At 66.5% G+C, this 109,608-nt stretch carries 121 protein-coding genes (2 of these 121 cut by a window edge); 61 read left to right on the top strand and 60 right to left on the bottom strand.

Annotated elements, in window-relative coordinates; genetic code table 11:
- On the bottom strand, positions 1-1,408 hold the 5' portion of the coding sequence (locus tag ACYQ0R_RS10650; protein WP_459823421.1) for a NosD domain-containing protein. It extends 665 nt beyond the left edge of the window; the window shows 1,408 of its 2,073 coding nt (coding positions 1-1,408); its start codon is at positions 1,406-1,408; the stop codon falls past the left edge of the window.
- Positions 1,409-1,514: 106 nt separating this feature from the next.
- Between ACYQ0R_RS10650 and ACYQ0R_RS10645 the strand changes: the two genes are divergently transcribed.
- Positions 1,515-2,087, top strand: a complete 573-nt coding sequence (locus tag ACYQ0R_RS10645) for a nitrous oxide reductase accessory protein NosL (protein WP_459823418.1) — start codon at positions 1,515-1,517, stop codon at positions 2,085-2,087.
- Positions 2,088-2,128: 41 nt separating this feature from the next.
- On the opposite strand, the gene ACYQ0R_RS10640 is transcribed toward ACYQ0R_RS10645, so the two are convergent.
- Entirely contained in the window at positions 2,129-2,464 is a 336-nt protein-coding gene (locus ACYQ0R_RS10640) for a DUF7113 family protein (RefSeq protein WP_459823416.1), read from the bottom strand.
- A 132-nt stretch (positions 2,465-2,596) separates the two neighbouring features.
- Between ACYQ0R_RS10640 and ACYQ0R_RS10635 the strand changes: the two genes are divergently transcribed.
- Positions 2,597-4,429 (top strand): ATP-binding protein, encoded by a 1,833-nt coding sequence (locus ACYQ0R_RS10635; RefSeq protein ID WP_459823413.1) that lies wholly within the window; start codon positions 2,597-2,599, stop codon positions 4,427-4,429.
- A 43-nt stretch (positions 4,430-4,472) separates the two neighbouring features.
- Here ACYQ0R_RS10635 and ACYQ0R_RS10630 read toward each other — a convergent pair whose 3' ends face one another.
- Positions 4,473-4,898, bottom strand: a complete 426-nt coding sequence (locus tag ACYQ0R_RS10630; RefSeq protein WP_459823411.1) for a universal stress protein — start codon at positions 4,896-4,898, stop codon at positions 4,473-4,475.
- A gap of 167 nt (positions 4,899-5,065) precedes the next feature.
- On the opposite strand from ACYQ0R_RS10630, the gene ACYQ0R_RS10625 reads away from it, so the two are divergent.
- On the top strand, positions 5,066-6,304 hold the full coding sequence (locus ACYQ0R_RS10625) for a DHH family phosphoesterase (protein ID WP_459823409.1): 1,239 nt from the start codon (positions 5,066-5,068) through the stop codon (positions 6,302-6,304).
- A 40-nt stretch (positions 6,305-6,344) separates the two neighbouring features.
- On the opposite strand, the gene ACYQ0R_RS10620 is transcribed toward ACYQ0R_RS10625, so the two are convergent.
- The 3 genes from ACYQ0R_RS10620 to ACYQ0R_RS10610 all read right to left on the bottom strand — a co-directional run bounded on the left by ACYQ0R_RS10620 (position 6,345) and on the right by ACYQ0R_RS10610 (position 8,236).
- Complete coding sequence (locus ACYQ0R_RS10620) at positions 6,345-7,262, bottom strand: DUF106 domain-containing protein (protein WP_459823406.1); 918 nt, start codon at positions 7,260-7,262, stop codon at positions 6,345-6,347.
- A gap of 52 nt (positions 7,263-7,314) precedes the next feature.
- Complete coding sequence (locus ACYQ0R_RS10615) at positions 7,315-7,926, bottom strand: adenylate kinase (RefSeq protein WP_459823405.1); 612 nt, start codon at positions 7,924-7,926, stop codon at positions 7,315-7,317.
- Between the two features lie 97 nt (positions 7,927-8,023).
- Complete coding sequence (locus tag ACYQ0R_RS10610; protein WP_459823404.1) at positions 8,024-8,236, bottom strand: hypothetical protein; 213 nt, start codon at positions 8,234-8,236, stop codon at positions 8,024-8,026.
- A 194-nt stretch (positions 8,237-8,430) separates the two neighbouring features.
- Here ACYQ0R_RS10610 and ACYQ0R_RS10605 point away from each other — a divergent pair, with 194 nt between their 5' ends.
- Positions 8,431-10,194, top strand: a complete 1,764-nt coding sequence (locus tag ACYQ0R_RS10605; RefSeq protein ID WP_459823402.1) for a glutamate--tRNA ligase — start codon at positions 8,431-8,433, stop codon at positions 10,192-10,194.
- 22 nt (positions 10,195-10,216) lie between these two features.
- Here the strand turns inward: ACYQ0R_RS10605 and ACYQ0R_RS10600 are convergent, their stop codons facing one another.
- Together ACYQ0R_RS10600 and ACYQ0R_RS10595 are read right to left on the bottom strand one after the other, a co-directional pair.
- The gene (locus tag ACYQ0R_RS10600; RefSeq protein ID WP_459823399.1) at positions 10,217-10,594 is read right to left on the bottom strand and encodes a DUF5811 family protein; all 378 of its coding nucleotides are present in this window, start codon (positions 10,592-10,594) and stop codon (positions 10,217-10,219) included.
- A gap of 58 nt (positions 10,595-10,652) precedes the next feature.
- Positions 10,653-11,198, bottom strand: coding sequence for a pyruvoyl-dependent arginine decarboxylase (locus ACYQ0R_RS10595; protein ID WP_459823397.1), 546 nt, complete (start codon positions 11,196-11,198; stop codon positions 10,653-10,655).
- 47 nt (positions 11,199-11,245) lie between these two features.
- On the opposite strand from ACYQ0R_RS10595, the gene ACYQ0R_RS10590 reads away from it, so the two are divergent.
- A complete protein-coding gene (locus ACYQ0R_RS10590) occupies positions 11,246-11,410 on the top strand; it encodes a hypothetical protein (RefSeq protein WP_459823395.1) in 165 nt (54 codons plus the stop codon).
- 22 nt (positions 11,411-11,432) lie between these two features.
- Here ACYQ0R_RS10590 and pan2 read toward each other — a convergent pair whose 3' ends face one another.
- Positions 11,433-12,656: a proteasome-activating nucleotidase Pan2 gene (pan2, locus tag ACYQ0R_RS10585; protein ID WP_459823393.1), complete on the bottom strand. Its 1,224-nt coding sequence runs from the start codon at positions 12,654-12,656 to the stop codon at positions 11,433-11,435.
- Positions 12,657-13,001: 345 nt separating this feature from the next.
- On the opposite strand from pan2, the gene ACYQ0R_RS10580 reads away from it, so the two are divergent.
- The gene (locus ACYQ0R_RS10580) at positions 13,002-13,568 is read left to right on the top strand and encodes a response regulator (protein ID WP_459823391.1); all 567 of its coding nucleotides are present in this window, start codon (positions 13,002-13,004) and stop codon (positions 13,566-13,568) included.
- A gap of 53 nt (positions 13,569-13,621) precedes the next feature.
- On the opposite strand, the gene ACYQ0R_RS10575 is transcribed toward ACYQ0R_RS10580, so the two are convergent.
- The 6 genes from ACYQ0R_RS10575 to nasA form a co-directional block, all read right to left on the bottom strand.
- On the bottom strand, positions 13,622-14,860 hold the full coding sequence (locus tag ACYQ0R_RS10575) for an NAD(P)/FAD-dependent oxidoreductase (protein ID WP_459823389.1): 1,239 nt from the start codon (positions 14,858-14,860) through the stop codon (positions 13,622-13,624).
- Between the two features lie 113 nt (positions 14,861-14,973).
- Positions 14,974-15,468, bottom strand: coding sequence for a DUF5812 family protein (locus tag ACYQ0R_RS10570; RefSeq protein WP_459823387.1), 495 nt, complete (start codon positions 15,466-15,468; stop codon positions 14,974-14,976).
- A 64-nt stretch (positions 15,469-15,532) separates the two neighbouring features.
- Positions 15,533-16,123 carry a DUF8056 family protein gene (locus tag ACYQ0R_RS10565; protein ID WP_459823384.1) on the bottom strand — a complete coding sequence of 197 codons (591 nt, stop codon included), beginning with the start codon at positions 16,121-16,123 and terminating at the stop codon, positions 15,533-15,535.
- A gap of 106 nt (positions 16,124-16,229) precedes the next feature.
- Entirely contained in the window at positions 16,230-16,685 is a 456-nt protein-coding gene (locus tag ACYQ0R_RS10560) for a CopG family ribbon-helix-helix protein (RefSeq protein ID WP_459823382.1), read from the bottom strand.
- 25 nt (positions 16,686-16,710) lie between these two features.
- Positions 16,711-17,076 (bottom strand): PadR family transcriptional regulator, encoded by a 366-nt coding sequence (locus tag ACYQ0R_RS10555; protein ID WP_459823380.1) that lies wholly within the window; start codon positions 17,074-17,076, stop codon positions 16,711-16,713.
- 126 nt (positions 17,077-17,202) lie between these two features.
- Positions 17,203-19,323, bottom strand: a complete 2,121-nt coding sequence (gene nasA / locus ACYQ0R_RS10550) for an assimilatory nitrate reductase NasA (RefSeq protein WP_459823378.1) — start codon at positions 19,321-19,323, stop codon at positions 17,203-17,205.
- A gap of 183 nt (positions 19,324-19,506) precedes the next feature.
- Between nasA and ACYQ0R_RS10545 the strand changes: the two genes are divergently transcribed.
- Entirely contained in the window at positions 19,507-20,919 is a 1,413-nt protein-coding gene (locus tag ACYQ0R_RS10545) for an ATP-binding protein (RefSeq protein WP_459823376.1), read from the top strand.
- A gap of 37 nt (positions 20,920-20,956) precedes the next feature.
- Here the strand turns inward: ACYQ0R_RS10545 and ACYQ0R_RS10540 are convergent, their stop codons facing one another.
- Positions 20,957-21,553 (bottom strand): class I SAM-dependent methyltransferase, encoded by a 597-nt coding sequence (locus ACYQ0R_RS10540; RefSeq protein WP_459823375.1) that lies wholly within the window; start codon positions 21,551-21,553, stop codon positions 20,957-20,959.
- Between the two features lie 52 nt (positions 21,554-21,605).
- Between ACYQ0R_RS10540 and ACYQ0R_RS10535 the strand changes: the two genes are divergently transcribed.
- Entirely contained in the window at positions 21,606-22,301 is a 696-nt protein-coding gene (locus ACYQ0R_RS10535; RefSeq protein ID WP_459823373.1) for a GNAT family N-acetyltransferase, read from the top strand.
- Positions 22,302-22,306: 5 nt separating this feature from the next.
- Here ACYQ0R_RS10535 and ACYQ0R_RS10530 read toward each other — a convergent pair whose 3' ends face one another.
- The 5 genes from ACYQ0R_RS10530 to ACYQ0R_RS10510 all read right to left on the bottom strand — a co-directional run bounded on the left by ACYQ0R_RS10530 (position 22,307) and on the right by ACYQ0R_RS10510 (position 28,045).
- A complete protein-coding gene (locus tag ACYQ0R_RS10530; protein WP_459823371.1) occupies positions 22,307-22,861 on the bottom strand; it encodes a helix-turn-helix domain-containing protein in 555 nt (184 codons plus the stop codon).
- 133 nt (positions 22,862-22,994) lie between these two features.
- Positions 22,995-25,160: a catalase/peroxidase HPI gene (gene katG / locus ACYQ0R_RS10525; RefSeq protein WP_459825740.1), complete on the bottom strand. Its 2,166-nt coding sequence runs from the start codon at positions 25,158-25,160 to the stop codon at positions 22,995-22,997.
- 172 nt (positions 25,161-25,332) lie between these two features.
- Complete coding sequence (locus ACYQ0R_RS10520) at positions 25,333-26,742, bottom strand: class II fumarate hydratase (protein ID WP_459823370.1); 1,410 nt, start codon at positions 26,740-26,742, stop codon at positions 25,333-25,335.
- 258 nt (positions 26,743-27,000) lie between these two features.
- Positions 27,001-27,687 (bottom strand): DUF5828 family protein, encoded by a 687-nt coding sequence (locus ACYQ0R_RS10515; protein ID WP_459823369.1) that lies wholly within the window; start codon positions 27,685-27,687, stop codon positions 27,001-27,003.
- Positions 27,688-27,811: 124 nt separating this feature from the next.
- On the bottom strand, positions 27,812-28,045 hold the full coding sequence (locus ACYQ0R_RS10510; protein ID WP_459823366.1) for a DUF8007 family protein: 234 nt from the start codon (positions 28,043-28,045) through the stop codon (positions 27,812-27,814).
- Positions 28,046-28,283: 238 nt separating this feature from the next.
- On the opposite strand from ACYQ0R_RS10510, the gene ACYQ0R_RS10505 reads away from it, so the two are divergent.
- From ACYQ0R_RS10505 to ACYQ0R_RS10495, 3 genes are all read left to right on the top strand, one after another.
- Positions 28,284-28,706 (top strand): CBS domain-containing protein, encoded by a 423-nt coding sequence (locus ACYQ0R_RS10505; RefSeq protein WP_459823364.1) that lies wholly within the window; start codon positions 28,284-28,286, stop codon positions 28,704-28,706.
- A gap of 84 nt (positions 28,707-28,790) precedes the next feature.
- A complete protein-coding gene (locus ACYQ0R_RS10500) occupies positions 28,791-28,931 on the top strand; it encodes a hypothetical protein (RefSeq protein ID WP_459823363.1) in 141 nt (46 codons plus the stop codon).
- A 2-nt stretch (positions 28,932-28,933) separates the two neighbouring features.
- Positions 28,934-29,599 carry a DUF8052 family protein gene (locus ACYQ0R_RS10495; protein ID WP_459823360.1) on the top strand — a complete coding sequence of 222 codons (666 nt, stop codon included), beginning with the start codon at positions 28,934-28,936 and terminating at the stop codon, positions 29,597-29,599.
- A gap of 57 nt (positions 29,600-29,656) precedes the next feature.
- On the opposite strand, the gene ACYQ0R_RS10490 is transcribed toward ACYQ0R_RS10495, so the two are convergent.
- The 4 genes from ACYQ0R_RS10490 to ACYQ0R_RS10475 all read right to left on the bottom strand — a co-directional run bounded on the left by ACYQ0R_RS10490 (position 29,657) and on the right by ACYQ0R_RS10475 (position 33,713).
- Positions 29,657-31,507, bottom strand: a complete 1,851-nt coding sequence (locus ACYQ0R_RS10490; protein WP_459823358.1) for a carbon starvation CstA family protein — start codon at positions 31,505-31,507, stop codon at positions 29,657-29,659.
- 193 nt (positions 31,508-31,700) lie between these two features.
- Complete coding sequence (locus ACYQ0R_RS10485; protein WP_459823356.1) at positions 31,701-32,669, bottom strand: ArsA family ATPase; 969 nt, start codon at positions 32,667-32,669, stop codon at positions 31,701-31,703.
- Positions 32,669-32,965 carry a DUF7990 family protein gene (locus tag ACYQ0R_RS10480; RefSeq protein WP_459823355.1) on the bottom strand — a complete coding sequence of 99 codons (297 nt, stop codon included), beginning with the start codon at positions 32,963-32,965 and terminating at the stop codon, positions 32,669-32,671. The genes ACYQ0R_RS10485 and ACYQ0R_RS10480 overlap by 1 nt, the downstream gene beginning before the upstream one ends.
- A 136-nt stretch (positions 32,966-33,101) precedes the next feature.
- Positions 33,102-33,713 carry a hypothetical protein gene (locus ACYQ0R_RS10475; protein ID WP_459823354.1) on the bottom strand — a complete coding sequence of 204 codons (612 nt, stop codon included), beginning with the start codon at positions 33,711-33,713 and terminating at the stop codon, positions 33,102-33,104.
- An 82-nt stretch (positions 33,714-33,795) separates the two neighbouring features.
- Between ACYQ0R_RS10475 and glmM the strand changes: the two genes are divergently transcribed.
- A complete protein-coding gene (glmM, locus tag ACYQ0R_RS10470; RefSeq protein ID WP_459823353.1) occupies positions 33,796-35,160 on the top strand; it encodes a phosphoglucosamine mutase in 1,365 nt (454 codons plus the stop codon).
- Between the two features lie 86 nt (positions 35,161-35,246).
- Positions 35,247-36,422, top strand: a complete 1,176-nt coding sequence (locus tag ACYQ0R_RS10465; protein WP_459823351.1) for an inorganic phosphate transporter — start codon at positions 35,247-35,249, stop codon at positions 36,420-36,422.
- Positions 36,423-36,499: 77 nt separating this feature from the next.
- Here the strand turns inward: ACYQ0R_RS10465 and ACYQ0R_RS10460 are convergent, their stop codons facing one another.
- The 4 genes from ACYQ0R_RS10460 to ACYQ0R_RS10445 all read right to left on the bottom strand — a co-directional run bounded on the left by ACYQ0R_RS10460 (position 36,500) and on the right by ACYQ0R_RS10445 (position 38,569).
- Positions 36,500-36,766 carry an elongation factor 1-beta gene (locus ACYQ0R_RS10460; RefSeq protein WP_459823350.1) on the bottom strand — a complete coding sequence of 89 codons (267 nt, stop codon included), beginning with the start codon at positions 36,764-36,766 and terminating at the stop codon, positions 36,500-36,502.
- A gap of 1 nt (position 36,767) precedes the next feature.
- Positions 36,768-36,947, bottom strand: coding sequence for an HVO_2753 family zinc finger protein (locus tag ACYQ0R_RS10455; protein ID WP_459823349.1), 180 nt, complete (start codon positions 36,945-36,947; stop codon positions 36,768-36,770).
- An 88-nt stretch (positions 36,948-37,035) separates the two neighbouring features.
- Entirely contained in the window at positions 37,036-38,268 is a 1,233-nt protein-coding gene (locus ACYQ0R_RS10450) for a tripartite tricarboxylate transporter permease (protein WP_459823346.1), read from the bottom strand.
- A 106-nt stretch (positions 38,269-38,374) separates the two neighbouring features.
- A complete protein-coding gene (locus tag ACYQ0R_RS10445; RefSeq protein ID WP_459823344.1) occupies positions 38,375-38,569 on the bottom strand; it encodes a 30S ribosomal protein S17e in 195 nt (64 codons plus the stop codon).
- Between the two features lie 155 nt (positions 38,570-38,724).
- Between ACYQ0R_RS10445 and ACYQ0R_RS10440 the strand changes: the two genes are divergently transcribed.
- From ACYQ0R_RS10440 to ACYQ0R_RS10425, 4 genes are all read left to right on the top strand, one after another.
- Positions 38,725-39,051 carry a PIN domain-containing protein gene (locus ACYQ0R_RS10440; RefSeq protein ID WP_459823341.1) on the top strand — a complete coding sequence of 109 codons (327 nt, stop codon included), beginning with the start codon at positions 38,725-38,727 and terminating at the stop codon, positions 39,049-39,051.
- Between the two features lie 520 nt (positions 39,052-39,571).
- Positions 39,572-40,873 carry a hypothetical protein gene (locus tag ACYQ0R_RS10435; protein WP_459823339.1) on the top strand — a complete coding sequence of 434 codons (1,302 nt, stop codon included), beginning with the start codon at positions 39,572-39,574 and terminating at the stop codon, positions 40,871-40,873.
- Positions 40,874-41,012: 139 nt separating this feature from the next.
- Complete coding sequence (locus tag ACYQ0R_RS10430; RefSeq protein WP_149783937.1) at positions 41,013-41,249, top strand: hypothetical protein; 237 nt, start codon at positions 41,013-41,015, stop codon at positions 41,247-41,249.
- Positions 41,242-41,595: a type II toxin-antitoxin system PemK/MazF family toxin gene (locus ACYQ0R_RS10425; protein WP_459823337.1), complete on the top strand. Its 354-nt coding sequence runs from the start codon at positions 41,242-41,244 to the stop codon at positions 41,593-41,595. Before ACYQ0R_RS10430 ends, ACYQ0R_RS10425 begins: the two co-directional genes overlap by 8 nt.
- A 1-nt stretch (position 41,596) precedes the next feature.
- Here ACYQ0R_RS10425 and ACYQ0R_RS10420 read toward each other — a convergent pair whose 3' ends face one another.
- The 3 genes from ACYQ0R_RS10420 to ACYQ0R_RS10410 form a co-directional block, all read right to left on the bottom strand.
- On the bottom strand, positions 41,597-41,893 hold the full coding sequence (locus ACYQ0R_RS10420) for a chorismate mutase (protein ID WP_459823334.1): 297 nt from the start codon (positions 41,891-41,893) through the stop codon (positions 41,597-41,599).
- 110 nt (positions 41,894-42,003) lie between these two features.
- Positions 42,004-42,903 (bottom strand): shikimate kinase, encoded by a 900-nt coding sequence (locus ACYQ0R_RS10415; protein WP_459823333.1) that lies wholly within the window; start codon positions 42,901-42,903, stop codon positions 42,004-42,006.
- Positions 42,904-42,987: 84 nt separating this feature from the next.
- Positions 42,988-43,302 (bottom strand): hypothetical protein, encoded by a 315-nt coding sequence (locus ACYQ0R_RS10410; protein WP_459823331.1) that lies wholly within the window; start codon positions 43,300-43,302, stop codon positions 42,988-42,990.
- Positions 43,303-43,523: 221 nt separating this feature from the next.
- Between ACYQ0R_RS10410 and ACYQ0R_RS10405 the strand changes: the two genes are divergently transcribed.
- From ACYQ0R_RS10405 to lipA, 7 genes are all read left to right on the top strand, one after another.
- A complete protein-coding gene (locus ACYQ0R_RS10405; protein WP_459823328.1) occupies positions 43,524-43,982 on the top strand; it encodes a DUF5796 family protein in 459 nt (152 codons plus the stop codon).
- A gap of 31 nt (positions 43,983-44,013) precedes the next feature.
- The gene (locus ACYQ0R_RS10400; RefSeq protein ID WP_459823326.1) at positions 44,014-44,115 is read left to right on the top strand and encodes a DUF7508 domain-containing protein; all 102 of its coding nucleotides are present in this window, start codon (positions 44,014-44,016) and stop codon (positions 44,113-44,115) included.
- Positions 44,116-44,146: 31 nt separating this feature from the next.
- A complete protein-coding gene (locus ACYQ0R_RS10395) occupies positions 44,147-44,356 on the top strand; it encodes a hypothetical protein (protein WP_459823325.1) in 210 nt (69 codons plus the stop codon).
- Between the two features lie 71 nt (positions 44,357-44,427).
- A complete protein-coding gene (hisD, locus tag ACYQ0R_RS10390; RefSeq protein ID WP_459823324.1) occupies positions 44,428-45,708 on the top strand; it encodes a histidinol dehydrogenase in 1,281 nt (426 codons plus the stop codon).
- A 264-nt stretch (positions 45,709-45,972) separates the two neighbouring features.
- A complete protein-coding gene (locus ACYQ0R_RS10385) occupies positions 45,973-46,338 on the top strand; it encodes a HesB/IscA family protein (protein ID WP_459823322.1) in 366 nt (121 codons plus the stop codon).
- A 56-nt stretch (positions 46,339-46,394) separates the two neighbouring features.
- Complete coding sequence (locus tag ACYQ0R_RS10380) at positions 46,395-46,640, top strand: DUF5816 domain-containing protein (RefSeq protein WP_459823320.1); 246 nt, start codon at positions 46,395-46,397, stop codon at positions 46,638-46,640.
- Between the two features lie 132 nt (positions 46,641-46,772).
- On the top strand, positions 46,773-47,711 hold the full coding sequence (gene lipA / locus ACYQ0R_RS10375; RefSeq protein ID WP_459823318.1) for a lipoyl synthase: 939 nt from the start codon (positions 46,773-46,775) through the stop codon (positions 47,709-47,711).
- Positions 47,712-47,723: 12 nt separating this feature from the next.
- On the opposite strand, the gene ACYQ0R_RS10370 is transcribed toward lipA, so the two are convergent.
- Together ACYQ0R_RS10370 and ACYQ0R_RS10365 are read right to left on the bottom strand one after the other, a co-directional pair.
- Positions 47,724-48,605 (bottom strand): homoserine kinase, encoded by an 882-nt coding sequence (locus tag ACYQ0R_RS10370; RefSeq protein ID WP_459823315.1) that lies wholly within the window; start codon positions 48,603-48,605, stop codon positions 47,724-47,726.
- A 43-nt stretch (positions 48,606-48,648) separates the two neighbouring features.
- Entirely contained in the window at positions 48,649-48,900 is a 252-nt protein-coding gene (locus ACYQ0R_RS10365; RefSeq protein WP_459823313.1) for a DUF8006 family protein, read from the bottom strand.
- A gap of 132 nt (positions 48,901-49,032) precedes the next feature.
- On the opposite strand from ACYQ0R_RS10365, the gene ACYQ0R_RS10360 reads away from it, so the two are divergent.
- The 4 genes from ACYQ0R_RS10360 (at position 49,033) to ACYQ0R_RS10345 (ending at position 52,605) form a co-directional block, all read left to right on the top strand.
- Complete coding sequence (locus tag ACYQ0R_RS10360; RefSeq protein WP_459823311.1) at positions 49,033-50,328, top strand: TIGR00341 family protein; 1,296 nt, start codon at positions 49,033-49,035, stop codon at positions 50,326-50,328.
- Positions 50,329-50,407: 79 nt separating this feature from the next.
- Positions 50,408-51,355: a cation diffusion facilitator family transporter gene (locus ACYQ0R_RS10355; RefSeq protein WP_459823309.1), complete on the top strand. Its 948-nt coding sequence runs from the start codon at positions 50,408-50,410 to the stop codon at positions 51,353-51,355.
- 67 nt (positions 51,356-51,422) lie between these two features.
- Positions 51,423-52,250, top strand: a complete 828-nt coding sequence (locus ACYQ0R_RS10350; RefSeq protein WP_459823307.1) for an MBL fold metallo-hydrolase — start codon at positions 51,423-51,425, stop codon at positions 52,248-52,250.
- Positions 52,251-52,407: 157 nt separating this feature from the next.
- Entirely contained in the window at positions 52,408-52,605 is a 198-nt protein-coding gene (locus tag ACYQ0R_RS10345; protein WP_459823305.1) for a DUF8106 domain-containing protein, read from the top strand.
- Between the two features lie 63 nt (positions 52,606-52,668).
- On the opposite strand, the gene ACYQ0R_RS10340 is transcribed toward ACYQ0R_RS10345, so the two are convergent.
- Together ACYQ0R_RS10340 and yqeC are read right to left on the bottom strand one after the other, a co-directional pair.
- On the bottom strand, positions 52,669-53,040 hold the full coding sequence (locus ACYQ0R_RS10340; RefSeq protein ID WP_459823302.1) for a 30S ribosomal protein S8e: 372 nt from the start codon (positions 53,038-53,040) through the stop codon (positions 52,669-52,671).
- A gap of 134 nt (positions 53,041-53,174) precedes the next feature.
- Positions 53,175-53,969: a selenium cofactor biosynthesis protein YqeC gene (gene yqeC / locus ACYQ0R_RS10335; RefSeq protein WP_459823300.1), complete on the bottom strand. Its 795-nt coding sequence runs from the start codon at positions 53,967-53,969 to the stop codon at positions 53,175-53,177.
- Positions 53,970-54,154: 185 nt separating this feature from the next.
- Here yqeC and ACYQ0R_RS10330 point away from each other — a divergent pair, with 185 nt between their 5' ends.
- From ACYQ0R_RS10330 to ACYQ0R_RS10310, 5 genes are all read left to right on the top strand, one after another.
- Complete coding sequence (locus tag ACYQ0R_RS10330; RefSeq protein ID WP_459823298.1) at positions 54,155-55,822, top strand: methyl-accepting chemotaxis protein; 1,668 nt, start codon at positions 54,155-54,157, stop codon at positions 55,820-55,822.
- Position 55,823: 1 nt separating this feature from the next.
- A complete protein-coding gene (locus tag ACYQ0R_RS10325; protein ID WP_459823295.1) occupies positions 55,824-56,555 on the top strand; it encodes a bacteriorhodopsin in 732 nt (243 codons plus the stop codon).
- Positions 56,556-56,819: 264 nt separating this feature from the next.
- Positions 56,820-57,227, top strand: a complete 408-nt coding sequence (locus ACYQ0R_RS10320; RefSeq protein ID WP_459823294.1) for a DUF8159 domain-containing protein — start codon at positions 56,820-56,822, stop codon at positions 57,225-57,227.
- Complete coding sequence (locus ACYQ0R_RS10315) at positions 57,224-58,162, top strand: alpha/beta hydrolase (RefSeq protein ID WP_459823292.1); 939 nt, start codon at positions 57,224-57,226, stop codon at positions 58,160-58,162. Before ACYQ0R_RS10320 ends, ACYQ0R_RS10315 begins: the two co-directional genes overlap by 4 nt.
- 81 nt (positions 58,163-58,243) lie before the next feature.
- Positions 58,244-58,555 carry an MTH1187 family thiamine-binding protein gene (locus tag ACYQ0R_RS10310; protein ID WP_459823289.1) on the top strand — a complete coding sequence of 104 codons (312 nt, stop codon included), beginning with the start codon at positions 58,244-58,246 and terminating at the stop codon, positions 58,553-58,555.
- On the opposite strand, the gene ACYQ0R_RS10305 is transcribed toward ACYQ0R_RS10310, so the two are convergent.
- The 10 genes from ACYQ0R_RS10305 to ACYQ0R_RS10260 all read right to left on the bottom strand — a co-directional run bounded on the left by ACYQ0R_RS10305 (position 58,552) and on the right by ACYQ0R_RS10260 (position 65,762).
- Positions 58,552-59,235: a hypothetical protein gene (locus ACYQ0R_RS10305; protein ID WP_459823287.1), complete on the bottom strand. Its 684-nt coding sequence runs from the start codon at positions 59,233-59,235 to the stop codon at positions 58,552-58,554. The two genes, ACYQ0R_RS10310 and ACYQ0R_RS10305, sit on opposite strands and share 4 nt — an antisense overlap.
- 44 nt (positions 59,236-59,279) lie before the next feature.
- A complete protein-coding gene (locus tag ACYQ0R_RS10300) occupies positions 59,280-59,738 on the bottom strand; it encodes a DUF7993 family protein (RefSeq protein ID WP_459823284.1) in 459 nt (152 codons plus the stop codon).
- A 28-nt stretch (positions 59,739-59,766) separates the two neighbouring features.
- Positions 59,767-60,222: a DUF2240 family protein gene (locus ACYQ0R_RS10295; protein ID WP_459823282.1), complete on the bottom strand. Its 456-nt coding sequence runs from the start codon at positions 60,220-60,222 to the stop codon at positions 59,767-59,769.
- Positions 60,223-60,304: 82 nt separating this feature from the next.
- Positions 60,305-60,505: a dodecin gene (locus ACYQ0R_RS10290; protein WP_459823280.1), complete on the bottom strand. Its 201-nt coding sequence runs from the start codon at positions 60,503-60,505 to the stop codon at positions 60,305-60,307.
- A gap of 92 nt (positions 60,506-60,597) precedes the next feature.
- Positions 60,598-60,933: a DUF7116 family protein gene (locus ACYQ0R_RS10285; protein WP_459823279.1), complete on the bottom strand. Its 336-nt coding sequence runs from the start codon at positions 60,931-60,933 to the stop codon at positions 60,598-60,600.
- 95 nt (positions 60,934-61,028) lie between these two features.
- Positions 61,029-62,873, bottom strand: a complete 1,845-nt coding sequence (locus ACYQ0R_RS10280; RefSeq protein ID WP_459823277.1) for an acyl-CoA carboxylase subunit beta — start codon at positions 62,871-62,873, stop codon at positions 61,029-61,031.
- Positions 62,874-62,957: 84 nt separating this feature from the next.
- Positions 62,958-63,851, bottom strand: coding sequence for a class 1 fructose-bisphosphatase (locus ACYQ0R_RS10275; protein WP_459823274.1), 894 nt, complete (start codon positions 63,849-63,851; stop codon positions 62,958-62,960).
- Positions 63,851-64,654, bottom strand: coding sequence for a class I fructose-bisphosphate aldolase (locus tag ACYQ0R_RS10270; RefSeq protein ID WP_459823272.1), 804 nt, complete (start codon positions 64,652-64,654; stop codon positions 63,851-63,853). The genes ACYQ0R_RS10275 and ACYQ0R_RS10270 overlap by 1 nt, the downstream gene beginning before the upstream one ends.
- A 175-nt stretch (positions 64,655-64,829) precedes the next feature.
- A complete protein-coding gene (locus ACYQ0R_RS10265; protein WP_459823269.1) occupies positions 64,830-65,258 on the bottom strand; it encodes a DUF5809 family protein in 429 nt (142 codons plus the stop codon).
- A 36-nt stretch (positions 65,259-65,294) separates the two neighbouring features.
- Positions 65,295-65,762 (bottom strand): DUF5810 domain-containing protein, encoded by a 468-nt coding sequence (locus ACYQ0R_RS10260; protein WP_459823266.1) that lies wholly within the window; start codon positions 65,760-65,762, stop codon positions 65,295-65,297.
- Positions 65,763-66,016: 254 nt separating this feature from the next.
- On the opposite strand from ACYQ0R_RS10260, the gene ACYQ0R_RS10255 reads away from it, so the two are divergent.
- The 12 genes from ACYQ0R_RS10255 to ACYQ0R_RS10200 all read left to right on the top strand — a co-directional run bounded on the left by ACYQ0R_RS10255 (position 66,017) and on the right by ACYQ0R_RS10200 (position 75,481).
- Positions 66,017-67,240 (top strand): translation initiation factor IF-2 subunit gamma, encoded by a 1,224-nt coding sequence (locus ACYQ0R_RS10255; protein ID WP_459823264.1) that lies wholly within the window; start codon positions 66,017-66,019, stop codon positions 67,238-67,240.
- Between the two features lies 1 nt (position 67,241).
- Positions 67,242-67,640, top strand: a complete 399-nt coding sequence (locus tag ACYQ0R_RS10250; protein WP_459823262.1) for a DUF188 domain-containing protein — start codon at positions 67,242-67,244, stop codon at positions 67,638-67,640.
- Positions 67,641-67,671: 31 nt separating this feature from the next.
- Positions 67,672-68,253 carry a DNA-directed RNA polymerase gene (locus ACYQ0R_RS10245; RefSeq protein WP_459823259.1) on the top strand — a complete coding sequence of 194 codons (582 nt, stop codon included), beginning with the start codon at positions 67,672-67,674 and terminating at the stop codon, positions 68,251-68,253.
- Positions 68,253-68,450 carry a transcription elongation factor subunit Spt4 gene (spt4, locus tag ACYQ0R_RS10240; RefSeq protein ID WP_459823256.1) on the top strand — a complete coding sequence of 66 codons (198 nt, stop codon included), beginning with the start codon at positions 68,253-68,255 and terminating at the stop codon, positions 68,448-68,450. Before ACYQ0R_RS10245 ends, spt4 begins: the two co-directional genes overlap by 1 nt.
- Before the next feature lie 19 nt (positions 68,451-68,469).
- Complete coding sequence (locus ACYQ0R_RS10235; protein ID WP_459823253.1) at positions 68,470-69,048, top strand: GTP-dependent dephospho-CoA kinase family protein; 579 nt, start codon at positions 68,470-68,472, stop codon at positions 69,046-69,048.
- A 105-nt stretch (positions 69,049-69,153) separates the two neighbouring features.
- A complete protein-coding gene (locus tag ACYQ0R_RS10230) occupies positions 69,154-70,140 on the top strand; it encodes a tyrosine--tRNA ligase (RefSeq protein WP_459823250.1) in 987 nt (328 codons plus the stop codon).
- A gap of 183 nt (positions 70,141-70,323) precedes the next feature.
- Positions 70,324-72,426 (top strand): minichromosome maintenance protein MCM, encoded by a 2,103-nt coding sequence (locus tag ACYQ0R_RS10225; RefSeq protein WP_459823247.1) that lies wholly within the window; start codon positions 70,324-70,326, stop codon positions 72,424-72,426.
- Positions 72,427-72,714 carry a DUF7854 family protein gene (locus tag ACYQ0R_RS10220; protein WP_459823244.1) on the top strand — a complete coding sequence of 96 codons (288 nt, stop codon included), beginning with the start codon at positions 72,427-72,429 and terminating at the stop codon, positions 72,712-72,714.
- 81 nt (positions 72,715-72,795) lie between these two features.
- On the top strand, positions 72,796-73,134 hold the full coding sequence (locus tag ACYQ0R_RS10215; RefSeq protein WP_459823241.1) for a DUF7855 family protein: 339 nt from the start codon (positions 72,796-72,798) through the stop codon (positions 73,132-73,134).
- The gene (locus tag ACYQ0R_RS10210) at positions 73,134-73,961 is read left to right on the top strand and encodes a DUF7856 family protein (protein ID WP_459823238.1); all 828 of its coding nucleotides are present in this window, start codon (positions 73,134-73,136) and stop codon (positions 73,959-73,961) included. Before ACYQ0R_RS10215 ends, ACYQ0R_RS10210 begins: the two co-directional genes overlap by 1 nt.
- A gap of 24 nt (positions 73,962-73,985) precedes the next feature.
- A complete protein-coding gene (locus ACYQ0R_RS10205; protein WP_459823235.1) occupies positions 73,986-74,810 on the top strand; it encodes a DUF7857 domain-containing protein in 825 nt (274 codons plus the stop codon).
- On the top strand, positions 74,807-75,481 hold the full coding sequence (locus tag ACYQ0R_RS10200; protein ID WP_459823232.1) for a nucleotide-binding protein: 675 nt from the start codon (positions 74,807-74,809) through the stop codon (positions 75,479-75,481). Before ACYQ0R_RS10205 ends, ACYQ0R_RS10200 begins: the two co-directional genes overlap by 4 nt.
- Positions 75,482-75,515: 34 nt before the next feature.
- On the opposite strand, the gene ACYQ0R_RS10195 is transcribed toward ACYQ0R_RS10200, so the two are convergent.
- On the bottom strand, positions 75,516-75,839 hold the full coding sequence (locus ACYQ0R_RS10195) for a hypothetical protein (protein WP_459823229.1): 324 nt from the start codon (positions 75,837-75,839) through the stop codon (positions 75,516-75,518).
- A gap of 175 nt (positions 75,840-76,014) precedes the next feature.
- On the opposite strand from ACYQ0R_RS10195, the gene ACYQ0R_RS10190 reads away from it, so the two are divergent.
- Positions 76,015-76,473: an Hsp20/alpha crystallin family protein gene (locus ACYQ0R_RS10190; protein ID WP_459823226.1), complete on the top strand. Its 459-nt coding sequence runs from the start codon at positions 76,015-76,017 to the stop codon at positions 76,471-76,473.
- Positions 76,474-76,637: 164 nt separating this feature from the next.
- A complete protein-coding gene (locus tag ACYQ0R_RS10185) occupies positions 76,638-76,829 on the top strand; it encodes a heavy-metal-associated domain-containing protein (RefSeq protein ID WP_459823224.1) in 192 nt (63 codons plus the stop codon).
- 37 nt (positions 76,830-76,866) lie between these two features.
- Here the strand turns inward: ACYQ0R_RS10185 and ACYQ0R_RS10180 are convergent, their stop codons facing one another.
- The 5 genes from ACYQ0R_RS10180 to nucS form a co-directional block, all read right to left on the bottom strand.
- On the bottom strand, positions 76,867-76,998 hold the full coding sequence (locus ACYQ0R_RS10180; protein ID WP_459823221.1) for a hypothetical protein: 132 nt from the start codon (positions 76,996-76,998) through the stop codon (positions 76,867-76,869).
- Positions 76,999-77,137: 139 nt separating this feature from the next.
- Positions 77,138-78,646: a cysteine--tRNA ligase gene (cysS, locus tag ACYQ0R_RS10175; protein ID WP_459823218.1), complete on the bottom strand. Its 1,509-nt coding sequence runs from the start codon at positions 78,644-78,646 to the stop codon at positions 77,138-77,140.
- Between the two features lie 112 nt (positions 78,647-78,758).
- Positions 78,759-79,265 (bottom strand): DedA family protein, encoded by a 507-nt coding sequence (locus tag ACYQ0R_RS10170; protein ID WP_459823216.1) that lies wholly within the window; start codon positions 79,263-79,265, stop codon positions 78,759-78,761.
- Positions 79,266-80,355: 1,090 nt separating this feature from the next.
- A complete protein-coding gene (locus tag ACYQ0R_RS10165; RefSeq protein WP_459823213.1) occupies positions 80,356-80,886 on the bottom strand; it encodes a 50S ribosomal protein L16 in 531 nt (176 codons plus the stop codon).
- A gap of 74 nt (positions 80,887-80,960) precedes the next feature.
- A complete protein-coding gene (gene nucS, locus ACYQ0R_RS10160; RefSeq protein ID WP_459823210.1) occupies positions 80,961-81,785 on the bottom strand; it encodes an endonuclease NucS in 825 nt (274 codons plus the stop codon).
- Positions 81,786-82,134: 349 nt separating this feature from the next.
- Between nucS and ACYQ0R_RS10155 the strand changes: the two genes are divergently transcribed.
- Genes ACYQ0R_RS10155 through ACYQ0R_RS10140 form a run of 4 tightly spaced genes read left to right on the top strand, consistent with a single transcriptional unit; the run spans position 82,135 to position 90,143 of the window.
- Entirely contained in the window at positions 82,135-84,207 is a 2,073-nt protein-coding gene (locus tag ACYQ0R_RS10155; protein ID WP_459823207.1) for a PrkA family serine protein kinase, read from the top strand.
- Position 84,208: 1 nt separating this feature from the next.
- Positions 84,209-86,701: a kinase anchor protein gene (locus ACYQ0R_RS10150; RefSeq protein ID WP_459825738.1), complete on the top strand. Its 2,493-nt coding sequence runs from the start codon at positions 84,209-84,211 to the stop codon at positions 86,699-86,701.
- Complete coding sequence (locus tag ACYQ0R_RS10145; RefSeq protein ID WP_459823205.1) at positions 86,692-88,074, top strand: DUF444 family protein; 1,383 nt, start codon at positions 86,692-86,694, stop codon at positions 88,072-88,074. The genes ACYQ0R_RS10150 and ACYQ0R_RS10145 overlap by 10 nt, the downstream gene beginning before the upstream one ends.
- Complete coding sequence (locus ACYQ0R_RS10140; protein WP_459823202.1) at positions 88,071-90,143, top strand: SpoVR family protein; 2,073 nt, start codon at positions 88,071-88,073, stop codon at positions 90,141-90,143. Before ACYQ0R_RS10145 ends, ACYQ0R_RS10140 begins: the two co-directional genes overlap by 4 nt.
- A gap of 74 nt (positions 90,144-90,217) precedes the next feature.
- On the opposite strand, the gene ACYQ0R_RS10135 is transcribed toward ACYQ0R_RS10140, so the two are convergent.
- Both ACYQ0R_RS10135 and ACYQ0R_RS10130 read right to left on the bottom strand, forming a co-directional pair.
- On the bottom strand, positions 90,218-91,507 hold the full coding sequence (locus ACYQ0R_RS10135; RefSeq protein ID WP_459823200.1) for an adenosylhomocysteinase: 1,290 nt from the start codon (positions 91,505-91,507) through the stop codon (positions 90,218-90,220).
- 99 nt (positions 91,508-91,606) lie between these two features.
- Positions 91,607-92,449 carry a hypothetical protein gene (locus tag ACYQ0R_RS10130; protein WP_459823198.1) on the bottom strand — a complete coding sequence of 281 codons (843 nt, stop codon included), beginning with the start codon at positions 92,447-92,449 and terminating at the stop codon, positions 91,607-91,609.
- A 1,413-nt stretch (positions 92,450-93,862) separates the two neighbouring features.
- On the opposite strand from ACYQ0R_RS10130, the gene ACYQ0R_RS10125 reads away from it, so the two are divergent.
- The 3 genes from ACYQ0R_RS10125 (at position 93,863) to ACYQ0R_RS10115 (ending at position 95,620) form a co-directional block, all read left to right on the top strand.
- Positions 93,863-94,210: a PLD nuclease N-terminal domain-containing protein gene (locus ACYQ0R_RS10125; protein ID WP_459823196.1), complete on the top strand. Its 348-nt coding sequence runs from the start codon at positions 93,863-93,865 to the stop codon at positions 94,208-94,210.
- Between the two features lie 79 nt (positions 94,211-94,289).
- The gene (gene ubaA, locus ACYQ0R_RS10120; protein WP_459823193.1) at positions 94,290-95,102 is read left to right on the top strand and encodes an SAMP-activating enzyme E1; all 813 of its coding nucleotides are present in this window, start codon (positions 94,290-94,292) and stop codon (positions 95,100-95,102) included.
- 2 nt (positions 95,103-95,104) lie between these two features.
- Entirely contained in the window at positions 95,105-95,620 is a 516-nt protein-coding gene (locus ACYQ0R_RS10115) for a DUF7523 family protein (protein ID WP_459825736.1), read from the top strand.
- A 201-nt stretch (positions 95,621-95,821) separates the two neighbouring features.
- Here ACYQ0R_RS10115 and ACYQ0R_RS10110 read toward each other — a convergent pair whose 3' ends face one another.
- A complete protein-coding gene (locus ACYQ0R_RS10110; protein ID WP_459823191.1) occupies positions 95,822-96,895 on the bottom strand; it encodes an NAD(P)/FAD-dependent oxidoreductase in 1,074 nt (357 codons plus the stop codon).
- Positions 96,896-97,074: 179 nt separating this feature from the next.
- On the opposite strand from ACYQ0R_RS10110, the gene ACYQ0R_RS10105 reads away from it, so the two are divergent.
- Both ACYQ0R_RS10105 and ACYQ0R_RS10100 read left to right on the top strand, forming a co-directional pair.
- The gene (locus ACYQ0R_RS10105) at positions 97,075-97,524 is read left to right on the top strand and encodes an Lrp/AsnC family transcriptional regulator (protein ID WP_459823189.1); all 450 of its coding nucleotides are present in this window, start codon (positions 97,075-97,077) and stop codon (positions 97,522-97,524) included.
- A 122-nt stretch (positions 97,525-97,646) separates the two neighbouring features.
- Positions 97,647-98,801 (top strand): DUF63 family protein, encoded by a 1,155-nt coding sequence (locus ACYQ0R_RS10100; RefSeq protein ID WP_459823187.1) that lies wholly within the window; start codon positions 97,647-97,649, stop codon positions 98,799-98,801.
- A gap of 30 nt (positions 98,802-98,831) precedes the next feature.
- Here ACYQ0R_RS10100 and ACYQ0R_RS10095 read toward each other — a convergent pair whose 3' ends face one another.
- Together ACYQ0R_RS10095 and ACYQ0R_RS10090 are read right to left on the bottom strand one after the other, a co-directional pair.
- Positions 98,832-99,698, bottom strand: coding sequence for an SAM hydrolase/SAM-dependent halogenase family protein (locus tag ACYQ0R_RS10095; protein ID WP_459823185.1), 867 nt, complete (start codon positions 99,696-99,698; stop codon positions 98,832-98,834).
- Positions 99,699-99,800: 102 nt separating this feature from the next.
- Complete coding sequence (locus tag ACYQ0R_RS10090; RefSeq protein ID WP_459823182.1) at positions 99,801-100,319, bottom strand: nicotinamide-nucleotide adenylyltransferase; 519 nt, start codon at positions 100,317-100,319, stop codon at positions 99,801-99,803.
- Between the two features lie 170 nt (positions 100,320-100,489).
- Here ACYQ0R_RS10090 and lonB point away from each other — a divergent pair, with 170 nt between their 5' ends.
- Both lonB and ACYQ0R_RS10080 read left to right on the top strand, forming a co-directional pair.
- Positions 100,490-102,793, top strand: coding sequence for an ATP-dependent protease LonB (gene lonB, locus ACYQ0R_RS10085; protein ID WP_459823179.1), 2,304 nt, complete (start codon positions 100,490-100,492; stop codon positions 102,791-102,793).
- 24 nt (positions 102,794-102,817) lie between these two features.
- Entirely contained in the window at positions 102,818-103,645 is an 828-nt protein-coding gene (locus tag ACYQ0R_RS10080; protein ID WP_459823176.1) for a CPBP family intramembrane glutamic endopeptidase, read from the top strand.
- 92 nt (positions 103,646-103,737) lie between these two features.
- On the opposite strand, the gene ACYQ0R_RS10075 is transcribed toward ACYQ0R_RS10080, so the two are convergent.
- Positions 103,738-104,493: a 4-phosphopantoate--beta-alanine ligase gene (locus tag ACYQ0R_RS10075; protein ID WP_459823173.1), complete on the bottom strand. Its 756-nt coding sequence runs from the start codon at positions 104,491-104,493 to the stop codon at positions 103,738-103,740.
- Positions 104,494-104,612: 119 nt separating this feature from the next.
- Here ACYQ0R_RS10075 and ACYQ0R_RS10070 point away from each other — a divergent pair, with 119 nt between their 5' ends.
- Positions 104,613-104,864, top strand: coding sequence for a DUF7999 family protein (locus ACYQ0R_RS10070; protein ID WP_459823170.1), 252 nt, complete (start codon positions 104,613-104,615; stop codon positions 104,862-104,864).
- Positions 104,865-104,924: 60 nt separating this feature from the next.
- Here ACYQ0R_RS10070 and ACYQ0R_RS10065 read toward each other — a convergent pair whose 3' ends face one another.
- Positions 104,925-106,625, bottom strand: coding sequence for a methylmalonyl-CoA mutase family protein (locus ACYQ0R_RS10065; RefSeq protein WP_459823168.1), 1,701 nt, complete (start codon positions 106,623-106,625; stop codon positions 104,925-104,927).
- Between the two features lie 261 nt (positions 106,626-106,886).
- Between ACYQ0R_RS10065 and kdgK1 the strand changes: the two genes are divergently transcribed.
- Positions 106,887-107,852, top strand: a complete 966-nt coding sequence (kdgK1, locus tag ACYQ0R_RS10060; RefSeq protein ID WP_459823165.1) for a bifunctional 2-dehydro-3-deoxygluconokinase/2-dehydro-3-deoxygalactonokinase — start codon at positions 106,887-106,889, stop codon at positions 107,850-107,852.
- A gap of 39 nt (positions 107,853-107,891) precedes the next feature.
- Complete coding sequence (locus tag ACYQ0R_RS10055; RefSeq protein ID WP_459823163.1) at positions 107,892-109,352, top strand: dihydrolipoyl dehydrogenase family protein; 1,461 nt, start codon at positions 107,892-107,894, stop codon at positions 109,350-109,352.
- A 12-nt stretch (positions 109,353-109,364) separates the two neighbouring features.
- Here ACYQ0R_RS10055 and serA read toward each other — a convergent pair whose 3' ends face one another.
- Positions 109,365-109,608, bottom strand: the 3' end of a protein-coding gene (gene serA, locus ACYQ0R_RS10050; RefSeq protein ID WP_459823160.1) for a phosphoglycerate dehydrogenase. It continues 1,361 nt past the right edge of the window; 244 of the gene's 1,605 nt are visible here — the last part of the coding sequence; its start codon lies beyond the right edge, outside the window; its stop codon occupies positions 109,365-109,367.

The following is a 109,608-nucleotide window of genomic DNA, read 5'->3' as shown; positions in this document are numbered from 1 at the left end:
CCGCGTCTCTCGCGTCGTTGTCCGCGATGAGCGTGTCGCCGGTGTACATCAGATGGACGCCGTAGCGGTTCTCCCGGAACGTGGCGTTCCGGATCACGGAGCCGTCCGCACGGTGGAGATACACGCCGTCGCGTCCGCCGACGAACTCGCCGTCGGTGAGCGTCACCCGCGACTCCATTCCGACGACGCCCATGAATCCGTCGCGCCAGTCGTCGGTGCCGTCGACCGAGAGCTCCGTGATCGTCGCATGCGAGCCGCCCCGAAGGAGGACGCCGCTCGCGTTCGTCTCGACGTGCACGTCCTCGACGACGAGCCCCGGCGCGCCGATACCGCGGATCCCCGCGTCGCCGTGGCCGTACCCCAGCTGCACGTTCGTGTCCCACGTGGCGGTGATGTCGCCGTCGTCGGTCTCGTTGCCGTCCTCGCCGTCGTCGCTCGCGTCGTTTCCGCCCGGCGGATCACGAACGGCGTCCGCGTCTCGGGTCTGGTTCCCGGTGCCGGCGACGTGAACGCTCCTGATCGCGACGTCGGGCGCGCGAGCCGTGATCACCGACCCGTTTCCGTCACCGCGAATCGTCGGATGCGCGTCGTCGATGCCGCCTCCCCCGGCGATCGTGAGGGGTTTGGTCACCTCGACCGTTTCGGCGTACTCGCCCGGCGGGATGAGGACGGTCGTGTTCGGCGGTGCGGCCTCGACTGCGGCCGCGACCGTCGGCTCGTCCTCGCCGACGACGACCGAGACCGGTCGGTCCGCACGGCGCTGCGCGTCGGCGACCCGGTCGTCCGCCGTCGTCCACCGCGCTGGAGCCATCGATCGGACCGTCCTCGCGGTGTCGACGTCGAACGACCGCTCGCGGAGCGCCGCCCACGCGACGACCTCGCCGCCGTGTTCGTCGACGAACGCGTCCGCAACCGAACGGTCCGCGAAGGGGATCACGGTCTCGCCGGCCGGTGTTCGGGCGTCGCTTCCGACGACGTAGACGGCCTCGTCGGCGGGCGTCCACGAGGGTCGGCGTTCGGCGTCGAACAGTCCATCGCCGCCGACGGTCGTATCCGTCCCGTCGAACGTCTGCACGTACACGGCCAGCGGATGGCCGAACTGCGTCTCGACGCGGTCGTCGTCGAGCGCGTCGACGAGCGACTCGATCCCGTTGTATCCCACGACGTACTGGAACCCCGAGTAGAACACCTGGGCTTTCGGGACGGTTGCCGAACCGGCCATCAGCTCGTCCGCCTCGGCCGAGAGCCCCAGCTCGACGGCGTCGTCGTACCGAACCGGGTCGGGTGCCGCGTCCGCCGGGTCGGCGAGGAACGCGCCGGCCGTCGTGACCGCCGCGAGCGCGACGAGGACGCCGACGGCGACCAGCACGTACCGCGAACGGTCGCCGTACGGGTCGAAAAACTGCACATACGCAGTTGGTTCTACACCCATTTAGGGAGTCTGGTTCATTCCTCGAACGTCGGCGTGAACCGCTCCCGAGGGTCTAAACGCCGGTAGCGCCGAACGTCGATCGATGCCAGTACATGAGCTCTCCTCGATCGATCGCCGGGCACTGCTCGCGGGCGTCGCGGGCGGGGTGGCGTTCGCGTCAGCGGGCTGTCTCGGTGACGACGAGGCCGGCGACGTCGAACCCGTATCACTGGACGGTGAACGCGCCTGCGACCAGTGTGGCATGATCGTCGAGGACCACCCCGGGCCGGTCGGACAGATCCACTTCGAGGATGACGAGCCGGAGGGGGGACGCCCGGCGCAGTTCTGCAGCAGCACCTGCACGTACACGTATCGGTTCGACGCGGAAGACGGCGGGCGGGAGCCGCGCGTCACGTTCCTCACCGACTACTCCCGGGTCGACCAGGAGGCCTTCGAGGAGGGCGACGACGTGCTGTTCTCCTCGCACGTCGAGGCCGACGCGTTCGCGCGAACCACCGAGCTCACCGTCGTCGTCGGCAGCGACGTCGCCGGCGCGATGGGGCCCGAGGTGATTCCGTTCAGCGACGACGCGGACGTCGACGCGTTCGTCGACGAGTACGGCGGCGAGCCGATCGACGCCGAATCAGTCGATCGGGCGACCGTGGACGGCTCCTAGGTCGCGCAAATCATCGGTTTGCGGCTCCTCGGTCGCGCAAATCATGCAGGATCCGCCTTCGTCACCTCGATCTCGACGTCGTCGCCGTCGACGCCGATCCGGGCGAACTGTGTCCGAACGTGTTCTTTGGCAGCCGTAACCGCCTGCGATCTGGTGTCGAAGCCGCGCGGCATCGGCTCCTCGAAAGCCACACGGATCTCCGTGCCGTCGACGATGAGCGGGGAGCCGCCGCTTTCGACCTCATAAAAGGAGTCGCAGACCCAAACGTACGGCGCGTTCTCGTCCGGCGCACCCTTATACGACGGCGGCTCCTCGCCACGCTCGAACACCGTGCCGGTGAGCTCCGTCCCACCACCCCGACCGCGGACGAGTATCATGGCCCCGCTACACGTCGGACGGATAAAAGGCCCGCGCGAGCGGACCGTCATCGGTCGCCGGCGAGATCGGGGGTGCGGGCGTCCGGACCTCCGGGGGAAACCGCTTTCCACGTGGCCCTCGGTTGGTTGGATATGACGCTGGAGGATTTCACCGAGTTCACCGGTGAGGAGTCGGCCGCCGGCTCCGGCGACGACGCCGAATCGGGCGCGACCGACGTCGAATCGGGCGCGACCAACGGCAGCGATACCGACGACGCGTTCACCGACTACGACGTGGATCCGGCCGGTGAGGACGCGGGGCTCGGCGTCGTCTCCGTCTCGCAGGGCCTTCGCGTCGCCGAGGAAGCGGACGAGACCACGCTGAAAGCGTTCGTCACGGCGGGCAACCGGGAGTCGGTCAGGCTCGGGACGTACCTCGTCGTCCCGTACCCGGACGGTGAGCGGCTGTTTTGTCGGATCATCGGCCTGGAGTACGCACAGGAGTTCCAGTCGGACGACGCGACCGAGATCCACGCCCGCCGCCAGATGCGCCGCGACGAGTTCACCGAGCGCGACTACAAGTTCATGGCGGAGTTGGAGCCGGTCTCCGTCGTCTACCGCGACGGCGACGAGCTCCGCCGTCGGATGACCGACCGGGTGCCGAAACCCGGCGCGGTCGTCGAGGAGGCGGCGGACGCGACCGAGATCAAGACCGGGCTGAAGATCCCCGAGTCCGGCGTCTTCCTCGGACACCTCTCGGTCGGCGGCGAGAAGGTCCGAACGGCGGCGTCACCGCCTACGGTCGACTACCGCGTGAAAGACGACTACGCCGACGGCGACCCGCTCGCGTTCCGGCACACGCTGATCGCCGGCGGGACCGGGTCGGGAAAGACCCACGCCGCAAAAAACGTACTCCGCCAGTATCTCGATGTGGACCGGCGTTATCCGATGGCCGACGGACGCGAGGCGCGGATGGCAGTCGTGCAGTTCGATCCGCAGGACGAGTACGCACAGATGCACGACGACAATCCGGATCTCGACGACGCTGACGCCCGGCGACTGGAGCGGGAGGGGATCGCGCACGGCGGCCACGACGACACGGTCGCACTCGTCCCCGCGGCGGACGGGGCGACGTACTCCGGCGATCGACACCGCGCGGAGCAGGTCGAGTTCACGATCCCGTTCTCGATGGTGGAGGAGTACGACATGCCGTGGCTCGTCGCCGGCTCCGGATTAAACGACAACCAGTACCCCGCGCTGTTGACGCTGCTCGATCGGTTCTTCCGCGATTACGGCGACTCCGGAACGTATCAGCAGTTCCTCTCGTATCTCGACGATCCGGCGCTCAAAGAGGAGCTTCACGAGTCCGGGCGGGTGCACGAAGCCACCTACGACGCCGTGAAACGACGCGTTCGGGGCGTTCCCGGCGGCGTGTTCGACGGGGACGCGAAGCCGATCACGGAGCTGGACCATACGCTGGTCCGTCCCGGCGGGCTCTCGGTCGTCCCGACGTACCATCTCCCGACCTCCAGACAGAAGGAGATCGTCGTGCTCGCCGTCTCGACGATGCTCGTCGGCGACAAGCTGTCGAACGATCCGCGAAGCGCCCGTGTGAAAGAGACCCCGCTGTTAGTCGGCATGGACGAGGCGCACAACTTCCTCGCCGACGCCGACAACGTGCAGGCACGGAAGGTGGTGAACACGTTCACCGAGGCGGCCAAGCAGGGGCGGAAAGAGCGGCTCGGTCTCTTCCTGATCACGCAGGATCCACAGGACGTCGCGGAGTCGGTGTTCAAACAGATCAACACCAAAGTCGTCTTAAATCTCGGCGACGAGGACGCGATCAACAGCGTGAACATCCCGTCGAATCTGGCGGGGAAGGTGCCGTACATGGAGAAGGGACAGATGGTGGTCTACTCGCCGGACAACTCCGAGCCGGTCGAACTGATCGGGTTGTCGAACTGCGTGACGCGTCACGGAGACTGACTGGCAGTGACTGACGGGCCCCTCACGTGGATCCCGTGGCGGTTCACAGGTCTCGGTTCGGGAAGACCATCACCGGTACGTCCGCTTCCCGTATGAGCCGTCCTCCGGGGTCGCCGGCGATCGTTCGGGCCCACTCGTCGATGTTTCTCGGGGTGAACGCGACGAGCGTCGCCCCCGTCATACCGATCGCATCGACGAGTGCCTCCACCACCTCGCGCCCTTCAAGTGTCACCCACTCGAACTGTACGTCATCACGGTGGAGGATGTCCGAGAAGGTTTCGTAGGTCGCTCCTGCAAACTGGTCTCGTCCCGTCTTGATCGTCGTCTCGGCGGTCGAACCCGGCGTAACGTGTGTGACGATCAGCTTCGTATCCGGAGTGAGATGTGGCCGAACCGCACGCGCCGTCTCCTCAGCGTCCTTGGGACCCGCAATCGGCACCAAGATTCGCTCAAACAGGTCGCTTTTCATAGGTGAATGATCGATACTCCGGGTCCATCAAAAGTGTGTGGGAGCTTCCAAGCGACTCGACTCGAACTACCGGGAGGTCGGAGCCGCCGTGTCGTCGGTCCGGCGAGACCCACCGGGACTCCCGCGGGAAACGGCGGAGTTTTCCCGGTGCCGCCCGGTGTCGCGGTATGGACGACGAGCTCATCGACGAAGCGGGGATCCCCCGCTCGCGATACACGAAGCTCCCCGGAAAGGGGTTCTTCTATCCGGATTCGCTCGACGAGGAGCGCGCGGAACAGCGTGCAAAGGAAACGATCGAGGGGGCCGAGGCGGTCGTGGTCGCCGACGGCGACGCCGACGGACTTGCCTGTGCCGCGATGGTCCGCGAGGCGTACGACGCCGCCCACGATGTCGCCGACTTCGAGGCAGCGCTCGAACGGCGGGTCGCGGGCGACGAGGACGGCGACGAAGACGAGGCGGACCGCGACGAAGACGCCGCGGATGACGACCCGACGGAGGACGCGCACACGGAGTCCCCGGTCGGGCTGATCGCGGCCGGACCGTACTCGATCGACACGTCGCTCGAACGGGTCGCCGCGTACGCGGACGACGGGATCGACCTGTTCGTCTGTGACCTGTGTCCCGACGACTACGAGTGGATCGCCGAGCCGCTGGAGTCGCTTGCGTCGTCGTGTGACTCGATCCGGTGGTTCGATCACCACCAGTGGGACGACGCGACCGCCGAGTCGGTTCGAGCGGCGGGCGTCGACCTCGTGGTCGGCGACAGCGACGAGGAGTGCACCGCGGACGTGGCGCTTCGCTCGCTCGATCACGGGTTCGACGACCGGTGGACCGAGCTCGCGGCGGTCACCCGCGACCACGACCTGTGGATCAAAGAGGATCCGCGCTCGGACGATCTGGCGGACTTCTCGTACTGGACCGGAGCCGAGGCGTACACGACCGTGGTCGGGGCATACGGTGCGGATCTTCCGGAGGTCGTCCACGCCTACCTCACCGACCGGCGGGTCGAAAAGGAGGCACGCATCGAGGCCGCCGTCGACCGCGCGGTCACCCACGAGGTCGGCGAGTGGACCGTCGCGGTCACGTACGGCCGCTGCTCACAGAACGAGGTCGCGGAGACGCTCCGCGAGCAGGGGGCCGACGCCGCGGTGATCGTCAAGCCCGCTGGCTCCGCGTCGATCCGCGGCTCCGAAGGGTTCAAACACGCTCACGAGGTCGCCGGAAAGGTCAACGGCGGAGGACATCCGCAGGCGGCAGGCTGTAAGCCGGAGATCTACGACGATATGCTCGATTACGCACACCACTGGACGACGGAGGGACAGGCGTGCCGCCGAGTGATACTCGCGGCGTTCGAGGGCGTCGCCGAGAACGTTGCAGCCGCCGAAGCGGATCCGGACGGCGAGTAGTCCGAACGCGGCGCCTCACCGAGTCCGAGACGGCGGTCGGTTACGACGTCGACGGCGACATCTCGATGTTGAGGCTCTTCTGAATGACCTGGGTGAACGCCATCGAGCAGAGGAAGTACCAGACGATCCACACCTGGATCGGTCCGATCACGCCGGTAGTCCACTCCACGGTGCCGGCGAAAGGAATGACGAGCGTCTCCAGTTCGTACTGGGCCTCGCTGCCACGATAGCCGACGACCCAGAACATCCAGAGGAACGCGGGGATCGTGAGGAACATGATCCACACCATCGGGCGGAACTGCTCTTTGAACATGCCGAGCTGGTCGCCCATCGCCTCCATCTGCTCTTCTTGAATGGCGTCGAGCGCCTCGTCGTCGTCGCGCTCTTTTGCCTCCTTGCGCCGTTCCTGAATGTCTTTCATTCGGTCCTGGTACACGCTCATCTTCTCCATGTCCATCAAGCCGGCACGAAGTAGCGTCGAGTAGAGACCGGTCGCGAGCGCGACGACCATGATGACGACGTAGAAGGGAACGATGCCGAGGAGCGGACCGAACACGAAGTCGATCGCGCCGGCGATCACGTTCCGGACCGGCTCGAACGCGTAGCCGACGAAGAAGCCGACGGTCGCCAGCGCGGCGAGTTTGTCCCATTTGGTCCAGTCCGTCGTCTCCGGCGTCTCGAAGTCGCCGCCGCTCGTGAGGTCCTCGTCTTCATCCAACCCCTCCTCGATCCCCTCGCGGTCGGCGAGCGCGAAGCCGGTCTCGCCGTCGACGAGAATCTCCTTTTCGATGAGTCGGCCCCACTGTCCGCTCGTGATCTCGTCGCGGACGTCGATCCACTGCACCTCGCCGTCGTCCGCGTCGCCGTCGCCGGCGCGCTCCAAGACGACTTCGAGGGCGTCCCGCATCGAGCCGTCCTCGCGGACGAGCGAGCGGACACGCCGTTCGACCTTGCTCATTACGAGCGGCTTGGCAGTGGACGGTTAAGAACCTTGCAGGATCGGTGTCGTCTCAGCGCTCCACAACGTCCCGGATCCGGTCGAACACGTCGTCGGGTGCGGCCTCGCCGTCGACCTCGACGAGGTCGCCCTCCTCGCGGAAATGTTCGATGACGGGCTCGGTGTTTTCGCGGTACACGCGAAGTCGCTCGCGAACCGTCTCCTCCTCGTCGTCCTCACGCTGGACGAGCCGCTCCTGAACCGACTCGTCGTCGGGCCAATTGTACTCGACGTGATAGATCTCTCCCGTCTCGGGGTCGAGCCGACGACCGGTGAGCCGACCGACGAGCTCCTCTTCGTCGACATCGAGAAATATCACGGCGTCGAGATCGGTGATCTCGGAGAGATACTCCGCCTGCGAGAGGTTGCGTGGATACCCGTCGAGCACGAACCCGTCCGCCTCGGACAGCGCCGCCTTCACGATCTCGTTGACGACCGGGTCGGGAACGAGTTCGCCCGCCTCCATGAACGATCGCGGCGTGCCGTACTCCGTCTCCATATCCTTGTTCGCGCGGAGCGCGTCGCCGGTCGTGACGTGTTCGATGTCGTACTCGGCCGCCAGCTTCTTGCTCTGTGTCCCCTTGCCCGCACCCGGTGCACCCAACAGCAGGATCCGATGGCTCATATCGAACGCTTGCCGCCCGTACGTAAAGCCTTGAAGAAACACGCCGGGAACTGCCGGGACCGTCTACGTGCTAGAGGCGCGACGTCGACTCCGTCGACTACCGCCGTGGACCGGTCGAGAACTCCGCCGCGAGCCCGCGGAGGTACCACAGGAGCACGAGCCCGAACACGAACCCGCCGGCTGCTGCGACCACCAGCTGTGTCGCCGTCGGATCGCCCAGAAGCATTATCAGCGGCGGCGACGCCGTCACTAGCGCGAGAAAGCCGATCTGGATCTTTCGGTTTCCGGACTCCCGTTCCGCGTCGGTCATCGGCTCTACCACGTCGGCTCACCTCGATGCGTCGCCGTCGTCGGTCCCTCCCCATCCGACGGAGTCGATCCCTGCTCGCCGTCCATGAGCGTACGAGGAGACGGACGAGTATGAACCCAGTGGACGACGCGACGCGCCGCCACGCGCCGTTCGTTCCGCGGCGCTTTTGACCCGACGCCGACAACGAGCGCCTAATGGACGACGAACTCCACGAGCGCGTCGAGCGGGCCGGCGAGCAGGCCGCGCTGTTCAACGCGCTCAAACACGGTAGCGACCCCGACGTGGGCGCGATCATGGGCCCGCTGATGGGCGAGAATCCCGAGTTCCGACCGCACGGCGACGAGATCCCCGGCGTGCTCGGCTCCGTCGTCGCCGACGTCGCCGCGATGGACGAGACGGAACGTCGCGAGCGACTCGTCGAGCTCGCACCGGAACTGGTCGAGGAGCTCGAGGCGGAGGCGGAGACGGACGACCACGTCCTCCCCGACCTGCCGAACGCCGAGCCCGGCGAGGTCGTGATGCGTGCGGCCCCGAACCCGAACGGCCCGTGGCACATGGGTCACGCGCGGATGCCCGCGGTGATCGGAACGTACAAAGAGCGGTACGACGGGGAGTTCATCTGCCGGTTCGACGACACCGACCCCGAGACGAAACGCCCCGACCTCGACGCGTACGACGCGATCCTCGAGGACATCGCGTATCTCGGGTTCGAGCCGGACCGCGTGCTCACGGCGTCCGACCGGGTGGAGACGTACTACGAGCACGCCCGCGAACTGATCGACGCCGGCGGGGCGTACACCTGTGACCTTCCGGGCGAGGAGTTCTCCGAGCTCAAAAACGCCGGCGAACCCTCGCCGAACCGGGATAAAGACCCGGAGACGGTCCGCACGGAGTTCGACGCGATGGTCGCCGGCGAGTACGACGCCGGCGAACTGGTGCTTCGCGTGAAGACCGACATCGAACACAAAAACCCGGCGCTGCGCGACTGGGTCGCGTTCCGGATGGTCGACACTCCACATCCCCGCGAGGCGGCGTCCGAGTACCGCTGCTGGCCGATGCTCGACTTCCAGTCCGGCGTCGACGACCACCTCACGGGCGTCACCCACATCATCCGCGGGATCGACCTGCAGGACTCCGCGAAGCGCCAGCAGTTCCTGTACGACTACTTCGACTGGGAGTACCCCGAGGTGCTCCACTGGGGCCACGTCCAGATCGACGAGTACGACGTGAAGCTGTCGACGTCGACGATCAAACGGCTCATCGACGACGGCGAGCTGACGGGTTGGGACGACCCGCGAGCACCCACGCTCGCGGCCGTTCGTCGCCGCGGCATCCGCGGCGAGGCGATCGTCGATTCGATGACGGAGCTGGGGATGTCCACCTCCGACGTCGACCTCGCGATGTCGTCCGTGTACGCAAACAATCGCGACATCGTCGACGACGAGGCGAACCGGTACTTCCTCGTGCGCGACCGCGAGGAGGACCCCGCGGTCGCCCGAGACGTGATCGGCGGTCCCGAGACGGGTCACCCGCCGCTTCATCCGGACCACGAGGAGCGGGGCGACCGAACCGTCCCGGCCGGCCGCGTCCTGCTCGAGGAGTCCGACCTTCCCGCCCACGGCGAGCGGGTCTGGCTCAAGGGGTTCGGCTGCGTCCGACACGTCCGCGACGCGTTCGAGTACGTCGGCGACGACATCGCCGTCGTCCGTGACGGCGACGTCGACGTTGTCCACTGGGTACCGGCCGACGAGGGGCTCCGGACACGCATGCGGACCGTCGAGGGCGACGTGGTCGGCTACGCGGAGCCCGCACTCGCCGATGTCGACGTGGACACCGTCGTCCAGTTCGAGCGTGTCGGCTTCGTCCGGATCGACGCGTTCGATCCGTCACCCAGCGAGGAGGCGGAGGCCGGACCGACCGGTGGTGAGGACGTGCTCGTCTACTACGCGCACCCGTAGCCGCGGCCGACGAAGAAGGAGCCTATCGAGCCGTCGGCGTGACGTCACTGATGGCGTTCATCACCTGCACCGCGGCGCTGGCGGCGAGCCCCTTCGCAACCTCGTCAGCGTCGGCGTCGGCGATTCCGGCCTCGAGTTCGTCGGCGTCGGGCGTGAAGCCGGCCGAGACGGGGTGGCCGGCCGGCGGATTCACCGCGACTGTCGCCTGTGGTCCCTCTGCTCCGACCGACAGCTCCGATCCCACCGCGTAGCTGTCGGGGAGATACGACTCGGTTCGAGTGACGATGCCGGCTACGGTGCGCCGAAGCTGGCGTTCCTGCTCCGGAGACAGGTCGACGGCCGCGGGCTCGCCCGCGTTCGTGACGCCCGGCCCCCCCGCATACGGGTTGTTGCCGTTCATTGAAGTTGCCAACCGTACGCGGAGCCGACTCAAAAAGGCGTCGGCCGTCCCAACCGCCTCAGAGCACCGACTCCGACTCACCGTACGCCGCGATCACGACTGCGGTGGTGTACCGCTCCGGCTCCGCGGCCGCGGTCTCGACGTGGAGGTCGCGCTCGGGGAGCTCCCAGTCGCGAAGCTCGCTTCCGTCGTCGAGGCCGGCGTGGATCCGCTCGCGTACGTCCTCGGAGTTCGCTCCGGTCACCTCGTAGAACAGCCCGGGCCCCGGCCCCGTCGTCCAGCCGAGCCCCGCTGCGACGTTCGGTCGGCGTCGTGGTGCACGCTTGCTGTCGGCCGCCTCCGCGCCGGCACGTCCGCCCTCCCGGAAGTCGACCTCGTCGCTCGGACCGACCGTGCGTCGCGCCTCGACGACGGTAAGCGCGTTGCCGGCGGGACCGAGATCCGGCGCGCGATCGACGTGCCTGACCGTCGCGTCCGCGGGAACGACGGACGACACCGCGATCAGGTTGTAGTTGTGCAGGTTCGCGTCCGCGAGCGCGGCGTCGTAGGAGGCCATCGCGGTGTCCGCGACGCCGACGCCGCCGACGACGTGGATGGTGCTCATGACCGACATCTCGTCGTCGTCCGGGTTAAGGCGTTACGAAGCTGGTCATGCTCGATGCATCCGTTGCGCTCGATGCATCCGTTGCGCTCGATGCATCCGTTGCGCTCGATGCATCCGTTGCGCTCGATGCATCCGTTGCGCTCGATGCATCCGTCGCGCCGGACCGTCGTGCACGCTTTCAGGAGATCGGTCGGCGACGGGAAATTAACTGACTCCAACGATGCGCCGGAGGGCTCAGTACTGGTAGTTGATAACGCGGTCGTCCGTATCCTCCACGTCCTGAAGCTTCTCGCGAGCCTTCTCGAAGTCGACGCGATGGACTTCCGTCCGGTCGTCACGGATGGCGAACATCCCGGCCTCCGTCGCCAGCGAGGCGATGTCGGCCCCGCTGTAGCCGTCGAGTTCCGCGGCGACGTCGCCGACGTCGAGGTCGTCGGTCACGTTCATATCCGCGGTGTGGATCTCGAGGATGCGTTCGCGTCCCTCCGCATCGGGCTCGGGCACCTCGATGAGACGGTCGAACCGGCCGGGACGAAGGATCGCCTCGTCGAGCATGTCGAATCGATTAGTGGCGGCCATAATGCGGATCTCGCCGCGGTCGTCGAACCCGTCCATCTCCGAGAGCAACTGCATCATCGTCCGCTGGACCTCCGCGTCGCCCGACGTCTTCGAGTCCGTGCGCTTGGCGGCGACGGCGTCGATCTCGTCGATGAAGATGACGGCGGGCTCACGCTCCGCAGCGAGCTCGAACAGGTCGCGAACGAGCCGGGACCCCTCGCCGATGAACTTCCGCACGAGCTCGGAGCCGGCCATCTTGATGAACGTGGCGTCGGATTCGTTGGCGACCGCCTTCGCGAGCATCGTCTTCCCCGTTCCTGGCGGGCCATGCAGGAGAACGCCGCTCGGCGGCTCGACGCCAACGGTCTCGAACTGCTCCGGGTTCTCCAGTGGGTCCTCGACCGCCTCCCTGACCTCGCGGATCTGCTCGTCGATGCCGCCGATGTCGTCGTAGGTCACGTCCGGCGAGGCGGTGACCTCCATCGCCTGTGCGCGCGAGTCCGTCTCATCGTCGAGGATCTGTTGGACCGCGAACGAGTCGTTGATCGCGACACGGTCGCCGGGACGGAGCTCCGTGTCGAGCCGGGTCGACGTCTTCGTCAACACCTCCTGGTTGTTGCCGTGCTGTTTGATAACGACGCCGTCGTCGGTGAGCTCCTCGACCGACGCGATGTACAGCGACGACGTCTTCAACACCTCGTTTTCGCGTTTCAGTTTGTCTACCTCCGCTTTGAGCTCGCCGCGACGGCCCTGCACGTTATCCAGACGGTCCTCCAGTTCCTCGTTTACCTGCACGATCCGCCTGTAGTGTTGGCGGATCGCCTCGAGCCGTTCCGCCTCGCTCATCTCCGGATCGAGTTCCAGACGAGGACGGTCGGGCAATGAGGGGCTATGAGACATTCGTTAACCGACGTTACGATGCGAGCGTAAATGTGTTTTTGGGTCACGGTGACGACGCCGATCGAGTCACGGTGACGACGCCGATCGAGTCACGGTGACGACGCTTGTGTCGCCACCATGACGACGCCGTCCCTGGGTCGGCGTTCGGTTCTCCGTGACGGCGTTTTCGAAGGGTGTGACCGCGGATCCGGAGACCGTAGTCGGCCAAAGAATCGAATCTGATAATCTGCCGTTGGGTTTTATTTACCTCACCGTGGTATTCCTGCACATGTCCCAGCAGCCCGGCTCTCGTGATGCCGTGTTCTCAACGACGGGAATGATCCTCCGCATCGAGCGTGGCCGGCCATGAGCGAGCCGGATGGCGGGGATAACACCACCGTGCTCGCGGTCGAGGACGAGCCCGACCTTGCGGAGCTGTACCGCATCTATCTCGAAGCAACCTACGACGTCCGAGTCGCAACAGACGGAGAGACTGCGTTAGCGATGATGGACGAGTCGGTCGACGTCGTGCTGCTCGATCGCCGGATGCCGGATATGACGGGCACGGAGGTGTTGTGGGAGCTTCGCGAGGCGGGGTACAACGCCCGGATCGCGATGTTGACCGCGGTCGAACCCGACATCGACATCGTCGACATGCCGTTCGACGACTACAAGACGAAGCCGGTGACGAAGGAGGATCTCATCGGATTGGTCGAGGTGTTACGGTATCGGGCCGAGTTCGACGAACGAAGCCAGGAGTTCTTCGCGCTCGCCTCGAAGAAGGCCGCGCTGGAGGTCACCGGTAACCACGGCACCGACGAGTACGCCGAGCTGGTCGACCGGCTCCGGGACGTCAGAAGCGAGGTCGACGAGACGCTGGATAAGCTCGCCGCCGAGGATGCGTTCGTCGAACTGTCCACGGGATCGGTTTGATCTGACGCCGCGACGACCGGCGTCGGCCAAGACGACATGGCTGCGACCGATTATTACTGTTCGGTCGTTTGTGCGAGATCCTCGACGGAGAACCCTTTCTCCATGAGAAGATCCGTCTGGTCGCCGACGTATCGCTGTTCACGCATCAGCTGTTTGAACGCGGACTGTGGCGAGAGGTCACCGATAAGCACGCCGCCGACGACCCGCCCGTCCTGTAGTGCGACGCGTCGCCACTCGCCCTCGGCGGTCGTCGCCTCCACGGTTTCATCGCCGATGGTCGGATGGCCGAACGAGAGGAACGGGAAGTCGAAGTGCGTGATCGAGTACGAGGAAACCCACTTGAACTCCTTCGAGCCGTAGTCGAGCATGTTGTGTGCGGCGATCGACCCCTGCTCCTTCGCGGATCCCCACGATCCGTTCTGTGCGCGGTCGCCGAGCAGCACGTCGTGGTACCGCGTGATGTCGCCGGCGGCGAACACGTTGTCGACGTTCGTACGCATGTACTCGTCGACGACGATGCCGTCGTCCGTCTCGATCGGCGTGTCCTCGACCAGCTCGGTGTTGAAGTCGAGCCCGATGGCGACGCCGGCGAAGTCGCACTCGTAGCGCTCGCCGTTCGGGTCCACGGCGGCAGTGACGTGCCCGTCGTCGTCGACCTCGAAGTGATCGACTCCGGAGCCGAACACGGGTTCGACGCCGCGCTCGCGCATCGCCTCGTGCATGATCTCCGCACCCTCCTCCGAGAGCGCGTACCGCCACCAACAGTCGCCACGCATCAGGTACTCCGCCTCGACGTCCTGTGCGCCACAGATCGCCGCGAAGTCGATCCCGAGCAGCCCCGCGCCGACGATGACGCCATGGTCGGCGTTCTCGACGCTTCGTTTGATCTCGCGGGCGTCCTGGAACGTCCAGAAGTGGTGGATCCCGTCGGCGTCCGAGTTCTCGACCGGGAGCTGCTGGGGCGTGCCGCCGACGGCCAGCAGAAGGGTGTCGTACTCGAACGTCTCACCGTCGTGAGTGTGAACCGCGTCGTTTTCGGTGTCGACGTCGACGACGACGGTGTTCAGACGAAGGTCGACGTCGTTGTCGTCGTACCAGCTCTCGTCGTGGATCGAGATCGGTGCTTCCGGGAGCTTCCCCTTCGCGTACTCTTTGATCAGGATCCGGTTGTAGAGGGACTCCCCTTCGTCCGTGATAACCGTGATCTCGGCGTCCGGTGATTGCTCGCGGAGCGTCTCCGCCGCGGATGCCCCCGCGATACCGTCTCCGATGATCACGTGTGAATCACTCATGTTCGGGCGTTTGAAGCGAGGGTTAATGTGGATTACCATCCGCGTGGATGATAATGAGGGTAAACCTCATACCATAGGCCAACGAACTGTATGGGGAGTATAATGACCGTTGATCACGGGAGATACCGGATGCTGACGACGCCGGGCTCCGACCGCACTTCGACTCGATTGACGCCGAGTCGGGCGGCACGCGAGAGCGTCCTCTCCCGGTCTTCGATCACCTCGGTAACCGTGCTTTCGGTCGTCTCCTCCGGGGTCGTCAGCACGTGGATCTCGCCGACTCCGGCCCGCTGCTCGCGGACCAGCTCCCCGACCGGCTGGTCGGCGGCGAGGTCGCGCTCCTGAACCGTCGGCGGCTCCTCGCTCCGCTCGATCGACAGCTCCCACCGGTCGGTCACTTCGACGGCCTGATACGTGACGTTCATTGGAGGGTCCGGAGCGACGGTCGCCTCGATCGCGTCGTCGACCGACAGATCGGGGTTCGAGCTCAGCGTGTGGACCTGCCCGTCGTTGACGTCTTTGATCACGGCCGAATCGGCCTCGACGTGCGTCACGAGGAACGTGCTCTCCTTTTCGGTTGGCGTCGGACGCGTCGACTCGTCGGTCATTACCCGCCGATAGAACGCCGACGCTTTTCCGGGTTTCGAGGAGCCTCTCCAGCGAGGCGGGCGCTCAATCGGCGGAGCCGGAGAGATCGTCGTCTCCCGCCTGCGTCCCCTCGTCGGTCTCGTGGGAATCCGACGCGGGTGCGTCAGCTTCGGGTTGCCGGAGCCGACGATGTGTGAGAAACATAAGAACGGCGACGACGACCGGCGGCACGAGCCCGGCAAGCGGCGGCAACGCGTACAGCGCAGTGACGACGACGGAGTCCGACGGGTCTCGCAGGTCGGCGGGCGCTGAGATCACCATCGCGAGGTAGATCGACGCGAGAAAGAGGAACCCCGTGTACGCAAGCATCCGGTCGTAGCCGTCCGCGACCGGATCGTTTCGACGATGTCGCCGCGCGACGAAAAGCAGCGGCGCGAGAAGCGGCCCGACCGCAGCGAACCCCGCGATCACGTACAGCGACCGCGAGAATAAGAAGAGCCCGCCGTCCATCTCGGCCGTCTCGCCCATCCAGACGACGAGCGCCAGCGTCACGACGACGGCGATGAGCGCCGCCGAAACCGTGCCGATCACCCCGTACACGCGCATCGTCCACGACTTCGTGTGTCGGATCGCGTACGGGATCGCTCCGAACACGCCTCGGTAGCTGTCGGCCATCGAGCGCGCTACGAGCGACGGCTGATTAAACCCCGCGACTGCGTGCGACGAGGCGGGCCTCTACCGAGCCGCGCGGACGACCGGTGCCGCCGTCGGAAACGGCGGGCTACTCCGAGTCGTGGGCGTGACTCATCTCGGCGTCCACGTCCCCGGGACCGAACTCGTCGACGGGCATGACGCTGTAATCGATCGACAGCGTGTCTTTGGTCGCGCGGACCTTGCCGACGAACGACGAGATCTCCGCTAAATCCCCCTCGAGCACGAACAGCTCCATACAGTAGTGCGGGCCGACGTGGCTGTGGAAGTTGGACGCGACGAGATGTTCGTGTTCGTGCCGGAGCTGCATCATCCGCTCTTCGACGCTCGTCGTCTCGTAATCGAAAAGCACCGTGACGACGGCCATCAGGTCTCTTTCCTCGAGTTTCGCGTCCTCGAACTCGCCGAGGAGGTTTCGAGACGCCTCACGGACGACCTCGCTGCGGCCCGTGTAGCCGTGCTCGTCCGCGAACTCGTCGATCCGATTCAACAGGTCCTCCGGCATCGAGACGCTGACGACCGTCATGTAATAACCTATAGCGCGAATATTATTAATTCTTAACTATCGAGTCCGCGTCCCCGAGCCGCTCGGAGAGCCACGCGTAGTGGTCGAGAAGGGCCCGTTCCCCGGCGTCGGTGAGCGCGTACACATCGGCGATCCCCTCCGTCCGACGCTCGAGGTGACCGGAGTCGACCAGCGCCGACATCGTCCCGTAAAAGGATCCCGGGTCGATCCGCTCGTCGTAATGGGTCTCGATCCGGTTTTTGAGCGACTGTGCTCGGAGCTCCCCGGCATCGTACAGGATCGCACAGATATCCCGACGACGTCCGCTGTGCAGCCACTTCGTCATGGTGACCGATCGGATCCGGTCGAACACGACGGTTTCGGTTGCGCTGGCGTCGTCGAGCGACGGCACCGTATACACGTCCTCCGGCACATCGGGTCGCGTGCATCCACGATCCCGGACGGGTTGAAGAGCCCCTCGGATGACTCGCCACGGTCGGGTTTGTCGACGAAATCCGCGAACTGCGGCAACGACCGATCACTCTACCGACTCGATCCGAACCGCACACGACTTGTAGTGCGGTTCCGCGGAGTGGGGGTCCGTGGCGGCGACGGTCAGCTCGTTCGTCGCCGGATGGTGGATCGGCAACCAGACGATGTCGGCCGGAACCGCCGGATCCATCTCGAGTCGGGCACGGACCCGACCGCGGCGCGTGACGAGGTCGACGGGTCCGTCGTCGGATTCGGCCGCGACGCCTCCGTCCACAACCGTTTCCGGAGCGATTCGAGCCGTCAGCTGCTCGCCACCGTCTCGCGATCGGACGCCCGTGTTGTACGCGTCGGACCGCCGCCCCGTCGTCAACACGAGCGGGAACGTCCCGTCGATCGGGTCCGGATCCGCTGGCGCGTCGTGCGCGGAGAACGCCGCTCGCCCGGTCGGCGTCGGGAACGACCAGCCGTCGTCGGAGCCGCCAGATTCGGCCTCCGCGGGCTCGTCAGTGCGATACCGGTATCCGCCGTCCCGATCCGCAGTCGGGGCCGGCCACCGGACGGCTCCGTCGGCGAGCCGGTCGTAGCTGATACCCGAACAGTCCGCTGGCGTCCCCGCGGTGAGCGCGGTGAACTCCTCGAACACGGCGACCGGATCGGCACCGGTCTCGGCGAACAGCTCCGGCGCGATCCGGTTCGCGAGCGCGACGATGACGCCGAGATCGGACCGAGCATCGCCCGGCGGAGCCGTCGCCGCTCGGACGCGAGAGATACGCCGCTCCATGTTCGTCGTCGTTCCCTCGGTCTCCCCCCACGTCGCGGCCGGAAGAACGACGTCGGCGAGTTCGACGGTCTCCGTTCGGAACGCGTCCTGCACGACGAGGAACGCGTCGGCAAGCGTCCGCCGCACGGGGCCGGCGTCGGGCATTCCCGCCGCCGGGTTCGTCGCGACCGTCCAGACGGCGTCTGGATCGGCGTCGAGAACCCCGACCGGGCCCGGACCCGGGTCGGTCGGCAGCCGCGAGCACGGCACGTCCCACGCGTCGGCGACGACCCGCCGATGGGTCGGAGCGGTGAACTTCCGGTGTCCGGGCCAGCTGCCCTTCGACGCGCAGAGTCGCGCGCCCATCGAGTTCGCCTGGCCGGTGAGCGAGAACGGCCCTTGTCCCTCGCCGAGGCTGCCCGTCGCGAGACACAGGTCGATCAGCGCGCCGGCGGTGGCGGTGCCACGTACGCTCTGATTGACACCCATCCCCCAGTACACGAGCGTCCGTCGGTCCAAGAGCCTTGCGAGGCGATCGACCGTCTCCGCTGGAACGCCAGCCTCGGCGGCCGCCGCCGCAGGGTCCGGAAGCGACTCCCGAAGCGCGGAGAAACCCGTCGTGTGCGCGTCGACGAACGCCTCGTCGACTCGACCGGTGTCGACGATGCGGGCGAGCACGGCTCTCGCGAGCGCGTGATCGCCGCCCGGATCCGGACGGACGTGGTGGTCGGCACGGTCGGCGGTCGCGGTGCCGACCGGGTCGACGACGACGAGTGCACCGTCCGGGTGGGTCGCCGACTCCTCGATCCACCGGAACAACACCGGATGAGCGACCGCGGGGTTCGCTCCCCAGACGAGGTGGACGTCCGCCGCGGGCACGTCGTCGTACGTCGGCGGCGGCGCGTCGCTGCCGAACGCGTCGACGTACGCGCGGACCGCGCTCGCCATACACAGCGTGGTGTTGGCATCGTACAGCCGAGTGCCGATCCCGCCCCGCGCGAGTTTCCCCAGGGCGTACGCCGCCTCGTTCGTCTGCTGGCCGCTGCCGAGCACCGCAAGCCGGTCCGGATCGGCGTCGATCACCGCACGAAGCCGCTCGGTGGTGCGACTCAACGCCTCTTCCCACGTCGCCGGCTCGAGCGTTCCGTCACGCCGGACGAGTGGTCGAGTGAGCCGTTCGCCGGCGGGGGTTGCCGTCTCCTCGAGACCGCGCCGACACGCGAGTCCCGAGCTGACGACGCTGTCCGGATCCCCCCGGACCACGTCGAGCCCGCCGGCGCGGTCGGCGCGCTGGCGGAGTCCACAGCCGACAGCACAGCGCATGCAGGTCGTGGGGACGGACTCCGCTACCGGGTCGTCGGCGTTCGCGGACGGGCGACCGGAGCTATCGGATCCTCGCCGGTCCATCTCGCGTGGTCGTCGGACCCCTGCGAGCAAACGTCTGTCGGCTCACGACGGCCTGTCGACCGGATACCTGACGGAGTCGACGGCGAGCAGAGTCGGCGGCTACCGGAGTCCACGACCGCGGAGCCGATGGCCGGGCTAGCCGGTTCGACGCGCTTAAACGTCCGCCATTGCTACCTCACGGGGATGAGTGACCCGGCGCTCGACGTGGTCGAGTTCGTTCTGACTGCCCACCTCTACACCGAGAACCGCGACCTCGATGAGAACGACCTGCTTCCGAGATTTCGACAGGTGTTCTGGTCGGAGACGCCCGGCGACGACACGCCCGGCGGCGTGGAACGCCCGCTGAAGGCGACCGACGAGGCCACCCGAACCGCGACCGGCGTCGACCGACCGTGGGAGGCCGTCTCCGATCTCCTGTTCACGCAGCGAACCGACTTCGCCGGAGAGATCACGCTGACCCAACCGGAGATGGCGCTGGAGTGGTTCGACGACAACGCGACGGCCGATCGGATCGCCTCCAATCCGACGGTCGTCGCAGCGCTCGAAGCCGACGACGAGCTCACCGCACCGGTGTCCCACGACACCGCGCGGGAGGACGTCCGACCGATCCATGCGGACCGGGTCTGGATAGACGCCCTGTTGGAGGAGTACTTCGACGAGGAGGAGGACGCCGAGATGCTCGATCTCGTCAACGTCCGCGCGCCCGAGGGGATCGAAACCACGCTCGAGGACCTCGTGTTGACCGGCGACCAGGAGGGAGAGATCCAGAAGATCGTCAAGGCGATCGAACACCGGGAGTATCTCGCGGAGATCGGGCTCCGCGAGATCGGGAAGCTCCTGTTCGTCGGCCCCCCAGGGACCGGGAAGACGACCGTCTCACGAGCCTTGGCCCACGAGCTCGGCCTCCCGTTCGTCGAGGTGAAGCTGTCGATGATCACCAGTCAGTACCTCGGGGAGACCGCGAAGAACGTCGAGAAGACGTTCGAGGTCGCAAAGCGGCTCTCGCCGTGTATCCTCTTCATCGACGAGTTCGACTCCGTCGCGAAGACGCGTCGGTCGGACGAACACGCCGCGCTTAAACGCGCGGTGAACACGCTGCTCAAATCGATCGACGAGGTGTCGCTCGTGCGTGACGAGGTGCTTCTCATCGGCGCGACGAACCACCCGGATCAGCTCGACGCGGCCGCGTGGCGTCGCTTCGACGAGATCGTCAACTTCCCGAAGCCGGACCGCGATATGCGTGCCGACATCCTCCGAGTCGTCACGCGTCAGATGCGTATCGCCGACTTCGACCCCGAGGAGGTCGCCGACCGGACGAGCGGCCTCACCGGCTCCGACCTCCGAATGGTGCTCCGTGAGGCCGTTCTCGGGGCGCTCACCGAGGATCGGAGGACGATCACCCAAGCGGACGTGATGGAGGCTGTCGAGGATTTCGAGGAGCGCGACAACCTGAAGAACATGGACATGATCGACGGCGAGGGTGCGGAGATCGTGGGCGAAACCGACGGCGACTCCCACGACCACGATCACGAGGACCACGGCGACAGCCACGGGCACGACCACGAACGCGACGCCCCAGCGGATCCGACCCACTGACCGCGATGAGGATCCGAATCGAGGCAGTGACGACCGGTTATCGTCTTGGCTCCGTCGCGTCTCGGCGGACCCCGGCGACCGTGTAACTGAACCCCCGGTCGATGACGGTCGGAGTGAAGCCGACGGCAAACAGCTCGTCCGCAAGCTCGTCCGGGGCGACGAACGTCGACCGCATACCGATCGCGTGTTCGGCCACTTCGAGCGCGCGGCCGAGCGGATGCGTCGGATCGAACTCCTGGACGACGAGCACGCCGCCCGGCGCGAGTACGCGTGCGGCCTCCCGGAGCGTCGTCGTCCGATCCGGCAGGTGGTGGAGCGCGTCGACGACCATCGCCGCGTCGACGGCGTCGTCCCGGATCGGGAGCTGACCCGCGTCGCCCGCGACGGCCGACAGACCGCGACCCGTTCGGGCCCGTGTGAGCATCGGGACGGAGGCGTCGACGACGGTCGTCTCCGGGCCGGCGATCGCCGCCGCCGCGCGCCCCGACCCGCCACCGAGGTCGAGCAGCTGCTCGATCGGACGCTTCGCGCGATCGAACCCCGCCGCCAGCGCCTCACCGCTTGCAGGAGGCATGACGAGGTCGTAAAGCGGTGCGACCCGGTCGAAGAACCGGACGTCGCCGACGCCGTGCATACTGCCTCTGGGAGCCCCATACGCTTTAGGCTGCGGTCACGTCCGTCCGCGTGTGGAACCCGAGAGTCTCGCCCCAACCACCGAGTTCGCGATCGTCGGCTGGCCGGAGGAGGGCGTCACGCTCCGACTCGACTATCGCGCGTTCGCGTACGCCGGGAAGTTCGTCGTCGGCACGCCGGGGAAAGCAGTGCTACGAACCGCGGACTGCTCGGGGGCGGCTCCCTCGTGGACCCCCGACGAGTCGCTTCCGGAGACGGTCGACCCCGATGCGTTCGACCGGGATATCATCGCGGCGGTGTCCTTCTCCGCCGACCGGACCGATCCCGCGTGCTGTCGGCTCCGCTACGTCACCGTCCATGCGGCGCGGCGCGGCGAGGGGCTCGGACCGGAGCTGATCGCACGGACGATACCACGACTCGGGGAGCAGGGATACGACCGGGTTCGGATCGCCGTCAACAACCCGTTCGCGTACGAGGCGCTGTACAAGGTCGGGTTCGTGTACACGGGTGACCGAACGGGAATCGCGGAGCTGGTTCTGGAGCGACCAGTCGACGTGCCGGCAGCACGTCACGACGATCGCGACCGATACCAGTCGGGGCTCGACTGCTTCCGGGAGCGAGACCCGCCCGAACGAGAGGCGGCGTTTCTCGCCGAGCGAAACACGGGAGAGCCGCCGACACCGACGGAGCAAACCGACAGGAGTATCGCCGGCAGCGGGGGCCACACCACCGCCGATCGCGACTCCTGACGCGGCTACTCGTCGACGATCGCGACGTCCAGCTCCGCTTCGATCGCGCGAACGACCGATCCCCCGACGCCGGCGGTCGCTGCACGACCCTGCTCGACGGCGAGGAGGTCGTCCTCGTCGATCTCCAAGCGTTCGGCCAGCTCCTCGACGGTGAGTCCGGCCTCCTGTCTGGCGTCCCGAACGGTGTCGTCGTAGTCGGAGACGAGATACGGTAGGCGGTCCGTTTCGTAGTTCGTCCCCTCCTCCTCCCAGTGACTGGAGTCACCGGTGGCTGCGTCGTACACCTTCGCCTGCTTGCGGGCAACCTCCTTCTTGCGACTCGTCGAGCCGGAGCCGCCGGAGCTCGGCGAGCCACTGCCGGAGCCGGAGCGACCAGCGGAGCCGCCGTGACCGCTCGACGACGTCTTCCGCGCGTCGTCGTGCGGGCGACAGTTCGAGCAGACGAGCAGCTTCGCCCCGGCGACGTTCGCCCGTTTGAGATTCGACGTCTCACGCCCGCAGAGTTCGCAGGCGTCGCCGTCACCACCACCGCCGCCGGATCCCGTCGAGTACTTCGTCATACTCGGAGTAGCGTGTGAGGGAGTTTAACTCTTGTAGGCGAACACCCTGTCCACAAGAGCGAACCGCGAACGCGGCGGACGAGGGGAGAGGAGTAGATCAGCCCCTGCAGCCCCGCGAGCGATTTCCCGGGAGCTATGCGAGGTCGAACCGGTCGAGCTGCATCACTTTGCTCCACGTGTCCACGAAGTCGTGAACGAGCTCCTCCTCGCCGTCCTCGGCACCGTACACGTCGGCGACGGCACGGAGCCGCGAGTGCGAGCCGAAGATGAGGTCGACGCGGGTTCCCCGCCACTGCACCTCGCCCGTCTCACGGTCGACGCCCTCGAACACGTTCTCCTCGTCGGTCCGCTCCCACTCGACGCTCATGTCGAGCAGGTTCACGAAGAAGTCGTTCGTGAGCGTCCCCGGCCGGTCCGTGAACACGCCGAGGTCGGTGTCGTCGTGGGTCGCGCCGAGTGCGCGCATGCCGCCGACGAGCGCCGTCATCTCGGAGACCGTGAGATCGAGGAGGTCGGCCTTGTCGACCAGCTCCTCCTCGGCCGCTCGCTCGAGATCGTCCTCCCGGTAGTTCCGGAACCCGTCGGCGTCCGGCTTCAGCGCCTCGAACGACTCGACGTCGGTCTGCTCCTGGCTTGCGTCCGTCCGTCCCGGCTCGAACGGCACCTCGACGTCGTAGCCGGCGTCGGCCGCCGCCTGCTCGACGGCCGCGTTGCCGCCCAACACGATCAGGTCCGCGAGCGAGACCCGCACGTCGTCGGAGCGCGAGGCGTCGAACTCCTCTTTGACCCCCGTGAGCGTATCGAGTACGGTCGCCAGCTCGTCCGGCTCGTTCACTTCCCAGTCGCGCTGGGGGCGGAGCCGGATCCGGGCGCCGTTCGCGCCGCCGCGCTTGTCGCTGTCGCGGTACGTCGACGCGGACGCCCACGCGGTCTTGACGAGCTGGGCGACGGACAGCTCCGAGTCGAGGATCGTGGATTTCAGCTCATCGATCTCCGACTCGCCGACGAGCTCGTAGTCGGCGTCGGGGATCGGGTCCTGCCACAGCATCTCCTCGTCGGGGACCTCGGGGCCGAGGAAGCGCTCCGGCGGGCCCATGTCGCGGTGGATCAGTTTGTACCACGCCTTCGCGAACGCCTCCTGGAACTCCCTCGGGTTCTCCTGGAATCGTTCGATGATCTCCCGGTACTCCGGGTCCCGCTTCAGCGCGACGTCCGTGGTCAGCATCATCACGTCTTCCGTCTCCGACGGGTCCTGAACGCCCGGCGCGGCGTCGTCGAGCTCGCCGTCCTGTGTGGTCCACTGCCACGCGCCACCGGGGCCCTTCTCGGGCCACCACGTGTAGTCGAGCAGGTTGTCGAGGTAGCTCATGTCCCACTGGGTCGGAGTGGTGTTCCACGGCCCCTCGATCCCGCTGGTGATCGTGTCGGCTCCCTTCCCCGACCCGTAATCGCTCTCCCAGCCGAACCCCTGCTTTTCGATGGGGGCCGCCTCCGGCTCCGGGCCGACGTGCTCGTCGGGGTCGTCAGCGCCGTGGACCTTGCCGAACGTGTGTCCGCCGGCGATGAGCGCGGCCGTCTCCTCGTCGTTCATCGCCATGCGTCCGAACGATTCCCGGATTTTCTCCGCGGAGGCGATCGGGTCGGGTTCGCCGTCCGGTCCCTCGGGATCCACGTAGATGAGCCCCATGACGGTCGCACCGAGCGGTTCCTCGAGCTCACCGTCGTCGCTGAAGCGATCGGAGGCCTCCATCTCGTTTTCCGGGCCCCAGTAGGTTGCGTCGTCCGATTTAAACGCGTCCTCGCGACCGCCCGCGAAGCCGAACGTCTCGAACCCCATCGACTCGAGCGCGACGTTCCCGGACAACACCAGCAGGTCGGCCCACGAGAGCTTGCGGCCGTACTTCCGTTTGACCGGCAGGAGCACCCGACGCGCCTTGTCGAGGTTCGCGTTGTCGGGCCAGCTGTTGAGCGGCGGGAACCGCTGGGTCCCGCCGGACGCGCCGCCGCGGCCGTCGGTGGTGCGATACGTGCCGGCGCTGTGCCACGCCATGCGGATAATAAGTGGTCCGTAGTGCCCGTAGTCCGCGGGCCACCACTCCCGTGACGTCGTCAGCGCCTCCTCGATGTCCGCTTTCACCTCCTCGAAGTCGAGTTTCTGAAACTCCTCCGCGTAGTCGAACTCCTCGTCGTACGGCCCGAGATCCTGGGCGTTCTGGTCGAGGAGTTCCACTTGTAGTTGATTCGGCCACCAGTCCGTGTTGGACCCGTTCATCGTCCCGGCTTCACGACGCCCACATATGAATATTTGCTATTCGGAAAGAAGACCTCGATAATTTTTAAATAAACCTTGCTATTTACATCCAAATTTTTAAACTTCTAGTGACGACTCGGTCCTCGTGTGTCGCCCCCGGATGGGGTCTCGATTCGGGTGTTCGTCCGTCGTTGACGACCCAAGCGTCCGGTCGCCTCGGTCAGTCGTCGTCGCCGAGGATGACGCGGTGGGTCATCGCCTCCGGATCGAGCACCTCGTCGGCCTCCGCCTCGGTGAGATACCCCTCCTCGACGGCGACCTCGCGAATGCTTTTCTCCTCCTCGAGCGCCTGTTTTGCGACCTTCGACGCCTTGTCGTAGCCGATCGCCGGGTTGAGCGCGGTCGCCAGCGCCATCGACTGCTCGACGCGCTCCTCGCAGTACGCCTCGTTCGCCTCCAGCTTCGCGACGAACCGCTCGCCGAACGTCTCGGACGCGTTCGCGAGCAGCTCGGCGCTCTGGAGGAAGTTGTGCGCGAGCACGGGTTTATACAGGTTCAACTCGAGCTCGCCGCGGGCCGCCCCGTTGGAGACGGCGGCGTCGTTACCGACGACCTGCGTGTGCACCTGGTTGACCGCCTCGGCGATCACGGGGTTGATCTTGCCGGGCATGATCGAGGAGCCGGGCTGATTCTCCGGCTGTTCGATCTCGCCGAGCCCGTTTCGCGGGCCGGACGCGAGCAGCCGGAGGTCGTTGGCGATCTTGTTCAGGCTGCCGGCGACGGTGCGGAGCGCGCCGTGTGCCTCCGCCATCGCGTCGTGGGCCGCCTGTGCCTCGAAGTGATCGTCCGCCTCGCGGAACGTCGTGTTCGTCTCGTCGGAGATGTACTCCGCGGCCAGCTCCGGAAACTCCGGGTGGGTGTTCAGCCCCGTTCCGACCGCCGTGCCCCCGAGCGCGAGCTCGCGAAGATGGAGTCGAACGTCGCCGACGCGTTTGATACCCTTTTGAACCTGCGTCCGGTAGCCGCCGAACTCCTGACCGAGGCGGACGGGAGTCGCGTCCTGGAGGTGCGTCCGTCCAGTTTTCACGATCCCGTCGAACTCCGCCTCCTTCGCCTCCAGCTCGGCGTGGAGCGTCTCGAGGGCGGGCATGAGATCCTTCTCGACGGCTTCGAGCGCCGCGACGTGCATCGCGGTCGGAATCACGTCGTTCGAGGATTGGCCGTAGTTGACGTGGTCGTTCGGATGGACGACCCGGTCGCCGATCTCCGCACCCGCGATCTCCGCGGCGCGGTTGGCGATCACTTCGTTGGCGTTCATGTTCGAGGAGGTGCCGGAGCCGGTCTGGAACACGTCGACCGGAAACTGGTCGTCGTGCTCGCCCGCGATCACCTCGTCGGCCGCCGCGACGATCGCCTCGGCTTTCTCCTCGTCTAAGAGACCCAGGTCGCGGTTCGCCTGCGCGGCCGACTTCTTGACGATCCCGAGCGCGCGGACGAACCGCCGCCCGAACGTGATCCCGGAGATCGGGAAGTTCTCCACGGCGCGTTGCGTCTGTGCGCCCCAGTAGGCGTCCGCCGGCACCTGCATCTCTCCCAAGCTGTCCGACTCAGTGCGGTAGTCCTCTCCCATGAGCGACGGTTCGTCGGAGCGGATCTAAAAGATGTTGATACCCCCGAGTCCACGCCGGTGGATACGACACCCGATCGCGCGTGTTCGACAGACGGGCCGCGCGATATCGGGCGAGATCCGGGTCCGCGGCGCTGATCCGGAGCTCGCGGGAGAAATACGTCTGATGGTTTATTACGTATCGACACGTACCGCGCGCGAACGGGGCGGCGCACGTTCCTCCGTGACCTGGGATCCGACGGTGTCCCCCGACTCGGGCCTCTACGTCGTCGTCGACTCGGGACCACCCTCCTTTTCAGGAGGTTCCGCACCCTCCGCGGCAGCAACGTTTTCCGTCTGCTTCTCGGCTTCGACGTGCCACCGGTCGATCTCCGACTCGTACTCCGCGAGGATCTCGCTCACTTCGGCTTTCAGCTCATCGTCGTTGACGTTCACCTCGAAGACGAACTCGTCGCCGTTCTCGCCACGACCGACTTTCTGGACGTTGGCGCTGACCAGTTCGTTATCGAAGTAGTACGGCGCGAGCTGGGTCATCACCTTGCGATACACCGTGTCCTCGACCTTGCGAAGCGCTCTACGGCTCGCGGAGTCGGCCGCACGGGCGACGTGGTCGAGAGACTCCCCCCACCGTTCCATCGCGCTTTCGGCGTCGTCCTCCTCGACTTTCTCGTAGGACTCGGTGAGCTTTTCGCCGGCGGTCTGGAGGTCGTCCCCCGGTGTTTTGCCGGCCCGCTCGCCTTCACCCTCGCCGATCGACGCCTGATCGGCCGTCTTCTCGGAGACGTCCTCGTCGATCCGTTCGTGGGACTTCGGTCGCCAGTCGTCGAACTCGTGGAACGCGTCGCCGTCCGCACCCGTCTCGCGGAGCGCCAACGCGAGGCGCTCCCCGTGTTCGACGATATCGCCCCAGTCTCCGCGCTGTTTGAACCCGGAGATACTCTCTTCCATCGTTTGCGCCCGTAGGAAACGAAGGCTTATAAGTGTCTCCGACGTGCCGTGTGCACACGCCACCGTCCTCCGTGTCGAGCCGCCGCTTTCCGCATCGGATCCCGCCGCCTCGCTCACGTCGCCCTCACTTTCCGTACGCGATCCGCCGAGCGAACTCGTCGAGCCGCTTTTTTGTGTCCGAGAGCCACCCCGCCGGCGACACGCGACGGATCTCCGACTCGTCGACCTCGATCCGCTCGCCACCGAACGGGTCGTGATCGGCGCGCTCCTCGAGCGACTTGTCACCGCTCACCGCATCCACGACGGTCGACATCGAACATCGGCCACACGCCTCGGTCCGTTTCTCTCCGTCGGTCATGGTACTCGCCCGTGGGTACGTCTCTCACACAGTTAAACCCCGAGGCCGACAGCGGGCCCGCGCGGATGAGATGGATGCAAACCGTCCGGATGCGACGGGTGCAAACCGTCCGGATGCGACGGGTGCAAACCGTCCGGATGCGACGGGTGCAAACCGTCCGGATGCGACGGATGCAACGGCGACCACGAGACACCGCTCGTGGGACAGCATCAAGTCGTATCCGCCTGTACGCCCGCACATGCGCGTCAAGGAGGTCATGTCCGCGGACGTCGTCACCGTCGACCTCGACGAGACGGTCGCGACCGCCGCCGAACGGATGTTGCGTCGCGATGTCGGCAGCGTCGTCGTCATGCACGAGGGCGCACCCGCCGGGATCCTCACGGAGTCGGACGCCATGCGGGCGGGCGTGGTCACCGGCGCACCGTTCAGTGAGATACCGATCCGTCAGGCCGCAAGCAGCAGTCTGGAGACCATCGTGCCGACCACGACGGTTCGGACGGCGGCCAAGCGGATGGTGAGCGCCGAGGTAAAGAAGCTCGTCGTCGTCGACGATCTCGAACTTCGCGGGATCGTCACGATGAGCGACCTCGTGCGCAATCAGCACGATATCGTCCGCGAGGCGCGACAGCTGGACGCGAAGCGGACGGAGTGGGAATCGTAGCGACCACCGAACTTGGTGAAACCGATCCGCTCCCGATGGCGACGCCCCCGACGCGTTTTTAAGCGTCGTGGAAAACAGAGGCACATGGGATACCACGCCGTCGACGTCGATTCCGTCGAGCCGGAGACGGGCCGACCCTGCGAGTGCCGAAAGCTGGCCGACGCCGCGAACAGCGGTCAGATCGACGGTGACACGCCCGACGGCGACGCACCCGACGACGACTGACGATGTCCGAACACGACGCCCCCGAAAAGGACGCCGACGGGTCCGAATCGAAGCCGGGGACGGCTCCACGACACGATCCGCAGGAGCTGCCGGCGGAGATCCGGGAGAACGTTCCCGACTACGACGACGAGTATCTCGACCGGGTGTCCGACCGGCTGATGTACAGCTACGACCTCCAGCGGGAGACGGTCGTTCACGGCGAACGGTTCGAGCTGTCGGCGACGCTGCGGATGCGCAACCAGAAGCAGTTCCTTCATCCCGCGTTGAGCTACGCCGACCACGACCAGCGGGAGTTCCTCTTTGCGCGACGAGTCACGACGCCAACCGTCACCGAGCTGGAACGGCTCGTCGATCTGGGTCACGAGATCGCTGACGACCGGATCGAAGCGAACGAACAACATTACGGGACGGACGTTACGTTCGTGCTCGTCGCCGACCGGATCCCGGACGAGGTGATCGAGTTCGTCGACGGGTTCCGGGACCGAACGCTTCTGAAGTTCGGCTACTACGGTCATTACGAGGTGAACCTGATCGTCGTCGCACCCGACGAGGAGACGATCGTCGACAGCGAGGTCGCGGGCGTCACGGGCGCGTTCCGGCTGTGGGAGCCGGTCGAGAAACCGACGGAAGGGTTCTTTTCGCGGCTCGCCAAGCGGTTCTGGCGGTAGCTGACGAACGAAGTCTGTGAAGCGGACGGAGGGCAGGATGCGAGCGGAGCCGGCGGTTCAGTCGTCGCTCGGTTCGGCCGCTGGCGCGTCGCCACCTCGAACGTCCCTGAGGTTGCCGACGCCGATCTTGACGAGCGACAGTGCGAGCGCGATCAACACGATCCCCAGCGTCATCTGTGCGGCCGAGGAGATCTGTGCGCCGAGCGTCGCTGCATCACCCAGTATCAGGTTCTGGTAGAGGTTGTTGTAGATGGCGATCCAGGTGAGTCCGAACACCGTGATCGTCACCATGATCGCCATCGGGACGCCGGTGGAGATCAGCTGCTTGGACTCGTCCCAGTTGGCGATCCAGACGGTCGCGGTCAACAGCGCCAGCGCGGCGAGCAGCTGGTTCGCGCCGCCGAACAGCCCCCACAGCGTCTCCCACTGCCCGGAGAGCACGAGCGCGTACGCGATGCCGATCTGGACGATCGGGTTCGTGTATCGGCCGCGAGCGACCGAGCCCATGTCGCCGGAGAGACCGGAGACGGTCATTCCGTCGTCCATGCCGACTATCTCCTCCATCATGTAGCGACCGAGGCGCACGGCCGTGTCGGTCGAGGTGAGCAGGAAGCTCACCAGGACGAGCGCCATGAACACGGCACCGACCGTCTCGGGGATCGCGAGGCTCGTCAGGATGATCCCGCCGCCGGTCGCGAAGTTCGGGAGCGCACCGCCGATCCCGCCGGCCGCGGCGTCACCGGCGAAGCCGGCGACGGCGAGCGTCGAGAGCGCGAGCGCCGCGAGCAGCCCCTCGCCGAGCATCCCACCGTAGCCGATCAGGCGGGCGTCGCTCTCCTTGTTGAGCTGTTTAGACGTGGTCCCCGAGGAGACCAGCGAGTGGAATCCGCTGATGGTTCCGCAGGCGATCGTGACGAAAAGCAGGGGGAAAAGCGGGAACAGTCCAACCGCGGAGATCCCCCAGAACCCTTCGAAGACGCCGATCGACGAGTCGATGACGAGCGGCTGCGAGGACGTCGCGAAGATCGTTCCGACGATGATCGCCAGGATACCACCACCGACCCCCGTGTACAGCAGGAACGAGGAGAGGTAGTCGCGCGGCTGTAACAGCACCCAGACGGGCAGCGCGCTGGCGATCGCACCGTACACCATGATTACCGGGACCCACGCGGCAGTGTTAGCGCCGAGCGTTGCGGCGCCGGGCACCCACTCGCCGGCGCTACTAAATAGGACGTACGTGCCTTCGACGTGGCTGCCCTCGGCGAGCTCGAACAGCGCGAACGGGTACTGGATGCCGAGCCAGACGCCGGCGAACACGCCGAGCACGAAGATCACGGTGCCAGGAATGAACGGCCCGTTGAGCTGGTAGAGATACACCCCGAACGCGAGCGCCAGCGCGATGTACACGAAGCTCGCGGTCGTCACCTGTGGGAACGCGTTGAACACGATCGCCACCACGAGGGCGAACACCGCCACCACGAGGATGATCGTGAGGAACGCGAACCACAGCAGCAGGTTCTTCCCCTTCTCGCCGACGTACTGGCCGACGATGTAGCCGATCGACCGCCCTTCGTGGCGGATCGAACTCGACAGCGAGACGAAGTCGTGAACCGCCCCCATCAGCGGGTTGCCGATGGCGACCCACAACAGCGCCGGCACCCATCCCCAGATGGCCCCCGCCGTGATCGGGCCGACGATCGGCGCGCCGCCCGCGATGCTCGAAAAGTGATGCCCCAGTAACACCGGCTTCTTCGCCGGTACGTACTCCTGTCCGTCCTCGTACTTGTGTGCCGGCGTCTCCCGCTCGTCATCGAGTTCGACGAACCGTGAGAGATACGACGAGTACCCCATGTACCCGACTGTGAACGTCGCCAGCACGGCAACTACGATCCAGATTACACCTGTCATTGTTACCCAGCCTCACGCTATCGATCAACGATACCACACTTAAACATTTTCTTCGATCGTGATAGATATGTGAGAAGAGCAAAATCAAGCGACCATAAGGAGATACGGCGTATTTTCTCCCATATTCGTAAACACAAGATGTGATCGGTCACATACCATAGATAGTTGAGCGATCACCCCGATTCATTCACAATCAAGCCGGCGAGTCAGTCGTGTCGATGTCGAGCTCCGCGGCGACGTCGCCGAGCAAGTCGCCCCGAACCTCTCTCGTTCGCGATTCGATCTCCGCGACGAGCGGCGGCTCGAACCCCTCACGAACCTGCTCGATCCGTTCCCGCTCGGTTTCGACCCGTTCGCGGAGGTAACGCGCACCTCGACCGTTCTCGTCCGGGTCGGGCTCGGGGGTGAGCTTGTTCGCGACGAGTCCGCGAACGGTGAGGTCTCGGTCGGCGAACCCGTCGATCGTGCGACCCGTCTCGTTGACCGAGAGCTGGTCCGGGTTCAACACGAGGAAGAACGCGGCGTCGTTCCGGAGCGTCCGTCCCGCGTACTCGAAGAACTCCTTGCGCGACTGCAGCCGGGCGAGAACGGGATCCCCCTCCATCACGCGGCGCGGCTCCATCTCCCCGATCGCGGCCTTCTCGAACAGGTCGATCGACTGCCGACGCTTGTACATCAGCCGGTCGATCCACTCCTCTAAGAACTCCGGTAGACCGAGGAGTCGCAGCGTCGATCCCGTGGGCGCAGTGTCGAAGACGACCCGGTCGTACGGGTCGCTCTCCTCGCGCATCACCTCGACGAACGCGTCGAACAGGGCGGCCTCGTACGCGCCGGGCGTCCCGTGAGACATCTCCAGTTGACGATTGATCTCGTTGACCATCGCCGCCGACACCTGCTCGGAGAGTCCCTCGCGGATCTCCTGCAGGTGGCGCTGGACCTCCTCGTCGGGGTCGATCTCCATCGCGTCGAGCCCGTCGATCCCGTCGACGGACTCCGGATCGTCACCGAACTGCTGGTCGAACACGTCGGAGACGGAGTGAGCCGGATCCGTGGAAACGACGAGCGTGCGGACGCCGTCTTCCGCACACTTCTGTGCGTACGCGCAGGAGACGGTCGTCTTGCCGACCCCGCCTTTCCCGCCGAAGAACACGAACGGCTCCATCAGAAGTGGTACTGCTGTCCCTTCCGTTCGATGAGACTCTCCCGGTCCCACAGCCGGCGCTCCCACGCCTCGAACTCGTCTTCGAGGTACGGAAGCAGCTCGGCAGTGTAGTACGACACCGGCGAGGGGATCCCGAACGCGTCCGGGAAACACGCGAGCATGAACTCATCCTCCGTGTCCTCCGCCTCCTTCTCGATCTTCTCGTACGCCGGATGCGTTATCATTCCGTGATACAGCCCGCGAAGCCACTCCTCTAGGTGCTCGCGGAAGACGGCGATCCGATCGGCGACTGTCATCGATCCACACGACGATCGGGGGCCTAAAAGGTGTCCCGGCTCGGAGGGACGCGCCGATCACGAGTAGTGATACAACTGACCGAGATCCAGCGCGCGGAGTGTGGCGTGAACGATCTGTCTCCGGTTCTATCCGCGATCATCCGATCAGTTCGAACTCGATGCCGACGGGCGACGCGTCCTCGATCCCCCAGTAAACGAATCTGTGGGTTCCCGCGCCAAGCGGCGGACAGACGTCGAGGTCCACCTCCGGAACCGCCTCGGAGAGATCCGTCTCGCGCAGGCGGAACGTCCACGTGTACCCGCCGTTCGGGGAAAGCGACTCCTCGGTTCGCGGCAGATCGACGGGGGGTCCGCCGAGCGATCCGCGAACCTCCTGCCATCCACGGCCCGTGTCGCGCTGGATCGCGTACGCGTGCTCGCCGAGCGTCGTCGCGGGCGCCGTCCCGGTGTTTCGAAGCGCGAGCCGCAGCGTCGAGCCGTACGTCTCAGAGGTCCCCTCCGTCGACAGCTCGACCGTGGTCACCGGAGTCGCCGTCGTCCGATCGTCGACCGGTCCCTCGAACGGTGTATCCAGTCGCACGAACTCGGCGTCGGGACACGTCAGCTCCGCCGGCGTTCCCGCCGGACCCTGTGGACCGTCCCCGGCGGTGAAATCGAGACATCCCGCGACGCCCGCGGCTGCGCCCACGCCGGTGCCAACGAGGGCGCGTCTCGTCGCCGCCAGCAGATCCCGTCGTGTCCGCTCCATGGTGTGGCAAGTGGCGGCAGCGGTTTGAACCTCCCGAGTCGCGGTCGGAACCGCTTTCCCGTCGGCCGGCACACGGACGAGTATGGAGCTGTTCGGATCAAGCGGTATTCGAGGGGTGGCGCTCCGATATCTTACGCCGGAGCTGGTCCTCGACATCGCCAAGGCGGCCGGATCGACCTGGGACGCCGACCGGGTCGCGGTCGCACGCGACACCCGAACGACGGGCGAGCTGTTCACGAACGCCGCGGCGAGCGGTCTCGCGGCGGTGGGGTGTGACGTCGAGCGACTCGGAATCGTCCCGACCCCCGCGGTCGGTCACTACTGTGAGTCCGCCGGCGTCCCCTGCGTGCTCGTCACCGCCTCGCACAATCCACCGGAGTTCAACGGCGTGAAGCTCGTCGGCGACGACGGCGTCGAACTGTCCGTCGACGTGCTCGAGCGCGTGGAACGTCGCGTGCTCGACGACGAGTACGACCTCGCGAACTGGCGGACCGCGGGGTCGACGACGCGGATCGACGGGGCCGTCGACGACTACATCGATCAGCTCGTCGCGAGCGTCGACCGGGAAGCGATCGCCGACGCCGACCTCACGATCGCCGTCGACCCCGGACACGGGGCCGCTTCGGTCTCGTCTCCGACGGTGTATCGTCGGCTGGGCTGTGACGTACGGACCGTGAACGCGACGCCAGACGGCCACTTCCCCGGTCGGGAGTCGGAGCCGGTGCCGGCGAACCTCGATGCGCTCTCCCGGCTCGTCGCGACCTCCGATGCCGACGTTGGGATCGCCCACGACGGCGACGCCGACCGGGCGGTGTTCGTCGACGAGACCGGCGGGTTCGTCGACGGTGACACCTCCTTCGCGGCCCTCGCGGATGCGGAGCTCGAGCCCGACGACGCCGTCGTCAGCGCGGTCAACGTCTCCCAACGGGTCGTCGACGTCTGTGACGCGAACGACGCCGACCTCGAGTTGACGCCGATCGGTGCGACGAACATCATCACCCGGATCCGCGAACTGGACGACGAGGGCGTTCGCGTACCGATCGCGGGCGAAGGAAACGGGGGTGTGTTCTTCCCGCCGTACCGGCTCTCGCGGGACGGCGCGTACATCGGCGCGAAGTTCCTCGAACTTCTTGCGAACGCCGACGATGCGTCCGTCACCGACGTCGTCGCACCGTACACCGACTATCAGTTCGTCCGCCGCAACGTCGGCTACGACGACGCCGACGAACGAGACGAGATGCTGTCCGCCGCACGCGCGTTCGTCGAGACCGCCGACGCCGAGCCGAACACGACGGACGGCTACCGACTCGACTACGGGGACGCGTGGGTGCTCGTCCGCCCGTCCGGAACCGAACCGAAGATCCGGATATACGCGGAGTCCGCCGACGCCGACCGCGCCGAGCGACTCGCCGGGGAGATGCGCGAGGCGGTCGAAGCCGGGCGCTGACCCGGACCCGTACCGGGGCCGTCGACACCTCGATCCCGTCCGGAAGTCAGGACGCTTAACCCGCCGGATCGAGTTATCAGGTACGTATGGTGGAACTGCTGCTCGTCGTCGGCGTCGTAGTCGCCGCGTTCGTCGGATACAACATCGGCGGCGCGACGACCGGGCCGGCGTTCGGACCCGCCGTCGGCGCGAACGTGATATCGAAGGCGGGCGCCGCCGCGCTGATGACGGTCTTTTTCGCGATCGGCGCGTGGACGCTCGGTCGACGCGTCGTCGACACGCTCGGCGAGGACCTCGTCACGCAGCCCGGCGTGTTCACGCTAGAAACGAGCATCGTCGTCCTGTTTTTCATCGGCGGTGCGCTGTTCGTCGGAAACTACTACGGCGTGCCGGCGTCGACGTCGATGACTGCCGTGGGCGCGATCGCGGGGCTCGGCGTTGCGACGAGCAGTCTCGACTGGGCGGTGATGGGTGAGATCGCCGTCTGGTGGATCGTCGCGCCGATCATCGGCTTCTGGGTCTCGGGCGTCATCGGTCGGTACTTCTATCCCGCGATCAACCGGTGGGTCGCTATCGAAAGCACGGAGGGTCCCCTGATCGAGTTCGACCGGTCCGGCGCGGTGCCGAAGCCGATTGTCGGCCCGAACACGACGCGCCGCGAGATCGTCGGTGCGGTCGTCGTCGTCGCGATCGGCTGTCTGATGGCGTTCTCCTCGGGTACCTCCAACATCGCCAACGCGATCGCGCCGCTGGTCGGCGCGGGCGTCGAGATGAACCCGATGATCCTCCTTGGGAGCGCGGCGGTCGCGGTCGGCGCGTTCACGATCGCCAGACGGACGCTCGACACGCTCGGCAACGACATCACGGATCTCCCGCTCACCGCGGCGATCGTCGTCGCAGTCGTCTCCTCCGGAATCGTGATCGGTCTCTCGGCGATCGGCATCCCGGCCTCGTTCGTGATCATCGCGACGATGTCGATCGTCGGTCTCGGCTGGGGGAGAGCGACCCGAACCGTTACCGTGAGCGAGGGGATCCGCGGCGACACCGAGACGAGCGTGTCGGTCGGTGCGCTGACGGCGGACGAACCGGGCGAGGAGGTTCCGGAAATAGGCGAAGAGGAGCCTGCGGACATCCCATCGGCTGCCGATCTGTTCGATCCGACGACGACCGCACGTGTCATTCTGATGCAGAACGTCGTACCGATCCTGTCGACGATCGGCGCGCTCGTGACGTTCTACGTGCTCTTCACCGTCTGGTGGTGACGACCGCCACCCGTCCGCCGTCCCGCGCGCCGCTGGCGCTCGGGGTTGGAGCAGGTTTGAAAACGGATTCGCGCGAACTACAGCCGACCGACGTTCTCGACGGATACGGATTCGACGTCGTCGACGCCTTCGAACGCCTCCTCGACGGCTTCCGTTCCGCCGGCACCGTCCGGAACGATGACCGTCGGGAGGAGTGCGACCAGTCCGAACGCGACATCGTCGCGCTCGAAGCCGCGGATCTTCGCGCCCTGCGGGAGCGACTCCTCGAGCCGCTCTTGCAGTTCGTCGAGATCGACCTCCGGGCTGTTCGGCATCACCTTGATCTTGGCTGCGACGTCTCCCATTCTAGGGCCCCCGGAAGCCGCAGTCTGGGCACTCGTAGAGGTTGCTCTGCTTCCGACACTTCGCACAGCGGTGGACCGTCGTTCCGCAGTCGGGGCAGGCGAACGTCGCGGCGTTCATACCGGACACCTGGATGCCACAGGAGACACACTTTCGCGTCGCCCGCGTCTCACTCTCGCTCATACCCGAACTCACCATCGCGCGACTTTTAACCGTTGTTCTTTGCCCCCGGTCCGGCGAGAACTCGCACGGTCTCACGGTCGGCGGTGTCTCACAGCATCAACGGCCCGATCAACACTCCCATCAGGTGGACGCGACGAGCGTCGAGTCGGGGTGGAACGAGCCCGAGGAGCCCCGAGACGGCGAATACGCCGACGCCGATCGCGCCGGCGAACGCGAACGAGAGCCCGGCGAGCAGACACAACACCGCGATGGAGATCCGGGTGTAGTTCGCGTTGCCGACGACTCGGAGGTACGCATCACCGAGGAGCACGACGAGCGTGAATCCACAGACTGCGGCGATGCCGACCGCGACGAGCAACACCGGGAGGGCCAGCGGAACCGCCGCGCGGTCGACGGCAACGGTGACGCCCGTACGGGGCGTGCCGAGCGCGGCTAGCGCGAACAGTGCGAACACCGTATTCGCCGTATTAGCGCCGCTCGTGGCGACGACGAATCCCCTGTCAGCCTCGCGCCGCGGGACCGCGGGAAGCGCGGCGACCGCGGCGATGGCGGCGGAGACGCCGGGAACGTAGCCAACGATCGCTCCCGACAGCGATCCGGCACCGGCGGTGACCCCGAGATCGCGTTTTCGCATTGTGATTCGCGCGTCGGACTGTGGCGGGACGCCGTCACCGCCGAGCGCGTCGACGAGGACGGGCGCGCCGAACAGCCCGGTGAAAAGCGGTGCGAGCATCCCACCCGCATCGAGCGGGGCGGATGGATCGACATCGAGCGTAAGGAACCCGAGGACCGCGCTGGCGAGGAACGCGAGCAAACCGCCGGCGGCCGCCCGCCTCGAGGACTCCGTCGCGACGAGGAAGACGACGACGCCGGCGAGCAGCCACGCGAGATGTGCGCGAACGGTCGGGTAGCCGCGGACCATGGCCCACGTGATCGGAACGGCGAGCGGAACCGCGAGCGCGACGGCGAGCCCGGAGCCGACCGCGGAAAGCCGGAGCGCTTCGCGGCCGCGCCCGGCGATCACGAGTCGGTGTCCGGGGAGCGCGGCGATCGCCGTGGCGGCGTCCGGCACGCCGAGGGCAAGCGCGGGAACGATGTCGAGAAACGAGTGGACGACGCCAGCGCCCAGCATCGCGACTCCGACGAGCAGCGGATCCGCAGGGATCGACGGCGCGACTCCGGCAAGCAGCAGCGCGAAGTTGTTGGCGTGGAGTCCAGGGACCAGTCCGCTGGCCGTCCCGAGCGCTGCCCCGCCGAGCAGGAACGCGAGCGCCGAGGCGGCGAACGTCGGATCGAACACGGGATACACCAGCGTGTCCATCCCGACGAGCTGGCCGCGGCTTCCGGCATAAATCCCGGGACCGTTCGCATCGGTCCGCGTAAAACGTCTCCGAACGGGCGGAACTGGTTCGGGGTGGCCGCAGGAGCTACGCGGGCTGAGCCGCCTGCGACTTCTTGCGGGTGATGTAGCCGGCGATCCGGTTGCGAACGCCCTTCGACTCGACGGTCGTCAACGCCGTGACGCTCTCTTTGTTTGTCTCGAAATCCGTGTTGAACGAGTCCGGGTATCGCTCGAGTAGCACGTTCCCGAGCTGTTTGATGTACTTGGGTTTGATGGCCATACCGAGCGATACCGGTGGCCCGAACTAAAAGGGTTCGTTCCGGCGCGAGCGGCTGTCCGCGCAGCGGCAGGCGAGCTCCGGGATGCTTCTGTCGAAGAGATACGAGAGGATATCGAGGACGAGGCGCAGGCGGAAGCTCGGAGTGAGGGCGATAGATGACGGTGTACGTCGAAACGGACTTTCTTCTTGCCCTCGCGAAGGACACCGATTGGCTACAGGAGTCGGCGGAAGCCGCGCTCGACGAACACGAGGTCGAAACGTCGGCGCTCTCCTATCTCGAACTCATCCTCGCTCGGGAACGCTACGAGTTCGATTACGTCCCACTGGTGGCTAATCTGCTCGAACTCGTCCCGGTCCGTGACGAAGAGGAGAAACAGGTGGTTCTCAAGGCCGTGAACTACTACGAAGAGGGAATGACCCCGTTCGACGCGTTCCACGCAGCAACCGCAGAAACCCGAAGGTTAGCTGATTACAGGCGGTAAGCCCCCTTCCTCAACGAGCACCGCAGTCCGCACCAGCGGACACGGAGCGTTCACGAGAGTGGAGTTCTCGTGCAGCCTATCAGAAAACAAAGGTTTCTGAGGACGTAGTAGGGAGGCAGAGTGATACAGTACTATCTGGTAGCGATTTTCGCCGAGCGTCAGATCAGTCCGACATAACCAAAATTTTTATATAAAAATACTTATATTGCCCGGTCGCCTGTAGGACCTGATTATGTGTTCACAACGACTAGATAACGATGCATCTAGTGTGGTAGATGGTACCGTCAGTCGTCGTCATCTCCTCGCGGCGGGTGGGGTTGTCGCAATCGGTGGCTTGAGTGGCTGTGTGAGTCAAGTCGCTGCGAGAACCACGAAGATCGGAGCCTCGCCTGCTGCCATGTTCGGGGGGATTCGAGGAGACGGACTAATCCCCGTTACAGCTGGAGATACCGTCAAGTTCTCGCCTACTGTTCGCGTCGAAGAACGGTTTCTCTCGGGAGAGGTCGAGCTCGAAGCGTGGATGACGAACACAGCGATGGCCGTCGACGGGCAGAACTACAACTCGGTGCGCTCGAACGAGAACCGCGGTGAAGCCGGCCCAGTCGACGACGACTTCGACGACGAGGACGACTTCGACGACGATGTCCCCCCTGCGCAGGATTACAACTCGACTCGGTCGAACAAAAGAGAAAACGCGTTCGGGGGCGGATCGGATTCGGACGACGAATCCGGTGACGACACGAGCGACGCAATTCGACGCCTACAACGGCTCACTGGTGCGAGCGAGGACGAGATACGCGGGCTGTACGAGTACCTCGAGAGCGAACCCGTCTTGGGCGAACGGTGTGTCATCACCCTCCCCGACGCACGGGCACCCCGAGATGGACTGAGCGTCGAGTCGCTGATCACTCCACGGCGGCTGATCGACTTCGTCACTGGCCGAGCGGACGAAGACGGCAACCTCCACTCGTGGGGAACGAACACCTACGAGACCGCGGCAGCAGTAGCGGACGAAGACGACGGAGACGACGATGACGACGAATCGTGTGGGCAACACTCCTCTGGAGGAGGTCTGTCGACAGAGCAGTCGGTGTACTGCTGGGGAGGGAACACGTCTCAAACCAACGTTTCCGGACCGACTCACACGTACGGTTCTCTCGACGTGCTCACGTCTGACTCCGGAGTTGTCGTCATAAATGTGACAAACCGTCCTCCCACGGCGTCTGATACGAAGTCGATGGTTGGTGTGAGTTCAGATGGACGGCCAACTGATGTCGATTCGCTGGATGAGTGGGGGCGTGAGACGGGTCCCGCTTCATCCACGTCGGTGATCGTTTGTCAGGTCCTCGCGCAGCCAGTGGGATGTCCGTGCCCGTTCCCCGCGTTGTTGTGCGTCCAGCGGCACAAGAATAACGACCAGTACGTCTACTCGTGCGGGTGGGTAATTGATGAGTCCTGCCTCTACGAGAACTCGGTTACAGTGGTGGCAGGAGGTGGTGGTGGGAAAGTAAGCATTCAGGACATCACACTTTCTCGCTCCGGAGCGGTCAGTGGGGACGAGATTCTGCGCCTGTTGCCAGACGACGTTTCACCGGTTGGGGCACAGCTGTTCTTCGGACACCTCGAAGACACCGTCATTACAGGGAGTCTTCCCGACGACGAGCTCGTAGAGGAGATTGCTGGAGCCGTCTCGTCGGACGGTGACGTGTACTGTTCGTGCTACCCGTTCGACGGTCACTGCCTACACCTCGTGGACGATGGAAACACGTCCGACACGGTGAAATTCAAAGCGGGGGCCGAACTATCGAAGAGCGTGAACTAAGCCGCTTCCGCTCAGCGGTTCTCTCTTTGCTCCACCTTGTTCAGGTAGCTGAAATACATAATATATTCTTCATTTTCTACGGGAATCCGTGGGTAATAGTGGGCAACACATATCAGCCGCGGGTCCGTACCATTCCTTGATGAAAGTCGACGCAACAGACCTCAAAACGAACGAGACGGACGACCGAGGTCGTGTCTACCTCGGCACCGAGTATGCGAACAAGCGTGTGACCGTCGCTGTCGTTGAGGTAGAGTCCGACCGGCCGGACGACGACGAGCTGGCAGCCGCCTATCGGGAGGCCTCCGAGAGTGCGGAGGCACTCGCTGAGGAGTGGAGCGAAGCCTCCGACGAAGCGTGGGAACGCCTCGATGAGTGACGGCACGGACGTGCGACGGGGCGACGTGGTTATCGTTCGGCTCGACCCCGCCGAAGGACACGAGATGAAGAAGACGCGGCCGGCTGTGGTCGTTCAAAACGATATCGGAAACCGGAACTCCAGTACGACCATCGTTGCGCCCGTCACAGGGACCTACCGTGAGTATCCGTTCGAGGTGTTCGTCGAGGCGAGCGGGTCACCGCTCGAAAAAGATTCGTCAATACGGGTCGACCAGATTCGAACCGTCTCGGTTCCGGAACGGATTCACTCAGCCGTCGGCTCACTCGACGGACCGACGATGGCTGAAGTCGACGAGGCGTTGAAGCTGAGTCTTGGCCTCGATTGAGTTACCGGCTCTCTCGTTGCTCGACTTTGTTCAGCTCGATTAGCAGCCTGAAGATCGCTTTGACGAGATTGGCGTCGACATCGAACTGCTCGGCGTTTCGGCCGGCTCGCTCCATCACTCGCTCCTCCTGTGACTCGTCGGTCGTCGGGAGATCGTTTTCGGCTTTCACCTGAGCGACGGTGTCGGCGACGTACGTCCGGCGAGCGATCAACTCGACGATCTCTCGGTCGATATCCTCGATCTCCTCGCGAAGCTCGTCGAGCGTCATCTCGTCCGGGTCGGATGCGTTCGTACTCATTGATCGTCGTGTCGGTTTTCGGCGGTTAGGGTTTGGTCGTGTCGGTTTCGGCGGTTAGGGTTTGGTCGTGTCGGTTTCGGCGGTCGGGCGTTGCTCGTGCCGGCTCGGTGTTAGTCGTCGAGGATGCGTGCACCGTCGGTTCGCGTCCGCGTTCGTCGGACGCTCCCCTCTCGTTTCTGCCACAGTTCGGCGACTGCGTCGAGGTCGGCGTTCCGATCCGACGGATCGGCGACGGCGACGACGCTCGGCCCGGTTCCGGACAGCGAGACCCCCGAGGCGTGGGGCATTGCCTCGACCGCGGGGTCAGGGTCGAAGCCGAGCGCGGCCGAGAACGCGAGTCCGTTGACGCTCATCGCCTCGGCATACCGGCCGGTCAGCGCGAGGTCGGCGACGAGGTCGGCCATCGACGCGACGTTCTCGCATCGATCGACGTCCGCATCGGCGCTGTAGGCTCGCTCCGTCGGCGTCCACACCACGACATCCCACTCGACCGTCTCGCGCGATAGGAGCTCGTCGTCGTCGTTGTCAGTGACACAGACGCCGCCGAGCATCGATGCCGTCGCGTCGTCGAACGCACCGGTTACGGTGACGCCGGCGTCTCGAGCGGCCTCGACGCCGAGTCGACACGCATCGAGACGCGTCACGTCGACGTCCGGATCGTCCGCATCACCTCCAACGGGTAGTCTCAGCGCAGCACACGTCGCGAGAACGGCCGCGTTCGCGGCCGCGCTGGAGCTTTTCAACCCCGCGGCGAGGGGGACGTCGCTGTCAGTGCGAACGGTTCCGCCCTCGCCGCTTCCCCACCGCTCGGTCGCGAGCGAGACGCACCGTTCGATCAGCGCGGTGTCCGCGTCGGGTGAGTCCGCGATGGTCCCCTCGACAACGTCCGCATCGGGGTCGAGCTGCACCGTCGCCCGCGTTTCGACATCGATCCCGAACGCTGCCCCGGTGCCGGTCGCGAGCGCGTTCAACACGGTTCCCGCGCCGAGCGCGGCTGCCCGTCCCTCCATACGTCCACGGGCGTCAAGCGAGAGCAAAGAGTTGGCGGTCCCGGCGAGCATTCAGTGCTCCTAGCACGTGGATCGCGACACCTGCTACTCTGTCGAATCTGACGGCTCCGCGCGGCGGACTGCAGCGTCGACCTCATACCACTCAGGGCTGGCTCGACGGGCACCAACGCGTCGCCGAAACCTGATACTGATCCGAAAAAGCCGCGTTCCACCGAGAAATCGATCGTCGCTCGGAAACAACCGGCTCGAGTACTCGAAACCGGCGTGGTCGCGTTCTCGGGAGTTCGGCGTCGTCGTGTACGCGTCCGCACGCAGTTCGAGGAGCCCGTACTCGAACCGACCGACGTTCTCGACGACGATCTCCGCGAACACGGTCGTGTAGTATCCTCCGTGGTCCACCCTTGTCAGGAGATCCGTTCCGTTCATCGGGCTCCTCAAAACAGCCCGCGAGAACGCCGGGAACCGGCGACGCCAGCGGCGAGAAGGGAACCGAGAACCCCTCGTCGCGTCCGTTGCATGCGGATCGTTCGGGGTGGACTCCTCTTAAACGTGGCCACGACTCGCGCGTCCGGGAGTCGTCGAGCACGCTCCTTTTGGCCTCCCGCACGTAACCGATCCGCATGTCAGCACCTTCACGAAGCGACGTCCCCCCGACCTCGCTCGCTGTCGACCTCCGCGAGGAGGGGGTTGTCGTCGAGTATCTCGACGGACGGACGACGCTGTACCGCGGCGCTCCCGACGTGGTCGAGGGGGCGATGACAACCGGGCCGGGTAAAGAGACCCACGTTCTAGTGACGGACCCGACGGAAACGGAGGGCGTGATGACGTACGTCAACGATTTCAAGACCGACGATGAGATCCTTCGCGACTCCGGCGTCGGACGGGTCGTGTTACAGCACGGAGAGACGGAGGAGCTGTTCCCGGGAGTCGTGGTGACGCGGACGGGCCAGCGAAACGAGATCGTTGCAGACCCGGAGACTGCCGGCGGGCGCGTGTTCGTCTTCGTCGAAGACGAGTGGAGCGAAGGGAGTTTCGAGATCGTCGCCCCGCCCGACGAGGGGCTCGACGCCTACCGATGATCGACCCGAATGAGCCGGTGGAGCGCACGAGATGAGTCTCCGGAAACCGTGGCGAGAGCTCGACCGATCGACGGTTCGGAGCGCTCCCGATCGATACGGACTGTACGAGCTCGGCACCGCGAACGAATGGTAATCGCTTTGCCGGGTCCGGTTCGGATCCAACCATGGAGCGTTCCCGTTTCGTCCAGTTGGCGATCGTCGCGTTCGGGCTCGTGTTCGTCTCCTTTCTCGTCCGGGGGACGACGCGCCTGATCGCGCCGTACGACGTCGCGATCCTCGTTTCGGCACCGATCCTGTTCGCGGCCGGTGTGCTGCTCGTGGGGTTGTTCCTGCTCGCGGTGCTCGACGTAACCGGCGTGCGTCCGATGGAGTGACGCCCCGACGAGTCCGAGGTTGCGGGTAGTGGAGTCGGAACGTCCTTTAAACGCCGGCTCGAATCGAAGATATGAACGTACGCACGGTTTCGGAGCTCTCGCCCGCGGAGCGTCGTAGCTTCTTCGAACGCGACGCGGGCGTCGAGGCGGTTCGAGAGAAAGTGGACGGGATCGTCGATCGCGTCCGGGAGGAGGGAGACGCCGCCCTTCGTGAGTTCTCCGAGGAGTTCGACGGCGTAACGGTCGGGAACATCGACATTACCGACGAGGCCGAACGGGCTCACGAGACGCTCACATCGACCGACGATCCCGTGTTTGACGCGGTTCGCGAGGCCGCCTCGAACGTTCGTGAGTTCCACGAGCGACAGCGCCCGGAAGACTGGCGCGACGAGTTCGACGGTCGAGAGCTCGGTCGCCGGTTCCGACCGATCGATCGCGCCGGCGTGTACGTCCCGGGGGGTTCGGCCGCCTATCCGTCAAGTGCACTGATGGGCATCATTCCGGCCGTCGTCGCCGGCGTCGACCACGTCGCCGTCGCGACGCCGCCCGCCGAAGAGATCAACCCGGTCACGCTCGCGGCGATCCACGAGGCGGGCGCGGACGCCGTGTATCAGGTCGGGGGCGCACAGGCTATCGCCGCGCTCGCGTACGGAACGGAGACGGTAACGAGCGCGGACAAGGTCGTCGGCCCCGGGAACAGGTGGGTGACAGCCGCGAAAGCCGAGGTGCAGGGCGACGTGGAGATCGACTTCCTCGCCGGTCCAAGCGAGGTGCTCGTGCTCGCGGACGACACCGCCGATCCCGAGTACGTCGCGGCGGAGCTGCTCGCGCAGGCGGAACACGATCCGAACGCCTCGGTCGTCGCCGTCACTGCTGACGTCGACCTCGCCGAAGCGGTGGTCGACGTCGTCGAGACCTCGATCGACGAACGAGAGCGTGCAGAGACGATCCGGGAGGCGCTCGACAACGAGGCCTCCGGTGTGTTACACGCTCGGTCGATGTCGGAAGCGGTGCTGTTCGCGGAGGAGTACGCGGCCGAGCACCTCTCGATCATGGCCGACGACGATGAGGCGCTTCTCGGCCGGATCGACAGCGCCGGCTCCGTGTTCCTCGGAGCGTACTCTCCGGTTGCGGCGGGCGACTACGCGGCCGGCACCAACCACGTGCTGCCGACGAACGGCGGCGCGAAACGATACGGAGGGCTCTCGACGGACACGTTCCTGCGATCCTCGACGGTGCAACGACTCGACCGGGACGCGCTCGACGGGATCGCGGACACGATCACCACGCTGGCGGACGCCGAAGGACTGGAGGCACACGCCGCGAGCGTCCGGAAGCGCTTCGAGGAGTGACTGGCCGGTTCTCGGAGTCGGTGTGATGGCGAACAGGCGGTGCGTGTGGTCGTCTGGCCGTGGTATCCGATATATTAGGTCGGCTTCTTGGCGAGGGGAGCGGGACGACGGCTCGAACCGTCCGTGGCGAGTGATCGGAGGAGAGTCGAGGTCGGGGCGATGGTCGGTCGGCCGCGGATCGGTCAGAGACCAACCCGGGCTGAGGACTGGTCGGGTGTGACACCCTCCGTCAGTGTTTTTACGATCCGAAGCGAACACGTTCGTATGAGTACTGAACCGGCTCGACCGAGCGGCGATCCGGCGATCGAGGTGACACCGGATGCAGCCGAGGAAGCGCTCTCGCTTTTGGAGAGCGAGGGGCTCGACACCGAGGTGGCGGGACTGCGACTGTTCGTCCAGCAGGGCGGTTGTGCTGGACTCTCATATGGGATGCGCTTCGACACCGAACCCGAGGACGACGACCTCGTCGTCGAGCACCACGGGCTTCGGGTGTTCGTCGACCCGGCGAGTCGAAACTACATCGGGGGGAGCAGACTTGACTACGAGTCCGGCCTCCAAGCCGCCGGCTTCCACGTCGAGAACCCGAACGTCGTCTCCGAATGCGGCTGCGGCGAGTCGTTCCGGACGTAGCTGCGCGACGGACGTTCGGCGAAGCTTTTTAAATCAGTGCGTCGCGTACTGACGCCATGGAACTCGAAGCAGCAACGACGGCCGGCGGTGAGAACGTGTTCGTCGACCGGACGCGTGCGGAGCGCGGCGCGGAGGGCCCCTTTTACGTCGTGTTCGCCGAATCACGCGGTCGCGACCGATGGGGGTTTTACTGTGATAACTGCGACTCGTTCGACACCGCGATGGATACGATGGGTCGGATCGAGTGTAACGACTGTGGGAACCTCCGGAAACCCGATGAGTGGGACGCCGCCCACGAGTGAGCGATACACCGACATCGAGCGGTGAACGCGACGACTGCGGCGGCGATCGCTTCGAGGGGTTGATTGAGTACGTCGGATCCGTCTCCGAACGCTACCCGCACGCTTTTGGAGCCGGCCACCCCAGATCATCGTATGCAACGCGGGCGACGGAAACCGGACTGGCTGAAGTCTCGCCCCCCGTCAGGGAGTCAGTTCACGGCGATCACGGAGACGCTCCGCGACCGAAACCTCCACACCGTCTGTGAGGAGGCGAACTGTCCGAACATGGGTGAGTGTTGGTCCGGTCGTGATGGCCCCGGCACGGCGACGTTCATGCTCATGGGCGAACGCTGCTCACGAGGGTGTAACTTCTGTGATGTCGAAACCGGCGGGATGGAGCCACTGGATCCCGACGAGCCCGCGAACGTCGCGGACGCGGTCGCGGAGATCGGACTCGACTACGTCGTCCTCACCTCCGTCGACCGCGACGATCTCGACGACGGCGGCTCCGCACACTTCGCGAAAACGATCCGCGAGATCAAACGGCGGGACCCGGAGATCCTCGTCGAGACGCTGATCCCCGACTTCGAGGGCGACCCGAAAGCGGTTCGGCGGATCATCGACGCCGGCCCGGACGTGATCGCCCACAACGTCGAGACGGTCGAGCGTCTCCAGTGGCCGGTCCGCGACCGCCGCGCGAACTACGAGCAGTCGCTCTCAGTGCTCGACCAGGTGGACCGCGAGTCGGACGTGTACACGAAAACGAGCGTGATGCTCGGCGTCGGCGAGTACGACCACGAGGTGTACCGGACGCTCGGCGACCTCCGTGAGGTCGGCGTCGACGTCGTCACGTTCGGCCAGTACCTCCAGCCCTCGCGGTCGCATCTCGACGTGTTCGAGTACGTCCATCCGGACACGTTCGACGTCTGGCGCGAGGTCGCCGAAGCGGAGTTCGGCTTCCTCTACTGTGCGTCCGGACCGATGGTTCGGTCGTCGTATAAGGCGGGCGAGCTGTTCGTCGAAGCGCTCCTCCGGGACGGTCGCTCCCCCGAACAGGCTCGAAAGCGGGCTCGCGCAGCCGGCGGGGACTGACCGTCCGAACGGCTACTCCTCTATCATGGTCGCGCCCGCGCCGATCCGAGTCTGGTACGCCCGCGCGTCGATTCCCGACTCCGCGAACGCACCGAGCATCGCGGCCGCGATGGACTTCCGCTGTCCCTCACGACAGACGGCGATCACCGCGGGGCCCGCACCGCTCACCGTGACGCCGGCTGCGCCGGCGTCGAGCGCCGCGTTCCGGACGTCGTCGTAGCCGGTGATGAGTCTCGCGCGCTCGGGCGTAACGATCGGATCGTCCATTCCTGCGCCGACGAGCTCCGGATCGGAGCGACACATCCCGACTGCGAGCGTCGCCGCGTTCCCGACCGTCTCCACGATATCCGTCATCGACGCGCGGTCGGGAACGACGCGCCGCGCATCGCGCGTCGAGACGGCGACGTCCGGCAGACAGACGACGATCGGCACGCGCGCGTCGACGGCGTGGGTCCTCTCCGACGTCGTGATCGTGAACCCGCCGAGGATCGACGGTGCGACGTTGTCGGAGTGGGCGACGCCGGAGACGACCGCTTCTCCCTCCGCCGCGATCGGGACGAGCTCCGACCGGGAGAGTCCGCGGTCGTACAGGCGGTTGAGCGCGACCGCAGCGCCCGCGGCGCTGGCGGCAGAGGATCCGAGCCCGGACGCGGGACGGACCCCCTTGTCGATATGAATGCGTGCCGGCGCGTCGAGCTCCTCGACGACCGCGCCGACCGTGTTCTTCTCCGGGTCCTCCGGGATGTACTGGGCCCCGACGCCAGTGACCTCGATGGTGGTTTGGTCCGCCTTCTCGACGCTGACGACGTCGGCCGGGCGGGAGAGGGCGGCTCCGAACACGTCGAAACCGCTCCCGAGATTGGCGCTGGTCGCGGGTGCCCGTACCGTGATCATAGCGGTTGGTGAACCCGGGAACGCAAAAAGGAGATGGATCGAGCTACGACTCCGCGGTCGTCCACAGCAGCGGGCCGACGACGGCGAGACCGATACCGAACAGGATGTACGGCGCTGGCATCGTCGTAAACGGAGCCATGAGGAAGATCGCTCCGAACCCCATCACGACCAACGCCAGTACCTTTCGGGATTTCAGCGGCAGGACGCCGAGAAGCGACGCCGCGAACGCGAGTATCAGGACGTGTCCCAGATGATAGTCGAGCAGGAACTGGTCGATGAGCAGCGGCGTGAGCATTCTTGCTCGCAGATGGGCGGGATTCGCGCTTTAAAGTTCCGGCTTCGCGCGACGTGGCGAGTCGGCCCGCACGCCGTCGGTCCGGCCCCGCCACGACCCAAGTTTATATACTGTGCCGGACCACTCCGATCCGTGCGACTCGTCGAAGTGATGATCCCCGCCGGAAAGCGGGCCGCGGTGATCCGCGCGCTCGACGAGGAGGGGATCGACTACGTCGTCACCGACGAAACCAGCGGGCGCGAGTACACCGCGGTCGCGACGTTTCCGCTCCCGGTGGCCGCGGTCGAGCCAGTGCTCGAACGGCTCCGCGAAGCCGGCATCGACGAGGGGACCTACACCGTCATCGTCGACGCCGAGACCGTTATCTCCCGGCGGTTCGAGCAGCTGGAGGAGACGTACGCCGAGGAGTCCGAGCGGACGGGAGATCGGATCTCCAGACAGGAGCTGCAGTCGAAGGCGACGGATCTCGTCTCCGGCATCGAGACGTACGTGCTGATGACGGTGTTGTCCGCGGTGATCGCCACCGCTGGGCTGCTCCTCGACTCGCCGGCGACCGTGGTCGGTTCGATGGTGATCGCGCCGCTCATCGGCCCCGCGATGTCCGCCGCGGTCGGGACGGTCGTCGACGACGACGAGCTGTTCCGCCGGGGAGTCCGCCTGCAGGCGCTCGGCGTCGTCCTCGCGGTCGGCTCCGCGGCGGCGTTCGCCGCCGGGCTCCGCGCCGCCAACCTCGTGCCGCCGGGACTGGATCCGCTCGCGCTCGCGGAGGTTTCCGAGCGGCTCGCGCCGAACGTGCTCGTGCTTGCGGTCGCGCTCGGCGCCGGCGTCGCCGGGATCGTCTCGCTGATGACCGGGGTCTCAGCGGCCCTGGTCGGCGTGATGATCGCCGTCGCGTTGATCCCTCCTGCGGCCGCCGTCGGGATCGGGATCGCGTTCGGGATCCCGCGGCTCGCGGTCGGCGCGGGCGTGCTCGTCCTCGTAAACGTCCTCTCGATCAACCTCGCGGCGCTCGTAATGCTGTGGTACGAGGGATATCGACCGGAGCGCTGGTTCCGCGAGGACGAGGCACGGGCGGCGCTCGTGAAGCGCGCGGCGCTGCTCGTCGCCGCGATCGCGTTGCTGTCGGTGTTTCTCGGCGGCGTCACCTACGACACGTACGTGGCGACGACGACGGAGGGAGAGATCCGGAGCGCCGTCGGCGACGAGCTGGCGAGCGTCGACGACGACCTCGACCTGCTTGAGCTTGAGATAGAGCGGTCGGGAACCCTTCCGCCGCAGACGACCGATCGCGTCGTCGTGACGGTTGGAGTCCCACCGGGGACGGCCGTCGAGAGTCTCGTGACACGTCTCGACACGCGGATCGAAGCGACGATCGGTGAGTCCGTCGTCGTCGAGGTTCGGCAGATGACCATCCAGCGATCCGGGTGACTCGCGGCGGACCGGGCGTGAGTGGAGAACCTACGACGGACCGGAACACACTACAGTCGTCCGGCCGGATCCGTCACGCGTGTCGACGTCGACCAGACTCGTCGTGTACGTCTCGCTCGTCGCCAGCGCGGCGATCGCGGTTGCGAAGTTTCTCGCGTATCTCGCGACTGGCAACGCGAGCATGCTGAGCCAGACGTACTACTCGTTGTCCGACGTCGGAAATCAGATCCTGCTGCTCGTCGGATTCAGACTGAGCGAGGCCGGGGCCAGCCGAAAGCATCCGTTCGGACGGGGAAAAGAGCAGTTCTTCTTCGCGTTCGTCGTCACCGTACTGCTTTTTGCCGTCGCCGGCTTCGCCTCCGTCCGCGAAGGGTACGCCGCGCTCGGGTCACCGCTGCGTGCCGCGGACGTCCGGATCAACTACGTCGTGCTCGGCGTCGCGCTCGTCTTCGAGACGTACGCGTTTTATAAGTCGTACCAGGCGGTCGACGCGGAGGCGGACGAGCATGGGTTCGACGGCCTGTACGGAACGTTCCGTCGGACGAAGGACGGACCGCTCATCACGGCCGCCACGGAGAATCTGGTCGCGATCGTCGGCGTCCTCGTCGCCATTCTCGGCGTGTACCTCACGGACGTCACGGGGAACGTCGTGTACGACGCTGCGGCGAGCGTCACGATCGGCGTGTTGCTCATGGCGTTCGCGCTCGCGCTGGCGTGGGAGAACCGGAGCCTCATGGTTGGGGAGGGCGTGACGAGTCGACGCCGAGAGGCGCTGCTCGAGGCGATGCAGGCGGTCGATGGCGTCGACGAGATCCTCGACCTGCGGACGATGCATCTCGGCCCCGACTCCGTGCTGGTCGCCTGCGAGATCTCGTTCGCGTCCGACCTCGACACGGCCGGCATCGAGGCCGCCGTCGACGCCGTCGAACGCGCCGCACGAGAGGTGGTGCCCGGCGCGACGCGGATCTACGTCGAGGCCGAGTCGATCGAGAGCCGTCCGGACGGAAACGTCTCCGGACGGGCATAGCGTCGCCGGTGTCGTGGGCGTCTCCGAACCGCGGACATAAGTCCGTGCGTCGAGGAGTGCGATCCGAATGCGGGTGACGCTCCTCGGGACCGGCGACACGACGGGAACGCCGACGGTCGGCTGCGACTGCGACACCTGTACGGAGGCGCGCGACCGGGGAGTGTCGCGCTCGCGGTTCTCCGTGCACGTCGCGAACGAGCGCACCGGCGAGTCGCTGCTCGTCGACTTCAGCCCCGACTTCCGGAGCCAGTTTCTAGACCACGACGTGCCGCTTCCCGACGCGGGGATCGTGACCCACATCCATTTCGACCATCTCGACGGGCTCGGCAACGCCTACCGCCTGTTCGACGGGCTGCCGGTTCACGCGCCCGACGAGACCGACCCCGCCACCGACGAGAGCGTCGCCGAGACGATCCGTGCAAAGTACGACTACCTGGAAGACCGGATCGGCGTCCACGCCCGCGAGCCGTTCGAGCCGTTCGAGAGCTGCGGGCTCAGGGTCACGTTCGTTCCCGTCGACCACCCGCCGTTGCGCTGTTACGGCGTCGTGATCGAGGACCCGGAAACGGGCGCAAAGCTCTCCATGACGGGCGACACGAGCTACGCGATCCCCGACCGGTCGCGAGCGGCGCTCGCGAACCCCGACCTCCTGCTCGCGGACGCCATCGTTCCCGCCGCTCTGTGTGAACACCACCCGATCGGCGGGCGACACGAGGACGACGACGGCGTCCCACGGACGTTCGGATCGAAACACATGACCCGCGAGGGAGCAGTCGATCTCGCCGCGGAGCTCGACGCCGACCGAACCCGGCTGGTCCACATCGCGCACTTTTATCCGGTCGACGAGGCGTTCGAGGAGCCGCTCGCGGTCGACGGCGAGACGTACGACCTGTAGCTCGCTCGCCATATCGTGGGAGCGGAGAAACCGCATGGGACGGCTGACCGTACGGTGCAGGGAACCGTACGCACGGCGGAGCAGTCAGCCGATTTCGGATTTCGTTGGATCGATCAGGTCAAAGAAGGCATTTATACGTCGAACGGCTATCGACCCTATGAACCCGACCTCCACGCACGCCGCACGCACGAAGCTCACGCTGTTCTGTCCGAACTGCGAGTTCGAGAGCCCGCCCGATGGCGGGTGGCGGACGACCGGCGGGGCACAGTCTCGCCGGCTCGTCTGTCCCGACTGTGGTACCGTCGTCGACGACCGATGCCGCGGGGCCGCGACCGTCCCGCACCCGGCCGACTGACGCGGTGCACGTACGTCCGGGTGGCCGTGGCGGCAGCGAAAGGAAATCCGTCAGTCGGACGCGCTACTCGAGGAGAACGGCGTTGACCTGGCCGGTCTGACCGGGACGGGAGGTGACGCGGGCGCGTCCCTCGGACGTCTCGATGATCGCGCCCTTGGTGACGATGTTACGTCGGACGTAGTTGACGTTCGAGGGGTTCTCGACGACGTCCTCGATCTCGGCTTCGACGACCTCGCCGCCGTCAGCGACCTGCGCGACGTTCGTCGAAAGTGCCCGGACCTTCGTTTCGGTGCCGCGCGAGTCGATGAACTGAACTCGCTTTTCGCCGACCGTCGTCTCGGCCGGCTCGCGACCGAGTTGGTGGCGCTTCTTGTTCGCTGCGTGCTTCAGTCGGCCGCCGGTTCGCTTGCGCGTGGAGCGTCCCTGGTCTTTCATACAGGTACGAACAGCCAGCGAATACTTGAACCGTTCGACTCCGGCCGAGAGCCTCCAAACGCCGGTAGCGTCCGGCGAGCCCAGCGTCGCGGAGCCGCGCAGTCTCCGTCCGCACTCCTCATCGACCACACTCCTCACTGACCACGCACCGCGACCGTCTCGACGATGGTTGCGTCGATCATCCGCGCGAGGACGACGTGTGGCACGTCGATCGCGGAGTCCCCGGCGGTCTCGTCGTGGCGTTCGTCGATCCGCCGCCGGAACGCCGTGGCGATCGCCCGGGCGGTCTCCGCGCGCTCCTCGTCGTCGACCTTGTTGACGAGCGGGATCGCAGTCGCACTCCCGGGGACGCCCTTGAGCCCCCCGTCGGGACTCGCAAGCACCGCGCCGACGAGTTCGGGCGTGATCGGCTCGCCGACCGCGACGTCGACGTCCGCGTCCCGGGCGACCCGAGCGACGCGTTCCGGACGGTGAACGAGCGCGTCGGCCAGGGGTTCGCCGACCACGCTCGCCGAAGCGACGGGGACGACGACGTCGACGGCGCTCGGAATCTGCGGCTCCCGCCCGTTCGGTGCCTTGAAATCGCGGAGCCGAGCGCCGTCCGCCTTGATAAAGACCGGCCCGTCGTGCGCCGCGATCAGTTCGTCGACGACGTCGACGTCGTATCCGTGGTAGCGGTCCTCACGTTCGCGTTCCGGGACGACGCCGAGCGGGAACGCGTCGTCCGGCGCGGTCGCCGCGGTCGATGTCGGGTCGCTGGTCGTCTCGACCCGCGTCACCTGGTCGTCGAATATCGGGATCCGGACGGATGACGTGACGATCGACCGGTCCGTCCGTCCGGCGAGCGCGTACATCGTCGTCTTCTTCCCGCCGGCACCGACGACGGCGACCGCCGAGTCCGCTGCCCGGAACGCCTCGACTGGATCCATGTTCCGACGTACCGACTCCCGGCGCAAATGGCTACCGGGATCCGGCGACGCTTCGAGACGATCGAGAACTCCCGCCGCGGTGTCGATCGGCCAGCGAGTGTCCCCGACGCGTGTCCTCGGGTTATCACAGCTGATACGTGGTGGGGATCGGTTATGTGGCGGTAGTCCGAGGGTTTCAACGAAACATGGAACATGGACCGCTTGGCCGGCTCCGGTCCAGTTACGGCGCGAAGCTCGCGCTGTCGCTGATCGGGGTCACGGGGGTATCAGTCGCGTATGGAGTCATCGTCTATCTGCGGGCCGCCGAGCTCGGCGCGGCCGGCACGGAGATCCGTTCGGGGCTCGTCGGCATGATCCTGCTGACGGTGATCGGTCTCGCACTGATCGGCGTCACCGTCGGATCGAACACGGTGATCTCGCTCCGACAGCTCACACGGAAGGCCGAACGGATGGCTGACGGTGACCTCGATGTCACGCTCCGAACGGGACGGTCGGACGAGATCGGCCGGCTGTTCGGCGCGTTCGACGAGATGCGAAGCTCGCTTCGGACCGAGATCGAGGAGTCGGAGGCCGCCCGCGCGGAGGCCGAACGGGCGAAACGGGAGGCGACCGAACGCGCCGAGACGGTCGAGCGCAAGGCGACCGAGTACGAGGAGGCGATGCGGGCGCTCGCCGACGGCGACCTGACCCGCCGCGTCGACACCGACTGTGAGAACGACGCGATGACGCGCGTCGGGACGGCGTTCAACGCCATGGCCGACGAGCTCGAGGACACCGTCGCTTCGGTCGCGACCGTGGCGGACGACACCGCCGACGTGGCCGGGGCCGTCGACGAACGGACCGACAGCCTCCGGGAAACCACCGGGACGGTCTCCGAGGCCGTCACCGAGATCGCCGAGGGTGCACGAACGCAACGCGACGACCTGCGGGCAGCGACCGACGAAGCCGAGAGCCTCGCCTCGTCCGCGGAGGAGGTCGCCGCCACGGTCACCGACGTCGCGGAAACCGCCGAACACGCCGCTGAGGTCGGCGACGAGGGGCGGGCGGCCGCTGAGGAGGCGCTCGCTGAGATGGACGCCGTCGAGGAGGCGACCGCCGAGACGACCGCCGAGGTGGAGGCGCTTGCGGAGGAGATCGCGGAGATAGGCGAGGTCGTCGACACGATCTCCGACATCGCCGAACAGACGAATCTGCTCGCGCTCAACGCCTCGATCGAGGCTGCGCGGTCCGGCGCCGACGGAGCCGGGTTCGCCGTCGTCGCGGAGCAGGTCAAGGAGCTTGCGGAGGAGACGAAGGAGTCCGCTGCGGAGATCGAGGCCCGCATCCACGCGGTCCAGGAGCGCGCCGACACCGGCGTCGAAGCGATGGAACGCACCGAAGAGCGGATCACCGCCGGCGTCGACACCGTCGAGACGTCGATCGACGCGCTCGAACGCCTCGCAGAGGCCTCAGAGCGGACGGACAAGAGCATGACGGAGATCACACACGCGACGGAGACGCAGGCCGAGTCGGTCGATGCGGTCGTCGGGCACGTCGAGGACGTCTCGGCGATCAGCGCACAGACCGCCAGCGCCGCGAGCGAGGTGACCAATGCGGTCGACGAGCAGGAACGAACCCTCTCCGCGGTCGAGACGGCGGCCGGGTCGCTCTCCGAGCGAGCGAGCGACCTGCGCGCCGCAGTCGACCGGTTCAGGTTCGAGACCGCGAGCGGCGAGGTCGGCAGGGTCGACGAGAGCTCGGGAGCGGCTCCCGCGTCGAGCGCGATCGTCTCGGACGGTGGGACGGAGGATCGATCCGCCCGCGATGAATCTTTCGACTGGAACGCCGACTCGAAGACGGAGAAGGTGAACTGAGATGCCCGTCGAGATGACGCTCTGGGCGTGGCTCGGCGTGCTCGCGATGACCGTGGGGACCGTGCCGCCGCTGTGGCTCTGGTACTCGACCGGAACCAACGGGACGTACTACGCGACGCTGGCCGGCGTGACCGGATTCGCCGCGCTCGCGTATCTGGCCATGGCGCTCGAGATCGGGAACGTCTCGACCGAGGGCGGTCTCCTGCCGGTCGCTCGATACGTCGACTGGCTCGTCACGACGCCGCTTATCCTGCTGTATCTCGGACTCCTCGCGCGACCGCCACGGCGGGTGCTTGCCGGACTGATCGGAGCCGATGTCGTGATCATCATCGGCGGCGTCGTCGCCGTTGCGACCACGGGGACGCTCTCGTGGGTCGCGTTCGGCATCGGGGTTGCCACGTACGGCCTGCTCGTGTACGGTCTCCTCGTCACGCTTCCGGAGTCGGTGTCCGTGGAGACGGACCGCGTCCGGGCCGTCTTCGGAACGCTCCGAAACATCACGGTCGTCCTGTGGACGCTGTACCCCGTTGTGTGGCTGGTCGCACCGACCGGATTCGGACTGATAACGGTTTCGACGGAGATGCTCGTGTTCGTCTACCTCGACATCGTCGCGAAAGTCGGATTCGTCGTGGTCGCCGCCGCGGGCGCGGACGCGATATCGGATCTCGACGATATCGACACGGCGCAACCGACGACGCCTGCAGTCGAAGCGTCCCCGAAACCCGGGGACTGAGAACGACGCGAGAAAACGTTTTGCGACAGTGACCTGTAGCTTGAGGGACTGAAATATGGTTCACCGAGCGTTTATTATGCTGCGTGAAAATCTTTCGATGGCCGCACGGGATAACGTGTGCCTCTGACAGAACGAACGGTCCGCTGTCGCGGACCGCCCCGTCTGCGGCTTTCCTCAAAGGCGTTCGAGAGACGTGTACCACGGGAGCGACGCGGAGACCGCGGACGCCGGTACCGATTTATTCCGCCGCGACCACCGTCCGGTATGACCGACGACGAGTCGGCGGCCGGGATCGAGCCGACGCTTCGGAGCTACGGGGTTAGCGTCGAGGACGTCGAAGACGACGATCCGGTGTCGTTGACGTACATGACGGCGTTTCCCGGGGACGAGATACATCGCCAGGAGATGGGGCGCGCGCTCAACGCGCTGATCGATCGGGCCGAGGCCGGGGTGTGGGAGCCGGTTCGTGTCGAGGCGACAGTCGTGCGGTCGCCGGGAGATCCGCTGGGAACGTGGGCCGCGAAAGGCGAGTGGTTCGAGCAGTTGCTGGCGTACGAACTCAGCGAGACGGAGTTCTCGAAGCGCGTCCTCTCGACGGTGACACACGTCGATGCGGAGACGACCCCCTCGGCCTCGGAGCGCCGTTCGGATGCGGGAGGGTCGGACCTGTGACGCGGCGCAACCCGGTGAACCGCGCGCAGCGTCGGCTCGATCGGCCGCCGCGAGAGCGGTTCGCAACTCGCGACCTCTCGTTCGATGTCGACGGGGAGACGTGTCGTGGAACGCTGTACCTCCCTGGCGGCGACGGCGACGCCCCGCCCGTCGTCGTCATGGCACCCGGGCTCGGCGCCGAACGAAGCTTCGGACTGCCGGCGGTCGCGGAGCGGTTCGCCGACGCGGGATACGCGACCGTTCTTTTCGATTATCGCGGGTTCGGCGAGTCAGACGGTCGCTCGCAGCTCGTCGACCCGAAGCGACAGCGGGCCGACTACGCGGCCGCAGTCGACCGGGTCGACCGCGTCGACGCCGTCGGGCGGGAGATCGTGTTGTGGGGAGCGTCGCTATCGGCCGGCCACGTGCTCACGCTCGCGTCCGAGCGTCGGGACGTCGACGCGGTGATCGCGGTGACGCCCATGACCGACGCTCGAGCGATCGCTTTCGACCGCGGCGGCCGATATCTCGTTCGGTCCGGAGTCGCGGGCGTCCGTGATCTTCTCGGCCATCGAGTCGGACGCGGGCGGACGGTACCGATCGTGGGTGGGAGCGAGGAGCTGGCGGCGATCACGGAGCCGGGCACCCAGCGGGCGTATCTGGACCTGGTCGATCGGGAGTCGACGTGGCGCAACGAGACGCCCGCACGGTCGCTGCTTCGACTCGTGAACTATCGTCCCGTCGACCGGCTCGACGATATCCGCGCTCCGACCCTGCTTCTTGCCGGCTCCGACGACGCGATCGTTCCCGTCGACCGCGTCGTTGCCGCCGCCGAATCGCTGTCTCGAGGGACGCTCGTCACCATGCCGGCGGACCACTTCTCCGCGTTCGGTGCCGACTTCGAACCGGCGGTCGGCCATCAGCTCTCCTTCCTCCGTGATGCGATCGACGGCTAACGTGGTGAGAGAGTCACACTCGGCGATCGGTACGCCCTCACGACGGACCCTATTTATCCTGACGGCACGTGCGGATCCGATATGACGGTCGTTGCCCTGTTGAGCGTCGCACCGGTGATCGAGGGAAGCATGTCCGGCGAGGTCGCGAAAGCCGTGGCCGCGCTCGACGAGTTCGACGTGAGCTACGAGACGAACCCGATGGGGACGGTGATCGAGGCCGGCGACATCGATACGTTGCTGGCGGCGGTCGGAGCGGCCCACAAGGCGGTCGACGCCGACCGCGTGTCGACGGTCCTGAAGATCGACGACAAGCGGACGAGCGAGACGTCCGCGCGGGCGAAGGTCGACGCAGTCGAAGACCACCTCGGGCGTCCTGCGAGGGATTCGAGCTAGGCGGCGTCCACGTTCACCTCCCCACCCGCAGCCGCGTCGCCGGGCGGATTGTCGACCGTGAGCTCCGCGGTCGTCGTCCGGACGACGGTTGCCTCGTCGTCGCCCCCCGTCACGTCCGCACGAAGCACGACGTCAAGCGTCGTCGTCGCCGTCTCCCCGCCGGCCAGATCGGGATCGCTCAGCGTCTCGCTCGTCACGGCGTCGCCGCGCGCAGTCGCGTCTACCCGTTCGAAAGCGACAGTGATACCGCCGTCTATCGCGTCGAGCGTCGGTGAGTCGTCGCCACCGTCGGTCGGCTGCACGCTTGCGACATCACCGGGCGTCGCATCCGGAGCTGCGGCCGTGAGTGTCTCGGCGTATATTTCGTCCACGCCCGCGTCGGTACCGACTGCGAGCGCGATCCGGACGGCTTCGACGCCGTCACCGAAGTCGGTCCACGCGACGTCGACCGTCGGTGAGAGATACACGGCGTCGACACGGCCGTCGTTGCTCGTGACTGTCGGCTCGTCACCGACCTCGAAGGCAGCCGGATCGCCGTCGACCGCGGCCGCGGGATCCGACGCGGCAGTGAGTATCGTTGTTCCGCCGAGTCCGACTCCGGCCAATCCGGCGAGAACGCCGAGCAGGGATCGTCTGGAGACGTTCGCGTCGAGCTGCCGACCGAAGGAGTCACTGACCATCTCGAAGCGAACTGCGTCGCTACCGTATATAAGAAGTTGGCCCGTCAGACGGCCTCGAAGGCGGGGAGGATCCGTTTCACCTCCGCGCCGTCCTCGACGAACACGAGCGTTCGTGGCGGCCGGACGGCCTTCGGTCGGACGCGCAGACCACGGTCGCGCGCCGCGTCGGCGACGGCGTCGACCGCCGCGACGAACTCGACGCGGACGCGGTCGGGGTGGACGTACACCTCGGCGACCGACTCCGGATCCGCCGTCGCTCCGGAGTCGCTCTCCCTGTCGATCTCCGTGCCCGTCTCGGCGGCATCCGTCGACTCGCTGCGCTTCGTTCGACCCTCGTCTCGGTCCCGAACGACCCGATACGCGAGCGCGCCGTCGGCCGTGGCGTCGATGTCGGGGTCGGCGTCGGTCACGCGGAGCCGACGGAGACGCGTTCGGTCGCCGTCGACCTCGGACGCGAGCAGCTGTGCGATCCGGACGCCGTCGGAGAGCCGGTCGTCGACCATCAGCGGATCGCCCCCGGTCCCGTTCGAGTCATCGCTCCCCGTCGGCGAGGTCCGTTCTGACGTCGGCCGCCAGTCTCTCGACCGCAGCCCCGTGCTCTTTCGCGTACAGCACCGCCGCGGCCTCGATCGTGACCGCAAGCGCGCGTTGCCGTTCGTTGATCCCCGCGACTGCGCGCTGTTTCTCGATGCCGGCTGCAACGATCGCGTCGAGCACCGCTTCGAACGTGGACTGCTCGCGGAGGATCGACTCGTCCGGGGTGTACCCCTCCGGCACCGTGACGTCGTTCGGGTCGAACCCCGCGACGAGTTCACCCTCCTCCTGGCGGAGGAGCCCCCGACCGAGCGCGACGTCGACGAGACGCTTCGCCTGGTCCGGCGAGAACCAGTCGCGTTCCAGCGAGAGCGCGACGACGAACTCACCCTCTCCGAGTCGCTCCGCGCCGCTATATTTAAAAGGAACTGCGACGGCGACCTCCAAGCTCATACGCGAGCGATGGTGACGTGCCTCCTAAACCTACCGGACCGCCCCGCAGGCGGGTCCGCCGACCGACCGGCGCGGTCGATCGTCACTCCTCGAGCTCGAAGGCGACGACCACTTCCGCCTGATACTCTCGCTCCGGGGCGTTTTTCACTTCGACGCCGAACTCCTCGACTTCCGCCCAGTAGACGTTTTCGAGCGTGGCCTCCGCCCGGTCGATCGCGTCGTCTGCGGCGTCGTCGAAGCTCTCCGTACTCGTCCCGATCAAAGTGATCTTTTTGAAGACCATCTCATCTGCTGCTTGCACGCACAGTTATATAAAAACCTGCGACGATCGGTCGTGGTCGAACCGCCCGCTTCAGCGCTCGATGCCGCTCGACGTCACGGACTGCCGGGTGCGCCTTCCATCACGGTGAACTCGTCGCCCTCGACGCCGATCACCGCCCAGTCGTACGGCGGCTTCAACGACACCAGCTGGTCACGAAGCTCGGCCGCTTCCTCCTGCCACGTGACGAAACAGCGAAGTCGTGGTGTCTCTCCACCGTCCGCCAGATACGGCCCAAGATCATCTACGCCGTCGGGAGAAAGCGCCGTCACGAGGACTCGACGCCATTTCCGCTCGGCGATGAACTCTCGCCCGTCGTCGGTGACGGTGTATCCCAGTTCGCGAAAAACGTCTCTGGCCTCCGTCGTTGGTGGCATGCTCGCAGGGGCCATCTGCTCGGAGATTGGTGTTCGTCCGTGATAAAGTTTCGCACGATCTGTGAGCGTTCGACACACGGTCAGTCCGCGTCAAGCAGGGATCCGTCGGGTCACAACACCGTTCCGTGTTTCTTCTGCGGGAGGTCCTTCTCGATATCGGCGTAGAAGGCGAATCGAGCGGCCAGTTCCGCACGGAGCGTCGACGGGGGAACGATCTCGTCGATGACGACCTCGCTCGCCATCCGGTGGATGTCGATATCCTCGCGGTACTCCTCGCGGAGTCGCTCCTCGGTCGCCGCGCGCTCGTCCGGGTCGTCGATGTCGGCCAGCTTGCGCGCGTACACGGCGTTGATCGCGGCTTCGGGACCCATGATCGCGATCTCGCCGGAGGGGAGTCCGATCGTGCTCTCCGGATCGTATGCAGGTCCGCCCATGGCGTAGATCCCCGCACCGTACGCCTTCCGAACGACGACCGTCTGTGTGGGCACCGTCGCCGAGGAGGTGGCGTAGATCATCTTCTTCCCCTTCTCGAGAATGGCATCCTTCTCGACTTTCGAGCCCGCCATGAATCCGGGAGTGTCACACAGATACAACAGTGGGATCTCGTATGCGTCACACGTCCAGATGAACTCCGCGGCCTTCTCCGCCGCGTCCGGGAAGATCGCTCCCGACCGCTCGGTCGGCTGATTGGCGACGATACCGACCGGCCGCCCGTCGATCCGACAGAACGCGGTGACGATCTCCGTCCCGTAGTCGGCTCTCAGCTCCAGTACCGACTCGGCGTCCGCGATCCGGTCGATGAGGTCGTGGACGTCGTACGGTCGGGTCGGCGACTCCGGGATCAGCTCGTCGATCCCCTCCGGCGAGAACTTCGGGGGCGTCGGCTCCGTTCGCGGTGGCTTCTCGCCCGCCGCATCCGGGAGATAGCCGATCAGCGTCGCGACGAGCTCGCGGGCGTGCTCCTCGTCGCGGGCGACGAGGTCAGCGGAGCCGGAGTGTTGCGCGTGAACGCGCGGGCCGCCCAGATCCGCCATCTCGATCTCCTCGCCGGTCACCATCTTCACCATCCGTGGGGAGGCGATCGCCATCGCGGACATCCCCTCGACCATCACCGTGAAGTCGGCGAAGACGGGGGTGTACGCTGCGCCGGCGATGCAGGGACCGTAGAGCACACAGATCTGTGGTACCGCGCCGGAGAGCATCGAGTGGTTGTAGTAGTACTTCCCGATCCCTTCGCGATTGGCGAAAAACCCCGTCTGCTGGTCGATCCGGCCGCCGGAGGAGTCCATCAGATACAGCACGGGTTTGCCTGTTTTGAGTGCCCGCTGTTGCATCCGAAGGAACTTCTCGACCCCCCGCGCCGCCATCGACCCGGCCTTCACGGTGAAATCGTTCGCCATGAAGTGGACGTCGCGTCCCTCGAACTCGGCCGCTCCCGTGATCAGACCGTCGGCAGGAACCCGGTCGCTTTCGTCGTGTTCGTCGCCGCCTGGCGCGTTCGGATGCCAGTCGTCGAACGCCGCGAACGTCCCGTCCTCGAAATGAAGCCCGGCCGGGTCGCCGTCCCGGCCGCTGGGGTCGCCGTCCCGGCCGCTGGGGTCGCCGTCCCGGCCGTCTCCGCCGTCGCGGTTCTGATCGGCTCCATTCTCGTCGCCGAACCACAGATCGAGGCGGTCGCGGACGAACAGCTTCCCCTGCTCGGGAAGTCGCTCGCGGTACTTCTCGGGGCCGCCCCGGAGAATGTCGTCGATCTCCGCACGCAGCTCGCGTTCCCGGTCAGTCGGCCCGAGGTCGTCATCGAGCGGGTACTCGACGGCAGGGGCCGCCGCGGTCGCCGTCGGCTCGTCGTCGTCGCCGACGTGGACGTCGACGTCGACCCCGAGATGCTCCGCGAGCGACTGCGCGATCGCCTCGGCCTCCTCCGGCGTCGCCGCCGTGCCGACGTGAACTCTCATGCGATGACCTGCTCCCGGAGATTGTAAACAGTTTTCCATGCAGAACCGCAGATCAGCGAAAAACGAGCGGCGGCGGCCGAGGAGTCAGTCGTCGAGCGCGGACTCCAGCCGGTCGATCAGCGCCTCGTTGCCGACGTACAGCGGGACCCGATCGTGGATCCCGTCGGGTTCGACGTCGAGGATCGATCCGGAGCCGTCCGAGGACGCGCCGCCCATGCGCTGTATCACGTACGCGATCGGGTTCGCCTCGAAGGAGAGTCGGAGCTTTCCGTCGGGGGCGTCGACGAGCGCCGGATACGCGAACACGCCGCCGTAGGTGACCACCTGATTCACGTCGCCGACCATCGAGCCGCCGTACCGCAGTTTCAGCTCGTCCTCGATCGCGCGTGCGTACGTATGGAACGCGTCCGGCCAGTCCGGAACGCGTCCGCCGAACCCGTAGACGGTCGGCTCGGTCGGCAGCGTCAGGTCGTCGTCGACGACCGAGCGGGAGACCGAGCCGTCGTCACCGCCCGCGTCGCCGTCGATCACCTCCTCGCGAACGCCGGATTCGTCGGCGACGACCATCGTCGTGATCGGACCCAACAGCGTGTAGCCGGCGGCGACGAGGTCGCGCCCGGTGGCGGGCAGCGGCGCGTCGTACACGCCGATCACCGTCCCCATCGCGTTGTTCGAGCGGAGGTTCGAGGAGCCGTCGAGCGGGTCGACCGCGACCGCGTACGCATCCTCATCGACCGCCTCGCCGACATCGACGGCGGCCTCGCGCTCCTCGCTGACGTACGTCCCGACCCCATCGACGTCGACGAGCGCCTCCATCAGCAGCTCGTCGGAGTACACGTCGCCGGCCATCACCGTCTCGCCGGAGGGGTTCTCCGCGCCCCCTTCGACGCGTCGACCGGGAAGCGCCTCGCGGATCGTCGGCATGGTCGCGGCGACCGCATCGAACACCGCCTCGACGACCGGGTCGGTGGTCGTCATCAGTCGGCCGACTCCGCGGCGGCGAGCGCCTCCGCCGGGTCCTCCTCCTGGAAGACGACGGCTTCGAGCGCGTCGAGGATGCGTTCGGGGTCGTCGCGCTGGAAGACGTTGCGACCGACTGCGAGGCCGTTCGCGCCCGCGTCGATCGCGTTCGCGACGTTCGTCAGGAACGCCTCGTCGTCGCGCATCGTCCCGCCGGACATGACGACCTTCGTGGGGCCGGCCATGCGGACGGCCTCGCCCATCGCCTCCGCAGATCCGGGGTATTTCACCTTCACCACGTCGGCACCGAGCTCCAGCCCGAGCCGGGCGGCGTAGGAGATCGTGTCGGGGCTGGTGTCGTTTTTGACGCCCTGTCCGCGCGGGTACGACCACATCACGACGCCCATGTCGTGTTCGCGCGCGCCCTCCTGAGCCTCACGAAACTCCTCGGCCATCTCGACCTCGTGGTTCGAGCCGCCGTACAGCGTGAAACCGATCGCGTCCGCGCCGAGCCCCGCCGCGTACTCCGCCGAACAGTTGACGGGGCTGTCGGGCTCGCCCATCCAGAGGTTCGACGTGCCGTTGAGCTTCAACAGGAGGTTAACGTCGTCCTCGTACTCCGGGTAGTACCGCTCGGCGATCCCCTTTTGAACTGCCAGCGCCGTCACCGCGCTGTGGGTCGCCAGCTCGAACAGCCGTTCCGGATCCGCCGTCGCCGGGTTCGGCGTAAAATCGACCGGACCGTGCTCGAGCCCGTGGTCGTACGCGAGGATCAGCGTCTTTCCGTTGCGTGAGATGGCGTTGTCGGCCTGTGGGATCATCAACTGATACCTGCGTACACATCCACAAAAAATAGCGGGTCTCCGCTGGACGTTGAGGAAGCAAAAAGGGACTTAAAAGCCTGAGACGTGAATATACGCGTCCACTCTGTCGAAAACAAGTAACTACGACCGTAGTAACGATTCGATTTGCTCGTAAGCGTCGTAGCAGTTCGATCTACTCGTAAAACTCGTCGCGATACACGCGGCCGAACGCGTTTCGCCTGAGCGTTCCGATGGCTGCCTCGGGCTCCGCCTGAAACGTGGTCGCGATCACGGTGTCCGCGAACGGAACCGGATGCCACGCGACGCGGTCGACGTGTTCGGAGCCGAGCCGGACGACGTCGGAGTCGTCGAACGCGCCGTCCTCGAGCCACGCGTCGAACTCCGTGCGGTCGCCGACGTGGACGACGAGCAGCTCCGCGAAGATGGCATCGCGAGCCGTCTCGATCACCTCCGGTCGGACCCGTTCGTCGTACTCGGCGGCGTCGAACTCCATCGCCTTGGTCACCTCCCGAACCACGACGCGGGCGGCCGGTCCCGCGTCCTCGTATCGCTCGAGCGCCTCGGCTCGCGTCGTCGGCGCGAACGCTCCGTGCGTCTCCATACTCGTGCGTCGGCGGGCGACTGAAAAGGGTTTGCGCTACGACCGCGGATCGTCGTCCGTCGCCGCACCCGCAGCGTCGTCCGCGCTCGTCTCCGCACCCTCCGACTCGTCGTACAGTTCCCGGGTGAGTTCGCGTGCTTCCTCGATCACGGCTGCCGTCTCGGGATCGGTGCCACCGGACGTGTCGACGGCGGGACTGGCCCCACCGGCTCGGCCGTGATCGGCGTGGTCGTGTCGACCGTGACCCGCGTGGCCGCCCACGTCGACGTCCGGCCGTCCGCGGTCGACGGTGTCCTCGAACACCTCGTGGTACTCCGCCTCTCTCGCGTGGTCGACGACGCGGTCGGCGAGCCCGTCCGGACCCCGGTCCGCCCAGTCGGCGACGTGCTCGTCGAGCCACGCCTCGTGGTCGTCGCCGTGGATCATCGCCGTGAACGCGAGATGATGGGCGAGATGCTCTCCGTCGCGCTGTGGAACCCCACACACCGGGCAGGCGTATCCCATCTCGGGACCGCCTAGGCGACTCACCCTCTTAGGGGTTGTCGTCGGTCCCGAAGCTCCGTCCTCGACGGGTTCTCATCGACGCCGGTCGCCCATCGGTGATCGGTCGTCGTCCGCGAAACGGTAGCCACGCCCCAGTGATGGCGATCCACGAACCGATCCGGGATCATCGGACCCACGACGCCACTATAACAGCAACTTTATCACTCGCACGGGGCGAATTTCGCACAAGACTAACTCCCTTAGGAGGTTCAAAAGTGACCCAAGCCAATACACAACCGGAGGTGAACATCGGTCTCGTCGGTCACGTCGACCACGGGAAGACGACGCTCGTCCAGGCGTTGTCCGGATCGTGGACCGACCAGCACAGCGAGGAGATGAAACGCGGCATCTCCATCAGACTCGGTTACGCGGACGCGACGTTCCGTCGTTGTCCCGGCGTCGACGAGCCCGAGTGTTACACCGTCGAGGAGGAGTGTCCGGACGGCTCCGAGAGCGAGCGCCTGCGGACGGTCTCGTTCGTCGACGCACCGGGCCACGAGACGCTGATGGCGACGATGCTCTCGGGCGCGTCGATCATGGACGGGGCCGTCCTCGTGGTGAGCGCGACGGAGGATGTCCCCCAGGCACAGACCGAAGAACACCTGATGGCGCTGGATCTCATCGGAATCGAGAACATCGTCATCGCCCAGAACAAGGTCGACCTCGTCGACCGCGACCGCGCCGTCGACAACTACCAGCAGATCCAGGAGTTCGTCGAGGGCACCGTCGCGGAGGACGCTCCGATCGTCCCCGTCTCCGCTCAACAGGAGGTGAACCTCGACCTGCTCATCGGCGCGATCGAGGATATCATCCCGACGCCCGAGCGCGACCCGGACGAGGACGCTCGGATGTACGCCGCCCGCTCGTTCGACATCAACCGCCCGGGTGCGGACGCCTCGGAGCTCAAAGGCGGCGTCGTCGGCGGCTCGCTCGTGCAAGGCGAGCTGGCGGTCGACGACGGACTGGAGATCCGTCCCGGTCGACAGGTCGAGGAGGAGGGAAAAACCGAGTGGCGACCGCTCGAAACCACCGTCCGGTCGCTGCAGGCTGGAAATCAGCAGGTCGACGCCGCCGAGCCGGGCGGACTGCTCGGCGTCGGAACGGGTCTCGATCCGAGTCTGACGAAAGGCGACGCGCTCGCGGGACAGGTCGCCGGAGAGCCCGGAACGCTCCCGCCGACTCGCGACGCCTTCGAGATGCAGGTGGATCTGCTCGACCGCGTCGTCGGCGAGGGCGACGTCGAGGAGATCTCCACCGGCGAGCCGCTGATGCTCACCGTCGGCACCGCGACGACGGTCGGCGCGGTGACGAGCGCCCGGGACGGCGAGTGCGAGGTGAGTCTCAAACGTCCCGTGTGCGCCGAGGCGGGCGCACAGATCGCGATCAATCGCCGCGTCGGCGCGCGCTGGCGGCTCATCGGCGTCGGAACGCTGTCGTAACGTGACCGAACCAGATCGAGTGCCCGTCGTCGCGCTCGACGCGAGCGCGCTGATGGCGCCGGTGGAGGCGAACGTCCGCCTGTTCGAGGAGCTCGATCGGCTCCTCGACACGTACGAGACGGTCGTCCCGTCGGCCGTCCGCGCGGAGCTCGACGGGCTCCAGTCGGGAGCCGGCTCGGCCGCGACCGCGGCGGGCGTCGGCGCGGATCTGGCGACGCGGGCACGGACGGTCGACACGGACGCATCGTACGCCGACGACGCGCTGGTCGAACTGGTCGAGACGGACCGGGTCGACTACGTCGTCACGAACGATCGCCCCCTCTCGAAGCGGGTGCTCGCGGCGAACGCACCAGTAATCGGTTTAAGGGGTCGGAACACACTGGCGATAACGGAACCGTAGCGCAGGTTTACCGCGCACCACACCCACGCATATGTACAAACGAGTTCGACTCAAGGATACGGTGGAGGTCCCGCCGAAGCATCTGGCGGACGTCACCGACCAGCGGGTGAAAGCCCTGCTGCAGGACAAACTGGAAGGACGAATGGACGAGGAGGTCGGCAGCGTCGTGAGCGTCATCGACGTCCAAGAGATCGGGGATGGCGCGGTGTTACACAACCGCCCGGGCGTCTACTACGAGGTCGAGTTCGACGCGCTCACCTTCGATCCCGACATGCAGGAGGTCGTCGACGGCACCGTCGTCGAGACGGTCGAGTTCGGCGCGTTCGTCGGGATCGGCCCGGTCGACGGGCTGCTCCACGTCTCACAGATCACCGACGAGTACCTCACGTTCGACGGGGCGAACCAGCAGCTCGCCTCCTCGGACTCCGATAAGACGCTCGGCGTCGACGACGCCGTCCGGGTTCGGGTCGTCACGAAGAGCATCGACGAGCGCAACCCGCGCGACTCGAAGATCGGCCTCACCGCCAAACAGCCGGGGCTCGGCAAACATGCGTGGCTCGAAAGCGAGCGTCGCCGCCGCGCTGAAAGCGGGCCCGCCGCGGAGGACGACTGATGGCCGAAGACCGGCTCGCGTGTCGGGAGTGTCACCTCGTGAACGATCCCGACGCCCAAACCTGCGAGCACTGCGGCTCCTCCTCGCTCACCGAGGACTGGGCCGGCTACGTCATCATCACCCGTCCCGAGGAGAGCGAGATCGCCGAGGAGATGAACGTCTCGAAGCCGGGCTCGTACGCGCTGAAGGTCCGGTAATCCACCCGGATCTCCATCAATGCTCACGCTCCCGGACGACCTCCGCGACGCGTTCAAACGGCCGCTCGGACCGGTGACGACCGACGCTGACGAGCTTCTCGCCGCGGCTGCGACCACCCGGAACGACCACGACGCGCCAGACGCGCCGATGGTCGCCGTCGGCGACGTCGTCACCTATCACCTCCGTGAGGCGGGTCGAGTTCCGGACGTCGCACTCGTCGACGGGAAGACCGAGCGGGAGGCGGTTCGCGAGGAGATTCGGTCCGCGCTTGCAGCCGCCGACGTTCGGCGCGTCCGCGTCGAGAACCCTGCTGCGACGCTCTCATCGGATCTCCTATCGGCGCTCCGGAACGCCATCGAGACGCCGGAGCCCACACTGATCGAGGTCGACGGTGAGGAGGATCTGGCGGCGCTGCCGGCGATCCTCGCCGCCCCGCACGGGTCGACGGTCGTCTACGGCCAGCCGGGAGAGGGGATGGTCCACGTCCCGGTCACGTCGGAGACGACCGCACACGCCCGCGAACTCTTCACGTCGCTGGACGGCGACGTCGCAGCCGCCGTGCACGAACTCGGCGTCGACGTCGATCCCGACGCGTGAACGCCGGTGGCATCACGGAACGAGCGTCGGTATCGAATCAGGTTCGGCTCTCACGGCCGTCACGCATCCAGAAGTCATATGTTCGGGAGCGACACACTCGGGAGTATGGATGCCCACGAGCTGATCACCCGGAACGCGGCCGAGGTGGTCACCGAGACGGAGATCGAGGCGCTGGCCGACGACCCCGACGGGAAGCGGGCGTACGTCGGCTACGAGCCCTCGGGCGTGCTCCACATCGGTCACATGCTCACCGCGAACAAGCTCATCGATCTGCAGGATGCCGGCTTCGAGGTGACGGTACTTCTCGCCGACGTCCACGCATACCTCAACGACAAGGGGTCGTTCGAGGAGATCCGCCGCACCGCCGAGCGCATGCGCGATCAGTTCATCGCGTACGGACTCGACGAGTCGAACACCCAGTTCGTGCTCGGCTCCGACTTCCAGCTCGATGACGACTACACGCTCGACCTGCACGCGCTCGAGCTCGAGACGACGCTCGCTCGCGCCGAGCGTGCGATGGCGGAGATCACCTCCGGCGACTCCGTAAAGGTATCACAGGCGGTGTACCCGCTGATGCAAGCGCTCGACATCCCGTACCTCGGCGTCGATCTCGCCGTCGGCGGCATGGAACAGCGCAAGGTCCACATGCTCGCGCGCGACGTCCTCCCGAGCATCGACCGCGAGCCACCCACGAGCCTCCACACGCCGCTGATCGCAGACCTCGGCTCCGGAGTCGGAAAGATGTCCTCCAGTGAGGGGGTCACCATCTCGATGGAGGACTCCCGCGACAGCATCGACGAGAAAGTGAACGGGGCGTACTGTCCGCCGACGGCCGACCCCGAGTCGGACGAGCACGGTCACGACCGCGAGAATCCCGTCCTCCAGATCTTCGAGTATCACGTGTTTCCTCGGTTCGACGCCGTCGTCGTCGAGCGTCCGGAGCAGTACGGCGGCGACCTCGAGTACGACGCGTACGACGCCCTTGAAGCCGACCTCGAGTCCGGCGAGCTCCATCCGGCGGACGCGAAGGACGCGCTCGCGGAGTACCTCGACCGTCTCATCGCGCCGGGCCGCGAGCAGCTCGCGGAGTAGACGGACCGACGGATCGCGGATCCGCTGACCGGCGGACCAGCTGACCGGCGGACCAGCTGACCAGCTGACCGGCGGACCGTGGATCGCAAGCGGACCCTCGCCACCATCCTGCCGAACGCCCCGACCAGTTCCGCCGCGCGCGAACATGAAGTTCATAGGCGATGCCGACGAAAGGGGTTCGTAATGGCTCAGGCCGGGAATCAGGATCTCACCGAGCGGTTCATTCAGTTCTATCGGAACTACTACCGTGACGAGATCGGCACGCTCGCACAGCGGTACCCGAACGAGCAGCGCTCGCTGTACGTCGACTACGACGACCTCTACCAGTTCGACCGCGACCTCGCGGAGGATTTCCGGACCAAACCAGACCAGATGCGCGAGTATGCCGAGGAGGCGCTCCGGCTGTACGACCTCCCCGCCGACGTCAGTCTCGGCCGCGCGCACGTCCGGATCGAGAATCTCCCCGAGAACATCGACATCCGCGGCATCCGCGTCCACGACGACCACATCGGCAAGCTCGTCTCCGTACAGGGGATCGTCCGCAAGGCGACCGACGTCCGCCCGAAGGTGACGGAGGCCGCCTTCGAGTGTCAGCGCTGCGGGACGATGACGTACATCCCGCAGACCGACGGCGGCTTCCAGGAGCCCCACGAGTGTCAGGGGTGTGAACGCCAGGGGCCGTTCCGGGTGAACTTCGACCAGTCGGAGTTCATCGACTCCCAGAAGCTCCGCATTCAGGAGTCGCCGGAAGGGCTCCGCGGCGGCGAGACGCCCCAGTCGCTCGACGTCGACATCGAGGACGACATCACCGGCGAGGTGAGCCCCGGTGACCACGTCACCTGCGTCGGGGTCCTCCACATCGAGCAGATCGAGCAGGGCAACGAAAAGACCGCCGTCTTCGACCTGTACATGGACGGCGTCGCCATCGCCATCGAGGACGAGGAGTTCGAGGACATGGACATCACCGACGCGGACCGTCGAGAGATCATAGAGCTCTCCAACCGCGACGACATCTACGACGCGATGGTGAACTCCATCGCGCCCGCCATCTACGGTTACGAGGAGGAGAAGCTCGCGATGATCCTTCAGCTGTTCTCGGGGGTCACCAAACACCTCCCCGACGGCTCGCGGATCCGCGGTGACCTCCACATGCTCCTGATCGGGGATCCCGGAACGGGGAAGAGCCAGTTGCTATCATATATCCGACAAATTGCGCCGAGATCCGTGTACACCTCGGGGAAAGGCTCCAGCTCGGCGGGGCTCACGGCCGCAGCCGTACGCGACGACTTCGGCGACGGTCAACAGTGGACGCTTGAGGCCGGCGCGCTCGTGCTCGCCGACAAGGGGATCGCCGCAGTCGACGAACTCGATAAGATGCGATCGGAGGATCGCTCCGCCATGCACCAGGCGCTCGAACAACAGCAGATCAGCGTGAACAAGGCAGGGATCAACGCGACGCTCAAAAGCCGGTGTTCGCTGTTGGGCGCGGCGAACCCGAAGTACGGTCGGTTCGACCAGTACGAGCCGATCGGCGAGCAGATCGACCTGGAACCCGCGCTCATCTCCCGGTTCGATCTGATCTTCACGGTGACCGACCAGCCGGACCCGGAACACGACGCGCGATTGGCCCAGCACATCATCAAGACGAACTACGCGGGCGAGCTCAACACCCAACGCGAACAGCTTCCGAGCTCGGAGTTCACCGCCGAGGAGGTCGCAAACGTCACCGACGAGGTCGCGCCGGAGATCGACGCGGAGCTGCTCCGGAAGTACATCGCACACGCCAAGCGGGACTGTTATCCCACGATGACCGACGAGGCGAAGGATCTGATCGAGGAGTTCTACGTCGACCTCCGTGCGAAGGGGGCCGACGAGGACGCGCCGGTGCCGGTCACGGCGCGAAAGCTCGAGGCGCTCGTCCGACTCTCGGAGGCGAGCGCGCGAGTCCGACTCTCCGATACGGTCGAACGGGAGGACGCCGACCGCGCGACCGACATCGTCGAATCGTGTCTGCAGGATATCGGGGTCGATCCGGAGACCGGGCAGTTCGACGCCGACGTCGTCGAGACCGGCACCTCGAAGAGCCAGCGCGACCGCATCAAAAACATCAAAGGGCTCATCGCGGACATCGAGGAGGAGTACGAGGAGGGCGCACCCGTCGAGGAGGTGCTCGACCGGGCCGGCGAGATCGGGATGGATCAGACCAAGGCCGAACAGGAAATCGAGAAGCTCCGGACGAAAGGCGAAGTGTACGAACCGAAGCAGGGGCACCTGCGCACGACGTAGATGGACCGCATCTCCGTACTTCGGAACGTCGAAGACGCGCTCACGGCGTTCGAGGACGGTGAGACCGACCTCGCCACGACCGAGCGTCGCGTCGCCGCGATCCTCCGTACGTACGCGACCGAGTTCGACGGTGACGACGACGTGTTTCGAGCGGTCGGCGACGAGCCGGTCGACGGAACCGTCGTCATCGCGCCGTCCGAGCCCGCGGCTCGCGAACGCGTGTTGGCTGCGGCCGGTGTCGATCTCGACTCGAAAGGGGGGCCCGAGTTCGACCTCGAACGGGTGTGAACTGCTCCGGTTTTCATCTTCTCCTGACACGTTTACGACCGGTCCGTAACTTCTTTTGATACGGCTCGACCACCGCAGTCCGTGCTGTTGGTCGTGACGTATTCGGAGACGGCACGAACCGGGCTTCGCAACGTCTGTCGAAGCCACGACGACCAGATCGTCCGCCGGTTCGGTCGAGCGGCGCTTCTCAGACCGACCGCGTACGGCGCGTTCCTCGCCTTACGACTGCGGGAGGCTCACGGGGGCGACGTACAGATCGAGCGGACGGAGCCGTTCAACGAGTTCGTCGAGGTCGACGACGAGGTTCGGGAGGCGGCGCGTGCGTACGCCGACCGGGACGCGAAATCGACGCCGTACGCGGCGTTCGCCTCGGGGACCGATCATCCCGATCCCGAGCGTCTAAAAGAGAGGCGGCTGTGATGCAGGGCGCGGATCGCGGTCAGTCCACGGAGATCGACGCGACGGACTGTGGAGGTGACGAGCCATCCGACTCGGCCCGGGGAGAAGGCGTCGACCGGGACGTGCGCCCATTCGTCGACCCACACGACGTGCTCGGTCGCGTGCCGACCGGGGAGACGCTCCATCGCGAGCTGGCTGCAGCCGCACGGTCGAAGGGATATGAATCGTCGGTGGCGACGGAGATTCGGGCGGTCTCGGAGTCGCTCGCGACGATCGACGTGCCGGATGTCGACCTGGAGGCCGCTCGCGCCCGAGTCGCGGCGGCGACCGGAGAGGAGGATCGGCTGAAAGAGCGCGTGGCCACGGCTCGTGGTGAGGTTCGTGCACGCCGGACCGTCGAGGCGGATACCGACGATGCGCTCGCGGCGCTGGAGGACGCGGCCGCGGCGTTGTCGGATGCACAGACCGAGCGCGTCGCGGCCGAACAGGCGCTCGAACGACAGCGGGAGCTGGCGCGCACCGCACGTGATGCCCGGGAGCGCCGACTGCGATTGCAGGATCGCCGAGCGAATCTGCTGCGGCGAGCGAGACGCGAGCTGTCACGCAAGGTGTACCCGGCGTTTCGCGACGCGCTCGCGGTCACGTCCGGCGGAGATCGTCCGGATACGGGGAGCCGACCGACCGAGTACGACGGTCCGGCTCTCCCGGCGTCGCTCGCAGCGGTTCGGATCGCCGAGCTGTCGGAGCCGGTGGTGTTGTCGGAGCGCGCCGTCGAGACCCTATCAAGGGCCTCGAACGCCGCGCCGGAACTCCTGCTCGACGCGCCGATTAGTCGTCCCACTCGTTAAATACCATTCCGAGCGATCCGGCGTATGGAGCTCTCGTGGGGGGTCGAACGAGAAGATGGAGTGTCGCTAGTTCGGTGTCGACTCCACAACGACGAGGCAGTTCCACGCCGCGTCCGACTGCAGAATCGGCTCGACGGTCCCGTGCTGCCGCCGCGTCGTGGCGGCGTTCCAGAAGCGGGCTGGGACGAAGACGGCGTAACCGTTCGGCTCGATCCCGACCAGCGACGCGCACTCGGGTACGCGACTCCCGCGGAACCGGTCGATCCGCCGGTGGAGCTCACGGTCGAGGAGGCTGCCGAGGCGGGAGGCGAGGATCCGTCACCGACCGCCGCGGACGCGGTTCGAGAGCTCGGCACGTATCGTCCACCACGGGAGGCCGTTCCGGCCGCCCCCGAGGAAGCCGGGTCGGTCGGGCCGAGAGACGACTCGGTCGGCGCGGGCGGTGAGTCGAACAACACGACCACGGACGACGTGGCGGGGATCGACGTGGCGGAGACCGGCGACGTGGCAGAGATCGCCGACGTAACGGCGGATGCGGATGACACGTCCGGAGCGGCCGATGCGCGGCGGGCGGAGCTCGACGATCCGGCGGACCCGGATCGAGCGGAGGCGTGGCTGGACGCCGTCGAACGACGGATCAGGCGCGGTGAGCGACTGGTCGATGCGGACGTCGCGACGGCGACGACGGTCGTCGCTGCGGCGGGTGGCGTCGACGCGATCGCCGAGCTCGACTCGCGGCTCGAGGGGGACGCTGCCCGGCTCCGCCGGATAAGCGATCGGGCCGACGCGCTGGCGGCGCGTGCCGAGCGTGCGGACGTCCCGACCGATGCGCTGGAGCGCCTGTCGTGATCCTCGCGGTCTCCGGCGGCAAGGGCGGCGTCGGAAAGACGACGCTCTCGTACAACGTCGCCGCCGCGATCGACGGTGTCGTCGTGGACGCCGACCTCGGGATGGCGGATCTTCCGGAAGGACACGGTCCGGATCTTCACGACGTGCTCGCCGGGCCGGCAGCGGTCACCGAGACGATTCGGGCCGGTCCGGTCGAGGTGGTTCCCTGCGGGCGCACGCTCGCCGGAGCGCGAGCGAGCGATCTAACCCGCTTGGCCGATGCGCTCCGAACGCTGGAACGGGAGTTCGGCAGCGTCGTCGTCGACTGCCCGGCTGGAAGGCGAGCCGACGCAGGGGTTCCGCTCGCGGTTGCGGACGCCTGCCTGCTCGTCGTCTCACCCCGGGCGTTCGCGCTCGCGGACGCGCTCAGGACGCGAGCGCTTGCCCGCGAACTCAACGCTGGACTCGTCGGCTGTGCGGTCAACCGAGTCACGTCGGAGCCACCCATGGAGGCGATCGCCGACGCGCTCGAAGCGCCGACTGAGGCACTTCCGGCGGATCCACGAGTCGGGCGGTCGGTCGAAGCGGAGCGTCCGGTTGTTCGGTCAGCGCCGGATAGCGCCGCCGCGGCGGCGATCGAAGCACTGTCGGACCGACTGCCACTCGACGACCGAAGGAACGTTCGACGGTGAACGTACGGGGACGTCCGAGACGGGGAGCGGATCGCTACTCCGTGACGGCTGGGCGAGCGATGTGGTCGGTCACACCAACGCAGCTCTCGACCCCGTCAGTCGGCCGATCGCCCCCGAGCGCGCGCCGATGGAGCAGCTCTCCGAACCGCCACCGGTCGACGTTCGCGACCGCGGCTGCACGTGCGAATCCGATCTCGCCGCGAGCGAACCGCTCGATTGCGTCGTCGACGCGCCACTCCGAGAGCGCCGCCGCCAGCAGGCGTTCGGCCGCCACGTCTCTGTTGATCCGGCGACGACGGGCGTATCGAGAGAGTGACCCGGCAAGCTCGTCGTCGAGGGTCACACCAACCCGCTCCATGTGTTCAGCTCGCACGCGGGACCGTATGAACCTTCCCCCCGATTCGCCGGCAATGGTCGCGAAGCGTCGGCTACGCGGCTGACACTCGTCATCCGTGCTCGACCGTCGTCACCGAATGGGTCGGAGTCGGCCGTGGCCGTGGGTTCAAGTCCGTCCGCGACAAACCGGCGATCGTATGCCCCGACGAGATCCGTTCCGCGAGATCGAGGAGCTGTTCGAGCGAATGGGCCGGGAGTTCGAGGAGCTCGGTGGCACGCTCGAAACGCCGATGTCGGCGGATGTCGCGGTCGACGTCGCCGAGGACGACGAGGAGATACGGGTGACGGCAGATCTTCCGGGATACGACCGCGAGGAGATCGACGTCGAGCTCCACGACGAGGCCCTCACGATCGCAGCAACGCGGGAGGATGCGTCCGAAACCGACGCCGACGCGGACGGGGCTGATGACGAGGAGGACGACGTGCGATACCACGTCCGTGAACGGCGGACCCGTGCTGTGTCCCGGCGGATCCCGCTTCCCGCTCCGGTGAAGCCCGACGGAGCTACCGCGTCGTACACCAACGGCGTGCTCACCGTCACGCTCCCGAAGCGATCGGCGACGGACGCGAGCGGCCACAGGATCGACATCGACTAGCCAGGGCGAGTGTCGCGCCGACCACCCGGTCGCTGGCGTTCCGAGGATCGCGACGGACACCGGATCGACGTCGAGTAGTCGACGCGGACGGCGTTTCTACGAGGGACGAAACGACCGGCCGATCAAAAGAAAACTAATTGGTCGTCGCGCTCGGACTCGTGGACATGCAGATCGAAGTAGACGGCATGGCCTGTGGCGGCTGTGAAGAGAACGTGACGGACGCGCTCACGGCGCTCCCGGGCGTCGAGTCCGCGAGCGCGGACCACGAGGCGGGAACCGCGACCGTTGAGGGCGACATCGACATCGACGCCGTGGTCGACGCGATCGTGGAAGCCGGGTACGACGCGACGGCCTGATAGCGGGAGCCGAGCGATTCCGGCCCCGGGCACGACCCTACTTGGCAACCGCGTTCGCGAGCCGCCGGAGGGCTCGGACAACCGTTTTCGGCGGCATAGCGGGGAGGTACTGGTCCGGATCGTCCGTCTTCGTCGATTCGTCGTCCGCATCCGGGCGAGTGGGGTGCATCACGTGTGTAGTTCGTGGCGGGACCAGCACGGAGATTGTGCTTATCAGTATAACTCGTTTATAAGTGGCGGCGCTGAGCGGCCGTCGCGAACCGAGAGGAAGCCGTGGGTCCGCGTTTCGTGTATGGTCCGTGTTCCGGCTACTCGAGCCGGTAGCTCGCGCCGTCCTCGCCGTCCTCGACGTCGACGCCGACGTCGGCGAGCGCGTCCCGCAGCTCGTCCGCCCGCTCGTAGTTGCCCGCCTCGCGCTCGGCCTCGCGGACGTCCAGTACGAGCTCGATCAGCTCGCCGGCCAGATCGACCTCCCCGTCGGACGTCGACCCGAACTGGAGGCCCAGCACGTCGCCGCCGAGCTCCTCGAACGCTTCGACCGCTCCGCGAAGCCCGCGGTAATCGTACGCTTCGGGAGCTGCGTCGGGTGTTGCGCCGTTACCGTCCACTGCGTCGACGTGCCGGTTCACGGCGTCGGTGAGATCGAGGAGTGCGGCGGTCGCCTCCCGGAGATTGAGGTCGTCGTTCATCGCCTCGGTGAACGCCGTCCGGGTTCGCTCGACGGCCGCCCGAAGCTCCTCATCCGTCGCCTTGCTCCGAGCGTCGACGGAGTCGAGCGCCTCGACCGCACGGTCGTGGGTCCGCGAGAGGCGATGCCAGCGCTCCTCGGCCTCCGCGATCGTCTCCTCGGTGAGCGCCTGCTCGGAGCGGTACGCCGCGCCGGCGTAGAACGTCCGGATCACGTTGACGCCGAGTTCCGTTAAGGCGTCCGGCACGGTCCAGAAGTTGCCGATCGACGAGGACATCTTCTCTCCGTCCATCTCGAGGAGTCCGACGTGGAGCCAGTGGCGGGCGAACTTCTCGCCCGTGGCCGCCGTCGATTGGGCGATCTCGTTCTCGTGGTGCGGGAACACCAGGTCGCGGCCACCCATATGGATATCGAGCGTGTCGCCGAGATGGGTCATCGACATCGCGGAGCACTCGACGTGCCAGCCGGGCCGTCCCTCGCTCCACGGGGCGTCCCACGTCTCGCCGGCGGGAACGCACTCACCGTGGTTGTGTTTGGCGTGCTCGCGGGCCGCGGTTTCGCTCACGCCGCCGGCCTTCCAGAGCGCGAAATCCGCCGGGTTCCGCTTCTCGCTTCGTTCGGCCGGCTCGCCTTGGGCTTCCAGCTCCTCGACCTCCTGGTTCGACAGCGCGCCGTACCCCTCAAAGCGCGTGACGTCGAAGTAGACCGAGCCGTTCGACTCGTAGGCGTACCCCTTCTCGACGAGCGTCTCGACGAGGTCGACGATCTCCGGAACGTGCTCGGTGACGCGAGGGTACACCTCCGCTCGGAGGAGGTTGAGTCCGCGCATCGCGGCGAACGTGCTCGCGGTGAACGCCTCGGCGACGTCGCGCTCGGCGGTCCACTCCTCGTGCTCGCCGACTCGGGCGGTGATCTTCTCGTTGACGTCGGTGACGTTCTCGACGTGGCGGACGTCGTAGCCGAGATGCTCAAGCCAGCGGTGGAGCACGTCCGCGTGGAACCAGAGGCGCGCGTGTCCGAGATGCGGGTCGTCCGACACCGTCAGACCACAGACGTAGAGCGTGACGTCGCCGTCGGCCGTGAACTCGACGCGCTCGTCCGCAAGGGTGTCGGTAACGACTAAGCTCATTACCCGCCGATAGCCGCGGATCGCGTTTTAACCCGTCGGATCCGACGAACGAAAGCGGCCGGATGGTCGGGTCCGGGGCTGGGTCGCCGTGATCGGTCGTGCTCCGTGCGTCTCAAAACACCGCGCGCACCGCGCCGACCGCGATCACCACGATGACGACGTGGTAGATCAGCGTCGAGGCGAACGCGTACACCACGAGCGGGAGCACGGGGTACTTCGCTATCCCGGCCGGAACGAAGATCAGCCCGCGGAGATACGGAACGAAGTTGGTGACGAACACCGCCGGCCCGCCGTACCGGTCGAACAGCTCCTCGACCTGGTCGAGCCGGTCATCGGGGATCGACACTCGCGGTGACGACTCGATCGCCGACCGGCCCCCGCGGCGGGCGGCCGAGTACACGACGAGCTGTCCGGCGACGTAGCCCGTCGAGGAGACGAGAACGATCACCGCGGCCTCCGCGCGGTCAGCCCCGATCGCGAGGACGTAGCCGGGCAGAAACACCGACGTCGGGAGCGGCTTCCCGATCAGCGCTCCCTTGAGGAGAAAGAAGACGAAAAGCGCCGGAAGCCCGACGTACAACAGGAGCGTGAAAGCGGCGTCGATGATCGCGTCGAGCATGGCCGAACAAGTCACGGTTCGTCGCCGGGACGGATAAATCGCGTGAGGGGACGCCGCGGACGTGCTCGCAGCTTCCCGAAGTGATCGGCCGGCGTCGACCAGTCTCACCGGGAGCTCGCGCTCGGCGGGCACTGAACGATAGCAGTACGGAAGCTAGGATGTCAGAACTTTTGCCACGGAGCTCGTTCGATGAATTCACACCGGAATCAGCCGTGAGACGCTGCGTGCTTCGTGCTTGATCTCGGGCGTACGTCGCTCACGAGGGTGGATGGGTGGTTTATACGTGATTGCGTGATGGATCTGGAGGTGATTTATAAGTGAGTCGCGGGAGCGATAGCTCCGCGACGAACGATCTGAAAGCCCCAGCCGGGAGGCGGGCGCACGCTCGCTGCGCGCTTCGGTCGCTCACGTCGTTCGCTCCCTGCAGTGCTTGTGTCGCCTGCGCCCGCCTCCCGGCTGCCCCTTTCAACCCCACCCGACCGCACCGCAACCGCACCTCACGCCTCCCCAGCCTCGCGGTTCGCGCTCTCCGAGCGCTCACCGCGTCCCTCGCACGCGCTCCTCGCGCTCTTTCCAGAGCGCTCGGAGGCGCGCGCCGACCGCCCGCCGTCACCTGATAACCGAACAATGCTCTGCTTGTGGTTGCGGTGGCGCGCGCCGCGAGCGGGCCTTCGGCCCGTGAGCGAGCGCGCGAGGGAGACCGGAGGGGCCGCCGAGCGTTCCGGCGGCCCCTCCGGTCGAGGCTGGGGCGGTCCGAGGCTGCGGTGCGGGGCGGGACTGGAAGGGGCAGCCGCGAGGGCGACGCACGGCGAAGCAAGCACTGCAAGGAGCGAGCGAAGTGAGCGACTGAAGCGCGCAGCGAGCCGCGCGAGCCGTCGCGGCTGGGGCTTCCAAGTCGGTCTCTGCTCCACCGCTCACTTATATACCACTCCTCACCACGCTGAATACACATTTATAAACCACACATCGATTCTCGTATGCGCAATATACGCCCGAGATCGATCGCCGCGAGGTCTGTACCGGTCGGTTCTCGTGTCAGTGTGTGAAGTGTTCTATGACACCATCGTACAGAAGCGGGTCGAAGGGAGCGTTACGCAACGAGCAGCTTCTCGCCGCGCTCGACGGTGATCCGGCACGGCGGCGAGAGCTTGTTGTACGCGCGGCGGAACGCTTCCTTCACAACGGGAGCCTGATCCACGTCACAGTACGCCGTGAACACGACGTCGTCGGCCTGCAGTCGGGCGGCGGTGCCGACCGGCTTGCCGAACGCCTGTCGCATTCCGTCGGAGACGCGGTCCGCGCCCGCGCCGGTCGCCTGCTTGTTCTCGCGGATGACCTGGTGGGGGAACTTGCGGAGGACCATCTTGTAGTTGCCCTCCCCGAGTTCCTTGATCAGGTGGCGGTTCGCCGACAGCCGCGCGCTCTCCAGAGAGCCGTGACGGATCTGGAGCTCCTCCTCGACGCGGAGGCTGATCTCGACCGGGTAGTCGTCCGGCTCCGCGGAGAGATCGCCCATGTTATGCTGGGCGATCTTCGATCCGGGGATCCCCGTGATGTACTCGCGTCGGGTGTACGACGGCTTATCGATCTTCCGATACATAGAGGCGGGTTTTTCAGACATGGCTACTTATCGGATGTAGCCCGCGCTGCGGCGATAAACCCTTCGATACCACACCGACTGGCCGTGTGGACCGCTCACGTCCGATCGTTGGCGTCGTTCGACTCGCTCTCGTCGGGCACGCCGTCGGACGCCTCGGTCGGGCCGACCGCGACGTGGTCGAATCCACGGTCGGCGAGCAGTTCGGCGGCGCGATCCGTGACCGAGGGTGCGACCAGCACGCCACGGACCTCGATTCCGTCCGTGTCGCCGTCAGCGGTTAGGCCGTCGTCACTCCGCGCGTCGCTATCGACGCCGTACTCCTCGCGAATCGCGGTGACGTACCGCGTGAGCTGACCCACCGCGTCCGGTCCCACGCGTCGGCGTTTCAACTCGACGACGACCGGAGTTCCCGCGTCGTCGACGCCGAACACGTCGATGGGACCGGCACTGGAGGGACGCTCGGTCTCGCGGGGCTCGAATCCGGGATCGACGAGCTCCGGGCGCTCGAGGATCCGGGTCCTGAGGTCCTCCTCGCTGCCGTGTAACTCCAGTTCACGGCCGCCGGTGATACCCATCGCGGAGAGCTGGTGGAGTTCGCTGAACCGGACGAGCAGCGTCTCGTCCGGATTCGTTCGCTCGGAGCGGATCCGGAGTCGACCGTCGCGGACGGCGGCGTGGTGTGTCGAGCCGGGGGGCTGCCAGTTAACCGGTGTGCGTCCCTCGTCGGTGTGAACGAGGGCTGCACCGTCGGGTTTCAACACGAGGAGCCGGTCGCCGGAGCCGAGCTCGGAGGCGGCACGACCGTCGTACGACACCGTACACCGACCGAAGACGCTTATCAGATCGCCGCGCTCGAAGGCGGCCTCGAGCTCCCACAGCGCCTCACGGTGGGTCGGATCATGAACGCTCGTGACGGTCACTGCGTCGGAGTACGGAGCCGCGGCGCAAAAAGATGTGAGGACGGATGACGGAGAGATGGGTTTCAGCGCGTGTATCGGCGGAAAACCCGTCCACGCGGAAAGAAACCACCGGAATGCGAGAGGATACGGGAGTTGTGAGGTGTGCCAACTGGCGACACGCTTATCAGTGTGAATCACTCCGGTTAATATAGCCTCGGTTACGGGCGAACGACGATTCACGACGAGTCGTCCTCGGTGCGACGGCGTTCGCGGCTCGATGAGCCGCCGTTTCAGGCACGAAGAGCCGTGCCGCCGTCCAGCGGGGATCCGCTCGACGGTTCGGCTCCGCCCGTCCGAGCAACCAGAGACAATGTCAGACCGACACACGCTCGAACGGCTCAGCGAAGAATACCGGACGAACGTCCCCGACGACCTTCGGGAGTCGCGGTCGTTCGACTGGTACCTCGACGCGCTGTACGAGGACCCGCAGATCGCGCGCAACGCCCACCAGCGCGTCGCGGATATGTTCGACCACTACGGCACGCGATACAACGAGGAACGCGGTATCGTCGAGTACTCGCTCGCGGCCGACGACCCGTTACACGACGGCCAGAACGTGTTCTACGGTCGTGAGGTTCACGAATCGATACACGAGTTCGTTAACAAGGTGAAATCCGGTGCTCGTGGTCTCGGACCCGAAAAACGGATCAAGCTCCTCCTGGGACCGGTCGGCTCCGGGAAGTCGCATTTCGACTGGCTCACGCGCCGCTACTTCGAGGCGTACACGCGGGAGTCGGCCGGACGGATGTACACCTTCCGATGGGTCGACCTCTGTTCGGTGATCGACGATCAGGATCCGGGCGACGACACGGTCCACTCGCCGATGAATCAGGACCCACTCGTGTTGCTCCCGAAGCCGCAGCGCGAGTCGGTGCTCGACGATCTCAACGAGCGGCTCGACGCCCCCTACACGCTCCGCAACGACCAGCACCCCGATCCTGCGTCTGAGTTCTACCTGAACGAGCTGCTCGCGCAGTACGACGACGACCTGCAGCGAGTGCTCGACGAGCACGTCGAGATCGTCCGGCTCGTCGCCGACGAGAACCGGCGGCAGTGCATCGAGACGTTCGAGCCGAAAGACAAGAAGAATCAGGACGAAACGGAGCTCACTGGCGACGTCAACTACGCGAAACTAGCCGTGTACGGCGAGTCCGACCCGCGAGCGTTCGACTACGCCGGCGCGTTCTGCAACGCGAATCGAGGGCTGTTCTCCGGCGAGGAGCTACTCAAACTGCAGCGGGAGTTTCTCTACGACTTCCTTCACGCCTCCCAGGAGTCGACGATCAAGCCGAAGAACAACCCGCGGATCGACATCGACCAGGTGATCGTGGGGCGGACGAACATGCCGGAGTACCGCGAGAAGACGGGCGACGAGAAGATGGAGGCGTTCAACGACCGAACCAAACGTATCGACTACCCGTACGTGTTGGAGTACGGCAGCGAGGCGAACATCTACGAGAAGATGCTCGCCAACGCGGACGTGCCGAACGTCCACGTCGAGCCGCATACGCTGGAGATGGCTGGACTGTTCGGCGTGCTCACCCGGCTGGAGGAGCCGACTGACGAGACCGTGAGCCTGCTCGACAAGGCGAAGGTGTACAACGGGGAGCTGGAAGACGAGGAGATCGACCGGCGAAAGCTCCGGGAGGACGCCGCGGAGTCCGCCGATGTCGGCGAGGGGATGGACGGCGTCTCGGCTCGGTTCATCGGCGACGAGATCGCCGAAGCGATCATGGACGCCACCCACCGCGACCGGACGCATCTCTCGCCGCTTTCGGTGTTCGACCATTTCGAGGCGAATCTCGGCGGCCACGGCTCCATCGCCGCCGCCGACCTCGATCGCTACGAGCAGCTGCTGGAGACCGTCCGTGAGGAGTATCGCGAGCGCGCGATCGAGGACGTCCGTCACGCCCTGGCGTACGACGTCGACGAGCTTCGCAGACAGGGCGAGAAGTATATGGACCACGTGATGGCGTACATCGACGACGCCACCGTCGACGACGAGCTGACCGGGCGGGAGACGGAGCCCGACGAGACGTTCATGCGCGCCGTCGAAGAGCAGCTCGACGTTCCGTCGGACCGGAAAAACGACTTCCGACAGGAGGTGTCGAACTGGGTCTCCCGGCGAGCACGCGAGGGACGCGGATTCGACCCACAGGAGAACGATCGCCTCCGCCGGGCGCTCGAGCGCAAGCTGTGGGAGGATAAGAAACACAACATCAACTTCTCCGCGCTCGTCTCGGCGACCGACCTCGATGACGAGGAGCAGAGCGCCTGGGTCGACGCCCTGATCGACCGCGGATACTCGACGGACGGTGCGACGGAGGTGTTGGAGTACGCGGGTGCCGCGGTCGCCCGCTCGGAGATCGAAGACGGTGAGTGAGATGTCCGGACACGACCAATCCGACGGGGAAACGTTCGTTCGCGCCGCGGACGAGACGCTACGAGGGGCGTACGACCCGCCGATGCGTCTCGAGGAGTACGTCGAACGGGTGCTCGACAATCCGATCGCGGCCGCCTCGGGCGCGCGATACGTTCTCGCAGCCATCGAGTCGCAGGGCACTCGCGAGGTCCGCGAACGGGGCGAGCGGATGGAGCGGTACCGGTTCTTCGACGACCCGTTCAACGACGGCGAACACGCGGTTCTCGGCAACACCGCCGCGCTCAACGCGTTTGTCGACAATCTCCGGGCCGCCGCAGCTGGACGGGGAAACGACGAGACGATACTCTGGATAGACGGGCCGACGGCAACCGGCAAGTCCGAGTTCAAGCGGTGTCTCGTGAACGGGCTCCGGGAGTTCTCGAAGACGGACGCCGGACGACGCTACACGGTGGAGTGGAACGTAACCGGAGCGGGAAGCGGTCCCGGCGGCGGCCGATCACTGTCGTACGGCGACGGCGGGGACGCCACGGCGTGGTACCGGAGTCCGGTCCAGACACACCCGCTATCCGTCTTTCCAGCACCCGTCCGCGAGCGGATCGCCGACGCCGTCGGCGACGACGCGTACCCGCTCCCGGTCGACGTCGACCTCGATCCGTTCAGCCGCGAGGCGTACGACCACCTCGAGTCGACGTACCGGGACGAGGGACGCCACGACCTGTTTTCGGCGATCACCGACCGGGACCATCTCCGAGTGACGAGCTACGTCGTCGACGTCGGCGCGGGTATCGGCGTTCTCCACGCGGAGGACGACGGGACGCCAAAAGAGCGGCTCGTCGGCTCGTGGATGGGAGGAATGCTTCGCGAGCTCGACTCTCGAGGGCGAAAGAACCCGCAGGCGTTCAGCTACGACGGGGTCTGCTCGCAAGGGAACGGCGTCGCGACCGTGGTCGAGGACGCGAGCCAGCACGCGGACCTTCTCAGACGGCTGCTCAACGTTCCGGACGAGGGACGCGTGAAGCTTGACAAGGGGATCGGCATGGATCTCGACACGCAGTTGATCCTCATCTCGAACCCGGATCTGGACGCCGAGCTCGACCGCCACGTCGAGCGAGAGAGCGCGGATCCGCTGAAGGCGCTGAAGCGACGGCTCACTCGCCACGAGTTCCGCTACCTCACGAACCGGCGGCTGGAGGCAGAGCTGCTGCGCCGCGAAGTCGCCGGGGTCGACGGCGTCCCGACGGGAGACCGAGCGGAGACCCCGGCGAACGACCGACCGTCAGCCCTGGCCGGCCGTCGAAGCGAGCGGTCTGCCGAGCCACGAGCGGCGATCGGCCGGAAGGAAGGACCGACGGAACGCGACCGGCGGACCGCCGCGCCGCTCGTCGTCGACGTCAGAAACGACGACGGGACGGTGACCGAACGGGAGCTAGCACCCCACGCGATCGGGGCCGCAGCGCTGTACACGGTCGTCACGCGTCTCGATGACGACGACCTCCCCGCGGGGATCGATCTGATCGAGAAGGCGGCGCTGTACGAGACGGGGTCGATCCGACGCGACGCCGAGGGCGGCGACCGCACCGAGGTGATCCGTATCGACGACGTCGACGTCGGCGACCGGGACGGAAAAAACGGGATCCCGGTCACGTACACGCGCGACGTGGTAGCCGACCTGCTCGGGTCGGACGCGGACCGAACGCATCCGACGCTTCCGGTCGAGGAGGTGATCATGCCGAGGGACGTGTTGGAGGCGATGGCCGACGGACTCGGCGACGCGCCCGTGTTCTCCCGGGCGGAGGTCGCTGAGTTCGAGAGCCGGCGGGCGCCGGTCGAAACGCAGGTGCGAGAGCAGCAGCGGACGGATGTCGTGAACGCGATCCTCGCCGAATCCACCGTCTCCTCGTCCGCGATCGCGGAGTACGTCGAGCACGTGTACGCGTGGGACGCCGAGGAGCCGGTCGAGACGGAACGAGGACCCGAGGAGCCGGATGCGCTCGCGATGAAGGTGTTCGAGACGGAGACGCTCGGGCGGTTCGAGGAGGCCGACTACCGTGGGACCGAGCCGCGGTCCGTCGTCGCCGAGTTCCGGCGTGAGCGAGTGATCCGTGCACTCACCCGGTACGCGTGGCGGAACCGCGGCGACGAACTCAGCGTCGACGACGTTGACCTCGCCGAGATTCCAGAGCTGCGCGAGGCGCTGTCGTCGAACGACCTCGCCGACGTGAAACGGGAGTTTCCGGATCTCGACCCCGCGGAGTGGGCGGATCCGCCCGCCGACACGGTGACCGAACGGGTGAAAGCGGAGAGTATCGACCGACTCACAGAGGGGATGTACAGCCGAGCCTCCGCGGAGCTGACGAGTCGTGCCGTGATGCGCGACGTCCGCGACGAGTGGGCGGCGCTGGGAGCCGACGACGATGACGGATCGAGGACCGGCAACGATTTCGGTGGCGACCGGGGAGATGATACGAACGGAGGTGGGCCGTCATGGGACTGAGCGACGACCGCAGACGGTTCCACGAGGTCGGCGAGGAGCGCCGAGAGGATCTCTCCGAGTTCATCGAACACGGCGATCTCGGCGGCTCCGGTCCGGACCGCGTCAGGATTCCGATCAAGATCGTCGACCTCCCCGAGTTCGAGTACGACCGCCGCGAGGCCGGCGGCGTCGGACAGGGAGCGGACGGACAGCCGCAGCCCGGCCAGCCGGTGGACGCCGAGCCCGATGACGGCGACGACGAGGGTGACCCCGGCGAGGAGGGCGGCGACCACGAGTACTACGAGATGGATCCCGAGGAGTTCGCGCGCGAACTCGACGAGGCGCTCGGCCTCGATCTCGAACCGAAAGGGAAGCAGGTGGTCGAGGAGATCGAAGGCGAGTTCACCGACACCGCCCGCGCCGGTCCGAAGGGAACGCTCGACGTCGACGAGTTCTTCAAACGAGGGCTGAAGCGCCATCTCGCGACCGACTTCGACGAGGAGTACGTCCGCGAGGGGCTGTTCGTCGCCGACGCCGACGTCGACGACGTGTTCGCGTGGGCGCGCGGCCACGGTATCCCCGTCTCCCGGGCGTGGATCGCGGACACGGCGACGACCCTCGCCGACGAGCACGGCACGTCGGTGGCGGCGCTCGACCGCTGGGAGAGCTTCGACGCGCTCGATGCCGAGTGCGAGCCCGATCCGGTGAGCCGCCGGATCCGACGGGATGGGTTGGACAGCGTTCCGTTCCGTCGGGAGGACGAGCGCTACCGGCATCCGACGGTGATCGAAAAGCGCGAACGTAACGTCGTCGTGATCAACGTCCGTGACGCCTCCGGATCGATGCGCGAGACGAAACGCGAGCTCGTCGAGCGCGTGTTCACGCCGATGGACTGGTATCTGACCGGGAAGTACGACGCCGCCGAGTTCCGGTACGTCGTTCACGACGCGGAGGCGTGGGAGGTCGATCGCGGAGCGTTCTTCGGGGTCCAGTCGGGCGGCGGCACGCGGATCTCCAGCGCGTACGAGCTCGTCGCTGAGATCCTAGAGGAGTATCCGTTCAGCGAATGGAACCGGTACGTGTTCGCCGCCGGCGACTCCGAGAACGCCGGCAGCGACACCAAACAGTCGGTGATCCCGCTGATGGAGTCGATCGACGCAAACTTGCACGCGTACGTCGAGACTCAGCCCGGCGGCACCGCGTCGAACGCCCGCCACGCCGACGAGATCGAGAAGGCGTTCGGCGACGCCGACAACGTCGCCGTCGCACGCGTCTCCGAGCCGGCGGACGTCACCGATGCGATCTACGAGATCCTCAGCACCGAGACGGAGGAGAGCGACGCGACGAGCTCCGGGCCGGTCGCCGGTCGAACCGACGGAGGTGATCGTCGATGAGAGACGACCGTGTAGCGGCGAAACGCGAGGCGGGACGGCTCGAGGAGGCGGCCCGCGAGGCTCGCAACCTCGCCGAGCGGCTCGGACTGGACCCGTATCCGGTTCGATACTGGGTGGTCGACCACGACGAGATGAACGAGCTCATCGCTTACGGCGGGTTCCAGCGGCGGTATCCGCACTGGCGCTGGGGGATGAACTACGAGCGCCAGCGGAAGACGGACCGTCACGGGCTCGGAAAAGCGTTCGAGATCGTCAACAACGACGATCCGAGTCACGCGTTTCTCCAGGAGTCGAACACGCTGGCCGACCAGAAAGCCGTGATCACCCACGTCGAGGCGCACGCGGACTTCTTCGCGAACAACGGCTGGTTCGGTCTGTACGCGGACCGCGGCGAGGACGGACCCAACGCCGCGGCGCGGCTGGAGCGTAACGCCGACCGGATCGCCGCGATCATGGATCGGCCGGACGTCGACCGCGACGCGGTCGAGCGGCTGATCGATTCCGTCTCCGCGCTGGAGGATACGATCGACCAGCACAACCCGATCGACGCCGCCCGGTCCGAAGGCACCCCAGGTATCACCGCCGACGTCGGCGAGGAAGAAAGCGACGCGATCGACGCGGTCGAAGCACGGATCGACGAACTCGACCTCTCGGAGGAGGTGCGCCGGGACGTGTTCGACGACGAGTGGCTCGAAGCCAGAGACGCAAACGGGACGGAGCCGGCGGAGCCGCGTCCGGACGTGCTCGCGTTCCTTCGCGACCACGGAAAACGGTACGACCCCGAAAGCGGAAAGGCAGTCGACCGCGAGCCGTGGGAGACGACGGTGATCGACGCGCTCCGCGAGGAGGCGTACTACTTCGCGGGACAGAAGCAGACGAAGGTGATGAACGAGGGATGGGCCACGTACTGGGAGTCTACCATGATGGGCGGCGAAGGGTTCGCCGGCCCCGACGAGTTCCTCACGTACGCCGACCATATGGCGCGCGTGCTCGGCTCGCCCGGGCTCAACCCGTACAAACTGGGTCTCGAGCTGTGGACGCACGTCGAGCTGCAGGCGGCCCGCCGGGACGTGATCGACAAGCTGCTGCGCGTCGAGGGAGTGATGCCCGAGAACTTCCACGCCGAAGTGGATATCGACCGCGTGGTCGAGATCCTCGAACCACATCCGGCGATCGCCGGCGCGGGACCCGCGACGCTCGACGCGCTGGCCGATCTCGCCGACGACGGCGACCCACGAGTCGACGCCGAAACCGTCGACCGGGCGCTCTCGGCGCGGGCGCGCGACGACACGGAGCCGGGCGGAGATGAAACCGCACCGGCGATCGAGCGATACCCGTGGAAGCTGCTCACGTACGAGGGGCTCGCGGAGCGACATTACGTGCTCTCACGGCCGGAGCATCGTGGCGCGCTACGGAACGTGTCCCGCGAGAGTCTCACGGAACGAGCACGCTACATGTTCGACGTCGATCGATATCCGACGGTCACGGCGGCGCTCGACGACGTCGACCGGGCCGCCGGCTGGAAGCGGATGTTCGAGGTCCGCGAGAGCCACAACGACGTGACGTTCATCGACGAGTTCCTCACCGACGAGTTCGTTCGCGAGCGGAACTACTTCACCTACGAGTACAGCCGGGCCACGGAGGAGCACCGCGTTGCCAGCGTCGACGCCGACGACGTGCGGCGGAAGCTGCTCTTGCGGTTCACGAACTTCGGAAAGCCGACGATCGTCGTGCTCGACGGGAACTTCCGAAACCGCGGCGAGCTGCTGTTGGGCCACCGGTACAACGGCGTCGCGCTGGATGAGGCAAGCGCGAAAGCGACGCTGGAGCGCGTCTTCGAGCTGTGGGGGCGGCCCGTCCATCTCGCGACGATTCGGGTCGAGTACTCGGAGGAGGAGCTCCGACGGGCGAAGCGTCGTGGACGCGAGCCCGATGGGACGGAAGTCGGCGTTCGCTTCCAGTACGACGGGGGTGAGGTCACCGAACACGACCTCGACGAGTCGATCGAATCCCGGATCGCGGCCGACGAGGGGGACTACGATACGAAGCCGGACGACTGGTTGGCGTGAGCAGCGGCCGACGGCAGATATCGATATGTTCCGTGTGGGGCTGCGTCAGGGCGAGGCGCAGGTGTCCGAAGCGGTCACGTCCCGTGCTCCCAGCTGTCCATGTACTCGCGCTGCTGTTCGGAGAGCGTGTCGTGTGCGACCCCCTCCGCGGCGAGTTTTATCTCGGCGACCTCGCGGTCGAGGTCGTCGGGGACGTCGTGGACGCCCGGGTCGTATGCCGCGCCGTTCGTCGCGAGCTCGCGGACACACACCGCCTGCACCCCGAAGCTCTGGTCCATCACCTCGACCGGGTGCCCTAACGCGATCGGCGCGGCGAGATTGACGAGTCGTCCCTCGGCGAGCACGTTCAGCACCCGACCGTCGGGAAGCTCGAACCCCTCGACCCCCTCCCGCGCCTCGAAGCGGTCGACCGCGAGCTCGTCGAGCTCCTCGAGATTCACCTCCACGTCGAAGTGGCCGGCGTTCGCGAGGAGAACGCCGTCCTGCATCACCTCGAAATGCTCGCGGGTGATAACGTCGCGGTTGCCGGTCGTCGTGATGAACACGTCGCCGATCTCGGCGGCGTCGACCATCGGCAGCACCTCGTACCCCTCCATGTGGGCTTCCAACGCCCGGCGAGGATCGACCTCGCAGACGATGACGTTCGCGTTCTGGCCGGCCGCCTTCTTCGCGACGCCTTTGCCGCACTTCCCGTACCCGCCGACGACGACGTTTTTGCCCGCCCACGAGAGGTTCGTCGTCATCGCGATCGTCGCCAGCGACGACTCCCCGGTGCCGTGGACGTTGTCGAACAGCTGTTTCATCGGCGTGTCGTTGACGGCGAAGACGGGGTAGTGGAGCTCGCCGTCGGCGTCCATCGCGCGCAGCCGGTGGACGCCGGTCGTCGTCTCCTCCGCGCCGCCGACGATGGAGTCGATCAGTTCGGGGTACTCCTCGTGGACGAGTTTCACCATATCCATCCCGTCGTCGACGGTGATCGTCGGTTCGTGCGCGACGACCGCGTGCATCGCGTCGTAGTACTCCTCGTCGTCGACGCCCCGAACCGCGTAGGAGGTGATCGAGTCGTGTGCGTTCAACGCGGCGGAGACGTCGTCGTGTGTCGAGAGAGGGTTACACCCCGTGATCGCGACCTCCGCGCCGCCGTCGGCGAGCAGCTCGACGAGGTTCGCCGTCTTCGCCTCGACGTGCATCGCCATCGCGATGGTTTCGTCGGCGAGCGGCTGCTCGGCGACGAAACCATCGCGCAGCGCCTCCAGAATGGGCATATGCTGTAGCGCCCAGTCCATCTTTCGACGACCCTCCTCGCGGGCCGTCGCGGGATCGGATAGATGCTCCGTGACCGGTGGATACGTGCTCTCGCTCATGCATCTCGGTTGGCGAACCGACCACTAAACGCTGCCGACAACGGGGCGAGAAACGAAGTCGATCGGGGCCGTCATCGGAAGCGATTCGCCGGTGTGTGGTCAGTTGCTTGGCGGGCCGCCGCCGTTACCGTTTCCGCTCCCGGATCCACCACCGTTACCGTTCCCGGCACTCCCGCTGTTACCGGGCGCGTCATCATTTCCGGACGAGCCATCGGTTCCGGACGAGTCGGCGTCGCCGGAGGCGTCGGAGTCGGTGGCGTCATCGTCATCGGACGACTCGTTCGTCTCGGTGTGGTTCGGGCCGGCGTGTTCGGGAGGACCTGCGTGTTCAGGGGGACCACCGGCGTTTTCGGAGGCGTTGGCGGGACGATCGCTGGCGTTGGCAGGACGATCGCTGGCGTTAGCTGCGTGGGACGGCCGATCGGTCTCGTTCGTCGCGTTCGCGTGCGGGTTGCCCGCGTGGTCGGGCGCGTCACCCGGGTTGTTCCGCGTCACGAAGTCGGACATCGCGCTGCCGATGCCGCCGGGTCCGTTGCCCTGGAGCTGCCGGACGAAGTCGCGGACCTGCTGGCCGAACGGCTGCTGAGCTTCAGGCTCGTCGTCCGCCGCGACGGTCAGATCGGCCGTCGTCGAGGCGGTCTCGTTCTCGTACTCCGCGGTCACCTCGACGGTGACGTCCGCGTCGGCGGCGGGCAGTTCGACCGTGCCGTTCTCGTCGGTCGTGTAGTTCCCGCTACCCGCGTACGTCGCGTTTTCGTCGACCGGCTCGACGGTCACCGAGGCGTTCGCCACCGCGGTGTCGTTTTCGGTCACCGTCACGATCGGCTCCGCGTCCGCGTCGTCGACCGTGAGTTCTAGTCCATCGTCGGCCGCCACGGCACCCGTGGCCGCCCCGATCGCGACGATCGCGATCAGCAGTACGTACAACGTTCGTGTGCTCATCGTCACGGATCACCCGTGGAGCGGAACGGGGTTAAAAAGGGAACTCCGTTAACCCGGATTAATCCTGATTTCACCCGATACAGCGAATGTGGCCGGAATTCTCGTCGAGTCAATGACTACCGTACAAGCCGATTCGATCCCGATCGCGATGACACCAATTTATAAACCCCATGCGGTTGGCGCGCCGGTGAGCGCCCGAAGGGCGCGAGTCGCGAGGGCGACCGGAGGGAGCCCTCGAACGCGAGCGGCGAAGTCGCGAGCGAGCGCGCGCGAGGGAGTCGGTCGCCCGGAGCGACGCGGAGGGCGGCCGACGAGGCTGGGGAGGTGAGAGGTGCGGTTGCGGTGCGGTTGCAGTACAGGGCGGAGCCTTCGAAACGGTAGAGTATCATAGATCTTTTGCCATGGTTCGTTCCATGAATTCACACTCGAATCAGCCGTGAGACGCTGCTTGCTTCGTGCTCGATACCGGGCGTATATTGTGCAGTGTGAGTTCGAGTAGATGCTTATAAAGGCGTACTTAGCGCTGCGAGGAGTGGTATATAAATGAGCGGTGAGGCAGAGACCGATTTGGAAGCCCCAGCCGCGACGGCTCGCGCGGCTCGCTGCGGTCCTCAGTCGCTCACTGCGTTCGCTCCTTGCGGTCCTTACGTCGCCGGGCTTCGCCCTCGCGGCTGCCCCTTCCAGTCCCGCCCCGCACCGCAGCCTCGGACCGCCCCAGCCTCGACCGGAGGGGCCGCCGGAACCGCTCGGCGGCCCCTCCGGTCTCCCTCGCGCGCTCGCTCACGGGCCGAAGGCCCGCTCGCGGCGCGCGCCACCGCAACCACAAGCAGAGCATTGTTCGGTTATCAGGTGACGGCGGGCGGTCGGCGCGCGCCTCCGAGCGCTCTGGAAAGAGCGCGAGGAGCGCGTGCGAGGGACGCGGTGAGCGCTCGGAGAGCGCGAACCGCGAGGCTGGGGAGGCGCGAGGTGCGGTTGCGGTGCGGTCGGGTGGGGTTGAAAGGGGCAGCCGGGAGGCGGGCGCACGCTCGCTGCGCGCTTCGGTCGCTCACGTCGTTCGCTCCCTGCAGTGCTTGTGTCGCCTGCGCCCGCCTCCCGGCTGGGGCTTTCGGATCGTTCGTCGCGGAGCTATCGCTCTCGCGACTCACTTATAAACGAACACCAACCCCTCCACGGTATCGCTTATAAACCACCCATCCACCCTCGTGAGCGACGTACACCCGAGATCGATCGCCGCGATGGCTGCACCGAGCGGTTCTCGTGTCGGTGTGTGAAGTGTTCTATGACGCCCTCAAACGGTCGTGTCGGCCGGGGTCTCACCCACGCGGGCGATCACCCATCCACGTATCAACGCGCCGGAGGTCGCCGCGTCGCGGTCACCCGGGGGATTTAGGCGATCGAGCGCATCCGATCGGCATGGACGCGCTCCTGCTCGCCGTGCTCGTGGGGATCCCGCTGGCGTGGCTCGTCGGCTTCGCGGTGTACGCGTACCTCGACGCGCCGAACCACGGGATGAGCCCGCGGAAGTGGGCAGCGATCTCGTTTTTCGTTCCGCTGTTCGGCTTCTTCGCGTACCTGTTCGAGCGCGAGGAGCGCGACTACGACCCCGAGGAGGACCCGTACGCGACGGGGGAGACGACGTTCGCCGTCCACGAGTCGAGACGCGGCGAGAAGCCGTTCGGCCCCGCCGGCACGCGGGCGGACGAGACCGACGACGACGAGGAGAGCGACGAGTGGAACGACCCGCCGGGCGTCGATCCCTGATCCGGGACGGAAGCGGCGCCGCGGCTCCGGACGCGAAGTCGACTCCGGCTTTAAGTCCTCGCGCCGGGTACGCACGCGTATGACCCTCTCGCTCGATTCGACTCAGCTCGACCGCTACTCCAGACACATCATCATGGACGAAGTCGGTCCCGAAGGGCAAAAACGGCTCCTCGACGGGCGTGCCCTCGTGCTCGGCGCTGGCGGACTCGGCTCCCCGGTGATCCAGTACCTCGCCGCAGCGGGCGTCGGGCGGCTCGTGGTCGTCGACGACGACGTCGTCGAGCGCTCGAACCTCCAGCGACAGATCGTCCACGGCGACGCCGACGTGGGCGAGCCCAAAGTCGAGTCGGCGGCGCGGTACGTCGAGGCGCTCAACCCCGATGTCGACGTGGAGACGCACGAGACCAGACTCGACGTGGCGAACGCCCGCGAACTGATCGGCGGCGTCGACGTCGTCGTCGACTGCGCGGACAACTTCCGGACCAGATACGTCGTCAACGACGCCGCCCGGATCGAGGGCGTGCCCGTCGTCCACGGCGCGATATACAAGTTCGAGGGACAGGCGACGACGCTCGTCCCGGGTGGTCCCTGCTACCGGTGTCTGTTCCCCGAGGCTCCCGACCCCGGAACCGTCCCCGACTGTGCGGCGACCGGCGTGCTTGGCGTGTTGCCCGGAACGGTCGGCTGCGTGCAAGCGACGGAGGCCGTGAAGCTGCTTCTCGACGCCGGGGAACCCCTCGGCGGGCGGCTCCTCTTTTACGACGCGATGGATATGACGTTCGAGACGGTCGAATACGCACGAAAACCCGACTGTCCCGTCTGCGGGGAGAACGGTATCGACACGATCGAGGGGATCGACTACACCGACGGCTGCCGGATCGAGGCCGAGTGACCGTGTCGCTGGCAGCCGACACCCGGGAGGCCGTCCGGGCCCGTCCGTTCCTTCTCGCGGCGCTTCGTGCCGGTGTGGTGAACTACAGCGCGGCCGCCGCGTGGCTCGCGGAGGACGCCGGCCTCGACGGCGACATCGAGGCCGCCGCGACCGCACTCCGCCGATTTCGGGACGAACTCCCCGCGTACGACACCGACGACCGGACCGCGACCGTGACGATGCAAAGCGGGGTCGGGATGGCCGACGTCGACACGGTCGAAACGACGGACGCACCCACACTGACCGTGGCCGGGGCATCGCTCGTTCCGGAGGGTGACGGAACGGCGGTCGTCGCGACCGGCGATGTCGACGCCGCCGCGCTGGCGGCGGTGCTCGAACGCTTATCAGCTGTGGGCGTCACCGTCCGAGCGGCGGGGGTCGCTCGCGGTGCGCTTCTCGTCGTCGTCGACCGCCGAGACGGCGCGAACGCCGTCCGAACCGTCGAGGCGGCGCTCGATACGGTTCTTTCCGTCGGGTGACCGGTCGTTTCGCGCCGCTAGTGGCGCTCGCGGACAAACGGAGCCCGGGAGCCACTCGATGTCAAACTGTACAACTACCGCGAGGAGGCGGTCTCCGTCGACCTCCTCGTCGAGGCCGACGACGACGAGCTCGGGATCGCCACGCTGGGATACGATTCGCCGGCGTGACGGGAGGGTTGCGGTCGTCGCCGGGTCGAGCCGTCAGTCGTCGCCTTCGACGACTGCCGTCTCCTCGGGTTCGTACAGCTCTCCGGTCCGTTCCAACTCCGAAAGGTAGTCGTCGGCGTCGATGGCGGCCTGACAGCCCATCCCGGCGGCAGTGACCGCCTGCTGGTAGTGGAAGTCGACGACGTCCCCGGCACCGAACAGCCCGTCGACACCCGTGTCAGTCTGATTCTCGCCGCGACCTCCCTCCGTGAGGAGATAGCCGTCGTCGTCGAACTCGACGCCCGTCCCCTCGAGGAACGCCGTGTTCGGCGTGTGACCGATCGCGAAGAAAACGGCCCCGACGTCGAACGTGTACTCGTCGACGTCGTCGGCGGTGGCGGGAGCCTCGAGCTTCTGTTTCGGATGACCGCCGGGATGCTCGACGAGCGTGACGTGGTCGATCCCGTCCGCCGGCGTGCCGTGGATCTCGGTTAGTTCGGTGTTCAACAGGAGCTCGATCTCGCCCTCGTCGACCTTCTCCATGATACGGTCGATCCAGACGTCCTCCGCCCGGAACTCCTCGCGGCGATGTGCGATGTACACCGTGTCCGCGAACTTGGTGAGGAAGTTCGCCTCCTCCATCGCCGCGTCACCGCCACCGACGACGAGCATGTCCTCGCCGCGGAAGAACGCCCCGTCACACGTCGCACACGTCGAGAGTCCGTACCCCATCAGCTCCTCCTCGCCGGGGACGCCGAGCGTTCGGGCGGACGCGCCCGACGCCGCGATGACGGCATCGGCCGTGTACACGTCACCGTCAGAGAGCTCGACCCGGAAATGTCCCTCGTCGGCTTTCGAGACGTCCTCGATGACGCCGTTTCGAGTCTCCGCGCCGAACTTCGTCGCCTGCGATTTCATGTTCTGTATCAGCTCCGGCCCGGAGATCCCCTCGGGGAAGCCGGGGTAGTTCTCCACGTCCGTCGTCAGCGTGAGCTGACCGCCCGGTTCGTCGCCCTCGATCAGGAGCGGCTCGTTGTTCGACCGTGCGGCGTAGATCCCCGCAGTCAGTCCAGCGATACCGGTGCCGGCGATGATCAGCCGGCGGTGGTCAACGACTGCCTCGTCCATACTGGGCCGTTCGCGATCGCGAGGTATGTACGTTGCGCTGTCGTGTCCGATCCGCACCAGACTGAGCGGCTGGCACGACGCAGTTCGCTCGCCAATGCGCCGCGGGATGCCATCTCGGCGACACGAAACGTCGTCCGCCCGGTCGCAACTTCAAAGAGTCCCGCGGGTGAGCCCCACACATGGAGCTAGACGACACGGACCGCGCGATCCTCCGGATCCTCCAGAACGACGCCAGAACCCCGTTCTCGGAAGTGGCCCGTCGGATCGACATGTCGAGTGCAACCGTACACGACCGCGTCGGTCGAATGGAGGAAGCAGGCGTCATCGAGGGGTATCACGCGAAGGTGAATCCCAAATCCGTCGGCTACGGCGTCAGCGCACTGGTCGGACTTCGCGTGAAGCAGGGACGCGAGGAGGACGCTCTGGAGCGACTCCGCGACATCGAGGAGGTCCGAGAGATCCATCTGACGACCGGCGAGTGGGACGTGATGTTGAAGGTCGTCGCGGAGGACACGGACCGGCTCCGCGATCTGATGTTCGAACGGATCGCCGATATGGACGGCTTCTCGCGTTCACAGACGATGATCATCCTCGGTACCGACTACGAGGCAGACGGACTGCCGATCTGAGACGGTCCGGTCGGCTCGGTCTTCCCTGCAGTCTCACGACGACCGGTCGCTTCCCCCCCGGTGTCGCATCGGATCCACACGGGACCGGAACGCTCAACTCGGGAACCGTCCGAACGGTGCACATGAGCACGCGTCTCGAGGATCGGTTCGACCTCTCACCCGAGCGGGCGTGGGCCGCGGTGGTCGGCGTCGTCACGGCCGCGCTCGCGCTCGGATCGCTTCTGTTTCCGCGCCAGGTGTACGATGCGTTCCTCTGGCGGTACTTTTGGGGTCCGGTCGCCGCCGACGGGCAAGGTGCACAGTGTGCGGTCCGCGAGGGTGGCACGACGGAGCTGCTGACGAGCTCCGCGGAGTGTGCGAGCGCAGTCGAGGCCGGACAAGTGGTGGCGTTCCCCGGCTACACCACCGTCTCGACGGTGAGCTACGTGTTCATCCTGCTCGGGATGCTGATCGGCGTGATATTCCTGCTCCGCCGGCTGGAGATCGGTGACGAGTTCCGGTTTTTTTACGCGCTGTTCCCGTTCATGCTGTTCGGCGGGGCGCTCCGCACGGTCGAGGACGCCGGCATCGCCGCGATGCGAGCCGGCACCGAGCCGATGATACCGTTCCCGTGGAGCGCGCTGCTTATCAGCCCGTTCATCTACTTCACCGTGTTCGCGGTGACGCTGGTGTGTGTCGTCGCCGCGTACGCGCTCGCCGATCGCGGGGTCGTCGACGACTACGCCACACCGCTTTTCGGGCTGGGAAGCGTCGCGCTCGTGATCACGGTCGGGTATCTCATCGCACTCGCTGCGCTCACGGAGTACGTGACGGTGTATCCCCAGGTACTCGTGTTAACGCTCGTCATCGCCACGCTCTCGACGTGGCTCGTCTGGCGACTGATCGAGGGGTGGAAACCGTCGATCAATCGGGGCACCGGATTCGCCGGCTTCCTCATCATCTGGGGACACGCGGTCGACGGCGTCGCAAACGTGATCGGGCTCAACTGGATGCCCGAGCTCACCGGGACCGCGAACCTCGTCCCCAAACACGTCGTAAACGAGCTGATCGTGAACTGGACCGGTCGCCTCCTGCCGGATTCCATCGTAGCGATCACCGGTGACGCGTGGCCGTTCCTGCTGGTAAAACTCGGCGCTGCCACGTTCGTCGTCTGGGTGTTCAACGGGGAGATGTTCGAGGAGTCACCGCGATACACCCTGCTTCTCCTCATCACCGTGCTCGCCGTCGGACTCGGGCCCGGCACGCGGGATATGCTGCGTGCGACGTTCGGGATCTGAGATCGATACCGGCTCCCGAGCCCGACCCCACTACGAGAACCGCACCGCGTCGCCCGGCGACAGTCCGAACGCTTCGTCGCCGCGACCGCCGTTGACGTCACACTCGAGATAGCCGTGGCTTCCGACGGTGACGAGGCGGTCTCCTCGCGGGACGGACGCGAACGTTTCGGCGACCGGGACCGGCTCGCCGTTCACGCGAACGTGGTCGGACCGGCGATCATCGTCGGGGTCGCGGCCGCGAACGAACGACCCCGGGACGTTCGTGATCGCGTTCCCGAAGTCGTCGACGACGAGCACTTCGCCGCGAGCGACGCCGTCCGCAACGGTCGCCGCCGGAAGCGTCAGGTCGACGTACTCCGTCGTACGGGTGAGTCCGGGAGTCGATGCAAGCACGTCGCCGTCGGCGACCGACGTGCCGAGCGCCTCCCGGATCCGCGCCGCCGCCGGTGCGAACACGTCCCGACCGTGGAACGTCGCGCTCGCGGGGTCGCTGACGGCGATCTCGAAGCACTCGATCTCGTCGCCGAGCCGTCCGTCGTCGCCGAGCCGTCCGTCGTCGCCGAGCCGTCCGTCGTCGCGTCCACTGCCGTCGGCGTCGGCAGCCAGCGCGCGAGCCGGCGGGAGTGCGAGCCCGTTGTCCGGCGCGACGAGGACGTGGTTGCCGGCGCGGACCGCGACTGCGGCGCGGTCGGTTCCGACTCCCGGGTCGACGACCGCACAGTGGACTGCGGGCGGGAACTCCGGAAGAACGAACCGGAGCCAGAACGCTGCCGCACGCGGGTCACCACGCGGGAGATCGTGAGCGACGTCGAGTATCTCCGCGTCGGTTTCACGACGGATGACGCCTTTCATCGCAGCCGGGTACGGCGATCCGAAGTCGCTTGCGAGCGTTATCATGGGGTGTACGGGTAGTCGCTGTGAATGGTTGCTGCGGATGGTTGCTGTGAATGGTTGCTGTGGGGTGGTTGGCCGGACGGTGCGCAAGCTCGAGCGGGACGATCACTGGTCGACGGGCGTGTCCGTCTCCGCGATCTGGCGGATCCGCTCCGCGCCGTCGACCTCGGTGATGACGTCGACGACGGCGTCGGGCACGAGATCCTCCCAGTCGCGGCCGTGAATGATCCGTTCGCGGAGCTCCGTCCCCTCAAGAACGTCGCGCCGGAACATCGGTGACCGCCGAACTTCAACGCCGGCCTCCTCGAACAGACGGATGACGAGCGGGTTGTTCGAGTACGCGACGTCGAACCGCGGCGTCATGCTCTGAACGTGACTCACCCAGACGGAGTTGCGGTCGAGATCCTCGATCGGAACCACGTAGGTAGTTACGGGGAGATCGTCGACGGCCTTCGTCACCATCATCACGCGCTCGCCCGCAGTAAACGGGTTTCTGGTGCTGTGGGAGTCGCCGGCCGAGCCGACCCCTAAGACGATCTCCTCGACTTCGTCGGCGATCTCCTCGACCATATGACGGTGGCCGTTGTGAAACGGCTGGAACCGTCCGATGTAGAACCCCCGCATGGTTCCACGTAGCGCGGGCGTCATTTATAAATACGGCGGGACGCCACTCCCGGATTATACGGCACCTATAGCGCTTCTACCCCGCGTTTCCGGCTTCTGTTCGGGATCGTTCTCGGGGAGAAAGTATATCAGTAGCGCTCCCTTCGTTTTCAGTAGCGAATATCGATTCTATGAGCAACGAGAAGGACACGAACGACCCGACGACCGAGGAGCTCTCCGACTCCACGACGGAGGCCGGAGGGCACCCGGATCCGTCGGGAGACGGCGAGGACGCCCCCGTCGATACGGGTTCCGATCCGGACGAGAACGCCGATCCGGACGAGAACGCCGATCCGGATGATCCGTCCGAGCGGGAGCGTTCGACGCCGCCCGCCGACGAGGAGACGATCTGGGACGACCCGAAGATCAAAGACGATCCCGGCGACGGCGGGTCCGACGAACCGAACGGAACCGATACCCCTGACGCACCGGACGCGCCCACCACTCCCGACGCACCGGACGAACCGGTCGACGAGGGCGACATCGACGAGCTCGGCAGCACCGTCGAAGTCGAGGGGGCGGAGATCGCAGAGGACCCGGACGAGGACGACCTCCTCGGCGGGCTCAAGATCGACACGACGACCGAGATCGAGATCCCCGACCGACTCGTCGACCAGGTGATCGGACAGGAGCACGCTCGCGACGTGATCATCAAGGCGGCCAAACAGCGCCGCCACGTCATGATGATCGGGTCGCCGGGTACCGGCAAATCGATGCTGGCGAAGGCGATGTCCGAGCTGCTCCCGAAAGAGGAGCTTCAGGACGTCCTGGTGTATCACAACCCCGACGACGGCAACAAGCCGAAGGTGCGGACGGTGCCGGCGGGGAAGGGTGAACAGATCGTCGACGCACACAAAGAGGAGGCCCGCAAGCGCAACCAGATGCGGTCGCTTCTCATGTGGATCATCATCGCCGTCGTGTTGGGGTACGCGCTCATCATCGTCGGCCAGATACTCATCGGTATCATCGCCGCGGGTGTCGTCTACCTCGTCTTCCGCTACCTCAACCGCGGCTCCGACGCGATGATCCCGAACCTGCTCGTGAACAACGGCGACACGAAGTCCGCGCCGTTCCGCGACGCCACGGGCGCGCACGCCGGCGCGCTGCTGGGTGACGTTCGCCACGACCCGTTCCAGTCCGGCGGCATGGAGACGCCGAGCCACGACCGCGTCGAGGCGGGCGCGATCCACAAGGCGAACAAGGGCGTGCTGTTCATCGACGAGATCAACACGCTCGACATCCGGAGCCAACAGCACCTCATGACGGCGATCCAGGAGGGCGAGTTCTCCATTACGGGCCAGTCCGAGCGCTCCTCGGGCGCGATGGTCCAGACGGAGCCGGTCCCCACCGACTTCGTCATGATCGCGGCCGGGAACCTCGACGCGATGGAGAACATGCACCCCGCACTGCGGAGCCGTATCAAGGGGTACGGCTACGAGGTGTACATGGAGGACACGATCGAGGACGACCCGGAGATGCGCCGGAAGTACGTCCGCTTTATCGCCCAGGAGGTCGCGAAGGACGGCCGCCTGCCGGAGTTCACCGCCGAGGCCGTCGAGGAAGTGATCCTCGAGGCAAAACGGCGGTCCGGCCGGAAGGGTCACCTGACGCTGCACTTCCGGAACCTCGGCGGGCTCGTTCGTGTCGCCGGCGACATCGCTCGCGGCGAGGACGCCGAGCAGACGACCCGCGAGCACGTGCTGCAGGCGAAGGGACGGTCGCGGTCGATCGAACAGCAGCTCGCCGACGACTACATCGAGCGCCGGAAGGACTACGAGCTACAGGTCTCGGACGGCTACGTCACCGGCCGCGTGAACGGCCTCGCCGTCATGGGCGAGGACTCCGGGATCATGCTGCCAGTGATGGCCGAAGTGACGCCCACCCAGAGCGGCGGGCAGGTGATCGCGACCGGCCAGCTGAAGGAGATGGCCGAGGAGTCCGTCCAGAACGTCTCGGCGATCATCAAGAAGTTCTCCGACGAGAACATCTCCGAGAAGGATATCCACATCCAGTTCATCCAGACCGGCCAGCAGGGCGTCGACGGCGACTCCGCATCGATCACGGTCGCGACCGCGGTCATCTCGGCGCTGGAGGACGTCGGTGTCGACCAGAGCCTCGCGATGACCGGCTCGCTGTCCGTGCGCGGCGACGTGCTGCCGGTCGGCGGCGTCACACACAAGATCGAGGCGGCCGCGAAGGCCGGTTGCAGTCGGGTCATCATCCCGAAGGCGAACGAGCAGGACGTGATGATCGAAGACGAGTACGAGGAGATGATCGAGGTGATCCCCGTCTCGCACATCAGCGAGGTGCTCGACATCGCTCTGGAGGGCGAAGCCGAGAAAGATTCGCTCGTCTCCCGACTCAAATCGATCACCGGCTCGGCGCTTAAAGACCAGCAGGGCGTCTCCAGCCCGTCAAGTCCGAGCCCGCAGTAACACCGCTCCGCGACCAGCCACGACATGACCGACTGGGCGACGTTCGCGGTCGCGACCGTCGTCATGACGCTGGCGCTTTTGTACCTCACCCGTCGCTCCCAGCGGACGCTGGAGCGGGTCCGTATCGTCGACGATATCGGCGACGCCGACCACCCCGACACCGCCGACCACCCCGACACCGCCGACCGCGATTCCGACGACCTCGACACGCCGGTATCGAACGCCGCGGAGCCGGTTCTCACGACGGAGCTACTCCTCGCGAACGTCGCGCTCTCGCAGGGAGTCGCGCTGGCGCTGCTCGTCGGGGTCGCGTGGTGGACCGGCGTTCCGGCACGTGCGTTCGGACTCGCAGCGGCGGATATCACGGCGTCCGTGCTGCTCGTCGGCGTCGCCGTCGGCGTCGTTCTCTATCTCGGCAACGAGGCAGCCGCGGGGCTCGGCGACCGGTTCGGCGTGACGGCTCCGGAGCGACTCCGCGAGGCGATGGCTCCATCCGACCGACGTGGGTGGGCGCTCCTGCTTCTCGTCGTGTTACCCGTGATCGCCGTCTTCGAGGAGGCGCTGTTCCGTGGCGCGCTTATCGGCGCGTTCGCGGTCGGTTTCGGGGTGGATCCGTGGCTGCTCGCGGTCGGCTCCTCCGTGGCGTTCGGACTCGGCCACGGCGCTCAGGGGCGCCTCGGGATCGCCGTCACCGGCGTGCTCGGGTTCGTGCTCGCGGCGGTGTTCGTCGTCAGCGGGAGTCTCCTCCTCGTAATCGTCGCCCACTACGTGATCAACGCGCTGGAGTTCGTCGTTCGGGAGGGGTTCGGCTGGGATCCGGCGGGCGTGAGCGAGTCGTCGTCGGGCTCATAAACGAGACGAGCGCCCCCGGGGTCGTACTGAAATCCTTCGATTTCCGTGCCGGCGAGAGACGAAGTCTCTCGAACGACTTGACCCGAGGCGCTTCACTCGTCGGCGAACGACCCGTTGCGGATCGTCGCCTCGGCGGCGGCGAGCATCTCGTCGGGATCGAACGCGTCGACGACGGTACGAAGATCGCTCCGGGACGCGTCCGCGAGATCACGGGCGTGGGCCGTCACGTTCGGGAGCGCGCGGACGACGTTGTCGATGATCGGGATCGTGGCGACCTGCGGGGAACGACTCGCCGGGTTGAGATCGACCACGATCTCCGTTTTTCCCATTTCGCCGAGCGCCTCCGCCCGGTCGCCGTCCTCCAGCGGAACGACGACGACGTCCGCGGCCCCGATCCCGTCCGCGTCGACCGTGCCGCGAGCGTGGTCGAGTCCGGGGATCTTCCCGTCTCCGGCGAGCCCTTTCACCCCGTCCGCGCCGTGCTCGCGGAGATGGTCGACGATCGCTTCCATGCGCTGTTCGGTCCGGTTGAACAGATTCACCTCGAGATCGGCGTCGACCGCCTCGGCGAGTTCGACGGTCGCGTCGGGGGCTAGCGCGGCCACGTTCCCGTTGACGGAGATGACTGGATGGTCGGCGAGGAGGAGTCGAGCCGCCGCTGCCCGCTCCGCCTCGTCCGCGCTCGGGAGCGTCCGTTCGCCGAGCAGGTAATCGAACGCCTCCCCGCGTCCCTGGGCGATGAGCCCCTGCTTCGAGGTGATTCCCTTCTCGACGCCCGCCTCGATCCGATGGCGGGTCCGCAGCGACGCGGCTCGGGGATGGTCGTCCGGAATCTCCGTGTCGGCCATATCGCCGATTGGCAGTCGAACGGATAAAAGCGGCTCGTTGGCTGGGCGAGACTCGATCCGAGTTGATCGGCCCGTGGCACCCAAAAATTAACTCCATTCGACACGTATATCGGAACGTTATGCATCGGAGTGGGACGTACACCGTCGTCGACGGCTGCAACGACCACGGAACGATGACCCTTCGCGAGCATCCGCGCAACGAGACGCTACACGTCGTCGAGTACGACTGTCCGGACGCCGAGGAGGCGCTCGCGGAACTGGACCCCGGCTCCGTCGTCGAACTCGAGCTCAGACGGGCGGGGCGGCGCGGGAACGCATGGCGCGTCGAAGCCGCGGAGCCGGTGGAACACGCCGTGGCCGCAGCGCCCTGATCGCGACCGGTCGACCGGAAACGTGCGTTCCGCCGTCCGTCCACTCCGTCCGCCAACTCCTCACGCAACCCCGATCCGCTCGCGATACGTACCGTACTCCGATTCGAACACGGCCATGATCTCGCCCATCGTCGCGTACGCCTTTACGGCGTCGACGATCGCGGGAAGGACGTTCTCGTCGTCGTCGATAGCGGCTCGGATGTCGTCGAGCGTGCGCTCGACCGCGTCGTCGTCACGGTCCGCCTTGACGGCGTCGAGGCGGTCGGTCTGCCGCTCCCGGGTCGTCTCGTCGACGCGGAGCAGATCCGGTTTCGTCTCCTCTTCGATCTCGTAGGCGTTGACGCCGACGACCGTCTCCGCGCCCTCGTCGACACGCTCCTGATACTCGTATGCGGACTCCTGGATCTCGCGGTGGAAGTACCCTTGCTCGATCCCGTAGAGCACCCCGTCGCGGACGGAGCCGTCGCCCATTCCTCTGATCTCCTCGATGTACGTCATCGCGTCCGACTCGATCTCGTCGGTGAGCGCCTCGACGGCGAACGAGCCGCCGAGCGGATCGACGACGTCGGCCGCGCCGGACTCCTCGGCGATGATCTGCTGGGTTCGAAGCGCGACGCGAACCGCCCGCTCGGACGGAAGCGCGAGCGCCTCGTCGAAGGAGTTCGTGTGAAGACTCTGGGTGCCGCCGAACACGCCCGCAAGCGCCTGCATCGTGACCCGCACGACGTTGTTCAACGGCTGCTGGGCGGTGAGCGACTGTCCCGCGGTCTGGGTGTGGAACTTCAGTTGTTTTGCGGCCTCGGCCTTTGCGCCGTACCACTCCGCCATCACCCTCGCGTAGATCCGGCGAGCGGCGCGGAACTTTGCGACCTCCTCGAGAATGGAGTTGTGCGAGTTGAAGAAAAACGAGAGCTGCGGCGCGAACTCGTCGACGTCGAGCCCGCGGTCCAGACAGTCCTCGACGTACGCGAACCCGTCCGCGAGCGTGAACGCGAGCTCCTGTGTCGCCGTCGACCCGGCCTCGCGGATGTGATACCCCGAGATCGAGATCGGCTTGAACGCGGGCGTCTCCGCGACCGCGAACTCGATCGTGTCGGTGACGAGATCGAGGGAGGGCTCCGGCGGGATCACCCACTCCTTCTGGGCGATGAACTCCTTGAGCATGTCGTTCTGGAGGGTGCCCCGAAGCTCCGCACGCGGGACGCCCTGCTGGTCGGCGATGGCGACGTACATCGCGTAGATCACCGGCGCGGACGGGTTGATCGTAAAGGAGGTCGACACCTCGCCGACGTCGATCCCGTCGAAGAGCAGCTCCATATCGCGGAGCGTGTCGACGGCGACGCCCTCCTTGCCGACCTCGCCGAGCGCCATCTCGTCGTCGGAGTCGATCCCCATCAGTGACGGCATGTCGAACGCGGTCGAGAGGCCGGTCTGGCCCTCCTCGATCAGATAGTGGAACCGGTCGTTCGTCTCCTCGGCGGTACCGAACCCCGCGAACTGGCGCATCGTCCACGTCCGACCGCGGTACATCGTCGGATAGACGCCGCGGGTGTACGGCTCCTCGCCCGGGTAGCCGAGATCCGCCTCGTAGTCGAGGTCGGCGACGTCTGCGGGGGTGTACAGCCGGTCGACTTCGCGGTTCGACACGGTCGCGAACCGTTCGCGACGCTCGCCATGGCGGTCGAGCACGGGATCGAGCGTCTCCTCCCGCCACCGCTCGTGTCCCTCACGGATCGCGGCGAGCTCCTCGTCGTCGTACATGCGTAACGGTTCCGCCGCTCAATTTATAAATATTGATTGTGATCGTTCGGCGAACGAGCGTCAGTTAACACCCGACCGTCAGGTGACGCCCGTCGAGGGCCACCGCCCGTCGAGAGCCGTCGCCCGTCGAGGGCCACCGCCCGTCGAGAGCCGTCGCCCGTCGAGGGCCACCGCCCGTCGACGCCTACCACGGATCGCCGCTCCTTTTGTACTACGAATCGAGCGATCACGTATGAGAACGGCTGCACACCGGGCTAGCGGGTGGGCGCGATGACGGATCTCGTGACGTTCGGCGAGACGATGCTCCGGCTGTCGCCGCCTCGGGGCGAGCGGCTGGAGACGACACGCGAGCTCGACGTCCAGGCCGGCGGTGCGGAGAGCAACGTCGCCGTCGGCACGGCCCGACTCGGCGTCGACGCCGCGTGGCTCTCGAAGCTCCCGGACTCCCCGCTCGGTCGGCGGGTCACGGGTGAGCTCCGGAGCCACGGCGTCAAGCCACGGGTCGCGTGGGCCGATCCGGACGCGAGCAGACTCGGAACGTACTACCTCGAACACGGCGGGGAGCCACGCGGAACGGACGTAATCTACGACCGCGCGGACGCCGCGATCACGACGGTGACGCCCGAGGAGCTACCGACCGGCGTCCTCGAGGACGCCGACCGCTTTCACACGACCGGGATCACACCAGCGCTCTCCGAGCGGACCGCCGAGACGACCGCCGCGCTGTTGCGTGCGGCCGGCACCGCCGGCGTCACTCGCTCGTTCGACCTGAACTATCGGTCGAAGCTGTGGGCGCCCGGAGCGGCGAGAGCCGCCTACGAGGAGCTGTTCGCGGATATCGACACGCTGTTCGTACCGCGTCGGGACGCCCGCGAAGTGCTCGACAGAACAGGTGACGCCGTGGAGATCGCTCACGGGCTCGCCTCCGAGTTCGGCATCGACACCGTCGTCGTCACGCGCGGACACGAGGGAGCGGTCGCGTTACGCGGAGGGTCCGTCTACGAACAGGAGGTGTACGAGGCGGAGACGTTCGACGCGATCGGCACCGGCGACGCGTTCGTCGCCGGCTTCCTCGCGAAGCGGCTCCGCGGCGGCGACATCCCCGCAGCACTCGAATGGGCGGCCGCAACCGCCTCGCTGAAGCGAACGATCGGCGGCGACGTCGCCGTCGTGACCCGCGGGGACGTCGAGCGAGTCGTCGACGGTGGAAGCGGGATCGACAGGTAGGTGAGCAACTCTTAGTACGACGGGGGCGTCGTGTCCGGTATGCACGTCGTCGTCATCGGAGCGTACGGAAGCGCCGGCGCGGCCGTCGCGAGCGAGCTAGCACCACACGTCGGAAAACGCGTCGACGAGCTCACGCTGGTCGACGACGGAGACCCCGGCGGCGGACTCTGTATTCTGGAGGGGTGTATGCCGTCGAAGGAGCTGCTCTCGGCGGCCGCTCACCGATTCGAGGCCCGCGACGACGGGCGGCTCACTGGGAAGCCACACGAGCTCGATCTGGACCGGGTCGTCGCCGAGAAGAACGACCGGACTCGCGACTGGGCCGGCCATCGCCGGGAATCGGTCCACGAGCTGGCCGAGCGCGACGGGATCGAGTTCCGCCACGCGCCCGCCCGGTTCGTCGACGACCGCACGGTCGAGATCGGCGGCGGCCCCGACGAAATCGGTGACGGGGAGATCATCGAGGCCGACTACGTCGTGATCGCGACCGGCTCCGTGCCGAACGTCCCGGCGTTGCCGGGCCTCGACGAGCTCTCTGCTGACCGCCTGTACACGAGCAAAGACACTCTCCACACGACCGATCTCCCCGACACCGGCGTCGTGATGGGGTTTGGCTACGTCGGCATGGAGATGGTGCCGTATCTCGCGGAGGCGGGCGTCGACTGCACCGTGATCGAACACGACGAACGTCCGCTCGACGAGGCCGACCCCGAGTTCGGTGACGAGCTTCTGGCGATCTACCGGGAGGAGTTCGACGTCGACGTCCGGACCGAGGTGTACGAAACGTCGATCACGGAGACGCCGGACGGAGTCCGTCTCGGCCTCGACGACGGGACCCACGTCGAGGCTGACGCAGTGTTCCAGTTCACCGGGCGAAAGCCGAACCTCGATCCGCTCGAGCTGGAGAACACGTCGCTCGATCCGAAGCTGGACGGACGCGCGTCGGAAGCGCCCGAAGACGGATGGATCGACGCGACGATGCGACCGCCGAACGACGATCGAACGTTCGTGGTCGGCGACGCCAACGGCCGGGAGCCGATCCTCCACGTCGCCAAGGAGCAGGGGTTTCAAACCGCCGAGAACATCGTCCGCCACGCCCGGGGCCAGCCCGTCGAGCCGTACACGAACGTGCACCACCACGTCGTCTTCTCCGGGGCGGGCGTGTACCCGTTCGCACGCGTCGGCCACACGCCGCGGTCCGCCGCCGAGGCCGGCCATTCGACGGTCGTCGCGACGCGCGACGCGAGCGACGACGGCGTATTTAAATCGAAGAACGTCCCGCACGGGCTCGGGCGGCTCGTCGTCGACGCCGACGACGGCACCGTGCTCGGCTGGCAGGGGCTCCACTACCACGCGGACACGATCGCGAAAACGTTTCAGATCGCCGTGGAGATGGAACTCGACGTCAGGGAACTGCCGGATCGCGCGTACCATCCGACGCTCCCGGAGAACGTCGACGGCCTCATCAGGGAGTGTGCGGCGGGCGTCAGCGACGAATGAAAAAACGAGGGTCTACTCGAACTCCTGCTCGTCGGCCTCGTCGAGCGTGATCTCGGTAACTTCGACGATACGGTCGTCCGCGACCAGCGTCTCGATCGCCTCGGCGGGCACCTCGTGGTCGAGGTTGTACACGGTGATCGCCTCGCCACCCTGCGTCTCACGGGCGTTGAACATCCCCGCGATGTTCACCTCGTGGTCGCCGAGGACGCTCCCGATGAGTCCGATGACGCCGGGCTCGTCGTAGTTGCGCGCGACG

It is taken from the genome of Halorubrum luteum (genome assembly GCF_054652935.1).
The sequence above is the reverse complement of the archived record's forward strand: the minus strand, read 5'-3'. Positions and strand labels throughout refer to the sequence as shown.

Coding starts and splice junctions, on each gene's coding strand:
- ACYQ0R_RS10645 (WP_459823418.1), top strand. CDS start 1,515: ATGCCAGTACATGAGCTCTCCTCGATCGATCGCCGGGCACTGCTCGCG.
- ACYQ0R_RS10640 (WP_459823416.1), bottom strand. CDS start 2,464: ATGATACTCGTCCGCGGTCGGGGTGGTGGGACGGAGCTCACCGGCACG.
- ACYQ0R_RS10635 (WP_459823413.1), top strand. CDS start 2,597: ATGACGCTGGAGGATTTCACCGAGTTCACCGGTGAGGAGTCGGCCGCC.
- ACYQ0R_RS10630 (WP_459823411.1), bottom strand. CDS start 4,898: ATGAAAAGCGACCTGTTTGAGCGAATCTTGGTGCCGATTGCGGGTCCC.
- ACYQ0R_RS10625 (WP_459823409.1), top strand. CDS start 5,066: ATGGACGACGAGCTCATCGACGAAGCGGGGATCCCCCGCTCGCGATAC.
- ACYQ0R_RS10620 (WP_459823406.1), bottom strand. CDS start 7,262: ATGAGCAAGGTCGAACGGCGTGTCCGCTCGCTCGTCCGCGAGGACGGC.
- ACYQ0R_RS10615 (WP_459823405.1), bottom strand. CDS start 7,926: ATGAGCCATCGGATCCTGCTGTTGGGTGCACCGGGTGCGGGCAAGGGG.
- ACYQ0R_RS10610 (WP_459823404.1), bottom strand. CDS start 8,236: ATGACCGACGCGGAACGGGAGTCCGGAAACCGAAAGATCCAGATCGGC.
- ACYQ0R_RS10605 (WP_459823402.1), top strand. CDS start 8,431: ATGGACGACGAACTCCACGAGCGCGTCGAGCGGGCCGGCGAGCAGGCC.
- ACYQ0R_RS10600 (WP_459823399.1), bottom strand. CDS start 10,594: ATGAACGGCAACAACCCGTATGCGGGGGGGCCGGGCGTCACGAACGCG.
- ACYQ0R_RS10595 (WP_459823397.1), bottom strand. CDS start 11,198: ATGAGCACCATCCACGTCGTCGGCGGCGTCGGCGTCGCGGACACCGCG.
- ACYQ0R_RS10590 (WP_459823395.1), top strand. CDS start 11,246: ATGCTCGATGCATCCGTTGCGCTCGATGCATCCGTTGCGCTCGATGCA.
- pan2 (WP_459823393.1), bottom strand. CDS start 12,656: ATGTCTCATAGCCCCTCATTGCCCGACCGTCCTCGTCTGGAACTCGAT.
- ACYQ0R_RS10580 (WP_459823391.1), top strand. CDS start 13,002: ATGAGCGAGCCGGATGGCGGGGATAACACCACCGTGCTCGCGGTCGAG.
- ACYQ0R_RS10575 (WP_459823389.1), bottom strand. CDS start 14,860: ATGAGTGATTCACACGTGATCATCGGAGACGGTATCGCGGGGGCATCC.
- ACYQ0R_RS10570 (WP_459823387.1), bottom strand. CDS start 15,468: ATGACCGACGAGTCGACGCGTCCGACGCCAACCGAAAAGGAGAGCACG.
- ACYQ0R_RS10565 (WP_459823384.1), bottom strand. CDS start 16,123: ATGGCCGACAGCTACCGAGGCGTGTTCGGAGCGATCCCGTACGCGATC.
- ACYQ0R_RS10560 (WP_459823382.1), bottom strand. CDS start 16,685: ATGACGGTCGTCAGCGTCTCGATGCCGGAGGACCTGTTGAATCGGATC.
- nasA (WP_459823378.1), bottom strand. CDS start 19,323: ATGGACCGGCGAGGATCCGATAGCTCCGGTCGCCCGTCCGCGAACGCC.
- ACYQ0R_RS10545 (WP_459823376.1), top strand. CDS start 19,507: ATGAGTGACCCGGCGCTCGACGTGGTCGAGTTCGTTCTGACTGCCCAC.
- ACYQ0R_RS10540 (WP_459823375.1), bottom strand. CDS start 21,553: ATGCACGGCGTCGGCGACGTCCGGTTCTTCGACCGGGTCGCACCGCTT.
- ACYQ0R_RS10530 (WP_459823371.1), bottom strand. CDS start 22,861: ATGACGAAGTACTCGACGGGATCCGGCGGCGGTGGTGGTGACGGCGAC.
- ACYQ0R_RS10520 (WP_459823370.1), bottom strand. CDS start 26,742: ATGGGAGAGGACTACCGCACTGAGTCGGACAGCTTGGGAGAGATGCAG.
- ACYQ0R_RS10515 (WP_459823369.1), bottom strand. CDS start 27,687: ATGGAAGAGAGTATCTCCGGGTTCAAACAGCGCGGAGACTGGGGCGAT.
- ACYQ0R_RS10510 (WP_459823366.1), bottom strand. CDS start 28,045: ATGACCGACGGAGAGAAACGGACCGAGGCGTGTGGCCGATGTTCGATG.
- ACYQ0R_RS10505 (WP_459823364.1), top strand. CDS start 28,284: ATGCGCGTCAAGGAGGTCATGTCCGCGGACGTCGTCACCGTCGACCTC.
- ACYQ0R_RS10500 (WP_459823363.1), top strand. CDS start 28,791: ATGGGATACCACGCCGTCGACGTCGATTCCGTCGAGCCGGAGACGGGC.
- ACYQ0R_RS10495 (WP_459823360.1), top strand. CDS start 28,934: ATGTCCGAACACGACGCCCCCGAAAAGGACGCCGACGGGTCCGAATCG.
- ACYQ0R_RS10490 (WP_459823358.1), bottom strand. CDS start 31,507: ATGACAGGTGTAATCTGGATCGTAGTTGCCGTGCTGGCGACGTTCACA.
- ACYQ0R_RS10485 (WP_459823356.1), bottom strand. CDS start 32,669: ATGGAGCCGTTCGTGTTCTTCGGCGGGAAAGGCGGGGTCGGCAAGACG.
- ACYQ0R_RS10480 (WP_459823355.1), bottom strand. CDS start 32,965: ATGACAGTCGCCGATCGGATCGCCGTCTTCCGCGAGCACCTAGAGGAG.
- ACYQ0R_RS10475 (WP_459823354.1), bottom strand. CDS start 33,713: ATGGAGCGGACACGACGGGATCTGCTGGCGGCGACGAGACGCGCCCTC.
- glmM (WP_459823353.1), top strand. CDS start 33,796: ATGGAGCTGTTCGGATCAAGCGGTATTCGAGGGGTGGCGCTCCGATAT.
- ACYQ0R_RS10465 (WP_459823351.1), top strand. CDS start 35,247: ATGGTGGAACTGCTGCTCGTCGTCGGCGTCGTAGTCGCCGCGTTCGTC.
- ACYQ0R_RS10460 (WP_459823350.1), bottom strand. CDS start 36,766: ATGGGAGACGTCGCAGCCAAGATCAAGGTGATGCCGAACAGCCCGGAG.
- ACYQ0R_RS10455 (WP_459823349.1), bottom strand. CDS start 36,947: ATGAGCGAGAGTGAGACGCGGGCGACGCGAAAGTGTGTCTCCTGTGGC.
- ACYQ0R_RS10450 (WP_459823346.1), bottom strand. CDS start 38,268: ATGGACACGCTGGTGTATCCCGTGTTCGATCCGACGTTCGCCGCCTCG.
- ACYQ0R_RS10445 (WP_459823344.1), bottom strand. CDS start 38,569: ATGGCCATCAAACCCAAGTACATCAAACAGCTCGGGAACGTGCTACTC.
- ACYQ0R_RS10440 (WP_459823341.1), top strand. CDS start 38,725: ATGACGGTGTACGTCGAAACGGACTTTCTTCTTGCCCTCGCGAAGGAC.
- ACYQ0R_RS10435 (WP_459823339.1), top strand. CDS start 39,572: ATGACGAACACAGCGATGGCCGTCGACGGGCAGAACTACAACTCGGTG.
- ACYQ0R_RS10430 (WP_149783937.1), top strand. CDS start 41,013: ATGAAAGTCGACGCAACAGACCTCAAAACGAACGAGACGGACGACCGA.
- ACYQ0R_RS10425 (WP_459823337.1), top strand. CDS start 41,242: ATGAGTGACGGCACGGACGTGCGACGGGGCGACGTGGTTATCGTTCGG.
- ACYQ0R_RS10420 (WP_459823334.1), bottom strand. CDS start 41,893: ATGAGTACGAACGCATCCGACCCGGACGAGATGACGCTCGACGAGCTT.
- ACYQ0R_RS10415 (WP_459823333.1), bottom strand. CDS start 42,903: ATGGAGGGACGGGCAGCCGCGCTCGGCGCGGGAACCGTGTTGAACGCG.
- ACYQ0R_RS10405 (WP_459823328.1), top strand. CDS start 43,524: ATGTCAGCACCTTCACGAAGCGACGTCCCCCCGACCTCGCTCGCTGTC.
- ACYQ0R_RS10400 (WP_459823326.1), top strand. CDS start 44,014: ATGAGTCTCCGGAAACCGTGGCGAGAGCTCGACCGATCGACGGTTCGG.
- ACYQ0R_RS10395 (WP_459823325.1), top strand. CDS start 44,147: ATGGAGCGTTCCCGTTTCGTCCAGTTGGCGATCGTCGCGTTCGGGCTC.
- hisD (WP_459823324.1), top strand. CDS start 44,428: ATGAACGTACGCACGGTTTCGGAGCTCTCGCCCGCGGAGCGTCGTAGC.
- ACYQ0R_RS10385 (WP_459823322.1), top strand. CDS start 45,973: ATGAGTACTGAACCGGCTCGACCGAGCGGCGATCCGGCGATCGAGGTG.
- ACYQ0R_RS10380 (WP_459823320.1), top strand. CDS start 46,395: ATGGAACTCGAAGCAGCAACGACGGCCGGCGGTGAGAACGTGTTCGTC.
- lipA (WP_459823318.1), top strand. CDS start 46,773: ATGCAACGCGGGCGACGGAAACCGGACTGGCTGAAGTCTCGCCCCCCG.
- ACYQ0R_RS10370 (WP_459823315.1), bottom strand. CDS start 48,605: ATGATCACGGTACGGGCACCCGCGACCAGCGCCAATCTCGGGAGCGGT.
- ACYQ0R_RS10365 (WP_459823313.1), bottom strand. CDS start 48,900: ATGCTCACGCCGCTGCTCATCGACCAGTTCCTGCTCGACTATCATCTG.
- ACYQ0R_RS10350 (WP_459823307.1), top strand. CDS start 51,423: ATGCGGGTGACGCTCCTCGGGACCGGCGACACGACGGGAACGCCGACG.
- ACYQ0R_RS10345 (WP_459823305.1), top strand. CDS start 52,408: ATGAACCCGACCTCCACGCACGCCGCACGCACGAAGCTCACGCTGTTC.
- ACYQ0R_RS10340 (WP_459823302.1), bottom strand. CDS start 53,040: ATGAAAGACCAGGGACGCTCCACGCGCAAGCGAACCGGCGGCCGACTG.
- yqeC (WP_459823300.1), bottom strand. CDS start 53,969: ATGGATCCAGTCGAGGCGTTCCGGGCAGCGGACTCGGCGGTCGCCGTC.
- ACYQ0R_RS10330 (WP_459823298.1), top strand. CDS start 54,155: ATGGAACATGGACCGCTTGGCCGGCTCCGGTCCAGTTACGGCGCGAAG.
- ACYQ0R_RS10325 (WP_459823295.1), top strand. CDS start 55,824: ATGCCCGTCGAGATGACGCTCTGGGCGTGGCTCGGCGTGCTCGCGATG.
- ACYQ0R_RS10320 (WP_459823294.1), top strand. CDS start 56,820: ATGACCGACGACGAGTCGGCGGCCGGGATCGAGCCGACGCTTCGGAGC.
- ACYQ0R_RS10310 (WP_459823289.1), top strand. CDS start 58,244: ATGACGGTCGTTGCCCTGTTGAGCGTCGCACCGGTGATCGAGGGAAGC.
- ACYQ0R_RS10305 (WP_459823287.1), bottom strand. CDS start 59,235: ATGGTCAGTGACTCCTTCGGTCGGCAGCTCGACGCGAACGTCTCCAGA.
- ACYQ0R_RS10300 (WP_459823284.1), bottom strand. CDS start 59,738: ATGGTCGACGACCGGCTCTCCGACGGCGTCCGGATCGCACAGCTGCTC.
- ACYQ0R_RS10295 (WP_459823282.1), bottom strand. CDS start 60,222: ATGAGCTTGGAGGTCGCCGTCGCAGTTCCTTTTAAATATAGCGGCGCG.
- ACYQ0R_RS10290 (WP_459823280.1), bottom strand. CDS start 60,505: ATGGTCTTCAAAAAGATCACTTTGATCGGGACGAGTACGGAGAGCTTC.
- ACYQ0R_RS10285 (WP_459823279.1), bottom strand. CDS start 60,933: ATGGCCCCTGCGAGCATGCCACCAACGACGGAGGCCAGAGACGTTTTT.
- ACYQ0R_RS10280 (WP_459823277.1), bottom strand. CDS start 62,873: ATGAGAGTTCACGTCGGCACGGCGGCGACGCCGGAGGAGGCCGAGGCG.
- ACYQ0R_RS10275 (WP_459823274.1), bottom strand. CDS start 63,851: ATGACGACCACCGACCCGGTCGTCGAGGCGGTGTTCGATGCGGTCGCC.
- ACYQ0R_RS10270 (WP_459823272.1), bottom strand. CDS start 64,654: ATGATCCCACAGGCCGACAACGCCATCTCACGCAACGGAAAGACGCTG.
- ACYQ0R_RS10265 (WP_459823269.1), bottom strand. CDS start 65,258: ATGGAGACGCACGGAGCGTTCGCGCCGACGACGCGAGCCGAGGCGCTC.
- ACYQ0R_RS10260 (WP_459823266.1), bottom strand. CDS start 65,762: ATGGGATACGCCTGCCCGGTGTGTGGGGTTCCACAGCGCGACGGAGAG.
- ACYQ0R_RS10245 (WP_459823259.1), top strand. CDS start 67,672: ATGTACAAACGAGTTCGACTCAAGGATACGGTGGAGGTCCCGCCGAAG.
- spt4 (WP_459823256.1), top strand. CDS start 68,253: ATGGCCGAAGACCGGCTCGCGTGTCGGGAGTGTCACCTCGTGAACGAT.
- ACYQ0R_RS10235 (WP_459823253.1), top strand. CDS start 68,470: ATGCTCACGCTCCCGGACGACCTCCGCGACGCGTTCAAACGGCCGCTC.
- ACYQ0R_RS10230 (WP_459823250.1), top strand. CDS start 69,154: ATGGATGCCCACGAGCTGATCACCCGGAACGCGGCCGAGGTGGTCACC.
- ACYQ0R_RS10225 (WP_459823247.1), top strand. CDS start 70,324: ATGGCTCAGGCCGGGAATCAGGATCTCACCGAGCGGTTCATTCAGTTC.
- ACYQ0R_RS10220 (WP_459823244.1), top strand. CDS start 72,427: ATGGACCGCATCTCCGTACTTCGGAACGTCGAAGACGCGCTCACGGCG.
- ACYQ0R_RS10210 (WP_459823238.1), top strand. CDS start 73,134: ATGCAGGGCGCGGATCGCGGTCAGTCCACGGAGATCGACGCGACGGAC.
- ACYQ0R_RS10205 (WP_459823235.1), top strand. CDS start 73,986: ATGGAGCTCTCGTGGGGGGTCGAACGAGAAGATGGAGTGTCGCTAGTT.
- ACYQ0R_RS10195 (WP_459823229.1), bottom strand. CDS start 75,839: ATGGAGCGGGTTGGTGTGACCCTCGACGACGAGCTTGCCGGGTCACTC.
- ACYQ0R_RS10190 (WP_459823226.1), top strand. CDS start 76,015: ATGCCCCGACGAGATCCGTTCCGCGAGATCGAGGAGCTGTTCGAGCGA.
- ACYQ0R_RS10185 (WP_459823224.1), top strand. CDS start 76,638: ATGCAGATCGAAGTAGACGGCATGGCCTGTGGCGGCTGTGAAGAGAAC.
- ACYQ0R_RS10180 (WP_459823221.1), bottom strand. CDS start 76,998: ATGCACCCCACTCGCCCGGATGCGGACGACGAATCGACGAAGACGGAC.
- cysS (WP_459823218.1), bottom strand. CDS start 78,646: ATGAGCTTAGTCGTTACCGACACCCTTGCGGACGAGCGCGTCGAGTTC.
- ACYQ0R_RS10170 (WP_459823216.1), bottom strand. CDS start 79,265: ATGCTCGACGCGATCATCGACGCCGCTTTCACGCTCCTGTTGTACGTC.
- ACYQ0R_RS10165 (WP_459823213.1), bottom strand. CDS start 80,886: ATGTCTGAAAAACCCGCCTCTATGTATCGGAAGATCGATAAGCCGTCG.
- ACYQ0R_RS10155 (WP_459823207.1), top strand. CDS start 82,135: ATGTCAGACCGACACACGCTCGAACGGCTCAGCGAAGAATACCGGACG.
- ACYQ0R_RS10150 (WP_459825738.1), top strand. CDS start 84,209: ATGTCCGGACACGACCAATCCGACGGGGAAACGTTCGTTCGCGCCGCG.
- ACYQ0R_RS10145 (WP_459823205.1), top strand. CDS start 86,692: ATGGGACTGAGCGACGACCGCAGACGGTTCCACGAGGTCGGCGAGGAG.
- ACYQ0R_RS10140 (WP_459823202.1), top strand. CDS start 88,071: ATGAGAGACGACCGTGTAGCGGCGAAACGCGAGGCGGGACGGCTCGAG.
- ACYQ0R_RS10135 (WP_459823200.1), bottom strand. CDS start 91,507: ATGAGCGAGAGCACGTATCCACCGGTCACGGAGCATCTATCCGATCCC.
- ACYQ0R_RS10130 (WP_459823198.1), bottom strand. CDS start 92,449: ATGAGCACACGAACGTTGTACGTACTGCTGATCGCGATCGTCGCGATC.
- ACYQ0R_RS10125 (WP_459823196.1), top strand. CDS start 93,863: ATGGACGCGCTCCTGCTCGCCGTGCTCGTGGGGATCCCGCTGGCGTGG.
- ubaA (WP_459823193.1), top strand. CDS start 94,290: ATGACCCTCTCGCTCGATTCGACTCAGCTCGACCGCTACTCCAGACAC.
- ACYQ0R_RS10110 (WP_459823191.1), bottom strand. CDS start 96,895: ATGGACGAGGCAGTCGTTGACCACCGCCGGCTGATCATCGCCGGCACC.
- ACYQ0R_RS10105 (WP_459823189.1), top strand. CDS start 97,075: ATGGAGCTAGACGACACGGACCGCGCGATCCTCCGGATCCTCCAGAAC.
- ACYQ0R_RS10100 (WP_459823187.1), top strand. CDS start 97,647: ATGAGCACGCGTCTCGAGGATCGGTTCGACCTCTCACCCGAGCGGGCG.
- ACYQ0R_RS10095 (WP_459823185.1), bottom strand. CDS start 99,698: ATGATAACGCTCGCAAGCGACTTCGGATCGCCGTACCCGGCTGCGATG.
- ACYQ0R_RS10090 (WP_459823182.1), bottom strand. CDS start 100,319: ATGCGGGGGTTCTACATCGGACGGTTCCAGCCGTTTCACAACGGCCAC.
- lonB (WP_459823179.1), top strand. CDS start 100,490: ATGAGCAACGAGAAGGACACGAACGACCCGACGACCGAGGAGCTCTCC.
- ACYQ0R_RS10080 (WP_459823176.1), top strand. CDS start 102,818: ATGACCGACTGGGCGACGTTCGCGGTCGCGACCGTCGTCATGACGCTG.
- ACYQ0R_RS10075 (WP_459823173.1), bottom strand. CDS start 104,493: ATGGCCGACACGGAGATTCCGGACGACCATCCCCGAGCCGCGTCGCTG.
- ACYQ0R_RS10070 (WP_459823170.1), top strand. CDS start 104,613: ATGCATCGGAGTGGGACGTACACCGTCGTCGACGGCTGCAACGACCAC.
- ACYQ0R_RS10065 (WP_459823168.1), bottom strand. CDS start 106,625: ATGTACGACGACGAGGAGCTCGCCGCGATCCGTGAGGGACACGAGCGG.
- ACYQ0R_RS10055 (WP_459823163.1), top strand. CDS start 107,892: ATGCACGTCGTCGTCATCGGAGCGTACGGAAGCGCCGGCGCGGCCGTC.